The sequence below is a fragment of the Qipengyuania xiapuensis genome (assembly GCF_019711395.1).
GTDB lineage: Bacteria > Pseudomonadota > Alphaproteobacteria > Sphingomonadales > Sphingomonadaceae > Qipengyuania > Qipengyuania xiapuensis.
Map to the genome: position 1 here is coordinate 528,514 of NZ_JAIGNL010000002.1, position 112,698 is coordinate 641,211.

Below are 112,698 nucleotides of genomic sequence, written 5' to 3' on the forward strand. Positions count from 1 at the left end.
GGCGCTGACCGGCCACGAGATGGCCGAGGATATCGAGATCATGCCGGTCATGCCGTTCTACCGGCTCAACTGGCCCGACGGCACGAATTTCGACTATTCGAACGATGAAGAGCAGCTCTTCCGCGAGATCGCCGAGCTGAACCCGGCCGACGTTGCGGGCTACCAGCGTTTCCTCGAATATTCCGAAGGCGTTTACGAAGAAGGCTACGTCAAGCTCGGCCACAAACCGTTCCTCGACTTCAAGTCGATGCTGAAGGCCGCCCCGGCACTGGCCCGGAAGCAGGCCTGGCGCAGCGTCTATTCGATGGTCTCGAGCTATGTCGAAAACGAGAAGCTGCGCGAGGCGCTCTCGTTCCACACGCTGCTCGTCGGCGGCAACCCGATGAAGACCAGCAGCATCTATGCGCTGATCCACAAGCTGGAGAAGGACGGCGGCGTCTGGTGGGCGAAGGGCGGCACCAACCGCCTGATCGCGGCCATGGTCACGCATTTCGAGCGCATCGGCGGCACCGTGCGTCTCCACGATCCGGTCACGCGGGTCCACACGCTGGGCAGCAAGGTCAGCGAGGTAGAGACGCATTCCGGCTTCAAGCAGCGCTTCGACGCGGTCGCCAGCAATGCCGACATCATGCACAGCTACAAGGACCTGCTGGCAGGCACCAAGCGCGGCCAGAGCTACGCCAAGTCATTGAGCCGAAAGACCTTCTCGCCCAGCCTCTTCGTCGTCCATTTCGGCATCGAGGGCACCTGGCCGGGCATCCCGCACCACATGATCCTGTTCGGTCCGCGCTACAAGGGACTGCTCGAGGACATTTACGACCACGGCGTGCTGCCGCAGGATTTCTCGATCTACCTGCACCACCCGAGCGTGACCGATCCGAGCGTGGCGCCGGAAGGCATGAGCACCTTCTACGCCCTCGTGCCCGTCGCCCACATGGGCAAGCTGGCGGTCGACTGGCAGGAAATGGGCCCGATCCTCGAAAAGCGCATCCTCGACGAGCTCGAGCGGCGCCTGATCCCGGGCCTTCACGACCGCATCCGGACCAAGTTCCACTACGCCCCGCGCGACTTCGCGATGGACCTCAACGCCTACAAGGGCAGCGCCTTCAGCCTCGAGCCGGTGCTGACCCAGAGCGCCTGGTTCCGCGGGCACAACCGCGACGATGTGCTTGACAATTTCTACCTCGTGGGTGCTGGGACACACCCTGGCGCCGGCATTCCCGGCGTCGTCGGCAGCGCAAAGGCGACTGCCGGACTGATGGTTGAAGATCTGGTGAGTGAATGAAGCGTCTTGCAGTCTATTGCGGATCGGCATCGCCCGAAGACCCGCGTTATCTCGAACTCGCACGTGACGTCGGCGCAGGGCTGGCGGAGCGCGGCATCGGCGTCGTCTATGGTGGCGGCAGGCTCGGCCTGATGGGCGCGGTCGCATCGGGCGCGCTCGATGCGGGCGGCGAGGTGATCGGCATCATCCCCGAAGCGCTTGCCAGCAGCGAAGTCGCCAACCACGACTGCACCGAACTGCATACGGTTTCGGGCATGCACGAGCGCAAGCAGAAGTTCACCGACCTGTCCGACGGGTTCGTGACCATCCCCGGCGGCGTCGGCACGATGGACGAGCTGTGGGAAGCGGTCAGCTGGGCGCAGCTCGGCTATCACGACAACCCTGTCGGACTGCTCAATGCCTTCGGCTTCTATGACGAACTGATCGCCTTCAATCGCAAGATGGCCGAAGTCGGCTTCGTGCGTCCGGTTCACCAGGGGATCATCATCGCCGAAGAGACGTTAAGTGCGTTGCTGGAGAAAATGGAAAGCTACCAGCCGCATACACCGATCTTCAAGATGAAGGCCTCCGACCTCTGAACAAGCCTCGCCCACTCACCACGCAGAACCTGAGGCCCACCCCGGCGCGTGCGGGTGGCGGGCGCGAGCGTGCGGCGTTGGTCCAGAAGGCTCATGATTCGATCGAGATCGGTTCGCACAGCTTTGCGGCTGCATCGAAGCTGTTCGACCGCACGACGCGCGAGCGCGCATGGCTGCTGTACGCATGGTGTCGCCGCTGCGACGATATTGCCGATAACCAGGAAAAAGGCGGCCCGCTGGGCGACCAGGGCACGCAGAAAGAGGCCGAGGACCGCATCCAGGCGATCCGCGTCCTTACCAAGCGCGCGCTCGACGAACAGCCGACGGCCGATTTCGCTTTCGACGCCTTCGGCCTCGTCGCCGACGAGTGCGGACTGACCTACGACATGGCCAAGGACGTGATCGGCGGTTTCGCGCTCGATGCGACCGGTTTCAGTCCCAAGAACGAGCGCGACATGCTGCGCTATTGCTATCACGTCGCGGGCGCCGTCGGGATCATGATGGCGCATATCATGGGCGTACATCCCGACGACGGCGATACGCTCGACCGGGCAAACGATCTCGGCCTCGCGTTCCAGATCGCCAATATCTCGCGAGATATCGTGGAGGATGCTGCGGCAAACCGCGTCTACCTTCCCGCCGAATGGCTCGCCGAAGTCGGCCTTGCGCCGGGCGAGCACGCCAAGCCCGAACACCGCTTCGTCCTCGCCAGCCTGATGCCGCGCATGATCGCGCTGATGGAGAAGCACGAGGCCGCCGCGCGCCTGGGCGCAAGCCGCCTGCGCTTCCGCCACCGCTGGGCCGTGCTCTCGGCGGCCAACATTTACGGAGCGATCGGTCGCAAGGTGCTCGATCGCGGGCAGCTCGCATGGGACAGTCGCACCCGGGTCAGCGGACCGGAAAAAGCCTGGCACATGACCACCGCATTATTCCAGGCGATCTGGAACCGGCCGGCAGGCCCGGATGAACCGATCATCTGGTCACGCCACGATTTCCGCCCTGTTGCTGGTTGGTAGCTTGAAGCGCGCGCGCCTCTGGCGTAGCGACCCCCAGCATGAGAGGACACATCCTATTGGCCGCGGCGCTGGTTGCCGCCCCCGCCCACGCAAACGACACCAGTGACAGTCTCAGCGACGAACAGCGCGCCGTTACTGCCGGGGTCGATGCCTTTTTCGACGCCTTACGCAGCGACGACAAGACCGCGCTCGCCGGGACGATGCATCCGGACGGGCTGATCTACATCCACAACCGGATGGAAGAGGGCAATTGGCAGGTCCAGCTGCGTACGACAGCCAACCACCTCGAAAACTGGCTCAGCTCGCCCGCAGGCCTTGATGAAACCATGGTCTATGAAAAAGTGCTGGTGGACGGCGACATGGCGCAGGTCTGGGGACCCTACAGCTTTCATGTTGGCGACACGGTCAGCCATTGCGGCATCAATTCGATGAGCATGGTGAAGGACGGGGACGGATCGTGGAAGGTCGGCAACGTCAGTTTTTCGATGGTCCCCCCATCGCAATGCGCCGCAGTTGGCGCGGATTGGGTCGCGAACGATGATAACTAAGCTCCTCATCGCCAATCGCGGCGAAATTGCCTGCCGCATCATCCGCACCGCGCGCGAGATGGGTATCGCCACAGTGGCGGTCTATTCCGATGCCGATGACAAGGCGCTCCATGTCCGCACGGCCGATGAAGCGGTTCATATCGGTCCTTCGCCCGCTGCCGAGAGCTATCTCGTGGGCGAGAAGATCATCGCCGCAGCCAAGCAGACGGGCGCCGAGGCGATCCACCCGGGTTACGGCTTCCTGTCAGAGAACGCGGGTTTTGCGCAGGCCGTGATCGATGCAGGGCTGATCTGGGTCGGCCCCAAGCCGTCGAGCATCGATGCCATGGGCCTCAAGGACGCCGCCAAGAAGCTGATGCGCGATGCCGGCGTGCCCGTCACCCCCGGTTACGAGGGTGAGGACCAGTCGGTCGAGCGCCTCAAGAAGGAAGCCGACGCCATCGGCTACCCCGTGCTGATCAAGGCCGTTGCAGGCGGCGGCGGCAAGGGGATGCGCAAGGTCGACAAGGCCGAAGACTTCGAGGCGAGCCTCGAAAGCTGCCGGCGCGAGGCCAAGGCCAGCTTCTCCAACGACGAAGTGCTCCTCGAAAAATGGATCACCTCTCCGCGCCATATCGAGGTGCAGGTCTTCGGCGACAGCCACGGCAATGTCGTCCACCTGTTCGAACGCGACTGTTCGCTCCAGCGCCGCCACCAGAAGGTGATCGAGGAAGCCCCCGCCCCCGGCATGGACGAAGCGACGCGCGAGGAAATCTGCGCCGCCGCCGTGCGCGCCGCCAAGGCCGTGGATTACGAGGGCGCAGGCACGATCGAGTTCATCGCCGACGCGAGCGAAGGCCTGCGCGCCGACCGCATCTTCTTCATGGAGATGAACACGCGGCTTCAGGTCGAACACCCGGTGACCGAGGAGATTACCGGCGTCGATCTCGTCGAATGGCAGCTGCTCGTGGCGAGTGGTGAACCCATCCCGATGAAGCAGGACGAGCTCTTCATCGACGGTCACTCGATCGAGGCGCGCCTCTATGCCGAAGACCCCACCGGCGGCTTCCTGCCCTCGACGGGACGGCTCGAACATTTCGACCTCGGCGTCGAAGGGCGGATCGAGACCGGCGTCGAGGAAGGCGACATGATCTCGCCCTTCTACGATCCCATGGTCGCCAAGCTCGTCGTCTGGGGCGAGACCCGCGCCGAGGCTATCGACCAGCTCGCCGATATCGCCGAGAGCGTCGAGATCTGGCCGGTGAAGACCAATGCCGCCTTCATCGCCGCTTGCCTGCGCGACGAGGATTTCGAGGACGCCAATCTCGACACGGGCTTCATCGAGGCGAAGCTCGACACGCTCGTCGCTTCGGACGAGGCGGATGACGATATCTGGCAGACCGCTGCCGACTTCATCGCGCTTGCCGAGACCGAAGAGCACGAAGACCTGCCGATCGGCCTGCGCCTCAACGCGCCCGGCAAGCTCAACGCGACGCTCACGCACAAAGGCGAAACGCGCACGGTCAGCGCAGCACGTTCGCATGTCGACAGCCTCGCAACCGGGTTCGTCGATCCCGAGCGCGCAGTGGTCTTCGCCGACGGGCAGAGCTTCGTATTCGAACGCCAGTCGCGCGGCACCGGTGCAGGTGCGGCAGGCGACGGTGCGATCCTCGCCCCGATGCCGGGCAAGGTCATCGCGGTCGATGTGACCGAGGGCGACACGGTCACCGCCGGACAGCGGCTCATGGTGCTCGAGGCGATGAAGATGGAACACGCGCTCACCGCGCCCTTCGACGGGACGGTGACCGAGCTTTCCGCAAGCCAGGGCGCGCAGGTTCAGGTCGAGGCCGTGCTGGCGGTTGTCGAGCCCAAAGAAGAATAGGGCTTCCCTTTCCGCCAGTTGCTTGCAAGCGTGCCTTCCCGAGGAGTGAGGGCACGAATGAGCTGGGAAAACGAACTCGAGGAATTGCGCCGCCGCGAGGCAATGGCCGAACAGATGGGCGGGCCGGAAAAGCTCGCGCGCCAGCACGGACGCGGCAAGATGGATGCCCGCGCGCGTCTTGCCGAACTGGTCGACGACGGCTCGTTCCGCGAGATCGGCAAGATCGCCGGCAAGGGCCAGTATGACGAGGACGGCAATCTCGAAGGCGTCCTTCCCGCTCCCTTCCTCTTCGGCAAGGCACTGATAAACGGTCGCCCCGTGGTGGCCACGGCGGACGATTTCACCATTCGCGGCGGCGCAGCCGATGCGGGGATTTCCCGCAAGATGGTGCAGGCGGAAAAGATGGCGCATGAGCTGAAAATGCCGCTCATCCGCATGATCGACGGCACGGGTGGCGGCGGCAGCGTCAAGACACTCGAACAGATCGGCGCGACATATATTCCCGCAGTTCCCGGATGGTCGGACGTGGTGAAGAACCTCGACACGGTGCCGGTCGTGGCCCTCGCGCTCGGCCCCACCGCCGGGCTTGGCGCGGCGCGGACGGTCGCCAGCCACTATTCGGTCATGGTGAAGGGTCTCAGCCAGATATTTGCGGCCGGTCCTGCCGTGGTCGATGGCCTTGGCGAAAGCTACAAGGGTTCCACCGACCACCAGCAGGCCAAGGAAGACCTCGGCGGCTCGGAGATCCACACGCGCAACGGCGTGGTAGACGACGAGGTCTCGAGCGAGGCCGAGGCCTTTGCCCGTGCTCGCCACTTCCTATCCTTCATGCCCGAGCACGTCGGCCAGCTTGCGCGCCGCTCGCTTTGCACCGATCCGGTCCACCGCCGCGAGGAGGCGCTGCTCGATCTCGTCCCGCGCGAGGAAAAGCAGGTCTATTCGATGCGCCGCTGCATGGAGATGGTGTTCGACCAGGGCACGGTGTTCGAGATCGGCCGCATGTGGGGCCGCGCCTGCATCACCGCCCTCGCCCGTCTCGACGGTTGGCCGGTCATGGTACTCGCCAGCGACCCCTCCTATCTCGGCGGAAGCTGGGAAGCGAAAACGTCCGAAAAGGTCGAACGCTTCGTAAAGCTCGCCGACCAGTTCCGCCTGCCCATCGTCCACCTCGTCGACAACCCCGGCTTCATGATCGGGCGCGAAGCAGAGATGGCCGGCACGATCCGCTACGGCGTGCAGGCGATGAACGCGGTCTACAAGGCCAGCGTCCCGCTCGCCTCGATCGTGCTGCGCCGCGCCTATGGCATTGCCGGCAGCGCAATGAGCAATGCCGAGACCTTCCAGTACCGCTATTGCTGGCCTTCGGGCGACTGGGGCAGCCTGCCCATCGCTGGCGGGCTCGAAGTGGCTTACAAGTCGGAGCTCGAGGCTGCCGAGGACCCGGAAGCCGAACTCGCCGCAATTCGCGAGCGGCTGGACAAGGTCACCTCGCCCTTCCGCAGCGCCGAGCGCTTCAATGTCGAGGACATCATCGACCCGCGCGATACGCGCCCGCTGCTGTGCGAATTCGCGCAGCTCGCGTGGCGCAAGCTCGAAAGCGAGGCCTAGGCCTCGTCGGGCATCTTCTCGCCGAACAGCTCGCCGCGTTCGGAGAACAGCACGAAGGCCAGGCTGATGACGGCCGTCACAAGCAGCGCCGCGGCCAGCGGGCGTGCGGTCCCGTCATAGGCATAGCCGATATAGGCGCCGAGCACCGATCCGGTGGTCATGCGCAGGAAGGTCTGCGCGCTCGAGGCCGCGCCCGCGATGGCCAGGAAGGGCTGCATCGCGATCGAGCCGAAATTCGCACCGACGAAGCCGAGCAGGCTCATGTTGAGCGCCATCAGCGGCACGAATGTCCATAGGCTCTCGTCCGGCTGCGAGGCGAAGTAGAGCTGCGCGGCGGCGACCGCGATAAAGACGAAGAGCGCGGTGTGGCTCACGCGGCGCGCTCCGAAGCGTTCGACGATGCGGCTGTTCGACCAGTTGGCGAGCGCCATCGAGCCCGCACAGAAAGCGAAGATTAGCGGGAACATGTCACCCGCCCCGAATGCTTCGCCGATGAGCTGCTGCGATGAGTTGATGAAGCCGAACAGGCCGCCGAACACCAGCGCGCTGCCGAGCGTGTAGCCGATGGTCTCGCGCAGCGTGACCGCGCTCACCATGTTCCAGAAGATCGTGCGCGGCAGGATCGGCTGGCGCATGTCCTCGTGAAGGCTTTCGGGGAGGCGCGCCCAGATCCACAGCGTCATCACCACGCCGAGTGCGGCCATGGCGACGAAGATCAGGCGCCAGTCGCCGAAGATAAGGATCGCCTGCCCGATGCTCGGCGCAATGGCGGGCACGAGCAGGAAGATCACGAATATGAGGCTCATCAGGCGGGCCATGCGGTCGCCGCCCACGCGGTCGCGGATGATCGCGGGCGGCAGCGCGGCGATGCCCGCAGAACCGAACCCCTGGGCGAAACGCAGGATGAGAAGCGTCTTGTAATCCTCGACCATCGCGCAGGCGAGCGAGAGGCCGATGTAGATCGCAAGGCACACGAACAGGATGGGGCGACGCCCGAAGCGGTCCGCCATTGCTCCGGGCCACAGCGCGCCGACACCGGCCGCGAGCAGGTAGATGCCGATCACGAACTGGCGGTCGTTGCCCGTTGCCCCCAGCGCGCGGCCCATTTCGTCGAGCGCGGGCAGCATGGCGTCGATGCTGAACGCCTGGCACGCCATCAGCAGCGCCATCATCCAGATGAGCTCACGCTCGCCGAGCGCAGCGCTGCCAAAGGGCTTGGTGCGGGTCATGGGCGTTGCGCCTTGCGCGAGGCCGCGGCGCTTGGCCAGCCCTTTTTGTACCTCCGGGTGGTTTCGCGCCGGGCCGCCCTGCCCTATCTCTGGAGGCATGAGCCTTGTGGACGACAGCGATGATGGCGAAGGCGAGGCCGACGGCCTGCGCAAGATCATCCATGTCGACATGGACGCCTTCTTCGCCAGCGTCGAACAGCGCGACAATCCAGAACTGCGCGGAAAGCCGGTCGCCGTCGGCGGATCGAGCGGGCGCGGCGTGGTCGCGGCGGCGAGCTACGAGGCCCGCAAGTTCGGTGTGCGCAGCGCGATGCCGAGCGTCACCGCCAAGCGCAAATGCCCCGACCTCATATTCTGCAAGAGCCGCTTCGACGTCTATCGCGAGGTTAGCCAGCAGATCCGCGCGATCTTCCGCCACCACACCGATCTCGTCGAGCCATTGAGCCTCGACGAGGCCTATCTCGACGTGACCGAGGACAAGCTCGGCATCGGTTCGGCGACGCGTATTGCCGAGCTCATCCGGCAGGAGATCAAGGCCAAGACGAAGCTGACGGCCAGCGCCGGGGTGAGTTACAACAAGTTTCTCGCCAAGCTCGCCAGCGACCAGAACAAGCCGGACGGACTTTGCGTGATCCGGCCCGGCCAGGGAGCGGAATTCGTCCAGTCGCTGCCCGTCAGGCGATTCCACGGCGTCGGTCCCAAGGGCGCGGAGAAGATGGCGAAGCTCGGCATCGAGACGGGCGCGGATCTCGCAGCCAAGGACATCGAGTGGCTGCGCGCGCATTTCGGCAGCTTTGCCGACTACCTCTACCGCGCGGCGCGCGGGATCGACCTGAGGCCAGTGCGCTCGAGCCGCATCCGCAAGTCGGTCGGCGGCGAGCGGACTTTCAGCCGCGACCTGTCCTCGGGCAGTGAGCTACGCGAGACGCTCGAGGACATCATCGACATCGTCTGGGGCTACATCGAGCGCGCCGAGGCGAAGGGGCGCACGGTGACGCTCAAGATGAAATACACAGACTTCCAGATTTTCAGCCGAGCCAAGACCGTCGAGCGCGCGATCGAGGACAAGGACGAGTTCGCGCAGCTGTCGCGCGCCCTGCTGGAAGAGGTGCTGCCTTTGCCCATGCCGATCCGGCTGATGGGCCTGACGCTGTCGAAACTGGAACGCGACGGAGAAGAAGAGCCCAAGCGCCCCGACGCGCAGCTGAGCCTGCTCTAGCTCTTCCGGTCCTGCCACATCTTGAGGCGCAGCCGCGTGCTGTCGGCCAGCGGCTCTGGCAGCGAGTGGGTCGGGAAGAAACGTGCTTCGACGACCTCGCGGCCGTCCGCCTCGGGCATGTCGTGCACCACGCCTTCGAAGAGGTGCCCCTTTGCCGTCGCGCCCGAGAGCGTTTCCTCGACGAGGCCGACCAGTTTGAGACCTTCGATCTCGCAGCCCGTCTCCTCGAACAGCTCGCGCCGCGCCGCATCCTCGGGACTTTCGCCCGAGCGAACACCCCCACCGGGGAAGTACCAGGCCTGCGGTCCGTAGCTGTGCCGGATCACGAGAATCTGGCCGCCCAGATCTTTCGCGATCACGCTCACACCGTCGCGCGTCCTGCCCGTCGTGCGGCGCAGGCGCTGCTGCAATTTATACCCTATTTTCAGGGCGAAACGGTGAAGCGGAGCGGGGATCAGGTGAAGCATGTGACAGGCTGTTTAGCGCCTGCCAGCAGCCGGGCAACCGGCAAATCGTTCTGCCCCGCCAGCGCCTCGTCGAAAACCGTGCGCTTGTCGTGACCGCGGATCACGAAGGCGATCTGGTCACTGTCGAGCAGCGCGGGAATCGTCAGGCTGATCCGGTCGAAAGGCGCCTCGGGCGGCAGCGGATCGGGCGTGAGGCGCAGGATGCTGCGCTCCTCGTCCACCTTGGGATCGGTGTTGGGGAAAAGCGATGCGATATGCCCGTCGGCGCCCATGCCCAGCCAGGCGAGGTGGAAATGCGGGACTTGCTCCATGATCGTGAGCGTGACGACCTCCGCGCCCGCCGGTTCGAACAGGGCGCGCAGCTTGCCGGTGTTCGAGGCCTCGTGGTCTTCGGGCACGATCCGGTCGTCGCCCGGCCAGACCACCAGCCGCGAGAAATCGAGATCGCGGGTCAGCAGTTCCTCGATGATGGGAAAGGGCGTCGAACCGCCCGGTACGGTGATGGTCACCGGACCCTCGGTACTCTCCAGCGCTTCGCCCAGCCGCGCGGCGAGCCATTCGGCGATATCGCCATTGCCCGCATTCTCGATGATCGTTGCTTCTGCCATATCCGCTCCAGTTACACGAAACCCGCCGCGGCTGAAGAGCCCCGGCGGGTCGTGAATTGCTATGCGTGTGCCGCTTGGCTCACTTACTTGCTGGTCTGGTTGAGGAACCAGATGCGCTCTTCGGCCTGATCGATCCAGTCGTCGACGATGCCGCTGGTGGCGTTGTCGCCCACGTTTTCGGCCTCCTCCTTCACCGTCCCCAGACGGTCATGGAGCTTCTTGTTGTCGTCGCGCAGTTCGGCGACCATCGCGTCGGCGGTCAGCGTGACGTCGTCCTGGTCCTTGATCTGCGTTTCCGACTGGATCGTACCGATCGAGGTGAGCGTGTACTCGTCGTTCTTGCGCACGCGCTCGCCGATATCGTCGACCGTCGCGATCAGCTGGGCGGCCTGTTCGTCGAACAGGAGGTGGAGGTCGCGAAAGCGCGGGCCTGCCACGTGCCAGTGGAAGTTCTTGGTCTTGAAATAGAGGGCCATCGTGTCTGCCAGCGCACCGTTCAGTGCAGTGACGAGACCGGATTTTGCGTTGTTGCCGAGTTCGGCCATGACATTTTTCCTTCTTGAATACCTTCACCCAACCAACGGATCGGCCGGGCAAGGGTTTCGCGAAGGGTTTCGAGCGCTGTGATCGCCCTTATCGATTAATTGCGCAGACTTGTTCGTTTATTGCGATCAATTCGCAATAGCGTCATACTGCCCACGGACCGGTGATGGCCACCGTGCGGGTCGGCGCATAGGCATTGACGAAGAACCACTTGCCGTCGGGCGAGAAACAGCCGCCCGCAAGCTCGGTCTGGAGCCGGAGCCTGCCGAAGACATGCGGCTCACCGTTAGCGGTAAGCAGGATCAGCCGGTTGTCGACGACGTCCGTATACTGGTCCTCGCACACGATGAGGTGGCCGTTCGGCCCGACGGTCAGGTTGTCACCGTAGTTGAACTGCTCCTCGCTTTCGCTTTCGAAGAACAGCTCGATCTCGTCCGTGCGCGTTCCGCGGCCCGGAATGAGGCGGAAGATCTGGCCGAGCTTCTTGGCCCCGCCACTGGTCGAACAGATGTATAGTTCGCCATCGCCCATGTGGATGCCTTCGCCGCGTGCGATGATGGCCGCGCCCTGTGCCGCTGCGCGCGTGCGCAGATCGTCTTCGGGAGCCTCGACATTGTCCATCGTGAACCACTCGACGGCCAGGCGCTCGCGCACCGGCATGGAGGGCGCCTCCCAGTTACGCGTATCGGCAAGGCCGGCGATGCGCATGGCCTGCAGCGTGCCGCCCCTCGCAAGCTCGCCCGCGACGTTCGGGATGAAGCGGTAGAGGACCGAATCCGGGCGATCTTCCGTCAGGTAGACGATGCCCGTTTCCGGATCGACGCAAGCAGCTTCGTGGTTGAAGCGGCCCATGGCCTTGAGCGGCGCGGGATTGACGAGCTTTTCGGCATCGGCGGGCACTTCGAACACCCAGCCGTGGGATTCGCCAAGCTTGTCGGGTGCGATCGATTCGGCGCCGGTGACCGCTTCCTCGCAGGTCAGCCAGCTGCCCCAGGGCGTGATACCGCCCGAACAGTTGCGGATCGTGCCGGCAAGCGAGCGGTACTCGCGCTTCTTCTCGAGCGTCGTGGCATCGAGGACCAGCGTGGTCGTGCCGCCGGGAAGCACCTTTTCGCCTGCAATCCGGTCGAAGCCTTCCGCAATGTCGCCGCCCGAGCCGTCGGTCGGGATCAGTTCGTGGTTGCGCACCAGCGCAAGCTCGCCGGTGGGAAGCGGGATGCAGCCCATGCCGTCCGCCTTGTCGGGGACGGTGCCGCCGTCGCTCATTGCATCGCCGAGGCTGGAGAGGAGCCGGTAGGAAAAGCCCTCGGGCAGGTCGAGCAGCCCCTCGGGGTCGGGAACCAGCGGGCCGTAGCCGTCGAAATTCGCAAGCGCCGGGCCTCGTGTCATGCAGCCGCTCAGGGACAGCGCGGCAAAGGCGCTGGCGGTTGCGGACAGGAACTGGCGGCGGTGCATGTCGGCTTTCATCAATCTCTCCATTGGCGACCGTGTGCTGCATGCGATAGCAGTGCGACAGGCAAAAGACAGTGGGAGAGAGTCGAATGCAACTGACCGAGGGTATGGCCGCAGTGGTAACCGGCGGCGCAAGCGGCCTTGGCAAGGCAAGCGCGAAGGCCCTGGCGGACCTTGGCCTCAAGGTGACGATCTTCGACATCGACGAGGAAGGCGGCAAGGCGCACGCAGAAGCGATCGGCGGCATTTTCGCGCGAGTCGACATCACCGACGAGACATCGGTCGTCGAAGGCTTCGACCGCGCACGCGATGCCCACGGGCAGGAGCGCGTGACCGTCCACTGCGCCATGACGAGCCGACGTGGCAAGACGCTGGGCTGGGACAAGGAAAAAGGCGGTTACAAACGCCTTCCGACAGAGGACTATGCCTTCGGCGCTGAAGGTATCCTCGTATCCTCCTATCGCATCGCCAGCCACTCGGCGCTCGGCATGGCCAACAGCGAGCCGCTGAACGAGGATGGCGAGCGTGGCTGCATCACGCTGACTGCCAGCGTCGCGGCGCAGGACGGCCAGATCGGGCAGGTGATCTACGGCAGCTGCAAGGCGGGTGTGAACGGCCTCGTGCTACCGATGGCGCGCGACCTGATGGACCTCGGCATCCGCGTGAACTCGGTGATGCCGGGCATTTTCGCGACGCCGCTCATGCTCGGGATGAAGGATCGCAATCCGCAGATGTGGGACCAGCTCAATGCCAGCGTACCGTTCCCCAAACGCCTCGGCGAGCCGGAAGAATTCGCGTCGCTGATCTGCGAGATTGCCCGCAACAGCTACATCAACGGACACCAGTTCCGCCTCGACGGCGCGATACGCATGCCGCCCAAGTAGGGTTCAATCGAACCCTAGATACACCAGTCGATCTGCTGGCCCTTGGGCGCATTGCCGTCGAAGCGGGTGCGTGCGTGGATCATCCGATCCGCCAGCGAGCGCACCGCCCGGCTGCCGGTGGTCTTGCACCAGAAGGGGAAGATGCCGTGGATGAGGCAAGCGAATCCTGCCGTGATCAGGCTCAACCCGAAACCGCCCGCCGTAGCCATGTGCTCCCAATAGCTCTCACCGACCGAATTCGGGTGGGCGGTAAACAGTTTCATGGACTTGGTACTCCAGGTTTGTTCGTCAGAGCGCCTGCGCTACCAGCAGCGCAAGGCCGAAAGCCGTAAGCGTCGATGCCACGACCGGCAGGAATGCGCGCCAGCCATAGGCGAAAATACCGGAAAGGTCAGCCTTGATCGCGGCCGAAATCACAGCGAGCAACAGGAAGAAGCTCGCCGCCGAAGCACCCCAGTCACCGACCACCTCGGGAAGCGCGACGAAGCTGTTCACTGCGACCACGGCGATGAACCCGGCGATGAACCATGGCACGCCCTGCCTCAGCGAGAAGCGCCTGCCTTCCCCTTCGGCCTTGCTGCCGAGGACGAAGGCGACGATCAGCAGCACCGGTACCAGCAGCGCGACCCGCGACAGCTTGACCACGGTGGCCACCTCGCCCGCGCCTTCGGAAACGGCAAAGCCGCCGCCGATCGCCTGCGCGACATCGTGGATCGACGCACCGACGAGGAAACCCGCCTGCGTATCGGAAAGCCCCATTGCTGCAGCAAGCGCGGGATAGGTCGCGAGTGCCAGCGCGCTTGCCAGCGTCACGCCGAGAACGGTTATGGCGAAGCCTTCCTGCCCCACCCGCTTCGAGCCGATGATGCCCCATAGCGCGAGTGCCGCAGAGATCCCGCAGATCGCGGTCGCGCCGCCCGCCAGCAGGCCCAGATGGATGTCGAGCCGCGCCAGCCGCGCTGCCAGCAATCCCGCTGCGATGACCGCAGCCATGATCGCGATGAGGCCAAGGAAGGGCAGCAGGCCGAGCGCCGTGATTTCCGACAGGGTAACCCGCAGCCCGAGCAGCACGATGCCGACGCGCAGCAGGGTTTGCGAGGCGACATCGAGACCCGGCAGCAGGCGCTCGTCGGCGCTGGCGAAATTCAGGGCGAAACCGAGCAGGAGGCCGAGCAGGATCGGCGGCGCGCCATATTGCTCGCTCAACCAGAGCGCTGCCAGCGCGGCAATGCCCACGAGCACGAGGCCCGGCAGCACCGCAGTCCACGCACGCTTCTCCGCCTGCGGGGCAAGCTGAAGCTCGCCATACAGGTCGGCCATGAAATACTGGTCGGTCTTGCCGCGCATGATCCCCTCTCATCCTCCCGCGCCAAAGAGTGCGGAGCGCAGAGGCGCATGAGGACGTCCTGGAGCGGGTAGCGGGAATCGAACCCGCGCGTCCAGCTTGGGAAGCTGGCAGGCTACCATTACATCATACCCGCAGCCCGGTGCGCCGCGAATTGCCTGTGGCCAGCACCCCGGTCAACATGGTTTTTGCGCGAAAGCGCCGCTAGACCCTCGCGCAAGGGACACAAGTAGACGGGACGCTCACCACATGATCACCGACGATCGCATCATCCTCGGCCTGCTGGCGGCATTGCTGGCCTTCGTTTTCGCCACGCGAGACCGGCCGGGCTGGAAGAAGTTCTACGTCTTCGTGCCGATCATCCTCGTCTGCTATCTCGTCCCCTCGCTCTTCGTGACCACCGGGCTGATCGACACCAGTGAAAGCCAGCTCTGGCCGATCGCCAAGGACTATTTCCTTCCCGCCGCGCTGTTCCTGATGACGCTTTCCATCGACATCAAGGGCATCCTCGGCCTCGGCAACAAGGCGATCATCATGTTCCTGACCGCGACGGTCGGGATCATCCTCGGCGGACCTTTGGCGCTATGGATCGTCGCGCAATTCGACCCCACGGTTATCGGCTCGGGCGACACTGCCGCATGGCGCGGGCTGGCGACGCTGGCGGGCAGCTGGATCGGCGGCGGCGCGAACCAGACGGCCATGCTCGAAGTATACGGCTATCCGCTCGAGGGCTTTGCCGCCCTGCTCGCGGTCGACATCATCGTGGCCGAAATCTGGATGATCTTCCTGCTTTACGGCGCCGGCGCGCATGAGCGGGTCGACAAGTGGCTCGGCGCGGACAGTTCCTCGATCACCAAGCTGCAGGACACGATGCAGGACTATTCGGACAGCATCGAGCGTGTGGCGAAGGCGAACGACTACGTGTTGCTGTTCGGCGTCGCCTTCGCGGTCGTCGGCCTGTCGCATCTGCTCGGCGGATGGCTGGGCAATTTCTTCGCCGAATTGCAGGGCGAGGATGCGACGCTGGCAAGCAGCTTCTTCTGGGTGGTCGTGGTCTCCACCACCGCGGGCCTTCTCGCCAGCTTCACCCGCGCCCGCGAACTGGAAGGCATCGGGGCGAGCAAGTTCGGCGTGCTCTTCATCTTCCTGCTGGTGGCGATCATCGGCACGCGGATGGACGTGACCAAGATCATGGACGCGCCTGCGTTCATGGCGATCGGCGCCATCTGGATGCTGTTCCACATCGTCCTGCTGCTTGTGGTCGCCAAGATCATCAAGGCGCCCTTTTTCTTCGTGGCGGTGGGAAGCAAGGCAAATGTCGGCGGCGCGGCATCCGCTCCGGTCGTGGCGGGCGCATTCCACCCCGCTCTCGCACCGGTCGGCGTGCTGCTCGCAGTGCTCGGCTACGCGCTCGGTACCTATGGCGCGATCCTATGCGCTCAGATGATGGCGGCGGTGGGATAGCCTCGGAAGACGAAGGTTTCATCTGAAACCGGTTGATTTCGGACCTCTCGCTTGCCAAGGCCGTTGGCAAGGAAAGAGAGGATTCTCCCATGCGTCAGGTTGACCATTTCATCGTCGGCGAAAGCCCGGCTCCCACCCGCAAGCACCAGATCTGGAACCCGTCGACCGGCGAGGTCCAGGCCGAAGTGGCACTGGGCGATGCCGCCCTCCTCCAGAAGGCAGTCGACGAGGCGAAGAAGGTCCAGCCTGCCTGGGCGGCGACCAACCCGCAAAAGCGCGCCCGCGTGATGTTCGAATTCAAGCGGCTGGTCGAAGCCAACAAGCAGGAGCTCGCAGAGCTGCTGTCGAGCGAGCACGGCAAGGTCGTCGACGATGCGCATGGTGACGTGCAGCGCGGCCTCGAAGTCATCGAATTCGCCTGCGGCATCCCGCAGGCACTGAAGGGCGAATACACGCAGGGCGCAGGCCCCGGCATCGACGTCTATTCGATGCGCCAGCCGCTCGGCATCGGTGCGGGCATCACCCCGTTCAACTTCCCGGCCATGATCCCGATGTGGATGTTCGGCATGGCGATTGCGGCAGGCAACGCCTTCATCCTGAAGCCGTCCGAGCGCGATCCCTCCGTGCCCGTGCGCCTCGCCGAGCTCTTCGTGGAAGCCGGCGCACCCGAAGGCCTGCTGCAAGTCGTCCACGGCGACAAGGAAATGGTCGATGCCATCCTCGACCACCCCGATATCCCGGCGATCAGCTTCGTCGGCTCCTCCGACATCGCGCAATATATCTACTCGCGCGGCTCTGCGAACGCGAAGCGCGTCCAGGCATTCGGCGGCGCGAAGAACCACGGCATCGTCATGCCCGACGCCGACCTCGACCAGGTGGTCAACGATCTTGCCGGTGCCGCTTTCGGCTCGGCCGGCGAGCGCTGCATGGCGCTGCCTGTCGTCGTCCCTGTGGGCGAGGACACAGCAGACAAGCTGCGCGAAAAGCTGATCCCCGCGATCAACGCGCTGCGCGTCGGCGTCTCGAACGATCCCGATGCGCATTACGGACCCGTCGTCACGCCCGAGCACAAGGCGCGCGTCGAAGGCTGGATCGACACGGCAGAGAATGAAGGCGCCGAAGTCGTCATCGACGGCCGCGGCTTCAGCCTGCAGGGCCACGAAAACGGCTTCTTCGTCGGCCCGACGCTGCTCGACCGCGTCACCACCGACATGGAAAGCTACAAGGAAGAGATCTTCGGCCCCGTTCTCCAGATCGTGCGCGCCAAGGATTTCGAGGACGCTGTCCGCCTGCCGAGCGAACATCAGTACGGCAATGGCGTCGCCATCTTCACCCGCAACGGCCACGCGGCACGCGAATTCGCCAGCCGCGTGAATGTCGGCATGGTCGGCATCAACGTGCCGATCCCCGTGCCCGTAAGCTATCACAGCTTCGGTGGCTGGAAGCGTTCGGGCTTCGGCGACATCGACCAGTACGGCATGGAAGGCCTTAAGTTCTGGACCAAGGCCAAGAAGGTCACCCAGCGCTGGCCCGACGGCGGCGGTGACGGATCGAACGCCTTCGTCATCCCGACCATGGGCTGAACCAGGGGCGGGATAGGAACAGCAGGAGGAGCGTTGGGGTGGGTATGAAACAAATCACCCTCCTGCGCTCCGCCCTTCCCCTCGCCTTGCTCACGCTCGCGGCTTGCGCCGAACCGATCGAGGAGCAGCCCGACACCGAAGAAACCGCCATCCCCGTCGAACCCGACGGTGGCATCGGCGACGGAGCGGAGCCCCTCCCCGAAATCCTAGGCAAGGACATCCCGCGCGGACTCCACGGACGGTGGGGACTGGTCCCTGCCGACTGCACCAGCACTCGCGGGCACGCCAAGGGACTGATCGACATCGATGCCGAGGGCATCAAGTTCTATGAATCGCGCGCGGTCGTGGACGAGGTCGAGGCCAAGGAAGCCACGATGATCAAGGCCAGCTTCGCCTTTTCGGGCGAAGGGCAGGAGTGGACGCGCGACATGGAATGGCGCTTGTCGGATGACGGCATGCAGCTGACCCGCTCGGAATCGGGAGATGAAGCCATTCCCGATCCGCTGACCTATACCAAGTGCGAAGCTGAAGGAGAGGCATCATGAAATCGGCCCTATTGACCTTATTCGCCCTGCCGCTCGCCGCCTGCACCACGGCCTATGCCGGCAGCGAAGCGCCTGCAGCCCCGGCCGCTGGCGGCACCTGCGATGCAGCCCCCGCCCAGTACCATATCGGCCATGACGCAACCGCTGAAATGGGTGCTGCGATCATGAAGGATACGGGCGCACAGACGCTGCGTTGGGGTCCGCCCGACTCGGTCTGGACGATGGACTACCGCGTCGAACGCGTGAACGTGCGCTACGACCGCGAGATGAAAATCACCGAGATCACCTGCGGGTGAGCGAGCGTCGGCGCACCACCAGCGGCTCGCCATTCGAGGAGCAGTTCGGTTTTTGCCGTGCCATTCGCGAAGGCAACCGCATCATCGTAGCAGGCACCGGCCCGATCGAGCCCGACGGATCCTCCACACAGGGCGACGCCGCCGCACAGGCCGCGCGCTGCTGCGAGCTGATAGTCGCGGCGATCAAGGATCTCGGAGGCAGCGCGGAGGATGTCGTGCGCACCCGCATGTTCCTCACTGATTTCGACGACCAGGCAGCCGTGGGCGCAGTCCACGCACGCTTTTTCGGCGCGGCGAAACCGGCCGCGACAATGGTCGGCGCACCATGGCTTTGCCGCAAGGAATGGAAGGTCGAAATCGAAGCCGAAGCGATTGTTCCCGGCTAGCGGTCCGACCGGCCAGCTCTATTTCCGCGTGCTGATCCCGAACGGAAGGTAGGCGGGGCAAACCGATACCATGCTCGTCACGACGAATATCGCCGCAACCACGTAGGCCGCGATGGCGAAGACTCCGCCGATGGTGCCGGTCGCCGCAAGCGCGATCAGAACTACCGCCGCGATAAGGCGAACTGTCTTGTCGAGCGATCCCATATTCTTCGTCATGATCATTCTCCGTCTGCAAGGCGCAGATGCTTCTCCGAGGCGGATTTTCGCTCGGAAGTCACTGCAGCCTCGTGATCCCTAGGCTTTCTGGGTAGAGAGGCATTGATCTGGGTCAATTTCAGCCGACGGCAGGCGAAAATCGGGGCGGTAATATTGCGCGTCCTTGCGGGGCCATTCGGCAAGGAATGGAAAGTCGAAATCGAGGCCGAAGCAATCGTTCAGGCCTAGGCGCTCGCGCCCCTTCACTTGCCCGCCGGAGAGGTCTAGAGCGCTGGCCATGACAGGACAATTCCAGCTTACCGAAGAGCAGCTCGCCATCCAGGAAATGGCGCAGCGTTTCACCGCCGACAACATCACGCCGCACGCAGGCGAATGGGACGAGAAGAGCCACTTCCCGCGCGACGTGATCAAGAGCACCGCCGAACTGGGCTTCGGGGCGATCTACGTCTCCGAAGAAAGCGGCGGTATCGGTCTCGGCCGTTTGGAAGCCGCGCTGATCATGGAAGCCATGGCCTATGGCTGCCCGACCACCAGCGCTTTCATCTCGATCCACAACATGGCCAGCTGGATGATCGACCAGTTCGGCAGCCAAGACGTGAAGGACCGCTACCTTCCCGACCTCGTCTCCATGGAAAAGATCGCCAGCTACTGCCTCACCGAACCGGGCAGCGGCTCGGATGCGGCAGGCCTCAAGACCAACGCGGTGCTCGACGGCGACCACTATGTCCTCAACGGCACCAAGCAGTTCATCTCGGGCGGCGGCGTCAACGATGTCTACGTAACCATGGTCCGCACTTCCGAGCACAAGACCAAGGGCATCACCTGCCTCGTGATCGACAAGGACACGCCAGGCGTTTCCTTCGGCAAGCCGGAAAAGAAGCTCGGCTGGAACGCCTCCCCCACCGCGCAGGTGATCTTCGAGGATGCGCGCGTGCCCGTCGCCAACCGCGTCGGTGACGAAGGCGAAGGCTTCCGTTTTGCGATGATGGGTCTCGACGGCGGCCGTCTCAATATCGGCGCCTGTTCGCTCGGCGGCGCTCAGCGTTGTCTCGACGAAGCGGTGGCCTACACCAAGGACCGCAAGCAGTTCGACACGCCCATCGCCGACTTCCAGAACACGCAGTTCATGCTCGCCGACATGGCGACCGATCTCGAGGCTGCGCGCGCGCTGCTCTACCTCGCAGCGGCCAAGGTGACCGACAATGCGCCCGACAAGTCGCGCTTCTCGGCGATGGCCAAGCGCCTTGCGACCGACAACGGCTCCAAGATCGTCAACGACGCGCTGCAGCTGTTCGGTGGCTATGGCTACCTCAAGGAATATCCGATCGAGCGCTTCTGGCGCGACCTGCGCGTCCACTCGATCCTCGAAGGCACGAACCAGGTCATGCGCATGATCGTGGGCCGCGATTTGCTGCGCCAGTAAGGACCGGCACGATGACCGATGAAGTAAACATCCATACCCATGGCCGCACCGGCCATATCTCGCTCAACCGTCCCAAGGCCCTGCACTCGCTTACGCTCGACATGTGTCACGCGATGAGCAAGGCGCTCTCCGGCTGGGCAGGCGACGATGCGGTCGAGGCAGTGATCCTCGACCATGCGGAGGGCCGCGGCTTCTGCGCGGGCGGCGACATCAACCTGTTGCGCAATTCCGCCCTCAACGACGGCGGAAAGAGCGGACGCGCCTTCTTCCACGACGAGTACCAGCTCAACCACCAGATGATGACCTATGACAAGCCGATCGTGGCTTTCATGGACGGCATCACCATGGGTGGCGGCGTGGGCATTGCCCTGCCCTGCAAGTACCGCGTCGCTACCGAGCACACGCGTTTCGCCATGCCGGAAACGGGCATCGGCCTCTTCCCGGATGTGGGTGGCGGCTGGCACCTGTCGCGCCTTGGTGGCCGCCTCGGCCAGTTCCTCGCGCTGACCGGCGCGCGGCTCGACGGTGCGGAATGCGTCTGGACGGGTATCGCCACGCACTACCTGCCGAGCGAGAAGCTCGCCGAAGCCAAGGCGCGCATCACCGAGCATCCCGACCGTATTTCAGGCATTCTGTCAGAACTCTCGGAAACGCCTCCAGCGGCGCGGATCGAGGGCAATGCCGATCTCATCAAGAAGCACTTCGCCTCCGACCGCTACGAGGACATCCTCGCCAGCCTCGAGGCCGACGACAGCGAGTGGGCAGCCAAGGAACTTGCCACGCTGCGCACCAAGAGCCCGCAGACCTGCAAGGTCGCGCTTCGCCAGCTCAGCGAGAGCGAGAAGCTCGACAGCTTCGCCGACAACATGGTCATGGAATACCGCATCGCATCGCGCGTCCTGACCCGCCCCGACTTTGCCGAGGGCGTGCGCGCAGTGATCGTGGACAAGACGAACGACCCGAAATGGGATCCGGCAACGCCCGAGGGCGTGAGCGAGGAGCTGATCGACAGCATCTTCGCCCCGCTTCCCGCAGACGAGGAATGGAAACCGCTATGAGTTACGAGACCATCACCGTCGAACAGCGTGATGCCGTCACGCTGATCACGCTCAACCGCCCAAAGGCGCTCAATGCTCTCAACAGCAAGGTGCTCGAAGAACTGATCGAGGCTTTCGCGGCATACCAGGCCGACAGCAGTCAGCTGTGCGCGGTCCTGACCGGATCCGGCGACAAGGCCTTTGCCGCCGGCGCCGACATCAAGGAAATGAGCGAGAAGGCGGCGGCAGACTTCTATCTCGACGATTTCTTTGCCCCTTGGACCAGCGAGATCGTCAAGAAGACCCGCAAGCCCTGGATCGCCGCGGTCAACGGCTTCGCGCTCGGCGGCGGATGTGAGCTTGCCATGATGGCCGACTTCATCATCGCATCGGAAAACGCCAAGTTCGGCCAGCCCGAAATCAAGCTGGGCGTTGCGCCCGGCATGGGCGGATCGCAGCGCCTGACCAAGGCGATCGGCAAGTCCAAGGCCATGGAAATGTGCCTGACAGGCCGCATGATGGGCGCCGAGGAAGCCGAACGCAGCAATCTCGTCGCGCGCGTCGTTGCCCATGAGAGCCTGCTCGACGAAGCCCTGAAGACCGCCGCGCAGATCGCCTCGATGCCCCCGATGGCAGCGATCGCGAACAAGGAAATGGTCAACGCCGCCTTCGAAACCAGCCTCGACCAGGGCCTGATCATCGAGCGCCGCATCTTCCAGATCCTCACCGCGAGCGAGGACAAGAAGGAAGGCATGGCCGCCTTCGTCGAGAAGCGTGAGGGCAAGTGGAAGGGACGCTGAGCCTTTCCCTCAAGACCATAAGAATACGCGGAGAGAGAACATGAAAATCGCCTTCATCGGCCTCGGCAACATGGGCGGCGGGATGGCCGCGAACCTCGTGAAGGCGGGGCATGAGGTCAACGCCTTCGACCTATCGGATGAAGCGCTGGCGACGGCCAGGGACAACGGCTGCGCGACCTTTACCGACGCAGCCGAAGCCGTGCAGGGCGTCGATGGCGTTGTGACCATGCTCCCCAATGGCGGGATCGTGAAATCGGTTTACGAGGGCAGCGTAATCGGCAAGGCCCCCGAAGGCGCAGTCCTGCTCGACTGCTCGACCATCGACGTGGCGACCGCGAAGGAGGTGATCGCGAAGGCCGAGGCGGCTGGATACGACATGGTCGACGCACCCGTCTCGGGCGGGATCGCGGCGGCAAACGGCGGCACGCTCACCTTCATGGTCGGCGGCACCGACAAGGCCTTCAAGCGCGCCGAGGAAGTGCTGAACGCCATGGGCAAGGCGGTGATCCACGCCGGTGACGCTGGCGCGGGACAGACCGCCAAGATCTGCAACAACATGCTGCTCGCCATCACCATGATCGGCACGACCGAGGCGATGAAGATGGCCGAAAAACTCGGCCTTGACCCGCAGAAATTCTACGAGATCAGCTCACAGTCATCGGGCTACTGCTGGCCGCTCAATGCCTATACGCCGATGCCCGGCGTGGGCGTCGAAAGCCCGGCGGACAATGACTACAAGGGCGGCTTTGCCACCGCGCTGATGCTCAAGGACCTTCGCTTGGCCATGGAGGCAGCGGGCAGCGTCGACGCCAAGACCGCGCTCGGCAAGCATGCCACCGAAATCTACGAGGCTTTCGCCGAGGAAAACGGCGGCCTCGACTTTTCGGCGGTAATCAAGACGCTCTGAGTTCGCCGAGCACCGCTGCGAGCCAGTCGCGCGGGGCCTTGCGCCGACCAATGTCGGCGACGAATTCCTGTCCGCGTGCGACGCTCCTGAGCCGGCCGCCACGCAGCCAGCGATCCGCGCGGTCGTGGTAGGATAGCCCGCCATTTTTCAACCAATCGGGCCGCTCCCAAAGCGAGGGCGGACCACCCGGAACGGTGAGGCGAAGCGTCTCGCTCGCCCGCCGCGCAGTGCCGCCCGGCCCCACGTAGATGCAGTCGTTGGAGCCGTGCATTTCGAGCGCATGCGGATGGGCGTGAGCCGCCAGATCGGCACGCTCTTCCTCTGCACACTCCGCGAGATGGACCATGCGCTCCACCTCCATCCAGCCGAAAATGCGGTGGTGCGGCTCGCCGCTGTCCTCCTCGCGGAAGAGCCCGAAGAACAGGAACACATCGCCCTCGCGCACGCCTTGGTTGGCGAGATGCGTTTGCGCTGCCCCGACCTGTCCGAACAGGCAGGTGCCGTCCTCGAGAAACATGGGGTCGTGATGGCAGAAGTCGCCCGCACCCAGCCTGCCGCGACTGGAGAGCGATGCATGTTCGCCCAGAGCCAGATCGCCATAGGTCGTCCGCGAGGCCGCGCCCGCCGGGATCGGCAGGCTCAGCGGCCTGCCGCCCACGATCGGCGACGGACCTCCGCCCGCCGCACTGTCGAAGCCCTTGCGGCTGAAGATTATCCTCATGGCCGCGGGCGGGCGGTCAACGTCCGCCCTGCTCGCTCATCGTCGGCTCGCCAGCGGGAGGATTGGGCTCTTCCCAGGCGAGGATCGGCTTGCGCGCGGCCAGCGTCTCGTCGAGACGGCGGCGCGGCGCATAATGCGGCGCGGTCTTGAGCGTCTCGTCGCCGGCCTTGGCGCGCTCGGCCACGCTGCGTAGCGCCATGATGAACTGGTCCAGCGCCGCCTTGCTCTCGGTTTCGGTCGGCTCGACCAGCATCGCGCCATGCACCACCAGCGGGAAGTACATGGTCATCGGGTGATAGCCCTCGTCGATCAGCGCCTTGGCGAGATCGAGCGTCGAGATGTCCTCGGCAAACCCCTTATCGCTGAACAGCGCCTCGTGCATGCAGGGGCCGCTGTGGCCGAAGGGTGCATCGAGCACGTCGTCGAGGCTGCGCAGGACGTAGTTGGCGTTGAGCACAGCGTCCTCGGCGACCTGGCGCAGGCCGTCGGCACCGTGGCTGAGGATGTAGCTCAGCGCGCGGGTGAACATGCCCATCTGCCCGTGGAAGGCGGTCATGCGGCCGAAGCTCTGCATCTTGCCGCCGAAATGCGCCTCGGAGAACGCATCCGCGTCCTCTTCCTCGATCAGGTGGACAACGCCGTCCTTGGTACGCGCGGTGTAGGGCAGCGGACCGAAGGGGCTGAGCGCTTCGGACAGCACCACCGGGCCGGAGCCCGGACCGCCACCGCCGTGCGGGGTGGAGAAGGTCTTGTGCAGGTTGATGTGCATCGCATCGACGCCGAGGTCGCCCGGGCGGACCTTGCCGACGATGGCGTTGAAGTTCGCGCCGTCGCAATAGACGAAACCGCCCGCCTCGTGGACCGCGTCGGAGATTTCCTTGAGGTCGCGCTCGAACAGGCCGAGCGTCGAGGGGTTGGTGATCATCACGCCCGCGACATCGGGGCCGAGGCGGCTCTTGAGCGCATCGAGATCGACGCGCCCGTCCGAATTGGCCGGGATGTCCTCGATCTTGTAGCCCGCGAAGGCTGCCGTGGCGGGGTTGGTGCCGTGGGCGCTTTCCGGAACGAGGATGACCTCGCGCGCATCGCCGCGCGCTTCGAGGGCGGCGCGGATACAGAGGATGCCGCAAAGCTCGCCATGCGCGCCCGCCTTGGGGCTCATCGCGACGCCATGCATGCCGGTGAGATCGATCAGCCAATGCGCCAGCTCGTTCATGACTTCCAGCGCACCGCGCACGGTGTCGACCGGCTGCAGCGGGTGCACGTCGGCGAAGCCGGGCATGCGCGCGACCTTCTCGTTCAGGCGCGGGTTGTGCTTCATCGTGCACGAACCAAGCGGAAAGAGGCCGAGGTCGATCGCGTAGTTCTGGCGGCTGAGACGCGTGTAGTGGCGCACGGTCTCGGGCTCGGAGAGACCCGGAATGCCGATCTTCTCGCTGCGATCGAGCCCGCCGAGACGGTTCGCGCCGCCGGTCGGTTCGGGCAAGTCGACGCCGGTGGTCTCAGTATTGCCGATTTCGAAGATCAGCGGTTCCTCGAGCATCAGCGCGCGGTTTCCGGTGACGGTGTCGGGGCCAGCCATCGCATTGTGATCCTGCACGGGGGTGCCGGGCTTCCAGCCGGATGCGTTGGGCGCGTTCATGACAGCACCTCCTTCAGCGCGGAGACAAGCGTTTCGATGTCCTCCTCGGTGGTGGTCTCGGTCACCGCGACGATCAGTCCGTCGGACAGTTCGTCATGCTGCGGATAGAGCCGTCCGAGCGATACGCCGGCGAGGACGTTCTGCTTTGCCAGCTTGCGCACCACGGCGCGGGCATCGGTGCCCAGGCGGATGGTGAACTCGTTGAAGAAGGCATCGTTGAGCACGCTCACGCCCGGCACTTCGGCGAGCTTGTCGGCGGCGATGCAGGCAAGGCGGTGGTTCTCCATCGCGAGGTTACGCAGGCCCTTTTCGCCGAGCAGAGTCATGTGGACGCTGAAGGCCAGCGCGCAGAGGCCTGAGTTGGTGCAGATGTTCGATGTCGCCTTTTCGCGGCGGATATGCTGCTCGCGCGTGGAGAGCGTCAGCACGTAGCCGCGCTTGCCCTCGGCGTCCTGCGTCTCACCGCAGAGGCGGCCCGGCATCATGCGAACGTGCTTGGGATCGCGCACGGCGAAGAGGCCGAGGTAGGGCCCGCCGAACTGCAAGCCGACGCCGATCGACTGGCCTTCGCCCACGACGATGTCCGCGCCCATTTCGCCGGGCGACTTGATCGCGCCGAGCGCCACCGGCTCGGTGTTGACGACGATCAGCAGCGCGCCCTTCTCATGCGCGGCGTCGGCGACCGGCTGGAGGTCGTTCACGCGGCCGAGGATGTCGGGATATTGCACCACGACGCAGCTCGTGTTGTCGTCGATCCGCGAGATCAGTCCGTCGGTGTCAGGCGAGGCCTGCATGGCGGGCTTGGCGTGCGCGATCTCGTCATCGGTGAACTTCGCCATGGTCTTCACGACCTCGGCGTAATGCGGGTGCAGCGCGCCCGAGAGCACGACCTTGCGCTTCTTGCCGCGAGCAATGCGGCTCGCCATCGCAACTGCTTCCCAGCAGGCGGTCGAGCCGTCGTACATGCTCGCATTGGCCACCGCGCAACCATAGAGATGCGCGACCTGGCTCTGGAACTCGAACAGCATCTGCAGCGTGCCCTGCGCGATTTCCGGCTGGTAGGGCGTGTAGGCGGTCAGGAACTCGCCGCGCTGGATGATGTGGTCGACGCTCGCCGGGACATGATGCTTGTAGGCACCCGCACCGAGGAAGAAGGCCGCGTCGGACGCCGCGAGGTTCTTCTTCGACAGCGTGCGCATATGCTTTTCGACCGCCATTTCGCTGGCGTGCATCGGCAGGCCGTGGATCGGGCCGTCGAGCCGCGCCTCTTCGGGCACATCGACGAACAGCGCATCGACGTTAGGCGCGCCGATCTTTTCAAGCATCGCCGAACGGTCGGCATCGGTAAGCGGCAAGTAACGCATCAAATTCCTCGTCAGTCCTCGAGGGTGTTCAGGTCAAAGCCCGTCGCAGAAGCTCTTGTAGGCCTTGTCGTCCATCAGCCCTTCCATTTCGGACTTGTCGGACACGGTCATCTTGAAGAACCAGCCGTCTTCCTCGGGCGAGGAATTGACCAGCGCGGGGTCGTCTTCGAGGCCATCGTTCACTTCGACCACTTCGCCCGAGAGCGGGGCGTAGACGTCGCTGGCTGCCTTGACGCTTTCGACCACGGCGGCGTCCTTGCCCTTTTCGACCATGGTGCCGATTTCGGGCAGTTCGACGAAGACGATGTCGCCCAACTGGCCTTGTGCGTAATCGGTGATGCCGACCGTGGCGGTGTCGCCTTCAAGGTCGATCCATTCGTGTTCGTCGGTGAAGTAGCGAGCCATTCGATCAATTTCCCCTGTGATAGCGGTGTGGGACGAAGGGCATGCTGGTGACCTTCGCGGGCAGTCTCTTCTTACGAACCTCGACTTCGAGTTCGGTTCCCTCTTCAGCGAGATTGGTGTCGATGTAAGCCATGGCGATCGGGCGCTCGAGCGTGGGCGAGAAGCCCCCGCTGGTCACGCGGCCGACCTGCTTGTCGCCCGAATAGACGAGCGCGCCTTCGCGGGCGGGCATGCGGCCTTCGATGTCGAGACCGATGCGCTTTTGCGCAGGGCCGTCGGCTAGCACCTTTGCGACTGCCTCATGCCCCATCCAGCCGCCTTCCTCGCGGCGCTTCTTGGTCAGCGCGAAGAGCAGGTCGGCGGAGACCGGGTCGGTTTCCTCGGTAATGTCGTGGCCATAGAGCGGCAGGCCCGCTTCGAGGCGTAGGCTGTCGCGCGCGCCGAGGCCGATCGGGCGCACCTCGATTTCGGCGCAGAGCCGGTCGGCGAGGCTGGCGGCGAATTCGGCGGGGATCGAAATCTCGAACCCGTCCTCGCCGGTATAGCCCGAGCGGGTGATGCGCAGCGGCCATTCGCCGAAATCATGCGTGACCGAATCCATGAAAATCATGTCGTCGATCACGTTGCGCATGACGCGGTTCAGCGCGGTCGCGGCGTTGGGACCCTGCAGTGCAAGCAGCGCGTGCTCGTCCATGTGGGTGAGCGTGACATCGTCGTCGAGATGCTCGCGAAGATGGGCGATATCGTCCCACTTCATCGCGCCGTTGACGACGAGGTAATAGGTAGGCTCGCCCCAGTGGCCTTCGGTGCCTGCTTCCTCGTCGGCCTCGATCCAGGGGGTGGCATTGGTGACCATCAAATCGTCGAGAATGCCGCCGTCCTCGGCCATCAGCAGCGAATAGCGCGTGCGACCGGGCTTCAGCGAGGCGATCGCGCCGGGCAGGAGCTTTTCGAGTTCTTCGGCAGCCTTCTCGCCGCTGACCAGCAACTGGCCCATGTGGCTGACGTCGAAGAGGCCTGCCTGTTCGCGAGTCCAGTTGTGTTCGGCGACGATGCCTTCGTACTGGATCGGCATGTGATAGCCGGCGAAGGGCACCATGCGCGCGCCCTTGCGGCGATGCCAGTCGTCGAGCGGCAGCGTGCCGGTCTCTTCGATATGCTCGTCGGTGTCGATTTCTTCGCTCAAGTCCCGTCCTTCAAAAGCATGGGTGCGCCCTCGGCGGGCGCAACAACAACCCATGCCCCCTCTGTCGGGAAACCTGAGAGACTGACGTGCGGATGAGCACGCTTACCCCTTCGGTGGCTGCCGCAAGTGCGGAAGCGCTTTCCAGAGTGTCGATGGCGGCGCACGGTCCATCTGCCTGAGAGTTTCCGGGGCGGTTGCTCCTTCGGCGTCGGGCGGCAGTCACAGCCCGAACTCTCCCGTGCGCGCCCGCCGCAGAATCGCTTCTGCAGCCGACAATTCAGCCCTGCGCGAACATGCGCGCCGGGTCAATCCAGATTGGGCCTGAGCCAACGCTCGGCCGTTGCAATATCCACACCGCGGCGCGCGGCGTAGTCTTCGAGCTGGTCGCGGCCGATCCGCGCCACGCCGAAATACTCCGCTTCCGGGTGTCCGAAATAGAATCCACTGACCGCCGCGGTGGGGTACATGGCGAAGTTCTCGGTCAGGGTGAGGCCGGCATTCGCAGGCGCGTCGAGCAGGTCGAAGAGGATCGGCTTGAGGCTGTGATCGGGGCACGCGGGATAGCCCGGCGCCGGGCGGATACCGCGGTATTCCTCCTTGATCAGCGCCTCGTTGGTGAGCTGCTCCTGCGGCGCATAGCCCCATAGGTCGGTGCGCACATGCTGGTGCAGCCGCTCGGCGAAGGCTTCCGCGAAGCGATCGGCGAGCGCCTTCAGGAGGATGTCGGAGTAATCGTCCTTGTCCTCGAGGAAGCGCTTCGAATGCTCCTCGATCCCATGGATCCCGACGGCAAAGCCGCCGATCCAGTCGCCCGCCGGATCGATGAAGTCGGCAAGGCACATGTTCGCACGGTCGCGGCTCTTCTTCACCTGCTGGCGCAGGAAGGGGAGCACGGTATGCGCCTCGCCGCCATTCCCGTGGATCGTCACATCGTCGCCGTCACGCGCGCAGGGCCAGAAACCGGCGACGCCCTTCGCGGTCAGCCACTTGTTCGCGATGATCCGGTCGAGCATCGCATCGGCATCGGCCTTCAGCTGCTGTGCGGTCTCGCCCACCACCTCGTCATCGAGGATTTTCGGATAGGTGCCGTGCAGCTCCCAGGCGCGGAAGAAGGGCGTCCAGTCGATGTAATCGCGGAGGTCGGCGAGCGACCAGTCGTCGAACACATGAATGCCGGGCTTCAGTGGCGGGGCAGCCTTGTCGGAAAGATAGGCGTCGAAGAAGTTCGCGCGCGCCTCGTCGATGCTGAGGAGCACGCTCTGCGACTTGCCCTCGCGCGCCTCGCGCACCTTCACATATTCGCCCGCCGTGTCGGAGACGAATTCGTCGCGCTGCGTGTCGGACAGCAGGCGACTGGCCACGCCCACCGCTCGGCTTGCGTCGAGGACATGGATGACTGGACCTTCGTACGCCGGGTCGATGCGCAGCGCGGTGTGGACCTTGCTCGTCGTCGCCCCGCCGATGAGGAGCGGCATGGTCATCTTCGCGTTCTGCATCTCCTCGGCCACCGTCACCATCTCGTCGAGCGAGGGAGTGATGAGGCCGGAGAGGCCGATCATGTCGGCATTGTTCTCGTTCGCCGCCTGGAGAATCTGCGACCACGGCACCATGACGCCGAGATCGACCACTTCGTATCCGTTACACTGTAGCACCACGCCGACTATGTTCTTGCCGATGTCGTGCACATCGCCCTTCACCGTCGCCATGATGATCACGCCCTTGGCCTTGGCGCCTTCTTCCTTCTCGGCCTCGATAAAGGGGATCAGGTGGGCGACCGCCTTCTTCATGACGCGCGCCGATTTCACCACCTGCGGCAGGAACATCTTGCCGCTGCCGAAGAGGTCGCCGACGACGTTCATGCCGTCCATCAGTGGGCCTTCGATCACTTCGATCGGGCGGCCACCGGCGGCCGCGACAAGCTCGCGCGCTTCCTCGGTATCGGCGACGACATGCGCATCGATGCCTTTTACGAGCGCGTGTTCGAGCCGCTTCTTCACGTCCCAGCCGCGCCATTCCTCGGCGGCTTTCTCGTCCGCAGCAGACTTGCCCTTGTAGCTTTCTGCGAGGTCGATCAGCCGCTCGGTCGCATCATCGCGGCGCATGAGGATCACGTCCTCGCAAGCCTCGCGCAGCTGCGGGTCGATCTGGTCGTAGACATCGAGCTGACCAGCGTTGACGATCGCCATGTCGAGCCCGGCGGGGATCGCGTGGTAGAGGAAGACCGAGTGCATCGCGCGGCGCACGGTCTCGTTGCCGCGGAAGCTGAAGGAGAGGTTCGACAGGCCTCCGCTCGTCTTGACGAGCGGGCAGCGCTGCTTGATCTCGGCCACCGCCTCAATGAAGTCGAGACCGTAGCGGTCATGCTCCTCGATACCCGTCGCCACGGCGAAGATGTTGGGGTCGAAAATGATATCCTCGGGCGGGAAGCCGATGCCCGTCAGCAGGTCGTATGCGCGGCTGCAGATCTCTACCTTGCGGTCCTTCGTGTCAGCCTGTCCGGTCTCGTCAAAGGCCATGACGACCACGGCAGCGCCGTAATCCATGCACTTGCGCGCCTGTTCGAGAAACTGCTCCTCGCCTTCCTTCATGCTGATCGAATTGACGATCGGCTTACCCGAGACGCACTTGAGGCCCGCCTCGATCACGTCCCATTTCGAGCTGTCGATCATCACCGGAACGCGCGCGATGTCGGGTTCGGCGGCGATCAGCTTGAGAAAGGTGGTCATCGCCTTTTCGGCGTCGAGCAGGCCCTCGTCCATATTGACGTCGATCACCTGCGCGCCGTTTTCCACCTGATCGCGCGCGACCTCCACGGCGGTCTCGTAGTCGTCCGACAGGATCAGCTTCTTGAACCGGGCAGAGCCGGTCACATTGGTGCGTTCGCCGATGTTGACGAAACGGGCGGTAGTGAGGTCACTCATCAGGCAGCAATCGTAAAGGGTTCGAGGCCGGCAAGGCGCATGTCGGGAGCGGTTTCAGGCAGCTTGCGGGGGGCAACGCCCTCGACCGCCCTGGCCATCGCGGCGATGTGGTCGGGGGTCGAGCCGCAGCAGCCGCCAAGCGCATTGATGCGGCCATTGTCGGCCCATACCTTGGTCAGTGCCGCGGTCGTGTCGGGCAGCTCGTCATATTCGCCGAGGTCATTGGGCAGTCCCGCATTGGGATAGGCCATCAGGTAGGTATCGGCGATGTCCGAGAGGATCTGGACATGCGGGCGCAACTGCTCTGCACCGAAGCTGCAATTGAGCCCCATGGTCAGCGGCTTGGCGTGGCGCACCGTGTGCCAGAACGCTTCGACAGTGTGGCCCGACAGGTTGCGCCCCGAGAGGTCGGTCAGTGTCAGCGAGATCATCAGCGGGATGTCGCGATCGAGTTCGCGCTCGAGCTGCTTCACCGCCATGATCGCTGCCTTGCAGTTGAGCGTGTCGAAGACCGTCTCGATCAGGATGAAATCCGCCCCGCCCTCGATCAGTCCGCGCGCCTGCTCGACATAGACCTCGACGATCTCGTCGAAGGTCACTTCGCGAAAGCCCGGGTCCTCGACATCGGGCGAGAGCGAGAGCGTCTTGTTGGTCGGCCCCATCGCGCCGGCCACGAAACGCGGCACTCCGTCCTTCGCGGTGGCCTCGTCGACCGCCTCGCGGATGATCTTCGCGGCCGAAACGTTGATCTCGTGCACGAGATGCTCTGCCGAATAGTCGGCCTGGCTGATGCGGTTGGCGTTGAAGGTGTTGGTCGCAAGGATATGCGCGCCGGCAGCGATATAGCTGTCGCAGATCGCGCGAATGACCTGCGGCTGGGTCAGGTTGACGAGGTCGTTATTGCCCTTCTGGTCGGCCTCGAGACCGGTGTCGCCCGCATAGTCTTCCGGCGCGAGCTTGGCGCGCTGGATCTCGGTGCCATAGGGACCGTCCTTGATCAGGATGCGCTGGGCTGCAGCGGCCTTGAATTCTTCGCGTTTCGACATGGATCAGGCCTTCGGGCGCAGGCCGAGCATGTGGCAAATCGCATAGCTCAGCTCGGCGCGGTTTAGGGTGTAGAAGTGGAACTGGCGCACCCCGCCCGCATAGAGGCGGCGGCACATTTCGGCGGCGATGGTCGCGCTCACCAGCTGGCGCGCCTCGGGGCGTTCGTCGAGCCCTTTGAACAGGCCCTCCATCCAGTCCGGGATTGCCGTGCCGCACAGCCCGCTCATGCGCTGGACTGCGGCAAAGCTCATCACCGGCATGATGCCGGGCACGATCTCGCCTTCGATCCCTGCGGCTACCGCCTTGTCGCGGAAGTCGAAGAAGCACTCGGGCTCGAAGAAGAACTGGGTGATCGCGCGGGTCGCGCCCGCGTCGAACTTGCGCTTGAGATTATCTAGATCGGCCTGCCGGTCGGGCGAATCCGGATGGACTTCCGGGTAGGCGGCAACCGAGATTTCGAAATCGGCGATCTTCTTGAGGCCCGCGATCAGGTCGGCTGCATTCTCGTAGCCACCCGGATGCGGGGTGTAGCTGCCGCTGCCGTCCGGCGCATCTCCGCGCAGGGCGACGATGTGGCGCACGCCCTCTTCCCAGTATTCGCGCGCGACCTGGTCGACTTCTTCGCGCGTCGCCTGGACGCAGGTGAGATGCGCTGCCGCCGGGATACCGGTCTCGCTCACGATCCGGCGAACGGCCTCGTGCGTGCGCTCGCGCGTCGAACCGCCTGCCCCGTAAGTCACCGAAAGGAAGCGCGGGTTGAGCGGCTCGAGCGTCTTCACGCTGTGCCACAGGGTTTCGCCCATCTTCTCCGTCTTCGGGGGGAAGAATTCGAAGCTCACCTCGATATCCCCGGGCAGCCCGGAAAACAGCGGGCCTTCGAGAGCGCGCTGTGCCTCGCGCATCTGGTCGAGCGTGGGGCTCATCCAACGTTCCTTTCAGCCGCACGCCTGCGCTCGGCAATCCAAATCTTCACGACCAGCTCGCCGTCTTCGAGCGAGATGGGATCGGCGGGTGCGAAACCCGCATCTTCGAGCAATTCGCGCATCTGTTCATCGGCAAAGCCGAGGCGCGCATGGGCATGGCGCTCGCGCAATTCCTCGCGCTGGTGTGCGGCGAAGTCGACGATCGCCACGCGGCCGCCGCCACGCGTCACGCGCGCGGCCTCGTAAAGGACGGCGGGCGGGCTGTGCGCAAAATGCAGGACCTGGTGGAACAGGACCGTATCGAAACTCGCCGGCGCAAAGGGCAGCCCGGTGAAATCGCCCTGCACCAGCTCGATGCTTTCGGCAGGCAGGTGTTGCAGCTTGGCGCGGGCGACGCGCAGCATGGCAAGGCTCTTGTCGAGCGCGACGATATGGTCGGCGCGGGCAGCGAAAAGCTCGGCCATGCGGCCTGTGCCCGTGCCGATGTCGAGCAGGCGGCCAAGGCTGCCTTCGCCCAGCGCATCGGCGAGCGCACGCTCGACATTGGCGTCGGAGGAATGGAGGCGGCGCAGCTCGTCCCAGTCATGCGCGTTGCTGGCGAAATATTCCTGCGCCTGCTCCTCGCGCGCCTGGCGGATCTCGGCGAGCTTGAGGCGGTCGGCTTCGCACATCTCGGCAAAGGCGGGGTCCGAACCTTCCGAACGGGTCAGGAGGCGCGCGATATCCGAGCGGATCGGCTGCTCGCCATCGCCATCGGTGCTTGACCTCAGGAAGATCCAGCTGCCCTCGCGGCGGCGCTCTGCAAGGCCCGCATCACACAGGATGCCGATATGGCGCGAAACGCGCGGCTGGCTCTGGCCGAGCACTTGCGCGATCTCGCCCACCGCCAGCTCCATTGAGCCCAGCAGGCGCATGATCCTGAGCCGGGTCGGGTCGGCCAGGGCGCGGAAGAGTGCTTCGGTACGCATCGAGAGACGAACATATAAAGATATTTTTATGTCCGTAAATGTCCTTCTCGAAAGGTTTTCTGAATAGTCAGAAATGCCTCTTTTTTGCCGCGACTTACCGGAATTTTACCATTCCACGTCAGGGTTTGCGCCAACGCGGCCCGATTTCCTCTCTGGTTTCGGGTCCGCGGATGAGCGGTCGGCGGAGCATCGCCGACCGAGACTTGCCATCTGGCGGGAGGAATCGTCGTCGCGCACTGCCATGCCCGGACCGGCAAGCTTTCAGGCGCGCGCGTACGCGCAGCGCGGAGCATGCGCGCGTGAACCGCTTCCAACCAGACCGCGATTGCGAACGGTTCGTCGCCGACATGCTGGCGCATATGACGCTGCTCGAGAAGGCCGGGCAGCTCGCCTTCCGGCGCGCTCCAGACCCCGGCGACCAGCGTGAGGCGGAAGGCTTTGCACGCGCCCTGCGGGCAGGCCGGATCGGCGGCGTACGCGGGATCGTCAGCCGCGAACAGGCCGATGCCCTTCAGCAACTCGCGCAGGAGGAAACACGCCTCGGCATCCCGCTGCTCTTCTCCAGCGATATCCGGACAGGCCACGAGACGGTCTTCCCGACCCCTGCGACCATGTGCGCGAGTTTCGACACCGCCGCGGTAGAGGCAGCCGGTAAGGTCATCGCGCAGGAAGCCGAGTGCCGCGGAATAAACTGGCTGTTCGGCCCGAAGGTCGCGCCGGGCACCGCAGCCCTTGATGACGAGCAGGCGTTCCAGGCGGGACAACTGCATCTCGTCGCCTCCATGGCCGCCGCCCTAGTCAGAGGCGTGCAGGCGGAAGACGAAACCAGTGGCCAGGCAACCTTGGCATGCCTCGACTTCGTGGAAGCGAGCGGGCCTCGCGACGATACCCAGTTCCAGAATGCGCTGGCGATTGCCCGCAACGCCATCGACACAGCAAATGTCGGGGCTCTGGCCTTCCACCACGCCGATGCCGATTTGCGCAGGTCCCTTGAAGAGGCTGCCCACGAGCTTGCCGCACCGGGCCGCTACGACGGAATCGTGCTGGCCGAATGGGACGACCTCGCGAACGAAGCGAATTTCGCCGAGAGCGGCGGGCAGAACGAGGCCATGCCGGTGGATTCGCTCGTCGAGGCCGTCACGACCGGCAGGATCGACGCGAACAGACTGGACGAGGCTGTCGGGAGGGTCCTGCGCGCAAAGTACCGCATCGGCCTGTTCGGCAGGGCACTTTCGGCTTCGGCCTCGGCACACCGCGGGCCGCTTCCCACGCCGGTCCACAACCGCGAAGTCTCGCTGGAGCTGGCGCGGCGATCTGCCGTGTTGCTACGCAACCAGCCTGCCTATCTGCCGCTCGGGATAGATTCGGGCGACATCCTCGTCGTCGGCACCGCAGCGAGCGACCGTCATCTCGCACTTGCCGGCCGCGAAGGCGTGGCGGCAAGCGTGATCGACGGGCTCGAACAACTGGGCGTACCCTACCGCTTCGTGCCGGGTCTCGCGCTGCGCAACAACGGTACGCCGCAAGACCGCATGATCGATGCCGACCGTATGGCGATCGGCATGGCGAGCGAGGCAGCGAAACGCGCCGGTACCATCGTGGTGGTCCTGCCCTGCAACGGCTCGGGCAAGCTCGGCGAAGCGCAGGAGCAGTTGCTCACATCGCTCATGGGCGCCAATCCGCGCGTGGTGCTGGTGACGATCGGCGCGAAAGCGGTCGATCCGGTGCTGCGCGAGAAACGCCTGCCGGTCATCCTCCATGCGGGCGAGCCGGGCAGCATGGGCGGTCATGCCATCGCGGAACTCCTGACCGGCGAGGCGAATCCGAGCGGCAAGCTGCCCTACGATCTCGATGCCGATGGCACCGGAGAAGACATGCGCTTCGGCCATGGCGAGAATTACGCCGACTTCGCGCTGACAGGCGTCACGATCGAGGAAGGCAGCAACTGCATCCATGTCTCGGGCGAATTGCGCAATGTCGGCGAACGCGCGGGTAGCGAGACGATCCAGCTCTATGCCACTCCCCGCACCAAGGATGGCGCAGGTCCGCGCAGGTTGGCGGAGTTCGCGCGTGTCCAGCTGCGACCGGGCGAAAGCAGGGCACTGTTCTTCGAGATTGGGCGCGAGCAGATCGGCACCGCGCTGGCAAACGGCCGGTTCGCGGTCTCGGCAGGCGAATATGAAGTGTTCCTCGGTACGAGTTCGCGCCGCGGCGATGGCGGGGTGATCCACGTGTCCGAAGACCTGGCCCTAGCCATGGCCATAGGACGGGCAAGCGGCGGCGGTCCGCGCGCCTCCTCGGCGGGCTTGCGCAGCGCCTGACCCGCTAGCGGTCGGCCAGCAAGGCGAGGAGAGCGAAGCTGGCGAGCCAGTGTTCGCCCATATAGTCTCCTGCGACATGGCCGAGGGCTGCCTCGAGATGCGCCCGGGCCCTGTCCGAAATCAGCTGCGAAGCCCGATGAGAGCCAAGCAGGCGGTCCACTTCGCGAAGGCACCAGGCGCGGCTCAGATTGAGCCCGTCGAGATGCGCGATCTTGCCGTCGCTCCGGTCGCTGACCGTGACAGGACGGCAGTCCCGCTCCAGCCAGCCATTGGCGAGGACGAGGTCCTCGAACCACGGAACGAACTGGCTGTGCGGCATGACACGGCTCATCAGCAGGCTGACGGTGAGAACGGGGGAAAGGAATTCGTCCCCGCCAGGCTCCCAACCATCGTAGGACCGCTTCTGGCCGAAAGCGGCGAGCGACCATTCGTCGATCGTCGCGAGCAGCTTTGCATCGCGGGTTTCCGCCCACTCGCGCGCAAGGACAAGTGCGAAGCTGGTGTTGAAATGCGTGCCCACGGTGATCGGATAGGTCAGCACGCGCAGGTAGTCGCCGAAACGGTCGGCAAATGCGCTGGCGAGCGGCTCGAGACGCGCTCCCCATTCCCGGTCATCATGCCGCGCGGCTTCGTGATGGAGGTAAAGCAGCCAGCCCCAGCCATAGGGCCGCTCGAAGCCTCGCGATTCAGGTCGGTCGAGATAGGCGAGTTCGACGGCCAGCTTCTCGCGCGTGAAGGTCGCATCGGCCAGCGCCTCGATGTCGCGGGCCTCGGGCATGTCGGGATAGAGCCTGCGCAGCGTGAGGAGCGTCCACCAGCCGTGGACGCAGCTGTGCCAGTCGAAGCTCCCGAAGAAGACCGGGTGGAGCGTTCGCGGAGAAAGGACGTCCGCGTCGCCCGCCATCACGTGATCAAGCTTGTGCGGGTACTCGCGCGCTACATGGCCCAGCGCGATGCGGGCGAAACTGCTGGCGAGTTCCGGTGTCAGTTCCACAGCAGAAATGCTCCCACATAGATGATTGCGACATTGCACAGCCACAGCGGGATCGCGGTCCCGATTTGCTGGCGGATCACCCCGTTCTGGTCCTTCAGTTCGAGCAGCGCGGCGGGCACGATGTTGAAGTTCGCCGCCATGGGGGTCATCAGCGTACCGCAGAAGCCCGCGAGCATCCCGACTGCGCCGATCACCGCCGGATTTCCGTCATAGGTCTCGACCAGTAGCGGGATGCCGATCGCGGCTGCCATCACCGGGAATGCGGCAAAGGCATTGCCCATGATCATCGTGAACAGCGCCATGCCGAGCGCGAAGACCACGACGGTGAGGAATACGCTGCCATCGGGAATAATGTCGCCTGCAACGCCGCCGATGATCTCGCCCACGCCGGCCAGCGCAAAGACCGCGCCTAGCGCAGCGAGCATTTGCGGGAGGATCGCCGCCCAGCCGATGGAATCGAGCAGCCGCCTGCCCTCCTCCGCTGGCGCGAGCGCAGGCGGACGCAGCCAGGCCATCGCCACCACCAGCGCGACGAGCACGCCGACGCCGAAAAGGATCAGCGTCTCGCGCCGTGCCTCGAACAGGCCAGTCTCGCTCAAGGTCGTGTAATTGTAGAACAGCGTGCCCGCGACCGCAGTGATCGGCACGATCAGCGCAGGCACGAAGAGCTTGTTGCCAAGCATCTTGGAATAGTCGCGGCGCTCCTCGATGCTCGTCGTTTCCGGATCGCTGCGCTTCAGCGCGCCCGTGCCTGCAATCGCGACCATCGCGAGGACCAGCACGCCATTGGCGAAATCGGAGAGGTTGCTGCCGAAGAAGAAGCTCGCCGCCAGCAGTCCCCAGAAGGCGGCATTGCCCCAGCGCCTGTCGCGCAGGCTAAGCAGCGCCCAGATCGCGAAGAACACGCCCGCAAGGACGTAGAGCCATTCGTAGGTGATCATTCGCCTGCCTCCGCCGGGACCCGCCCGATATTCCGGTCGAGCGCGCGGATGCGCCAGCCGTGGATGATGAAGGCGCAGATCGCGGTCGGGATCGCCCAGACCGAAAGCTGCAGCGGAGTGAGCGGATAGCCGTAGCTTTCGAACACGCCCTGGATCAGCAGGATAGAGGCGATGGCGAAGAAGATGTCCTCGCCGAAGAACAGCCCGACATTGTCGGTGGCGGCCGACATGGCGAGCACCTTCTGCCGGTCGTCCTCGGCCAGTTTTCCGTGCGATTTCTCCGCTGCGGCCTCGGCCATCGGAGCTACCAGCGGGCGGACCGCCTGCGGGTGGCCGCCAATGTCCTTCATCCCGATGGCCGCCGTGACCTGGCGGAACAGCAGGTAGACCGTCAGCAGCTTGCCCATGGTCGCACCGCGCAGGTTCTCGATCACTGCGCGGGCGCGCTGCTGCAGGCCGTATCGCTCGAGCAGGCCGATCACCGGCAGGATGATCCACGTCACCGAGATATAGCGGTTGTCGTTGAAGGCCTTGCCCAGCGCCTCGACCACGGCGACGAAATCGAGGCCCGCCAGAAGCCCCGTCGCAAGCGCCGCGCCGACCACGACCAGCAGCGGATTGAAGCGCAGCGCGAAGCCGATCACGACCAACGCGATGCCCAGCAAGGGCCAGTAATTCATTGTTTTCCCTCCCCGAAGCCGCCCCCTCCGGGCGTCAGGATCACAAATGTGTCGCCGGGCATCATGTCCTTGTGCCCGGTCGCCCCGAATTCCTCAGACGTGCCGTCGGTCCGCTCGACCCAGTTGCGACCCGGCTGCGCATCTCCGCCGCCGTTGATCCCGCGCGGCGCCACTTTGCGGCGGTTGGCGAGCATGTTGGCGCGCATCTCCTCGAGGAAGGTGACGCGCCGTACGACCCCGTCGCCACCACGATGCGCGCCCGCACCGCCGGAGCCGCGACGGATGGCGAAGCTTTCGAGCCGCACCGGCAAGCGTGTTTCGAGGATTTCGGGATCGGTCAGGCGGCTGTTGGTCATGTGGGTCTGCACCGCGCTGGTCCCGTCATGGTCGGGCCCCGCGCCGGAGCCGCCGCAGATCGTCTCGTAATACTGGTGCGCTTCGTTGCCGAAGGTGAAATTGTTCATCGTCCCCTGGCTCGGGGCGAGCCTGCCGGTGGCGGCGAACAGCGCATCGGTGACGACCTGGCTGGTCTCGACATTGCCCGCGACCACTGCCGCGCCCGGCTTCGGATTGAGCATCGAACCTTCGGGCACGACAAGTTCGACGGGTCGCAGGCACCCGTCGTTCATCGGGATCTGGTCGTCGATCAGCGTGCGCAGGACATATAGCGCTGCGGCGCGGGTGATCGAGCGCGGCGCGTTGAAATTGTCGGGCAGCTGGTCGCTGGTGCCGGTGAAGTCGAAAACGGCGGAGCGGGTCGCGTCGTTTATCCGGATCGCGACTCTCACGACCGCGCCGTTGTCCATCTCGTAGGCGAAGCTGCCGTCCTCGAGCCGGTCGAGAAGCCGGCGCACGCTCTCCTCGGCATTGGCGAGCACGTGGTCCATGTAGGCCGCGACGACCTCCGCCCCCTGGTCGCTGGCCGCGCCCTGCAGGAGTTCCGCGCCACGTGTGCAAGCAGCGAGCTGCGCGCGCAGGTCGGAGAGATTGCGGTCGGGATTACGGGCGGGGAACTTGGCGCTCGCCAGCACCTCTCGCACCGCTGCTTCGCGGAAATGCCCCTCGTCCACCATCAGGAGATTGTCGATCATGACACCCTCCTCCTCGATGGTCGCGCTTTCGGGTGGCATCGAGCCAGGGGCGATCCCGCCGATATCGGCATGGTGCCCGCGCGCGGCGACGAAGGCGTCCGGTTCCCCACCCACCCTGTCGCCGCCCTCTTCGCCATAGAAGACCGGCACGATCACCGTGATGTCGGGCAAATGCGTGCCGCCGCGATAGGGATCGTTGAGGACATAGGCATCGCCGCGCTTGAACCCGCGCCCGTCGCGCCTCGCTCCGCGCTCCTCGATCACCCGCGCGATGCTGTCGCCCATGCTGCCGAGGTGGACGGGGATATGCGGCGCATTGGCGATCAAAGCGCCGGTCCGGTCGAACAGCGCGCAGGAGAAATCGAGCCGTTCCTTGATGTTCACCGAGGTCGCGGTGGACTGGAGCACCACGCCCATCTCCTCGGCAATCGCCATGAAGAGGTTGTTGAATATCTCGAGCCGGACGGGATCGACCTCGGTCCCCACCGCAAGGTCGCGCTGCATCGCTTCGACACGGGTCAGGACCAGCGTCCCTTCATCGGCGAGCTTCGCCTGCCAGCCTTGCTCGACCACCGTCGTCGAACCCGGATCGACGATCAGTGCAGGGCCGGAGACCTTCTCGCCCTCACCCATGTCCGCCCGGGCGAGCGTGCGCCACGAGCCGGATGCCTCGCCCGGGGTCGCGACCGGATCGGCCTGCACCGTGCCGAGGCCGCCAGAAACGCCGCTCGCCTCGACGCTCAGCGCCTCGACGATGATGGGAGCTTCGGCATCCGAATAACCGAAGCGCTGCCGGTGGAGCAGGCGGAAGGCCTCGTCCATGTCCTCCGGGTCGCCGACATCGACGGTGAGCATGGAATCGCTGCCCTTGAAGCGCAGCCTAGCGCGGCTTTCGAGCCGGATCGCCTCGTCGGAAATTCCCTGCCCAGTCAGCGCCACGCGCGTTTCTTCCTCCAGCTCGGCCAGCGGCGCCATGAAGTCATCGACGAGCGGCTTCACAAGGCTCACCTCGCGGATCGCCTTCACCGGTGCGAGGCCGATGCCATAGGCCGAGAGGATGCCCGCGAGCGGGTGCACCAGCACGGTCTCGATCCCGAGATCATCGGCCACCTTGCAGGCGTGCTGCCCTCCCGCCCCGCCGAAGCAGGCGAGCGCATAGGTCGTCACGTCATGGCCGCGCGCCACGCTGATCTTGCGGATGGCATTGGCCATGTTGTCGACCGCAATCGCGAGGAAACCCTCGGCAATGTCCTCGAGCGATTTCGGTTCGGGGAGCGATGCCGCGACCTCCTCCAGGCGCCGCCGCGAGGCTTGCGGGTCAAGCGGCTCATCGCCGTTCGGGCCAAACACGCTCGGGAAGAAGGCCGGATCGATGCGCCCGAGAAACAGGTTGCAATCGGTCACGCTCAGCGGGCCGCCCTTGCGATAGCAAGCAGGTCCCGGATCGGCGCCCGCGCTCTCGGGGCCCACGCGGAAACGCGCACCGTCGAAGCTGCAGATCGAGCCACCACCCGCCGCCACGGTGTGGATCTGCATCATCGGTGCGGCGACGCGGACACCGGCCACCACGCTGTCGCCGGTCAACTCGTACTCGCCCGCATAATGCGCGACGTCGGTGCTCGTACCGCCCATGTCGAAGCCGATGAGCTTGGAGTGCCCCAAAGGCTCGGAAGCGGCGACCATGCCGACCACCCCGCCCGCCGGGCCGGACAGGATCGCGTCCTTCCCGCGGAAAGCGCCGACTTCGGCCAGCCCGCCGTTCGACTGCATGAAGCGTAGGCGGTCCGCATCGGGCAGCGCTGCGCGCAGAGTGTCGGTGTAGCGCCGCAGGACCGGCGAGAGATAGGCATCGACCACGGTCGTGTCGCCGCGCGGGACCAGCTTGATCAACGGGGCTACTTCGTGGCTCACACTGACCTGCGCAAAGCCGATCTCGCGGGCGATTTCGGCCAGTCGCTCCTCGTGGTCGCGATATTTCCAGCCGTGCATCAGCACTATGGCGATGGCATCGAAGCCCTCGCCCCGCAGTGCCTCGAAATCGCGCCGCGCCGCTTCCTCGTCGAGCGGTGTCAGGACCTCGCCGTCGACACCGACACGCTCGGTCACTTCTACCACGCGCGCCGGCAATTGTTCGGGAAGGACGATGTGGCGGGCAAAGATCTCCGGCCGCGCCTGCGTGCCGATCCGCAGCGCATCACCGAAGCCTTGCGTGATCGCGAGCGCCAACCGCTCGCCCTTGCGTTCGAGCAAGGCATTAGTGGCAACAGTGGTGCCGATGCGCAGTTCCGCAATCGGGCCCTCGCCATGCTTGGCCATGAGGCGGCGTACCGCCTCGCTCGCGGCATCACGATAATGTTCGGGGTTTTCGGAGAGCAGCTTGTCGGTCACCAGCCGCCCGTCAGGCGTCGTGGCTACGACATCGGTAAAGGTCCCCCCGCGATCGATCGCGAAGCTCCATGCGGGAGGAGTAGCTGCCATGCCGCGCACACTAGGCACGCGTCATGGCAGCGCAAGTAGGGATCAGACGACGGCGTCGCGCTTGACTGTGATCACCTGCGGATAGGTGAACTCCTTGAGGCCATCGATGCCGTATTCGGCGCCGATGCCCGACTGCTTGTGCCCGCCGAAGGGCGCGAGCGGCGAGATGTGCAGGAATTCGTTGATCCACACGGTGCCGGTTTCAAGCTGTTCGGCGATCTCGACACCCTTGTCGGTGTCCTTCGTCCAGACAGCGCCGGCGAGGCCGTATTCCGAATTGTTCGCGCGCTCGATCGCTTCCTCGACGCTGCCGAACTTCATTAGCGGCATGACCGGACCGAACTGTTCTTCGGCCACGATGCGCGCATCTTCGGGCGGATTGTCGAGAATGGTGATCGGCACGTAATAGCCGGTGCCCGAGGGATCGACGTCGCCGCCGGTCAGGAACTGGTAGCCATTGTCCTTGGCATCCTGGATCAGCTCGCAAACGCGGTCGAACTGCTTCTTGTTCTGGATCGGGCCGACACCCGTGCCCTGCTGCGAACCGTCGCCGACGACCACGGTCTTGGCGTATTCCGCGATGGCCTTCGACAGGTCGTCGTAGATATCCTCGTGGATGTAGATGCGCTTCGCCGCGACGCAGATCTGGCCTGCATTCGAGAAGCTCGACCAGAAGAGCTGCTGAGCAACCGCTTCGACGTCGGCATCGGGCAGCACGATCGAGGCGTCGTTGCCGCCGAGCTCCAGCGTGATGCGCTTGAGGTCGCCCGCAGCGCCTTCCATGATCTTCTTGCCGGTAGCGGTCGAGCCGGTGAAGGTTATCTTGTCGATGTCGGGATGCTCGGTGATCATCGGGCCGAGCTCGTCCGGGCCGGTGATGATGTTGACCGTGCCGGCGGGCACGACATCCTTGATCAGCTCGGCGATCCGCAGCGTGGTAAGCGGCGTGAAAGGCGAGGGCTTCAATACGATGGTGCAGCCCGAGATCAGCGCGGGCACGATCTTCTGGATCGCCATCATGACCGGGAAGTTCCACGGCACGATACCGCCGACCACGCCAACGGGCACGCGACGCGTACGGCTGAGGCGCGTGTCGTCATCCTGGTTGATCACATCGTCGAGCGTCAGCGTCGACTGCGCGGCGGCGAGGCCTGCTGCGCCGTAGATCTCCTGCTGTGCCTGTGCATGCGGCTTGCCCTGCTCGGTGGTGAGCAGGCGGAACAGCTCGTCGGCATTGTCCTTGATGGCGGCCGAAATGCCCATCACGACCTTCTGGCGCTCTTCCGCGCTGGTCTTTTTCCAGGTCTTGAACGCACGGCGGGCAGCGGCGACCGCACGGTCGAGCTCGTCCTTGCCGCAGGAGGGGACGAGGCCCACGACCTCTTCATTGGCCGGATTGACGACTTCGAACGTATTGCTCGTCGTCACCATCTCGCCGTCGATCAGGTTCGCATAAGTGGTGGTCATGGCTCTCTCTCCTCAAAACGCAGAATCGGTTTCGGAGAGAAACTTAGGCGTGCTTTCGGGAATCGCAAACGCGATTCCGCGCAGGGCTGGCCCGATCCATCGCGAGTGCCTCGTCAAACCGGGTGTCGAGAAGCGCCGCGGCGCGATTGCCACACCCACGCTTTCGGGCAAGAAGACTCGCCTTCCCGGACCGGAGTAACGCCTTGCCGCACCGCCTCGCCAATGGAGACTTCGAACTTGCCTTCGACGAGGCGGTCGGCGGATCGCTTGGCGCAGCGACATGGCGCGGGCTCGACATCCTTCATACGAGGCCAGGCAATTCGGTGCTCGATGCCGGCTGCTTCCCGCTCGTGCCTTTTTCCAATCGTATTGCAGGTTCGCGCTTTTCCTTCGGCGGCCGCGATGTGGCCCTCGAACCGAACCACCCCGGTGACCCGGCGAGCCCCGTGATCCACGGCTTCGGCTGGCTGTCCGAGTGGACGGTCGAGCAACTGGCAGAAACGCGGGCGACGCTGGGCTTCCGGTACGAGGGCGGCGCCTGGCCCTGGCCCTTCGAGGCTCGTCAGGACATTGCCGTACACGGGAACGGCTTCGAGCTGGAACTTGCGCTGCGCAACCTTGGCGAAGATCCGATGCCTGCGGGGCTCGGTTTCCATCCCTATTTCCCGCGCAACGATCGGACGCTCTTCAAATCCCTGCACAAGGGCGAATGGGCGACCGATGACGCGATGATTCCGACGCGGGTCGAGGAGCATCTCGCTCCGGTGGACTGGTGGGAGGGCAGGCCGGCGGCGACGCGCAATGTCGACACTGTCTACACCGACCGCGAGGGTCCGCTGCTGGTCGAATGGCCAGATCGCGAGATCGGCGTGAGGATCGAGCCCTCCCCCGACCTCTCCTTCACCACCGTCTATGTGCCCGCTGACGAGGACTATTTCTGCGTCGAGCCGGTCAGCCACATGACCGATGCCTTCAACCGGCATGGCCAAGCCACCGGTGCGCGCGTCCTTGCCGCTGGCGAGGAGTGGAGCGTAGCGATGCGCGTCGAGGTCTACGCGCTCTAGGTCACCCTCAGGAGCCGGTCGCCGAATTGCGCTTCTATAGCCGCGACATGGCCCGGCGAGGTCACCACCACGACCGATCCGCCGAAACTTGCACCTGTCATCCGCGGACCGCCATCCTTGCCGACGATCCCCTGAAGCCTGTCCACCAGCCACCTCCAGCAATTGGCGCTGCCTGCATCACAGGTTCGCCCTCGACCGCGAATGTCGTCGCTCCGCGCAGATCCCCGAGCGACGGCAGGTCACCCGGTTCGACACGTCCACCGAGATGTCGCCAGGCTATGGTCCCGTCTGCCTGCCGTTAGAATATGCAACTCCATTCCTCGCCATGGAGGGCATGGAGATCGGCGGTCTCGCTCACGCGGCAGCGCCTTCCTCGCGGGCCCCGCGGAACAGCTCGAACCCGATCCACTCGACCCGCCGACCGAGCGCGAAGCGATTGAAGGCGAGCGCGGCGGCGACCGAGGTGAACAGCGTCACCACCATGAAGTCGATATAGTGAATGCCAATGGCAGCGGCGAAGCTCTCTTCGAAGGTGAAAAGCGCGTAGAGGCCGATGCCCCAGACCACGCCCGCAATCGCCGAGCGCGCCGCGACACCGCGGAACAACAGCCCGACGATAAAGGCCGAGAGGATCGGCATGGAGGACAGGCCATTCAGCTGCTGGAGCAGGTTGATGATGCTTTCCGCATTCATGAACACCGGCACCATGACAATGGCGAGGACGGTGGCGAAGACGCTCATCGCTGCGCCCAGTTTCCAGTGATTCTTCACCTCGCCGATGAACTGTTCGTGGAAGTCGACCGCGTAGAGCGCAACGGTGGAGTTGAGCACGGCGCTGAAGGTAGTGATCACCGCTGCGGCGACCATCGCGGCGAAGGCGCCCGACAGCCAGGTCGGCAGGACTTCGGCGACTAGCCGGCCGTATGCCGCATCACCGACGTCGCCGAACAGCTTGTAGGCGACCACGCCCGGGATGACTACGATCGGCGGCACCACGAGGATGCGGATCGCGGCTGCGGCGAAAACGCCCTTCTGCGCCTCTTTCACCGTCGGCGCGGCCATCGCCTTCTGGGTGATGTTCTGGTTCGTCGACCAGTAGAAGATCTGGATGAAGGCCATGCCGGTGAACAGCGTGTGGAAGGGGATCGGGCTGTCGGCCGCGCCCACCATACTCAGCCGTTCGGAGGGAACGCCGGTGACGATGTCGAAATCGACCGCGGCGAGCGCGAGGAACACGATCAGCAGGGCGAGCGCGAGGATGCCGATCCCCGAAAAGGTATCCATCACCGCGACGGCGCGAAGGCCGCCGAAGACCGTATAAGCCGCCCCGATCAGTGCGAGGCCGAGCGAGAAGTAGATTAGCGGGATCTGCGCGCCGAACAGCGACTGGAGGAACAGTCCGCCCGAGTAGAGCGCTGCGGGAAGGTAGATCAGCAAATTGCCGGCAATGAAGATCGCCGAGATCAGCGTGCGGATCGAGCGACCGTCATAGCGCCGCTCGAGCAGCTCGGTGACGGTGGTGCAATTGTAGCGATAGTAGAGCGGCACGAAGACGAAGGCGAGCGCCATCAGGCCGACGAATCCTGCGATTTCCCACCATGCGAGCAGCAGCATCTGGTTGCCGTTCATGCCCACCAGCTGGTCGGTGGACAGGTTGGTCAGCGTGATCGCGCCGGCGACGAAAACCCAGCTTAACCCCTTGCCGGCGAGGAAGACATCCTGCTCCGAGCCGTCGTGCTTGGCGCTTCTCACCTTCCACCAGGTGAGCAGGCCGACCAGCGCGGTCAGGCCGACAAACACCGCCAGTTGCGTCGCATTTCCGAATTGCGCCGTGTCGCCAAACACACTCGCTCTCCCTAAATCCCGCTGGCATCCATCGCAGAAACGGGGATAGACGCAAGCGCATGGACCTTGGCGTTTGCTATTATCCCGAACATTGGCCCGAAGAGCGCTGGGCCGTCGACGCGGCACTCATGCGCGAGACCGGCCTCACCCGCGTGCGCATCGGCGAGTTCGCATGGAGCCGGATCGAACCCGAGCCGGGCCGGTTCGACTGGGACTGGCTCGACCGCGCGGTGGAGACGCTGCACGCAGCAGGGCTCGGCATCATCATGGGCACGCCGACCGCCACCCCGCCCAAGTGGCTGGTCGATCGCATGCCCGATATGGTCGCGCTCGACCGCGAAGGGAAACCGCGCGGCTTCGGCTCGCGCAGGCACTACTGCTTCAGTCACGAAGGCTATCGCGAGGAAGCGGCGCGCATTACGCGTGCGGTCGCCGAGCGGTATGGCAATCATCCCGGCGTGGTCAGCTGGCAGACCGACAATGAATATGGATGCCACGACACGGTGCAGAGCTTCTCCCCCGCTGCGCGCGATGCATTCCGCAAGTGGCTTGAGAAACGCTACGGATCGATCGATGCGCTCAACGAGGCATGGGGCAATGTCTTCTGGAGCATGGAATATCGCTCGTTCGACGAGGTCGAGCTTCCCAACCTGACCGTGACCGAGGCCAATCCGGCGCACTGGCTCGCCTTCCGGCGGTTCTCCTCAGACCAAGTCGTCTCGTTCAATCGCGCGCAGGTCGATATCTTGCGAGAATGCTCCCCCGGCCGGGACATCACCCACAATGCGATGGGTTTCTACACCGGCTACGACCACCACGACCTTGCCGCAGATCTCGATGTGCTCGGCTGGGACAGCTACCCGCTCGGCTTCCTCGAGATGTTCCGCTTCACCGAGGAGGAGAAGCGCGACTACGCGCGGCAGGGCCATCCCGACATCGCCGCATTCCACCACGACCTGTATCGAGGCTGCGCGAAGGGAGGACGCTGGTCGGTGCTCGAACAGCAGCCGGGCCCTGTAAACTGGGCGCGCCACAACCCTGCCCCGCTGCCCGGAATGGTCCGGCTATGGACGCTCGAGGCCTTCGCGCATGGAGCGGAACTGGTCAGCTATTTCCGCTGGCGCCAGTTTCCCAAGGCGCAGGAGCAGATGCATGCGGGCCTTTTGAGGACCGATGGCAAACCCGCGCCCGCACTTGTCGAGGCGCGCGAAGCAGCGAGGGATCTCGCGCAAATCGGGAGCGGCGGAGAGGCGCACAAACAGGCTGCGATCATCTTCTCCTACGATGCCGAGTGGATGACGCAGATCCAGCCGCAGGGCGAAGGCCGCTCGGCACTATGGGCTGCTTTTGCAACTTACAGCGCGCTCCGGAGGCTCGGGCTCGACGTGGACATCCTCCCGCCGTCTGCCGATCTGGAGGGATATTCGCTGGTCGTCGTGCCCTGCCTCCCGATCGTCCCCGAGAAGCTGGCGCGCAGCCTAGAGAGCTTCGAGGGCCAGATAGTCATCGGCCCGCGCACCGGGAGCCGCACCGTGGATTTCGCGATCCCCGACAATCTCCCGCCCGGCCCTCTCGAAACGCTCGCAGGCGGCAGGATCACGCTTAGCGAAAGCCTGTCTCCCCGCATCTCGATCGAAGGTGACGATTGGACTGCCGGAGGTTGGCTGGACCACTACGAAGGCTCTGCAACTCCGGAATTCGTCGCCGCGGACGGGACCACTTGCTGCTGGGTGAACGCCAATGTCAGGCTGCTCGCGGTCTGGCCCGAAGGCAGCTTGCTGGACGAGGTCATCCTGCGTGCCGCCCGCGATGCGGGGTTGCCGCACGAGCCGCTCGCAAAGGGCAAGCGCCATCGCAGGCGCGGCCACACACTGTTCGAGTTCGATTATCTGGATGGAACGGTGAACTGGCGCGAAACCGCCAGATAGGACCGGGCCGTCAGACCGGGGGCAAAGTGGCGGAGCAGGAGGGATTCGAACCCTCGATACGGGGTTACCGTATACACACTTTCCAGGCGTGCGCCTTCGACCACTCGGCCACTGCTCCGCATTCCTGTTTGCGCTACCGCTTCGCTGCCTGAGCGCGAAGGGACCTGGATTGACCACCCCGGCCTCAAGTAGCGCTGAGCGCGGTAGGCCAAACAAGAACGCGGGCCTCTAGCGAGGTTCGGATTTGGGCGCAAGCGGTCCAGCGCGCAGGGGTTGCCGTTTAACACCCGCGCTCAAGCAGCCCGACGGGCGGTAGCGCAAATTTAGTGCGTAAGGCGGGTCCGCATGCGGTAGCGGCCGTTCTCGAAATTGCCGAAGTACTGGTGCACGTCGGGATGCGAGACGGGGCCTGCCAGCGAATCGCGGATCAGGTTCTGCTGGCTGACGTAGGCGACGTAATCGCTCTCGTCGCTTTCGGCGAGCAGGTGGTAGAAGGGCTGGTTGCGGTCCGGCCGGATCTCTTCCGGGATCGACTGGTACCATTCGTCGCTGTTCGCGAAGACCGGATCGATGTCGAAGATCACACCGCGAAAATCGAATGCGCGGTGGCGTACGACGTCGCCGATGGCGAAACGGGTGCGGATGCGGCAAGGCGCCTCGATCGTGCGGCCTGCCGTTGCGGAAAAAAACGATGCCCTGTCCATGAGTAGGCAGAATATGGTGCGCTGCGGCAAATAGACAAGGGTGCGGCGGGATCGATCCCCCGATTTCGCGCTCAAAGGGGGTTGGCAAGGCAGCCACGCAAGGCTAATGGGCGCGCTCGCTTCGACCCGGGCCTCGGCCCATTCAAGCGCACCCGACATGCGGAGAGGTGGCAGAGTGGTCGAATGCGCTGCACTCGAAATGCAGTATACGGGCAACCGTATCGAGGGTTCGAATCCCTCCCTCTCCGCCACGGATTCCCTCGCTTCACCGCCTTTTCACGCCGCTTTTGCGCTCCGGTACAATCCGGCGGTGCAGATCGCCCTTTTGCCGGTTGACACAGGCCGAGGCAGTGCCAAGCCTCTCGCCCGGAGATAGGGGCTGCGCATTCTTGGTCTTGCTGACATTCCGGGCCTCGAGAGACTGAGGCGATTGCAGAGACGCCTGGGGGTGGATTCGTACCATCTCGTGCCCGGGCTGCTGGCTGCTCTGTTGGCCGCGATCCTGCACTTCTCCGGCTTCTTCCAATCGACCGATGGCAGCGTCTTCGACAGGCTCTCGGTCCGCGGGACGGCCGAGCCACCTGCGGTCACGCTGATCAGGCTCGAGGAAGGCGAAAGTGCAGGCGCGCTGGTGCAGGCCAGCCTTGCGCTCGGCGCCGAGCGTGTCGTTTTCCTGTCCGATCCGGGTTCCGGTCTCGAGCGCTTGGCGGCTGAAGAACGCGAGCGCACGGTCATCGGCTTTCCGGCACCGCGCCTGTCCGGCAGCCTGCCATCCGAACTGCTTGCGGCGGCACAGCGCCAAGAAGGCGAACTCGTGCGCGCCCCCATCGCCCGACCGGTCGCCGAATACGGGATCCATCGCTCGCAAAATGCCTGGATCGAGAGCGAGGACGGCGCGGTCGCCTTGCTCGAGACGGTGGCCGCAGGCCGTGAGCCGCGAGCGGGCGAATATTACGTGCCCATGCCGCGCTCGCTCTCCTTCGCCCAGCTTTCGTCCGACCAGCTGGTCAGCGCCGAATTCGTCGAAGGCGACCTTGAAGGCATGACGGTTATTGTCGCGCGTCCGGAAGAGCTTTCCGGAAACCTGCTGGCCACGCCCATCAGTCCCAACCTTGCGGCAGTGTCTCGGGCACAGTTTGCCGCCTACGCCGTGCAGGCACTGGCGACCGGCCGCGAGGCGACCAAGTCCGGCAATCTGGCCGCAGTCCTGCTCATACTGTTCGCCGCAATGCTCAGCGCGCTTGCCGCGATCCTGCTGAGGAAACGGCATGTCTCGGCCACGATTGCGCTCTCGCTTTGCGTATTCGCCGGGGTCGCAGGCTGGATCTTGCTCGAGTCGGCAGGTGTCATCCTGCCATTCGCCGGGATCTGGACCGCAGTGGCGCTGGCATGGCTCGGAACGATCATGTTCCTCGAGCGCCGCAAGGACAGCAAGCTGGAAAGCTCCGTGGTTGGCGCGATCGAGCAGACCGTATCCCACACGGCCTTTTCGAACCGGGACAACCTTCCCGCGCTACTCGTCGCAACGGCCGAGATGGTGGGGATCGAACGCATGCTGCTGGTGCGGCCTGCCGATCCCCTCTCGCCCAATCCGCCGGCCACCTTCAACGCCGAAGTCTCCGATTTTGCCGGCGACGTGCAGGGCGAACTCGCGAGGCTCGCCTCGCACCTGGCCGAGGGAAGGTCGCTGCCGGTACGCGGCCTGCTGCCCGGTTGGCCCGGACAGGTCCGGCTGCGAGCGATCGGATACGAGGACAAGCCGCTCTATTGGCTCTACACTTTCGGTGACAGTCCCGATGCCGAGCTCGGCGAATACATCGCCGCAAGCCTCGCCCAGAGCTTCGTGACGATGCAGAAGTCGCACGCGAGCCTGTCGGCCCAGCAACGCGGGCGTCGGGCGGTGGACCCGGTCGACTTCCGCGTCGTCAGCGCGATCGGGCTGATCTCGCGCAACAGCCGCCAGCTACGCAAGGCGATCGACCAGCTCAATTCTTCGGTCATGGCATTCGACGTGGTCGGCTTCCCGCTGCATGCGAGCCCGCAGATGGTCGATTTGCTGGAAGCATCGGGCATCAACCCGCAAACCGCGCTGCTTTCCGAAATCATCGAGAACCTCACCGAACTGACCAAGGGACAGGTCGAGGCGCTGCTGCGCGATATCCTGCGCGAGGGCGGCGAAGCCTCGGCCCCGATGCGGCAGATCGCAGGTGTCAGCGCCACTCTCAGGGTATCGTGCCCCGACCCGGCGCAGGCGACGCACGAAAACATCGTCGTGCTCGAGGCTTTCGACACATCGGACCTCGCACGTCTTTCGGACCTGCGCGGCGCGATCACGGATTTCATCGACGTCCAGATGCGCAACGATCTCGAGACCATCGCGCTTGCCGCGGCGCTGGCGAAGAAAGCCGCGGGCGACAAGAAGCGCGGCGAACGCATGATCGAACGGATCGTGGCGGCATCTCAGGCCGCGACCGACCGGCTCAACACGATGAACGACCTCGCGCGCAACCAGCCCGCAACGCGCGACGACATGCCCCACCCCATCCAGTTGAGGCCGATTGCCGAGAACGTCGGGCAAAGGCTCGCCGAATTCGCCGGCCGCTACGATGTGCAGCTGGATTTCGAATTGCCGGCAGTCTCAGGCTATTCGGTCGGCGATCCGGTGGTCCTCGCTCGCATGTTCGAGGCGCTGCTGAGGCTCGTCATTACCGACAGCCCGCAGCACAGCACGGTGACTTTCTCGCTGGCCGAAGACGAGACACGCTCGGCCATCAAGATCTGCGGCGGCTTCGGCATGGACCGCGCGCGGCTCGGCCAGGCGATCGCGAAACCGCCGCGCCACGACATACCGGAATTCCTGATCGTGAGCGAAAGCGCGCGTGCCCTGTCCAGCTGGGGCGGCGAATTCGCTTACGATAGCGAAACCGGCAAAGGGTATACCTTCCAGCTTAGCTTGAGGCGGATTGCATGACGGCAAAGGCCATCCTGATAGTCGATGACGATGAACTGCGCTGCGAACTGCTGGCGGAACTGCTGCAGGACGAAGGCTACGCCGTTCGCATCGCAAACGACGGTGTCGAAGGACTCGACGCGCTCGAGCGCGAGGCGGCCGATCTTGTGCTGCTCGACATCATCATGCCGCGCATGGACGGCATTCGCTTCCTGCAGGTCCTGCCCCAGCGGATCGAAAGCCCGCCTCCCGTGATAGTGATTTCCGGATCGATGGATTCGGTCGGCGGCAAGACGCTGGAAGAGATGAATGTCGCAGGGACCGTCCGCAAGCCGGTCGATCCGGCAACCTTGATCGAGACCATCGAGACAGCGCTTTCGCAAGGCGCGATGCCGGGCGACTGACCGGACAGGCGCTGGTGCGATGACGATCCCCATATTCCCCGAAGGTGGGCTTGCCAGCTCGGTGATCACCACCGTCTGGGTGGGCGTGTTCGTCGTCTGCTTCTTCAACCTTCGCTTCGGCTGGGTCCTCTCCGGCCTCGTCGTGCCCGGCTATCTCGTGCCGCTCGTGATCCTCAAGCCGCTCGCGGCGGGCGTGATCATTCTCGAGGCCGTGATCACCTATCTGATCGTCTACGCCTTCTCGGAAAAGCTGGGCCGGGGGCGATGGCACAGCGTCTTCGGGCGCGACCGCTTCGTTGCGCTGGTCATCGCGAGTATCGCGGTGCGCCTCACGATGGATGGATGGCTGCTGCCGCTCCTTGCCGACTGGCTCGGCGACCGTGTCGGGCAATTCGACTGGCGCAACAACCTCCAGAGCCTCGGTCTCGTGATCGTCTCGCTGCTGGCGAACCAGTTCTGGAAGCCGGGCCTCGTGCGCGGTCTGTTCGCGGCACTGGTGACCACCGGGATCGCCTATGTCATCGTGCGCTTCGGACTGATGGAGTTCACGAACTTCCGGATCAGCGGGATTTCTTACCTCTACGAAGGGCTTGCCAGCTCGATCCTCGCCAGCCCCAAGGCCTATATCATCCTCACCATTACCGCGATGCTCGCGAGCCGGATGAACCTGAAATACGGGTGGGATTTCTCGGGCGTGCTGATCCCTGCCCTGATCGCACTCCAGTGGTACCAGCCGAGCAAGATCCTCACCTCGTTCATCGAGGCCGGCGTGATCTATGCCGTCGCCAGCCTGGTGCTGCGCACGCCGATCTTTGCCAACACCACGATCGAGGGCGCACGCAAGATCCTGCTCTTCTTCAACATCGCTTTCGTCTACAAGCTGCTGCTCGGCTATGCGGTCGTGGCGTTCTCGATCGACATCAAGATGACCGACCTGTTCGGTTTCGGATACCTGCTGTCCACGCTCATCGCGATCAAGGCGCACGACAAGAACATCTTCCCGCGCCTCCTGCGCTCGACCCTGCAGGTCTCGCTGGTCGGCGCGGCGCTGGGCAATATCGCGGGTTTCGCGCTTTCGGCTGCCGTACCCGGCGTGGCGCGTGGCTTCAGCGAACTGGCGAGCCCGACGGCGGAGAGGCGCGGCCGCTATGCAGCCCTCGCGCTGGCCGCGGCGACGGGTGATGCGCACTTGCGCGATATCCGCGGCACGGGCGCGGAGCTTGCCGCCGGCGATGCTGCCGAGCTCGGCCGGCTGATCGCGCTGGTCGAGGCCAATGCCGGATCCCCGTTCCTGCGCGAAACATACGAAGCCGCCGGCTGGAACATGCGCGCGCTGAGCGATGACCGCCTGCTGATCCAGAGGGCAGACGGTTTCGGGCGCGATGCCCTGGTCTTCTACAGCATGGCCGAGAACGATATTTCGGTGATCGTGCCAGATCCCGCAGCCGCGCCGGGTCTCGCCATGGCAGCGCTCGAACTGCGCGAGCAGCAGGATGCGCGATGGGTCGTGATCGGCTCGCCGCTCGGCCCGACCGGGCGCGCCGAGCGCAGCCTCGTGTCGGCTTTCGCCAATGCCAGCTCGACGAGGCCCGTGGTGCTGATCGCGGGCGAGGATGACGATGGTCCGGGACAGTTGACACTCGCCGGACGCGCCGCCGCCGCGCTCGACCTGATAGCCCTCCGCACGGCCCTGCCCGGTATCGAAGTCGACTTCGGTGCGCCGCCAGCGCGCTACGCGGAACTTGTCGCGAGCGACGCAGTGACGCTGGCCCTGCGCCCCGAGGGCGTGAATGCCCTGCTCGCCTCCGAGCAGCCGCAGATCGGCGCTCCGGCTGCATGTACCGTGGAAACAGTTACGGCTAAGGAGGACATTCTCCTCGTCGAACTCGCATATCTGCGTTTCGAAGTGTTCGAGCCGCTGCTCGCCGCGCTCGACCGGGGAGAGCGCCCAGACCTCGCCATAGCCAATGCCGACCTGCTCGATTTCAAGCTCGAACGCTGCGCGATGGACGACACGCCTGCGTGGAAACTCGCCGCCGCCGACGGGAGCAGCGGGACCTTCTTCATTGCGGAGGATGCAGGAAACGATTTCGTCCTCCAGGCCAATGCAGGCCAGTCGACCACAGTCGCGCTCGGCAGGACGCTGCTGGCAAGGTCCGGCGCGGCAGCACTTCTCGTTGCGCCCGATGTGGGCAGCACGTCGGACAGCCAGCGCAGCAGCTTCGGAGTCGCTACCGAGGCGTTGCTGCGCGCTTCCGATAGCGACACCGGAGCAAGGCTCGCCCAACTGCGCGAGGCACGTGGCAAGGATGCCCTGATGCCGGACGGCGCATCGCTCGTGATCGCGCCGGATGTGTTCTCCGGAGATGGCTCGTCGGCCGAACCCTTCGTGACCCTTGCCCGTGCTGCCGGTCTTACACCTGCCGTTTCGGACCGCTCGCGCCGCCTGTCCGCCTTCGAAGCCGGACGCAATCGCAGCCTTCGCGTGCTCGACCTCGTCGAAGGTGGCCGATACGCCATCTTCTGGACACCGGACCCGTCCGTGGAGGCGGTACGGTGACGTTCAGCCTTACCCAGATCGGGCGGATCGTCATCGCCATCCTGCTGCTCCTTGCAGCAGGTCTCTTCGTTGCATCGAACGATCGATTGAGCGCAGGCGCAGCAAGCCTGCTCGGCGGCGGCGGGGTCAACCGGGTCGACGATGCGCGCCGCACGATGGTCTACCGGCTCGATCCGACACGCGGAACGGTCTTCACATTCACCGGTGAACGCCAGCAGGTGAGGCTCCTCTCCTCGGTCGGGATCGCGGCGGATGCGCCCACCGATACCCAAGGCTGGATCTACGGTTATCGTATCACCTTCCTCTCCGGCACCGGAAACATCCTCGGCGAATACGACATCTATTCGCAGGCAATGCTCCCCGAGATGATGGAGGAAGGTGGCCCGCTTCGTTTCCTGCGCATGTCGGACGAGAGGATCAGCACGCCCGATGAAACCTTCATCGAGGCTCCGGCAGGAACAGCACGGACCTCGATCGTCGCGCTCGATGCGGACGAGGGGGTGACCGGCATCGACGTCCGCGTCTACGAACGCCAGCCGCTCACCGATGCGGGCGCAATGGTCGCCTTCCTGCGGCGCAGTCCGGGAGAGCAGAGGCAGCTCACCAGCGGATCCGCCTTTCCGCCCGACACGCTCGGCGAGAACGAGATGCGGACAGTTGCCCGCAAGAGCTGGCGCCCGATCGGTCCGGGCGGCATTGCGGGAGAAGCCTACGATCTCGTGGTGATCTACGAGGTCGACCCCGAGGATGACGAGCCACAGGAAGAAGTCGAAGCGGAGGCGCCGGTCGCGCCATGACGGTGATAACGCGCCCTCGTGTCCTGCTCGCAAGCATCATGATCATTTCCGCAGCCCTTGCCGCCCTTTATTTCGAGCCACTCTCGCGGGCGATCGGCATCGCCAATCCCGATGCCGTTGCCATGCACGAGGCGCGCATCGAATTCGCCCGCGCGATCGAGGCACCGCGCTCGGAAGACTGGCACGGAGCGCTGCGCAAACAGGGCCTCAGGCCGTCGGTTATCGACGACCCGATCCCCGCCACCCGCATCGAGGAAATCGACGAGGATTGCGTTGGGCGCGGGTCCTACCTGCTCTCGCATAGCGAAGGCGCCCGGCCGATCCTGATGTCCGCCCCGCATCGCGGCTTTGACCGGTACACGGGCACGCTCGCGCTGCAGCTCGTCGGCGAAGGGGGGCTCGCCGCCGGAGCCTGGAATTCGGCACCGCGAAAGGCGCGGAAGGCTTGCCGGAATGCCGCCGATCTCGCGCGCAGCCCGCTCAACCATTTCACTGCCTTTTCTCTCGCCTTTTCGGACGCCTATCCTGCCGGCCGCATCGTCCAGCTCCACGGATTCGACCGTAGCGTGCGCCAATCGCAGGCAGGCGCCGAGGCCGACGTAATCCTGAGCAACGGCACGGAAAATGCCGGCGAGAACCTGTTCGATATCGCCGATTGCATGAGCGCGAGCTTCGCGCGCCGCAACGTGCTCGTCTATCCCAACGACGTACGTGAACTGGGTGCCCTCACCAATGCCCAGGGACAGGCGCTGCGCGAAGACGGTTTCGGCAGCTTCGTCCACGTCGAACTCTCGCTCTCCCTGCGGCGCGAACTCGTCGATGATCCCGAAGCGCGGCGAGCCTTTCTCGGGTGCCTATCGATCGGCATCGCCGGGTGAGAGAGATCGAGCGCCTCTACCGGCAGGGGCTCGTTGCGAGCACCAACCCCATGCGCGCGCGCCTCGATGCGGACCTGATGGAGGCGCTGGAGGCGTACGGAATCCGTCACGGATCGGAAGCCGAGAGCCCGGGTGAACTGATCGCGATCCCGGCAGGCTTCGCCGCCGAACAGCTCGACCGTCTCGCGCAGTTGCAGCAGGCGCGGCAGGCCTTTGCAGTGCGGTACGACAAGGCGCTTGACGATCGCGAGAGAAACGCTGCGATCCTGCAGTTTGCCGAAGTCATGGGAGCCACCGGGTCGCAGGCCCGTTCCGATGCGCGCTATGTCGGCGAGCCCTTCGATATCGATGCGGTCCTCGAGCGTTTCCGCAGGCGGCGCGGCCAGTGCGAACGCGCGCTCAGCTTCGCTGCCGAGAGACTGGCGGCAATGGCCACCAGCGTTCAGTCGCACATGGACATGGCCGACTGGCACGTCGCCCTCTCAACCCACGCTGCGCCGGCGCTAGAGCGGCTGCGCGCCCATGACGGCGATCCGCGCGTGCGCGCTGCCGCCTATCGCTGCCTTGCGCGCCTCGGTCAGGCGGCGGAGCATGCACGCGACAATTTCTGGATCGACGCCTCGCTGCGCGACGTCAGGCGCGCCTCGCTGGACAATTCCGAAGATTGCTGGGTTCAGTGCGAAGCGCTCGAGGCCCTTTTCAGGCTCGATCCCAAGTCGGTCGACGGCATCCTCGAACGACGTCTCGCGGCCCCGAGCACCAACGGGGCCACTCTGGTCGACGACAACCGCATATTCGTCCGCCGCAGGATCGCCTTCCTGTTGGCGACACACCTCGCCGAGAACCGACAGCTGGAAGCGCATCACGCCAATATCTCGAGAGACGAGGATGGCGCGGTCAGGCAGGCCGTCGCCGAGAGCCTTCCGTTCATGCCGCGCGACATTGCGCGCAGCACTGCAAGCCTGCTGGTCAAGGACTTCGACGCGCAGGTCAGGGCAACCTTGCTGGCGCGCGTCGGCTTGCTTGCCCCCACGCTCGGCGGACAGGAAACGCTCGATCTCATCCTCGAACTGCTCGACGACGATGACGACGAATTCGTCACCCGTTGCGCGATCGCGGCGAGCGGCGAGTTCGTCGACTGGGCCATTGCGGGGGACGAGGCCGAGACGCGGAATTGGGCGAAGGCGCTTCGGGGCCAGCTCGGAAATATCCGCCAGTCGGAGGCCAAGCCGCGCGTGCGCCGCTGGGCGGGCGAGGCAAGCGAGAGGATCTGGCTCGCCTGCAGCGAGGAAGGCCGCGAAGTCGCTGCCATCCTGCTCGATGCCGCGCACCGGACAAGCGAGGGCAAGACGAATCGCCTGCCCGAGATCGCACCTTTCCTCGCCAAGGACGAAGCGCTGGTCGGGCGCGTCATGGCAGTGCTCGCACAGCAGGATTTCGGCCTCTCGCTGAGCAAGGGAAAGGTCCCGCGCCTGACCCGCGGCGAGGTGTTCGAGCGGCGCATCTGGCGCACGCTGTACGAGCTGAAACAGGGTGCGACCGACAAGCGGCAGGCGTTCTACCACACCATCGGACGCGTCTTCCGGGGCACGGTCATTGCTCCGTCCGCGCATCTTGCCGAACTCGCGCCGACAGCCGTTCCGGGAGAGCCGCTGCACATCGCGTCGGACGGTGGCTGGCGCAATTACATCCCCCTGCCCGACCTTGCCCTTTCGGTCGTCGACGAGGGCGAAGAGGCGCGCATCTACACCAGCGAGGGCATCACCACGCTGTCTCCGCCCAAGGGACTGAAAGAGCGCTTCAGGATCTGGTGGCAGGTGACGCGTAATTTCGCCGAGTTGGCGGAACTGAGGAACACTGACCCGCGTGCCTATGTCGAACGGCTGACCAAGCTCGGCCTTGCCATCGAGCACGAGCCCTACCCCGAGGAGGAAGCCGACAAGGCCGGAGCGGCGCAGGACCCGGGCGTCACCCGGCTGTTCGATGTCGCAGGGGTGATCATGGTTATCCCGCTCCTGTGGGACGAGGTCGCAGCCTATGTCGCGACGGTCTACGAGAACTCGCTTCTCGAGCTCGCGATCTTCCTGCTTATCCTCGCGCTCTATTTCTTCGGGCGGCACGTCTGGAAGGCATATCGCGTCCGGCAATACCGGCGCAGCATTGCCCTTTCGCTCGGTGGTTGGGGCACGCGCGGCAAGTCGGGCACGGAACGCTTGAAGGCGGCGCTGATGAACTCGCTCGGCGCGCCACTGGTCTCCAAGACAACCGGCTGCGAGGCGATGTTCCTGCTCGGCGAGCCCTATGGCGATCTCACCGAGCTGTTCCTCTTCCGGCCTTATGACAAGGCGACCATCTGGGAGCAGGCCGACCTGCTTGCGATCGCCGAGGGCGTTGGTGCGCGCAGCTTCCTGTGGGAATGCATGGCGCTCAATCCCAGCTTCGTGAAAATCCTCCAGCGCGACTGGATGAAGGACGATATCGCCACCATCACCAATACCTTCCCCGATCACGAGGACGTGCAGGGTCCGGCGGGCCGCAACGTGGCCGAGGTGATGTGCGAATTCGTGCCCGAGAATTCGATCCTCGTGACCTCCGAGGAAGAGATGCTCCCGTTGCTGGAAGCGCGCGCGCAGAGCTTCGGCACGCGGGTCGAAACCGTGGGCTGGCGCGATGCAGGCCTGCTGCACAAGCGCCTGCTCGACCGCTTCCCCTATTCCGAGCACCCCAACAATATCGCGCTGGTCAATTCCATGGGCCGCGAGCTCGGGCTCGACCGGGATTACTGTATCAAGGAAATGGCCGACCGCGTGGTGGCCGACCTCGGCGTGCTCAAGGTCTATCCAAGGGCCGAAGTCGACGGCGCGACGCTGGAATTCGTGATGGGCATGTCCGCGAACGAGCGCTTCGGTGCGATGGGCAACTGGACGCGGATGGGCTTCGCAGATCACGATCTCTCGAGCGATCCGGGCGTGTTCGTGACCACGGTGGTCAACAACCGTGCCGACCGCGTCCCGCGCTCGCGCGTCTTCGCGAGCATGATCGTCAACGACATCAGCGCCGACCGGCACTTCCTCATTGGATCGAACATCGAGGGCCTGCTCGATTTCATCCATCAGGAGTGGGACGATTACGCCGCCGCGATCGACCTCGCCGCTGCCGAGGGAGGGACAGAAGAGGCGTTCGATGCGCTCATGAAGCGACATCGCATCCCGCGTTCGCGCAAGGAGATCGAGTGGCGCCTCACCGCCATGCTCATCGAGCAGGGAGAGCACGATACCGCGTCCCATATCGCCGCATGGAAGAAGGGCGACCTGGACGCTTCGCTCGCGGAAAAGCTCGCCCCCGATATCGCTGCGCGGATGTCCGCACATATCGCATTGCTCGACGAGCGGCTCGAGACCTGCCTGGAACTGCGCGGCATGCTCGACGGGGACCTCGATGCGCTGCACGCGAGGCTTCGCGACGTGCTGCGCGAACGCTTCCTCTCCAGCCTCGTGCCGGTGCGCGATTACTATACCAAGGGCGATACGCTGGTGCGGCAGATCGCGCGCGAGACACCGCCCGGCCTACATAACCGGATCATGGGCCTGCAGAACATCAAGGGCACCGGGCTCGACTTCGTCTACACTTGGCAGGCCTGGGACGCGGTCCATGCGGCCTGCGAGGCTCTGGCGGGAGACGATCCGGAAGGCGTTGAGGCAGGCCTCCAGACGCTTTCCGGCTTTCAGGAGTTCAATGCGCTCGCCGAGGCAAAAGTCCGCACGACCATCGCCGAGGTCGAGGCACGCGGGACCATCACCGATGCCAGCGCCGCACGCTCGCTTGCCGCGATTGTCGAGCGGATGGACGACCAGCTCAGCCGCCGGAAAGCCGATTTCGAGAACCGCTCCGACCAGGACGAAACCAAGAAGGGCGGCTCGATCGCTTCGTGGCTCACCGATTTCAGCGAGGGCTTCCTTGATGCGAGTGACGCAATCCGCAGGCGCAAGGCGGCAGAGCGGGTCTATCGCGCGGTCATGGCAGAGCAGATCAGCTGCGCCCGCGCCGCGCTCGAGCTCAAGCGCCTGACGATAAGGCAGAAAGGTGGCTGGCTGAGCGGTTGGCTGACCGAAACCGGCAATCGCCTGCGCGACCTGCCGGCACGCTTTGCGCGCAAGGGCTAGGCCCCGGCCCTAGAAGCGGTAGCCGACCTCGAGCGAGAGGCGCGGCGTGTTGCCGTCGAAACGCTCGTCATTGCTCTTGCGCATTTCGTATCCGGCACGACCGCGCCCGAAGAGCCCGGTCGCACGGCCGTAATCGACACCGACCTGCGGCGTAATCGCATTGTCCTGCCGCGTCGCGCCCGTCGCGTCGCCGCGAGCAATGCGGCCAGGGAACTTCCAAGTACGGACGTCGACGCTGGCGCGGCCGCGGAACATACGGCTGACGGGATGGCTGTATTCGACCGAACCAGAGATGCGGTTGTAGTCGCGCTCGTCATCGGTGCTGTCGATCGTATCGGCAAAGCCGCCGACACGTACCCAATGATATGAGCCGAGACGGCGGTTGTAATGCCCGCCGAAGCGTGTGCCCGTGCCGTCGGCCGGGATAAGCTGGTCGTATTGCCGCTTGCGATATTCGCCATAGGCCTGGAAGCGGTTGCCGTCGGCTTCCCATTTCACCTGCGCGCGGGCGCGCTGCTGGTCGGCAGACAGGGCTTCGACGAAGACGAGGTTCTGCGAATAGACACCGCGCAGCGAAATCTCGAAATCATCGCCGAAATCGCGCGCGATCCCGATCTCGCCCTGCAGGACCTGGCGGTTCTCGCGCTCCTGGTCGAGATACTGGAAGATGCCGGCAGAACCCTTGGCCCAGAAGCGCAGGATGCTGAAATCCTTCTCGCCGCGCAGCGATACGTCGGCGCCGAAACCGGAGCTGTCGAACTCGTCGTTCTGGAGAATGTCGCGTTTGGCGGCCACGCCGCGCGTCGAGACCGAACCGGTGAATTCGCTGTCGGCAAGGGCGGGCTCGCTGGCGAGCAGGCTCGCTGCGATGACCGGAAGGGCGATGATGCGGACGGCGTTCAAGGTGGGATACTCCGGGATTTCTCGGCGCGGCGCGCCTCAGGCGCTCAGCATCACGCGCAAATTGTCCAATTGTTCGACATCGACGCTTTGGGGCGATGTCCTCAGGCGGTCGTCCAGCTCGCTGCAGCGCGTCCCGAGATCGGCCTCGCCGAAGAAGGAGGCGACACCGGCAATCTGGTGCAGCTGGCGGGCCAGGTCTTCGAGCGAGCAGCCTTCGAGCTCGCCGGAGGCCACGGCCTTGTCGATGGCCATGAGGGCAAGCGCCTTGCGCTCGGCAAAGCGGCGCGAAAGGCCGGCGCTCGGCTGCGCGGCCGGTTTTGCGTTTTCGGCTGCAGGCGATGCCTTGAGCCATGTGTCGAGAGCGGCGGCCAACGCCTGGAGCTCGAGTGGCTTGGCAAGCGAGGCCTGCATTCCGGCATCACGGCTCTCGGCTGCGTAATCGCTTCCGACATCTGCCGAGAGCGCGAGGATCGGCAGCTTATCGGCCCCGATCCCTGCCTCGCGAATGGCTATCGCCGCGGCAAATCCATCGAGAACGGGTAGTCGGCGATCCATCAGGACGAGGTCGAAAGGCTCGCCCGCCTGCTCGGCGCGGCGCACCTGCTCGATCGCCTGCCTGCCGTCCGCGACGATCTCGGCCTGGTAGCCAAGGCGGTGGAGCAGGCCGCGTGTGACCTGCTGGCTCACCGGATCGTCCTCGGCGACGAGAATGCGCGCTGACTGCATCCTGGCGGGTACGAAACCGACCTGCGCGGTTCCCTGCTCCGGGCATTCGGGCGCTTCTGCCGCCGTCAGCGGCAGGGTGATCGTGAAGGTCGAGCCGACGCCCGGCTCGCTCGCGACCGAAATCGTACCGCCGAGCAGTTCGGCAAGCTGGGCGCTGATGGTCAGGCCGAGTCCGCTGCCGCCGTAGTGACGATCGGTGTCATTCTCTGCCTGGGTGAACTTCTCGAAAATGCGATCGAGCTTGTCGGCGGCGATCCCGATGCCGGTGTCGGTGACTGCGATGCACAGGGCCTTGCCGCCGTCCGCCTTGCGCGCGGTGACGTCGATCCTGCCGCTATGCGTGAACTTCACGGCATTGCCGAGGAGGTTGAGAATGATCTGGCGCAGGCGGGTGGGGTCGCTTTCGACCCACTCGGGCACATCGTCCTCGACTGCCAGCTCGAGGGCCACGCCCTTGCGCGCCGCAACCGGCGTCATCATCGTGAGAGCTGCGCCGAGCTTCTGGCGCAGGTCGAAGCTTTCGGACGCCACGTGGACCCGCCCCGCCTCGATCCGTGCATTGTCGATGAGGTCGTTCAGCATCGCGAGCATGGCGCGACCGGAATCGGCCAGCATTTCCAGATTGCAGCGCTTTTCCTCGTCGAGATCGCCTGCAAGCAGCACCTCGGTGAAGCCGATCACCCCGTTCATGGGCGTGCGGATTTCGTGGCTCATGTCGGCAAGGAAGGAGGCTTTCGCCTCGACCGCCGCATCGGCACGCGCGCGTTCCGCGGCAACTTTCTGCGCTGCGCGGCGCGATTGCTCGAACAGCCAGAAGATGAGAGAGCCGACGACTACGGCATTGGCGATCCAGAAGGCTGCCATCCCTTCGCTTCCCTGCAGGAAACGGTATGCTGCGAAGGCCGCAAGCCCGTAAATCGCGCCTGTAAAAACGGCAGCAGCGATGCTTCGGGAAACGGCATGGCCGCCCGGGAAAGGTCGCTGAAGAAGTGCACCCGTCTTCATATCCTTACCCCCATCGCAGTATATGGTTAACATTCTGATAGTGACGGGATCGTCCGGAAACTGCGCCGCCGTGGGTAATCCCGAAGGGCGTTTGCGACGAACCGAGGGAACCGGCTACGTATGGTCGGCGTAATTATGCTAAGCCTGCAGAGGTCGCGGTGCTGCGCGGAATGGCATTCCCTGCGAACACCGCTACAGAACCCCTTCCCGCCCTTAAAAACGCGTGGGAGGGGGTTTTTCTTTGGGCAAAGCGCTGGCAGTGTCCTTGCCCATGACCAAGCACCTGATTTCGCTAGCCGCTGCGCTGGCCCTCGCCGCTCCTCTCGCCGCACAGGATGAGAATTCGCGCTCAAGTAGCGAAGCGGTAGCGCAAACGAATATTCCCGCGCCCAGTCCCAACCAGATCGTCGAACAGGCCGATGCGGAAGAATGGGTGCCCATTGCGCCAGAGGATCTGCTGGTGATGACGCTGGCACCGGACGCCGAGGGCAACGAGCGCAAGGTCGTGATCCAGCTGATGCCCGCGCCGTTCAGCGAGGCCTGGACCGCCAACATCCGCACCTTCGCGCGCAGCGGCTGGTATGACGACATCACCGTCAACCGCGTGCAGGACAATTACGTCGTCCAGTGGGGCGATGCGAATTACGACAATCCGGAATCCGAAGGGGAACCGAAGGAACTTCCAGCCGGTCTCGGAAAGACGGACGAGAACGACTACGCGGTGTCCTTCGAGGACGCGGATCAGCAATTCGTCGGAAGGCGACAATTCCGTATCTTCTGGGAAAATTTTCGTGAGGCGAACGGGCTTTCGGTCAATGACGTCTATCGCTCCTCACATGACGACCGGCAAAAGTTCAGCGACGACGCGTATGCGCGCGCCTGGGCTTTCCATGAAGGCTGGCCCTACGCGACCGACCTCAAGGAGGCCTGGCCGATCCATTGCTACGGCATGGTAGGCGTGGGGCGTAACTATTCCCCCGATGCGGGAACAGGGGCGGAACTGTACACGGTCATCGGCCATGCTCCGCGCCACCTCGATCGCAACATCGCGCTGGTCGGACGGATTGTCGAAGGGATCGAGCACCTTTCGTCCTTGCCGCGCGGCAAAGGTCAGCTCGGGTTCTACGAAGACGAGAGCCGCCGCAAACCGATCCTTACCGTGCGCGTGGCGAGCGACCTGAACGCGGCCGAACAACCGCTGTTCGAGTATCTCGACAGCGGGAGCAAGACTTTCGCTCGGTATGCAGAAGCGCGCGCAAACCGCCGCGATCCGTTCTTCAACGTGCCTGCGGGTGGCGCCGATGTCTGCAACGTGACCGTGCCGATCCGCCGCGTGGCCGAGTGAGCGAGAGCCTTGCCTGCACCCTCCCCCTGCGCCGCTGGCAGGGGGATCGCGGGACCTATCACCTCGTCACGATCACCGGCGAGGCGGCCGAGGCCGTCGCGGCCCATGCGCTGCTGCAACGGCTCGAATTCGGCAAGCAGCGCGGCTTCGGCTCGGTGAAGGTCATGGCCAGCGTCGGTCGGACGATATGGAAGACCTCGGTCTTCCCGCAGCGCGAAAAATCCGGGTGGGTACTGCTGGTCTCGAAGAAAGTGATGCGTGCCGAGGACCTGGCCGAAGGCGATCCTGTCGAGCTGGAGCTTGAGCTGCTGTGAGCGGGGGCCAACATCACCGGCGTCTGGCCTGGATTACGGCTGGCGGCCTGGCACTTGCCTTGGTCTTTGGCATTTCCGGTGTTGCGCTGCCTCCAGGGGAAACCCTCTGGCACCTGATCGCCGCACCCGAGGAAGATGGCGGATGGAAATTCGAGACCATCGACGGCGTAGATGTCCGCAAGGACGGTTATTCGCTCGGTATTCGCTGGGGAAGGATTGTCGGCTTCCATGATGGCTGCAACGGATGCGGCTTCGACGACGAGTTGCCTTCCGGGGCTTCAGATCGAATGCTCGTTTGTACGCTGCAGGCATGCCCGGAGCGGCCCAATGACATATTATTCGGCCGCTTCGCCTATGGTTCGCCCGAGATGGAAGTGAACGGCGAGCGCCTGATACTTACCTTGCCGGGTCACCGCGCGGAACTGGTACGCGCCAGCCGCGACTAGAGCTTTTCCATCAGCTCGATGCGGTTGCCGAAGGGATCCTGGATGTCACCGCGGCGGTAGCCTTCGAGCGGCTTTCCTTCCTTGAATCCGACCCCGCAAGCCTCGAGCTTCGCCACGAGCGCGCCAAGGTTTTCGACCAACAGCGCGGGATGCGCGCGGCGCGCGGGAAGGAAGGCATCCTCCACGCCGCAGTGGATCGTGATCCCCTCGCCTTCGAACCAGCAGCCTCCGTTAAGCGCGAGATGCGCGGGCTTGGCGACTTCCTTGAGCCCCATGACGCCGCCCCAGAAATCGCGCGCATGCGGCTCGCCGCCATGCGGCATGGCGAGCTGGACGTGGTCGATACCGGTGAGAAGGCTCATGCGCGCTCTGCCTGTGCGATGGCATCGCTGGCGCGCAGCGCGCTGAGTATGCGGGTGAGGTGCGCGAGGTCGGCCACTTCGAGGTCGACCTCGTAAGTGGTGAAGGGGTGGTCGAGCTGGGTCTGCTCGAGGCTTTTCACGTTCACCGCGTTCTGCGCGAAGATGCCCGCCATCTCGGCGAGCGTACCCGGCCGGTCGTAAAGCGTCACGCGCAGGCGGCCCACCGCCCCGCGCGAACGGCGACCCCATGAAAGGTCGAGCCAGTCGCTGTCGATGCCCGTTGCGAGCTTGTGGCAATCGATCGCGTGCACCTCGACCGCCTTGTCCTGCTGGCGAAGCCCCACGATGCGGTCGCCCGGCACGGGGTGGCAGCATTCGGCAAGCGTGTAGCCCACACCCGGTGTCAGGCCGCGGATCGACAGGCTCTTGCCGCTGCGCAGCCACTCGTCGTCCTCGTCGGCCATGCCCTCTGTGCAGCCGGGCACCAGCGCTTCCATCACGGCGCGGTCGGTAATATTCGCGGCGCCGATGGCGTAGAACAGGTCTTCCGGCTCCTCCATCTCGAGCCGCTTCAGGGCATCGCGCAGCGCCTTCTTGCCGATCCTGGCAGGGACGCGCGTTACGATCTCGTCATAGAGCTTCTGGCCGAGATCGGCGATCTCGCTGCGCTCCTTCAGACGCACCGCACGGCGGATCGCGGCGCGAGCCTTGCCGGTAACGACGAAACCGAGCCAGCTCATCTGCGGCTCGGCATTCTTGCCCTTGATGATCTCCACCACATCGCCATTGCCGAGCTGTGTGCGCAGCGGCATGTGGCGCCCGTTGATCTTCGCGCCCACGGTCTGCGCGCCGAGATCGGTGTGCACTGCGAAGGCGAAATCCACCGCGGTCGAGCCCTTGGGCAGCTGGTGCAGCGCGCCCTTGGGCGTGAAAGCGAAAATGCGATCCTGGTAGATCGCCATGCGCGTGTGTTCGAGCAGCTCTTCGGGATCGTGGCTGGCATCGACGATTTCGATCAGGTCGCGCAGCCAGCCCACCTGGCCATCGGGCCGCTCGTCCTGCTTGTAGGCCCAGTGCGCCGCCAGCCCGAACTCGTTGGTGCGGTGCATTTCGCGGGTACGGATCTGAACCTCGACGCGCATCGACTTGCCGTAGATCAGCGAGGTGTGAAGGCTGCGGTACCCGTTCGTCTTGGGCGTCGAGATGTAGTCCTTGAACTTGCCCGGAAGGAACTGCCACGTCGTGTGCAGGACACCCAGCGCGCGATAGCAATCGGCGACATCGTCGCAGATCACGCGGAAGGCCATGATGTCGGTCACCTGCTCGAAACTGACGTGGCGTTCGGCCATCTTGCGCCAGATCGAATAGGGGTGCTTTTCGCGGCCCGACACCTCGACGCTGAGACCCGCCTCGGCAAGCGCATGCTTCATGTCGAGCGCGATGGCATCGACCTGCCCGCCGTCCTGGTCGCGGATCTGCTGCAGGCGCTTGGTGATGGTGGCGAAGGCCTCGGGTTCGATATGCTCGAAGGCGAGCAGCTGCATCTCGCGCATGTACTCGTACATGCCGACGCGCTCTGCCAGCGGCGCGTAGATCTCCATCGTCTCGCGCGCGATGCGCTGGCGCTTCTCCGGCTTCTTGATGAAGTGCAGCGTGCGCATGTTGTGCAGCCGGTCACCCAGCTTCACCAGCAGCACGCGGATATCCTCGCTCATAGCGAGCAGGAACTTGCGCAGGTTCTCCGCCGCGCGCTCGTTCTCGGGCATCTGCTCGATCTTCGAGAGCTTGGTGACGCCATCGACCAGCCGCGCGACGTCCTTGCCGAAATTGGCCTCGATATCCTCGATCGTGGCGAGCGTGTCCTCGACCGTATCGTGGAGCAGCGCGGTGGCGATGGTCTCCTGGTCGAGCTTGAGGTCGGTCATCAGGCCGGCGACTTCGACCGGGTGGCTGAAATAGGGGTCGCCGCTGGCGCGGGTCTGCGTGCCGTGCTTCTGCACCGTGTAGACATAGGCACGGTTCAGCATCGCCTCGTCGGCGTCGGGGTCGTATTCGAGGACCCTTTCTACGAGTTCGTACTGGCGCAGCATCTCTCAGCCACGATGTGGCCAAAGCGTGCTGCAATGCAACGCAAAAATCTCAGAATTTCTGTTCGAGGGCCTCGATGAACGGTGCCGGCTGGTCGAGACGGAAGGCAACGCGCTCGATCAGGCGGGTGCGCCCCATGAAGCCGCTGTGCTCGAGCGGGCGCTTGAGCTTCAGGATAATGTTGGGATGCGAAAGGATCGCGGCGTTCAGCACATCGGGCCGTTTCGTCTCGGGATCGCTGATCGAAGGCTCTATGCGCTCGATCGCGTCCAAGGGCACGCGCATGTCGATCAGCCAACCCGAGCGCACCCGCACGTGGCCTGCCTCAAGCAGGATCGGGTAAAGGCGGAAGGCCTTCATCAGCGCGACGATGAACAGAGCGCCCCAGATGCCGAGCGCGAGCAGCACCAGTGCAGCGGTCTCGCTCCAGTGACTGACAAGCAGGTCAACGACGACGATCTCGATCAGCTGGAGCACGAGGAAGGTCGCGATCATCGGATTGATCACGCGGTGGTAGGCAAAACCTTGCGCACCTGGCGGGACATCGGGCGCCTCGCCCCAGCGCAGCAGCGCGAGGCGAAGCATCGCGAGTTCCTTCGCCGCAAACCCAACCAGCTGCGGCGGGAATACCTGTTCCGCGGCAGACGCAAGTGAGCGACCGCGCCTTACATCACGAACGAGCACCGAGACGCTCCAGCCGGCCCAAGCCAGCACCGTCAGCCCCATGGCCATTGCGACGGCCTGCATATCGAACAGCGCCTCGCGAACCGGTGCCGCTGCGCCGATCGTCGCGACGATGCAGCCTGCGGCAAGCGCGCCGAGGAGGGCGCGAATGCCGGGTCGGTTCTTCGGCGCCTTGGCGATCAGGGCGAGCGCGAGCGCGTCCGCGCAGAGCCACAGGAAAAGGAGCGCGGCAGTGCGCGGGTGCTCGGCGGCAAGCGAAGTATGGGTCGCGAACCGTCCCGCAAGGATGGCGAGAAACGGGAGGAAGAAAACCGCGGCCCTGCCGCCAAGTGCCCGAACGGAAAGCGCCACCAGCTATCTCCCTCTTTTGCCAGGAGGGAGATACCGGCCCTGGCGCTTTCCGGCAATCGCAAGCGCTGCACGCTTTCGTGCAGCGCGCGCAATCATTCGCTGGCGAGCACCCTGTCGACGCCCGCGCGCGTCACCGCGTGATAGCTGTCGCGTGTTTTCGCATAGATGCGCGTTGCGATCGGGCGGCCCCACTCGCCTTCGTTCCAAAGCACTGCGAAGAGCGGGCGGACGAACTTGGCGCGGCCGACGCGGGCAAGGAATTCCTCGGCCTGCGGGACAGCGGGTTCGTAACGGTTCTCCAGCGCCATCTCGAGCCACAGGAAGAGGATCTCGTTATTGCCGGTCTGCGACAGCCCCAGCGCCTGATCGAGCGCTGACAGCTGGTCTGTCGAGAGTTCTGCCGGCAGGTTGTCGAGGAAGCGCATCTGTTCGGCGGCTGTCCAGCCGGCATAGGCAGCGGGCATGTGGCCGGATGCCTTGTACTCCGACACGGCCGCATCGACTTCGGCGAAGGCTGCCGGATCGGGCTTGGCGACATTGATCGGGAGGCCCGGCGCGAAGATCCAGTCGCGCAGCATCAGTGCCTCGGCCTCGGCATCGCCGGCCACGAGGTTGGCCATCATGTCCTCATAGAACATCTCGCTCGTCGCGGGCTGGAATGCGTGGTTGTCGAACCACTGGCGCAGCCATGCATCGAACCGCTCCCTGCCGGTGATGCGCTCGACCGTGCGCAGGAAGAATGCGCCCTTGTCGTACGCGATCGCGCTGCCGAGCTGGTACTCGCCATCGGTAGCAAGCGCCGTGCCGGGAGCATCCGCTCCGACCTCGGCCAGTACCTCCTGAATATTGGCGTACATCAGCGCTGCTTCCTGTTCGGCGCGCTTCTTTCCGTAGACCGCCTCGACGATGCGGTTCTCGAAATAGGTGGTGACGCCTTCGTTGAGCCAGCTGTCGCCCCACACCGCATTGGTGACGAGGTTGCCCGACCAGCTGTGCGCCAGCTCGTGCGCGACGAGGCCGTTGTTCGAGCGGTCGCCCGCGATGAAGGTGGGCGTGAGAAAAGTCATCACCGGGTTCTCCATCCCGCCGTAAGGGAAAGCGGGCGGCAGGATGATCATGTCGTAGCGGCCCCAGCGATATTCGCCGTAAAGCGCCTCGGCAGCGACAACCATCTCCTCTGTATCGGCGACTTCGGCATAGGCGCGCGGCAGAACCGAAGGCTCCGCCCAGACGCCGGTACGCGGGCCGATCGCGCGGAAGTCGATGTCGCCGGCGGCGATCGCGATGAGATAGGGCGGGACGGGCTTGTCCATGACGAAGCTAAATGCGCGGCGACCGTCACCGAGGTCCTCGGGTTCGCCCTGCACCACACCGCTCATGACGACATCGAGGGGCTTGGGAGCAGTGATGCGCGCTTCCCAGGTCTGGCGGATGCCGGGGCTGTCCTGCGTCGGGATCCAGGTCCGATTGAGGATCGCCTGTCCCTGGCTGAAGAGGAAGGGATGGACCTTGCCCGCGGTCTGCTCGGGGGTGAGCCACTGCAGCGCTGCCGCATCGGGCGCGGCGGCATAGGTGATCACGATCCGGCGCGGGCTTCCGGCTTCCTTGCCGATGGCGATCGAGACCGGGAGGCCCTTGCCTGTCTCGCCGGTGCCGTCACCCGTGTGGAAGTAGAGCGGCTGTCCTGCCGCATCGGTGACCGCAGTGATCTGCAGCCCGTTGCTGTCGAGCACCAGCTCATCGGCGTCCTCGCCTGCAGCAATGTCGAGGGTCGCAGTGCCGCCGATCGCCTTGGCGTCGAAGTCTAGCTCGAGATCGAGCGCGACGTGTGTGACACGCGCGACCTGCGGTTGCGCATAGGTCAGCGTGTCCAGCGCTTCGGGGCCCGTCAGGATGGGAGAGACCATCGGCTCCGGAATGGCAGTCGAGACGACCGGTTCGCTCGTCGCGCCCGTGCAGGCTGCGGTGGCGAGCAGGAGGGCAAGGCCGGAGGCCACTTTCGAAATGGGGCGACGCATGGTTGTTCTCTTTCCGATTGATGGCTCGCCCCGGACGGGCGATGCGATTTTGACTCGGCGCGCTCTATCGACCATCCCGGCACAGCTTTCTACCCTGCGCATTGAATACCTACCCAAGCACTTTCAAAACGCGCCACTTTGCGTATTGATAACGTTCACAACGACCCGGAGAGGCCCAGATGAACCGTTTTTCGACCCTTGCCCTGACCTGCGCCCTTGCGCTGGGTACTGCTGCCTCGGCGCATGAACACGCTGTCGGCGATGCGCTGGCCGACGCCATGACGCCGGAACGCGAATTGCTCTTTGCCGACGAATTCGATGCAGGCAGCCTCGACCGCGACAAGTGGATCGTCATCGGCACCGATTTCTGGGTCAACAACGAGCAGCAGGCCTATATCGATGATCCCTCCACCATCGCGTTCAGGGACGGCGTCGAGGGAGCAGATGGCGGCGTCTTGGTCCTGAAGCCCGTCTTCCGTCCGGGCTTCGACCCCAAGAAGGATCGCAACGCGCCCTTCGTTTCGGGCCGGATCGAGAGCCAGGGCAAGTTCGACTTCACTCATGGCCGCGCCGAAGCGCGCATCAAGCTCCCTGACAATGTCGGCGTCTGGCCCGCCTTCTGGCTGCTCGGCAACGGCAAGTGGCCCGACACGGGCGAAATCGACATCATGGAATATGTCGGCGAGAAGGACTGGATCGGCGTGGCGCTCCACGGCCCCGGCTATTCGGGCGAAACCCCGATCGTGAACAAGTTCTTCTTCCCCGAAGGCCTCGATGTGACCGACTGGCACACCTATTCGGTCGAGTGGACCGACCAGAAAGTCGACTTCATGGTCGACGGCCATGTGCTTTACCGCGCGACCAAGCCGATGGTCGAAAACTATGGCGACTGGCGCTTCGACAACGACAAGTACCTGATCCTCAACTTCGCCATGGGCGGCGCCTATCCGTTCAAGACGAACGGGATCGAGAAGCCGTACAACGGCATTCCGCAGGAGACCGTCGACGCGGTCAAGCGCGGCGAGGTGGAAATGTTGGTCGACTGGGTCCGGGTCTACGCGCCGGAGTGACATTGCACAGAACGCAACAGGTGGTGATCGCTGGCGATTAGCGTCGGGGCGAAAGTTGCATTAGGAAGTCCTCATGTTCGAGGCTTTCGACGCACTTACGCTCGCTCGCATCCAGTTCGCCTTCACGGTGAGCTTCCACTTCTTCTTCCCGGCCTTTTCGATCGGGCTCGCGAGTTACCTGATGGTGCTCGAGGGGCTGTGGTTGAAGACCGGGAAACAGCTTTACCTCGATCTGTTCAAATACTGGCTGAAGATCTTCGCGATCGCCTTTGCCATGGGCGTCGTCTCTGGGATCGTGATGAGCTACCAGTTCGGCACCAACTGGTCGGTCTTCTCCGACGTGGCGGGGCCAGTGATCGGCCCACTGATGGCCTATGAGGTGCTTACGGCCTTCTTCCTCGAAGCCGGATTCCTCGGTGTGATGCTGTTCGGCATGAACCGCGTGGGCAAGAAGCTGCACTTCGCCGCCACCTGCATGGTCGCGCTGGGCACCTTCGTTTCGGCATTCTGGATCCTGTCGGTGAACAGCTGGATGCAGACGCCGACCGGCTACGAGATCGCGGCAAACGGCCAGTACCTGCCCGGTGAAAGCTGGTGGGACATCGTCTTCAACCCGAGCTTCCCCTACCGCCTCGTCCACACGGTGATGGCGGCATACCTGACCACCGCCTTCGTGGTCGGAGGCGTCGGAGCCTGGCACCTGCTAAAGGACCGCGCGAACCTGCACGCGCGCAAGATGTTCTCGATGGCGATGTGGATGGCAGCAATCGTCACGCCGCTGCAGATTTTCGCGGGCGACCTGCACGGGCTCAACACGCTCGAACACCAGCCGCAAAAGGTCATGGCGATGGAGGGTCACTACGACAGTCATCCCGACGGCGCGCCGCTGATCCTGTTCGGCATTCCCGACAGCGAGGCCAAGACCGTCCGCTACGCGATCGAGATCCCCAAGGCCTCTTCGCTGATCCTGAAGCACGATCCGGACGCGCCTCTCGCAGGGCTCGACACCATTCCCGATGACGAGGAGCCGCCGGTCGGCATAGTCTTCTGGTCCTTCCGCATCATGGTCGGCATCGGTTTCGCCATGCTCGGCGTGGGCCTGTGGAGCCTGTTCGCGCGCTGGCGGGGCAAGCTCTACGAATGGAGCTGGCTGCACCGCGCGGCGCTGGTCATGGCGCCTTCTGGCTTCATCGCGGTGCTGGCCGGGTGGATCACCACCGAGGTCGGCCGCCAGCCCTACGTGATCTACGGCCTGCTGCGGACCGCCGATGCCGCCAGCCCGCTCGACGCGCCGGCAGTCGCCGCATCGCTGCTTGCCTTCATCGTGGTCTATTTCACCGTCTTCGGGATCGGCGTCTGGTACATCCTGCGCCTGATGAGCCACACCCCGCATGCTGGCGAGCTGGGCGTGAAGCGCGGCGATACCGGACCGATCCGCACCGCGGGCATAACCCCGGGCCCGACCCAGAACCCGGGCCACTACGAGCCTCTGCCCGACAGCAAGGAGGACGTGTGATGGACCTCACGACGATCTGGGCCTTCATCATCGCCTTCGCCGTCTTCGCATATGTCGTGATGGACGGCTTCGACCTCGGCATCGGCATCCTCTTCCCGACGTTCGATCCCGGGCGCGAGCGCGACCGCGCGATGAACTCGATCGCGCCGGTCTGGGACGGCAACGAGACCTGGCTGGTGCTGGGCGGTGGTGGATTGTTCGCGGCCTTCCCGCTCGCCTATGCTGTCGTGCTGCCGGCGACCTATCCGCTCATCATTGCCATGCTGCTTGGGCTCGTCTTCCGCGGTGTCGCCTTCGAATACCGCTGGCGCGATCCGAACCATCGCAAGTTCTGGGACTTCGCCTTCACCGGCGGTTCGCTGATGGCGGCCATGGCGCAGGGCATGACGCTGGGCGCATTGCTGCAGGGCGTCGAAGTGGTCGACCGCGCCTATGCGGGTAGCTGGTTCGACTGGCTGACACCCTATACGCTGCTCTGCGGACTGGGGGTGGTCGCCGGATACGCGCTGCTGGGCAGCACGTGGCTGATCTGGAAGCTCGACGGCGAGGGACAGGCACATGCGCGCGGGCTTGCGTTACGCTCGGCGCGCGCGACCGTCGTACTGATGGGCGCGGTGAGCCTCTACAATGTCTTCCTCAATGCCGAGTATGCCGAACGCTGGCTGACGGCGCCGGAAATCTACTTCGCCGCTCCGGTCCCGATCCTCACTTTGCTGATCGCAGTATCGCTGATCCGTGCGATCACCCGCGATCGCAACTCCAAGCCCTTCTGGCTGTCGATCGCGCTGTTCTTCTTCGGCATGGCCGGCCTCGGCGTGACCATGTGGCCCTATGTCGTCCCGCCCGACATGACGATCTGGGACGCCGCCGCGCCCGAGCGCAGCCAGGTCTTCATGCTCATCGGGGTCGCGATCACCATGCCGCTGATCCTCGCCTACACCGCCTGGGCATACTGGGTGTTCCGCGGCAAGGTCGGCGACGAGGGCTATCATTGATGGAAGAGCCTACCGCCCCGCTCTGGAAGAGGCTGGCGTGGATGGCCGGGATCTGGGCTGCCAGCGTAGCCGTGCTCGGCATGGTGGCATGGCTGCTCAGGTTGTGGATCGCCTGACACCACTGATCCGGGCGAAGGCACGTAGCCCCCGTTATCAGGCCGCTACCACCAGCCGTCCGTCCTGCTCTTCGAGCCTCGCAAGCACAGGCAACCTGCCGCACCGCCGCCGCTCTTCCTCGCCGTCGGACAGCGCGAAGCGGTATCCGTGCCAGGGACAAACGACCGCTCCATCCTCGACAGGTGCCTTGTCCAGCGGGCCGAGCATGTGGGGGCAGAGAGCGGAATGGGCGATCCACTCGCCTTCGTGCCAGCGAATGACGAGAGGCGTTCCATCATGGTCGACGCCATTGGGTTGCGCGCGGTCCAGATCGGTGATCTCGGCGAGTACGGTGCCCGCCGACAAGTCGGAGGGAGCGCGACTGCGAAACGCGTCGAGCGCCTCCTGCCTTCCCGTCATCAGCGCCTGATCCTCGTCATAGAGCGTCGCATACTGGTGGGTCAGCGCTGCCAGCAGCATCTGCCCCTGCGCCTCGCTTTCGGGCGGCTGCGGCAGGTAGAAATTGACCGAGACCACGATACCGTCAGGGCCGTTCTCGCTCGCCTGCGTATGGATTTCGACGCCCTGCCCGAACCCCTCGACCACTGTCGTCGCCCAATAGTGGCGCGGCTTGTCGACGAGCAGTTCTACCGCCTGCGTCCCGCCAGCGTTGGGCAGCGCGGTCTTGCAACGCCAGCCCCAGCTGCCCTGTTCGACCAGCTCGATATCCGCGAAGCTCGTGGGATGCACGAAGGGAAGATGCTCCCAGTCGTAGGCATTCTCCATCATGCGGGTGAGACTGTTGGGCAGCTCGCGGCGATACTCGCCGAGGTAATAGAGCTTCTCGCGCCGATCGTAATCGACCTCGCGCGGGCGGCCATCGAAGGCCGCGCGGTCTGCTGCGGTCAGCTCCACGTCGCCTCGGGCGGGAGGCTCATCAGGATGGCATCGATATTGCCGCCGGTCTTCAGGCCGAACAGTGTGCCGCGATCGTAGACGAGGTTGAACTCCGCATAGCGCCCGCGCCATTCGAGCTGCTGCGCCTTGTCTTCCGGCGTGAACTCGCTCTCCATCCGGCGACGGACCAGCTTGGGAAAGATGTCGAGGAAGGCCTCGCCGACGTCTTTCGTGAAGGCGAGATTGCGCTCGAATGCTGCCCCGTTCTCGCATTCGAGGTGATCGTAGAAGATGCCGCCTACGCCGCGGTGCACGCCGCGGTGGGGGATGTAGAAATAGTCGTCCGCCCACTTCTTGAAGCGTTCGTAATAGGTCGGGTTGTGTGCGGCGCAGGCGGCGCGGAAGCGCGCGTGGAAATCCTCGGTGTCCTCTTCGTAGGGTAGCGGCGGGTTGAGATCCGCCCCGCCCCCGAACCATGCGGCCTGCGTGGTAAGGAAGCGCGTGTTCATGTGGACCGCGGGCACGTGCGGGTTCGCCATGTGTGCGACCAGGCTGATGCCGGTCGCGGTGAAGCCCGGGTTGTCCGGAGAAGCGCCGTTGATCGAACCGGCGAACTCGGGCGCGAAATTGCCGCGCACGGTCGAGACGTTGACGCCGACCTTTTCGAACACCTTGCCCTTCATCAACCCGCGCGTACCGCCGCCCGGGTCCTCGTTAGCTTCTTCCTCGCGCTGCCAGCTGTCGTACTGGAACGCGGCATCGCTGCCCGCCTCGCGCTCGATGCTCTCGAACTCGGCGCAGATGCGGTCGCGCAGTGTTTCGAACCAGGTACGGGCAGTATCGGTTTGGCTAGTCCAGTCGGTCATGCATAGGCCCTTGCCATTGCTGCGCGCAGGCGGCAATAGCGGCGCATGGTTCCCCTTTCGTTCGCTGGCGAGGAATGGCTCCTCACCGAAGGCCGTGCGCTTTACTGGCCGCGCGAGCGCGCGTTGCTGGTCGCCGACCTGCATCTTGAAAAGGGTAGTTTTTTCGCCGGCCACGGGCAGATGATCCCGCCCTACGACAGTCGCGAGACGCTGGAGCGAGTGGCGCTGGCCATCCGCGAGACCGGCGCGCGGCGCGTGATCACGCTGGGCGACAATTTCCACGATTCGGAAGGCTCGGCGCGTCTCGAGCCGCACGCATGCGGCATGCTGGAGGCGCTGACCAAGGCAGTCGACTGGGTCTGGATCACCGGCAACCACGATCCCGACATGGAAGCGCGCTGCGGAGGCACGCTTGCCGAAGAGCTCGAGATCGGCGGCACGATCCTGCGCCACCGCGCGAAGAAGGGCGAGACCCGTCCCGAGCTGTCGGGCCACTACCATCCGCGTCTCCAGGTGAAGGTCCGCCAGCGCATGATCCGCCGCCCCTGCGCGGTAGTGAGCGCGAACGAGGGCGCGGACGGAAAGCCTTCGGGCCGCATGATCCTGCCCGCCTTCGGGGCCTACACTGGCGGAATGAACGCCGCCGACCCGGCAATTCTCAAGGCGTTGCAGCCTGCCGACCGTATCGATGCAGTGGTTCCGGCCAAGGGAAAACTCGCCCGCTTCCCGCTTTGGAAGGCTGCCTAGTTTTCGCCACTAGCGATTTGCGGTGTTTCACCCTACATAACCACCAACACAAACGGCAGAATCAGGAGATTGCCCCATAGCCCGTCCCCCCCGGCGCAGCATGCAAATGCCCGTGAAAAGCGGCCCGCGCTACGACAACATGATCAATGTCCCCAAGGTCCGCGTGATCGATCACGAAGGCGAAAACCTGGGGGTGATGTACACCCGCGAAGCGACCGAGCAGGCCAATGAACTGGGCCTCAACCTCGTCGAAGTGAGCCCCAATGCGGACCCGCCGGTGTGCAAGTTCCTCGACGTGGGCAAATATCGCTATGAGGCGCAGAAGAAGGCGAACCTCGCGCGCAAGACGCAGAAGACCCAGGACATCAAAGAGGTCAAGATGCGCCCGAACATCGACACGCACGACTATGACGTGAAGATGCGCAACGTCGTGAAGTTCATCGAGAACGGTGACAAGGTGAAGTGCACGCTGCGCTTCCGCGGCCGCGAAATGGCGCACCAGCAGCTCGGGATGGACCTCCTCAACCGCGTGCGCGACGACGTGGAAGAAATCGCCAAGGTGGAAAGCTTCCCGCGTCTCGAAGGGCGCCAGATGCTGATGGTGCTCGCGCCGAAATAAGCGCGCTGCAAATCTCGAATTCGTAGAAGGGCGGGCCCGTTGGTCCGCCCTTTTCACTTGGGAGCCCGGAAATCCAGGCGGAAACGGCCTCTCCGACGAAAGTCATGAATTCTTGGGCTGCATCGACGAAATGCATCCAGTCATCGGCAGGCCACATTGAGTGCCTATATGGCGCCAAGTATACTTGCCGCGTTATCCAGAAGTATTTGCATCTTCAGCAATCACAGCAATTTACCAGGGACTGCATCATGAAACTCCGTTCGATCGCAACAATGGCAGCGGTTGCCGCACTGGCCAGCGCCGTTCCCGCACAGGCGCAGGTCGAACAGACCGTCTTCGTGTCCGGTACTGCTGCCGATGCGGAGTTCGACCGCTTCACCCCGCGCCCCACCGACGAAACCACCCAGATCGACTACGGCTTCTTCAACGAAGCGCTGGAGTTCATGGTCCTGCGCATGGGCCCCTCAACCCGCCAGGGTGAGCGCCGTCCCGACGCCAATCTCGGCACGCGCCGCGTCTACGGCCACGATTCCCGCGTTCGCCTCGAAGGCAACCGCGTCGTCTTCTCCTTCCTCGACGAGGCAGCAGTCGCTCCTCTGGCTGAATACCGCCGCGACCTCGAGCGTATTGCCAGCGAAACCGATATCACGCGCCTCTCGCGCAACGAGCAGCTCGCCTTCTGGATGAACCTGCACAATGTCGCGGTGATCGAGCAGATCGCGCTCAACTATCCGGCGCCTTCGCCCTCGCGGCTCAAGCTCGGTCCGGACAAGACCCCGCTCGACACGACGCGCTTCATCAATGTCGCCGGAGTCGCGATGAGCCCGCGCGACATCCGCACCAAGATCGTCTTCCCGAACTGGAACAGCCCGGATGTGATCTACGGCTTCTTCCGCGGTGAAGTCGGCGGCCCGTCGATCTGGCGCCGTGCCTACACCGGCCAGAACATCAACGAACTGCTCGACATCTCGGCGAAGGAATTCGTGAACTCGCTGCGCGGCGTCGAAGCCTACGGCAGCAACCTGCTCGTCTCGGCGATCTACGAGGAGGCAGCCCCGTTCTACTTCCCGCAGATGGGCGCAGACCTGAAGGCCCACCTTTCGAGCCATGCGCAGGAAGATGTGCAAGGCCTGATCGCGAGCAAGCCCGGCGTGAAGGTCAACACCTATGTCGACACGGTCGCGGACCTTGCCGGCGGTGAGCGCGAGCCGGTCTACAACACCATCCTGAGCGACGGTAATGCACAAGGTACGCGCATCACACCCTCGATCGCACGCCTCATGATCGAACGCGGCGAGAAGCTCGAGAAGCTGCGCCGCGAAGGCCTGCTGCGCGGCCGTGTCATCGTGCTGCCGCCGACCGGCGCTGAAGAAACGCCGCCGCCTGCTCCCGAAGTCGAGTAATCGAGGCCGAGCCGGAGGCGTCGAAACCGTCTCCGGCACGGTCGACGCCGCTACCGCAGCCATTCTCTACGGACCGAAAAGCGGCGGCTTCCAGAAGGTATCGCCTTGGTAAAACCTGCCCTGTGAAATTGCGCTACGGCATCCGCGTGCTAGTCCTTGTGGAATGACGCCCAAGGGGATCGGTTTCACTCTCGGCACGCTGGCGCTCGTTCTGGCGATTCTCGCGCCCCTGCCCGCAGGGATGAGCCGCGAGGCGATGATCGTGGCCGGGCTCGTCGTGCTGATGGCAGCATGGTGGATGACCGAGGCGCTGCCGCTCACCGCGACCGCGCTGATGCCGTTCCTCGTCCTGCCCTTTGCCGGGGTGATGAATGCGCGCGAGACGGCGAGCGCCTACTATTCGCCGATCCTTTTCCTGCTTCTGGGCGGTGCATTCATCGCGCTCGCCATCGAACGGACAGGGCTGCACAAGAGGCTCGCGCTGGCGATCCTCAACGCATTGCACGGGCGCGGCGGGCAGACCGGATTGCTGCTCGCCTTCATGATCGCGGCAGCCATCCTCTCGATGCTGATCTCGAACACGTCCACCGCGCTCATCATGATGCCGATGGCGATGGCCGTGCTGGCAGGTGCCGGCCTTGCCGCCGACGAGCGCGAGGGTCTTGCGGGCGCGCTGCCGATGGGCATCGCCTTTGCCGCGAGCATCGGCGGCTTGGGCACGCTGGTCGGATCGCCGACCAATGCGATTGCGGTCGGCCTGCTCGACACGATGATCGGCGCGCAGATCAGCTTTGCGCAGTGGACGCTCTACGGCCTTCCGATCGTTCTCCTCGGCGTGCCGCTCGCGGCCTTCCTGATCTCGAAGGTCCAGCACGTGTCGGCCCATCCTTTCGATGTCGAGGCGGCGCGCGCGGCCATCGTCGACGAGACACCTATGGGCACGGCCGAGCGCCGCCTTTTGGTGGTCGTCGCCATCACATTCCTTGCGTGGATGACGCGCCTGCTGGTCGCGCCCTACCTTCCCGAAGGTTCGTGGACCGACGGCACAATCGCCATCATCGCAAGCCTCGCGCTGTTCCTGCTGCCCGACGGCACGGGTCGCCCCCTGCTCCTCTGGAAGGAAGCCGACCGCGCGCCGTGGGGCGTGATCATGATGTTCGGCGGCGGCTTGGCGCTGGCAGCGGGAATGGGCGCGAGCGGGCTTGCCGAATGGCTCGGCAATGCGCTGCTCCCGCTCGAAGCCTGGCCGCTCTTCCTCGTCGCCGTCGCGATTGTCGCCATGGTGGTGCTGATCACCGAGTTCGCGAGCAACGTCGCGACGGCCAGCGCGATCATTCCGGTGGTAGCGGCGCTGGTGGTCGCGCTCGGCGTCGATCCGGTGCTGCTTGCCATGCCCGCCGCGCTTGCCGCGAGCTGGGGCTTCATGCTGCCCGCAGGGACCGGCCCCAACGCCATCGCATGGTCGACCGGACGCATCCGGATCGAGCGCATGGTGAAGGCCGGCATACTGCTCGACCTGGTCGGGATTTTCATGATCGTGGCAGTCGTCTGGGGCATCGCGGCAATCGTCTGACAAGCGGTTTTCGTGCCGGATGGCGAGGCTCTTTAGCGTGCGCGATAAGCTGCCCTGCGCCCTCCGATCCAAGTCTTCCACCCTGCCGGGATCGTCGCAGTTGAAACCAACTCCGCGCGGGCATATGGGAGGGGCGCAATCCCGCCAGTGGAGAGGCGTTCCTGCGGAGGTTAGGAACGGGAGCCACGCGGCGGTTCTACCGGCTCCCGCCTTCCTGGGAGCGTTATGCAGGAAGGATGCTCCGCAAGATGAGCACTAAGGATATCGATCCCACTTCGCCGCGCATGGCTCCCAAGCGCGAAATCCCCAAGATCAAGGGCCGCGAACTCAAGCCCAGCACGCTGATGATGGGTCACGGCTTCGACCCGACCCTTTCGGAAGGCAGCCTCAAGGCTCCGATCTTCCTTACCTCGACCTTCGCCTTTCCCAGCGCTGCCGACGGCAAGCGCCACTTCGAAGGCATCACCGGCAAGCGACCGGGCGGCGCTGACGGCCTCGTCTATTCGCGCTTCAACGCGCCGAACCAGGAGATCCTCGAAGATCGTCTCGCGGTGTGGGACGGCGCGGAAGAAGCCCTGTCGTTTTCCAGCGGCATGACCGCCATCGCCGTGCTGCTGCTGGCGGCCTGCAAGGCGGGCGACGTGATCGTCCACTCGGGCCCGCTCTATGCGGCGTCGGAAGGCTTCATCGCCAAGACCATGGCGAAATACGGCGTCAGCTTCATCGACTTCCCCGCCGGCGCGACGCGCGAACAGCTGGACGAAGTGATGGTCAAGGCCAAGGCGCTCGCCGAGGAGAAGGGCGGCGAAGTGCCGATGATCTACCTCGAAAGCCCGGGCAACCCGACGAATGCGCTGGTCGATATCGAAGCGGTGCGCGACGCACGCGATGCGCACTTCGACCCGGACAAGTGCTCGATCGCGATCGACAACACCTTCCTCGGCCCTCTGTGGCAGCGCCCGCTCGACCATGGCGCGGACCTCGTGGTCTACTCGCTGACCAAGTATGTCGGCGGCCACTCCGACCTCGTCGCAGGCAGCGTTTCGGGCAAGAAGCGCTTCATCGATGCGATCCGCATGCTGCGCAACACCATGGGCGGCATCTGCGATCCCAACACCGCATGGATGCTGTGCCGCAGCCTCGAGACCGTCGAACTGCGCATGCAGCGCGCGGGCGAGAATGCGGAGAAGGTCTGCGAATACCTCGCCAAGCACCCCAAGGTCGAAGGCCTCGGCTATCTCGGCATGATCAAGGACGCACGCCAGCAGGACATCTATGACCGTCACTGCAAGGGCGCAGGCTCGACCTTCTCGCTGCTATTGAAGGGCGGCGAGGCGGAATGCTTCCGCTTCCTCGACGCGCTCAAGATCGCCAAGCTCGCCGTCAGCCTCGGCGGAACCGAAACGCTGGCGAGCCACCCGGCCTCGATGACCCACCTCTCGGTCGCCGAAGGCCGCCGTGCAGAGCTAGGTATCTCGGACAACCTCGTGCGTATCTCGATCGGCATCGAGGACCCGGACGACCTCATCGCCGACTTCGAACAGGCGCTGGAGGCGGTCTGACCCGCATAGGCTTCCTTGCCTGTGCAGACACCCTGCCGGGGGACGGTCCCCGGCGGGGTGATGCTTTCGAGCATGATATCGAGGTGAATGCCCTGCGCCCCGCTTTCGAAGAGGCGGGGCTTGAGCTGGTCGAGATCGACTGGCGCGCGCCGGTCGAGGACTTCGCCGATATCGCGCTCGTCCTGCTCGGGACCGCCTGGGATTACCAGGATCACCCTCGCGAGTTCCTCGCCAAGCTGGATGCGCTGGAAGAGCGCGGCGTCACGGTCTGCAATCCTTCCAAGGTCGTGCGGTGGAACAGCGAGAAGCGCTACTTGCGCGCACTCGAACAGAGCGGAGCGGCCACCGTGCCGACACTCTGGCTCGACGATGCCGGACAGGGCGACATTGTCGCGGCGATGAGCAGGTTCGGTACCGACCGCGTGGTCGTGAAGCGCCAGGTCGGGGCCGGCGGCCTCGGGCAGTTCAGCTTCAGCCGCGATAACCTGCCCGCGCAGGACTGGACGATGGGCCGCCCCTGCATGGTCCAGCCCTTCCTCCCGAGCATCCTCGAGGAAGGTGAATACACTTTCGTCTTCATCGACGGCGAATTCAGCCACGGCGTATCAAAACGAGCAGGCCCCGGCGACTACCGTATCCAGTCGCTCTACGGAGGATACGAGACCGATTTCACCCCGTCGCAAGCCGATCTTGCCGGTGCAGAGGCAATCGTAGCTGCCCTGCCCTTCGACGACCTGCTCTACTGCCGCATCGACATGGCGCGGCTACCTTCGGGCGAACTCGCCGTAATGGAAGCAGAGGCGATCGAGCCCTATCTCTATCCCGAGCAGGGCCCGGGCCTGGGTGCACGGCTGGCAAAGGCTATCCTCGCCCGACTGTGAGGAGACGGAAATGGCGGACAAGGTATTCCTGGTCATCGGCGCGGGGGCCGGTATCGGCGGGCACGCGGCGGCGCGCTTCGCCCAAGGTGGCTACCACGCCGTGCTCGCGAGGAGGTCGGACGAGGAGGGGCTGGCGAAGCTGGTCGCGCAGATCGAGGATGCTGGCGGGAAAGCCTCCGGCACGCTGCTCGATGCGTCGGCGGACGGGACTATCGAGGAACTGGTCGAGCGGACCGAGAGCGAGATCGGCGCTATCGATACCGTGCTCTACAACCTCGGCGCGCAGATCGGAAACCGCACGCTGGATAATACCCCGCATCGCACCTTCGAGCTCGGCTGGCGGCTCGGCTGCTTCGGGCTGTTCCGCCTCGCTCATGCCGTCACGCCCCGCATGGTCGAGCGTGGCAGGGGCAGCATTCTGGTGACCTCGGCAACTGCCGCGGTGCGGGGGAATGCCGGCCAGCACAGCCATGCCGCTGCGATGGGCGGAAGGCGGATGCTGTGCCAGACGCTCAATGCCGAATTCGGACCGCAGGGAGTTCATGTCGCCCATATCGTGGTCGACGGTTCGGTCGATGCGCCCGATACGCTAGGCAAGCTACTGGGTGACCGCTTCGAGGCCTACAAGGCGTCGAAAGGCGAGGACGGCGTCATCGATCCGACTGCCGTTGCCGAGACCTTCTGGCACCTGTCGCAGCAGCCGCGCAATTGCTGGACGCACGAGCTCGACCTGAGGCCATTCAGCGATGTGGCTTGGTGGAACGACAATCCCGATCCGAAGATCGCGACCTGATCGCCTAGGCGAGTTCGAGGACCTGCTGGGCTGCCGGGCTCAGCTTGTGCATGTAGCGAATGCCTGCCTCGTTGCCGCGGACCCAGACGACCTGGCCGGCAAATTCGTTCTTCTCGTCGATCTCGAAAAAGATGGTCGCGCCCTTGTTGACGGCGGAGTCGAACAGCTCGATCCGGCATCCCGTGTGCGAGATGTCGCACAAAAGCGCCTGCGCGCGGCGAACCGGGACGCGGCAATTGAGGACGATGTTGGTCCCCTGTCGATTGTTTGCACGAACCTGCATAAAGCCTCCGAGATGAGGTCGGACATACGCGAGAATTGAAAAAAAGCGGTTAACACCGCCTTGTCGAAAATTTACAATTTTCGAGGTGGGCGATTGTCAGCCCTTCCACTCGCGCCGTTCTTCGGCCGATTTCAGCACCTCGTAGGCCAGCTGGTATTTCTGGAATTGTTCGGCCGCTTCCTCGTCGCCCGGTTTCACATCCGGATGGACGGCCTTGGCCTTGACCCGCCAGGCTTTCTTGATCGCCGCGAAATCGGCGTCCGCTTCCAGTTCGAGGATCTCTAGCGCGCGCATTTCGTCTGCGCTGCGGGATCCGTCTCCCGAACCGCCCCAGCCATAATGCTGCGCCTCGGCATAGCCGGCATTCTCGGCCTTTTCGGACTTGGCACGCGCTTCCTTCTCCGCCTTGTCGAGGCCTTCGAAGTAGTCCCACTTGGAATTGTATTCGGCCGCATGCTTCTGGCAGAAATACCAGCGCTCCGGGCTGTTGGGAGACTTGGGAGCCGGGCAATCGCCTTTCTCCTCGCAGCCGTGCCGGTCGCACAGGCGCACTGTCGCGGCCTCGCGGCCCTCGTCATAGCCACGCCAGCGGGGAAAGCCCCAGTCGTTGGAACGACGGGCCTTAGGCATGTCCTGCGTGTCCAGAAGTCGTTGGTCGAGCCGGCATCGCGGTCAATCTAGGGATGCTGGCGTCTCGTGCAAGCTTGTGGGAACCAGTTTCAAATCGAAATGTTGCATTGCAAACATTGTTTAACGAATAGCGATCTACAGGTCCCGTCATGAGCAAACAGCTTAGTCTTTCCGCGACGCTCGCCGTGCTGAGCATGTCGATCTTCGCGCTTTCGACCAGTTTCGCGGGTATGGGCCACTCCGATGCGGAGCGCAGCGCGCGCGTCAATCACGCCGCCGTCTTCGACATCAGCATCGCCCAGTAAGCGAACCAGAGGGGCGCGGCGCAAGGCCGGCCCCTCCAGCACATCAGATCAGTTGATGGTGATCGTCGCAGCGCGGCGGTTCTGTGCCCACGCGTTCTCGTTCGAACCGAGTGCAACCGGGCGCTCCTTGCCGAAGCTGACGGTACGGATGCGGCTCGACGGGATGCCCAGCGACACGAGATAGTTCTTCGCCGCATTGGCACGACGCTCGCCGAGCGCGAGGTTGTATTCGCGCGTACCACGTTCGTCGGTGTGGCCTTCGATGGTGAAGTTCACCTGCGGGTACTGGCTGAAGTACTGCGCCTGCGTCTGCAGCTTGGCGCTGTCTTCGGCATCGATGTTGTAGCGGTCGGTGTCGAAGTAGACGACCGTATTCGCCTGGCCGACGGCCGCGATGAAGTGCTCCATGCTGCCGACGGCAGGGCCGGTCGGCGTAGAAGCAGGCGCCGGCGTCGCAGTGGCCTGCGGTGCGGGCGGAAGCTCTTCGGGTGCCTTCTTCTGGCAGGCTGCCAGGGCGAGAGCGGAGGTGAGCATTACAGCAGTTGCAACACGGGTATTCATGATGCTGTCCCCTTATAAACAGCGGTGGAAATCGGTTTGCCCCCGATTTTTGGAGCGCGCGCCCGACGGTTCGGGTGCACCCCCTTTTTTCGTCCCCACGAAATCTTGAATGCTTTTACGGCAGGATCGGTCCCCAGGCCGGGTCCGAAGCGTCGACCGGCGTGGGCAGGCGACGCTCGTTATCGCCGGTCAGGTCGACCTGCCAGAGCGAGGTCGCACCGGTATTACGCGCAGTGCGGAAGAACTGGATGATGCGGCCGTTGGGCGCCCAGGTCGGAGCCTCGTCCTGCCAGCCATTGGTCAGCTTGCGGAAACCGCGACCATTGGGGTTCATCACGGCCACGTTGAAGTCGCCGGCAATGTGCGTGAAAGCGATCTGGTCGCCGCGCGGGCTCCATTCGGGCGTCGCCGAACGCCCACCGAAGAACGACAGGCGGCGCTGGTTCGAGCCGTCTGCATCCATGACGTAGATCTGCTGGCTGCCCGAGCGGTCGCTCTCGAACACGATGCGGCTGCCATCGGGCGAATAGGAACCGCCGATGTCGATGCCGGGCGTATCGGTCAGGCGTTCGCTGCGCCCGCCGTTCGCCGAAACGCGGTAGATGTCGGTATTGCCGCCTACAGCCATCGAATAGAGAATCCAGCGGCCATCGGGGCTCCAGCGCGGGGCGAAGGTCGGGTTGTCGCTCTGTGTAACCAGCGTCTGGCGGCCGGTGCCGATGTCGTAGACATAGATGCGCGGGTTGCCGTCGACATAGCTGAGATAGACGAGCTGCTTGTAGTCTGGCGAATAACGCGGCGTGAGCGCGGTCGAGCGGCCCGTGGTGATGAAGCGGTGGTTCGCGCCGTCGCTGTCCATGATGGCGAGACGCTTGGTGCGGTTATCCTTGGGACCGGTCTCGGCGATATATGCGATGCGGCTGTCGAAGAACGGGCTCTCGCCGGTCAGGCGCGCATAGATCAGGTCCGAACACTTGTGCGCCGCGCGGCGCCAGTCGGCGGGCGAGACCACCCAGCCCTCGGCGACGAGCCGCTGCTGCAGCGCCATGTCGTAGAGATAGCAGCCGACCGTGAGCCGGTCGTCGCTGCGCGCGCGGACATAACCGTGCACGAGCATTTCCGCACCGCGCACGCCCCAGGTCGACCAGACCGGATCGGTGATGTTGTCGTAGCTCGGGCGCGGCAGGCTGTCGGGGCCGGTCGGCTTGAAGAGGCCGTTGTTACGCAGGTTCGCCGTGATCACCCGGGCAAGCTCGACGCCGAGCGCCTCGGTACCATTGGCATTGGCGGGAGTGGCCGTATTGCGGTCGGTCGCGAAGGCGGGGATCGCGATACCCAGATCGTCGAGATTGCCCTCGAAGCTGACCGAGCCGGTCAGGCCCTGCTCTTCCTCGATCGTCTCGACATCCTGGCCCTCGGCCATGGGCTCACCCAGGTCCTGGTTCTGGGCGGCAAGCGGCGCCGCCACGAATGCGAGCGTTACGATCAGGGCTTTTTTCATTGTGCTAGTCTCCAGTCGAAGCCGAAGGGTCCTACCACCTTCCAGGCCTCGTAATACTCTTCAGGCAAATCGAATGGGGCAGCCAGTTGCACGGCTCGGATGGCCTGTTCGCCATGGCGACCGGCCTGCGCCCGGTTGGTGTCGTTGATGCCGGTCTGCCTCACGATTGTGGGGCGGCCGGCGAGCGTTCCGTCGGCATTGAGACGGAAGCGGAGGAAAGTGGTGATCTGCTCGACATCGGGGCCTGCAGGAGGCTGCCAGTGCGGCTTGATCTCGCGGGCGATGGCCTGGACGAGCGATGCCTTGGTGCTTGCACCGATCTGAGATGCGGGCGTGCGCGTCTCGTTCGTCGTGGTGCTGCCCCCAGACCCGGCAAGGAAGTTGTCACCGATGAGCGAGCCGCGCGGCTTTTCGGTGGGCTGCGCTTCCGGCTGGCGGCGCGGCGTCTGCGGGCGCGGCGCGGCGTCGCGCGTCGTGGGTCGCTGGACGACAGGCTGGCTGGGCGCTTCGAGCGGCTCCGGGACGGGAGCCGGCGTGTCGGCGAGTTCGGGTGCGATGGCTGCACGGCTTTCCGGCACCGGATCGGGCGCGGTATCTTCAAGCCCGACATCCTCTGCAAGGCTCACCGTCATACGCTCGGTTCGCGGGATGGGAGGCGCGGGAAACAGGGCCTGGATGGTGATGGCAGCCAGCAACAGCAAATGCAGCGCGAGGGCCACGATCAGCCCCGTGCGCTCATCTCCGTGTATGCCAAGCCTCTCCATGGTGACTGGCTATTCCTCGGAAGGTGAACCGGCGTTGACCGATGCACCGGTCCCGCCGCTGTTCGTGACCAGCGAAATGCGATTGAGGCCGGCCCGGTTGAGCTCGCCCATGACCGCCATGACACGGCCATAGTCGAGGCTGCGATCTGCGCGCAGGGTGATGTCGGGACCTTCGCCGACGCGCGGAATCGCCTCGAGTGCCCCCGGCAGGCCGCCGACGGGCACCTGCGCATCGTCGATATAGACATAGCCTTCGCTGTCGATGCTGATCGACACCTGCTGCGCATCCTGCGGCAGCGCATCGGCGCGGCTGTCGGGCAGCTGGATCGGAACGCCCGCAGTCAGCAGCGGCGCGGTGACCATGAAGATGATCAGCAGCACCAGCATCACGTCGACGAAAGGCGTGACGTTGATTTCCGACATGGGTCGCCGACCGCCGCGCCCCCTGCGGCGGCGCGTGCCTTTGCCAGAGCCAAGGGCCATCGCCATGTCAGCGCTGCTCCAGCTGGCGGCTGAAGCTCGCGTTCAGCTTGTCGGAGAAACGCCCGAGCTTGCTCTCGAAACGGTCGACGTCATTGCTGAAGCGGTTGTAGGCGATCACCGCCGGAATGGCTGCGAACAGGCCGATTGCGGTCGCGAAGAGTGCTTCCGAGATACCCGGCGCCACCACCGCCAGCGAGCTCGATTCCTGCGCGCCAATCTGGAAGAAGCTGTTCATGATCCCCCAGACGGTGCCGAACAGGCCCACGAAAGGCGCCACCGAGCCGACCGTCGCGAGGAAATTCAGTCGCTCCGAAATGTCGTCGGCTTCCTGTGCGATCTGGCTTTCCATTGCATTCGCGATCCGTCCGCGCACGCCTTCGCGGTCGCGGATCTCGCCCTTGACCGAACGGCGCCATTCCGAAACGCCCGCCTGAGCCACGCGCGCCGAGGGGATGTCGCGATTGCCGCGCTCCGACATGAAGCGGTCGAAGCTTTCCGCCTGCCAGAACTCGCTTTCATAGTCGCGGGTCGCCGCCCGAAGCTTGCGCATGCGCAGGCTGAAGGAAACGATGATCATCCACACCCAGATGCTTGCGAGGATGAGCCCGAGCATGACCGTCTGGACCACGATATCCGCGTCGAAGAAGAGCTTGAGCGGGTCGAGCCTGGTCGGCGCACTGATTGCGAGAAGGGTCTGTGTAATCATCGATCCTCTGTCGAACTGACGAAGCGCGCGAATGAATCGCGCCATTCTTCGGGCTGGCGGATGGGCCGGCCACTGGGTGAAACGAAACCGACGCGCAGGTGCGCCTCGGCAAGCAGTTCATCGCCCCGGAATGCCTTCTGGTGCATCCGGCACGACGCCGCCTTGAGCTCGGTGCAGCGCGTCTCGATCAATACGTCGTCATCGAGTTTCGCGGGGCGCAAATACTTCAGGTTGATCTCGGAAACGGCATAGGCACCGCCGCCGTCCTCGATCGCGGCGCGCTGGTCGATCTCGAGCCGGCGCAGCAGATCGGAGCGGGCCCGCTCGAACCAGCGCAGGTAGTTCGCGTGATAGGTAATGCCCGAAAGATCGGTGTCTTCGTAATAGACACGCACGGCATAGAGGTGGCGGTCGCCGTCAATGATACCGTCGGGGGGATGGGGCAGTGACATCTGGCGAGGCTCTAGCGCAGCGCGGATTCGCTGCAAAGGCGGCAATCAGCGCAAGGACATGAACGGCGGCGAAACGAGTCTGGCGTGCGACGAAACTATCGCCGCGCGATCATCGGGCCGAGCGGCTGGCCGCCGAAAATGTGCACGTGGAGGTGCGGGACTTCCTGCCCGCCGTGTGCGCCGATATTGGCCATCATCCGGTAACCGGGCTCGACCAGCCCCTTGTCGCGGGCGACCTTGCCAACCGCACGGACGAAACCGGCTATCTCTTCGGGCGGAGCTTTCTCGCTGAAATCGTCCCAGCTGACATAGCGACCCTTGGGGACCACCAGCGTATGCACCTCGGCCTGCGGATTGATGTCCTCGAATGCATAGGCCCACTCGTCCTCGTAAACCTTGGTCGAGGGGATTTCGCCGCGCAGGATCTTGGCGAAAATGTTTTCGTCGTCATAGGGCTGGGTCGGATCGATCGGCATCTACTCGCTCCTGCTCGCTTTTTCTTCCAGGCCCGAAGTGCCCTCACGCCGGTCGAGCTCGGCCATGACATCGGCGAGCGGAATGTCCTTCACCTGCAAGAGCACGAGCAGGTGCATCAGCAGGTCGGCACTCTCGGCAACCAGTTCCTCGCGGTCGTCGCCCATTGCGGCGATGACGGTCTCGACCGCCTCCTCGCCCACTTTCTGCGCGATCTTGGGAAGGCCCTTGGATTTGAGCTTCGCCACGTAGCTCTTGTCGGGCGAAGCGAACATGCGCTGGGCGATCGTCTTTTCGAGGCGTGAAAGCGTATCCATGGGCACCGTCTGAGCGATCAGCCCCGCGCAGGCAAGCCCGCCGCACGCAGCGCTCGGTGCGCTTCGCCGATCGAGTGCTGGCCGAAGTGGAAGATCGAGGCGGCAAGCACGGCGCTCGCGTGCCCCTTGGTGACGCCTTCGACGAGATGTTCGAGCGTGCCCACACCGCCGCTGGCGATGACGGGTACCGAGACGCTGTCGGCGATCGCCCGCGTCAGCTCGAGGTCATAGCCCTGCTTGGTCCCGTCGCCATCCATCGAGGTAACGAGCAGTTCGCCTGCGCCGAATCCGGCCAGTTTCATCGCATGCTCGACCGCGTCGATGCCGGTCGGCTTGCGCCCGCCATGGGTGTAGATTTCCCAGCCGCGAAAGCCCTCGCCCTCGGTCTTGGCGCGCGCATCGACGCTTGCCACGACGCATTGGCTGCCGAACTTGTCGGCGATTTCGCGCACGAGTTCGGGCCGCGCGACGGCTGCGCTGTTCACCGCGACCTTGTCGGCTCCCGCAAGCAACAGCTCGCGTGCATCCTCGACGCTGCGGACACCGCCGCCGACGGTCAGCGGCATGAAACACACCTCGGCCGTGCGCCTGACCATGTCGAGCAGCGTGCCGCGGCCTTCGTGGCTCGCGGAAATGTCGAGGAAGCAGAGTTCGTCCGCACCCGCACGGTCATAGGCCTGCGCCTGTTCGACCGGATCGCCCGCATCCTTGAGGTCGACGAAATTGACGCCCTTCACCACGCGCCCGTCGGCAACGTCGAGACAGGGTATGACGCGGATACGGACGGTCACGCGCTTACCCCTCAAAAGCCCAGTAAACGTAGATCAATATGGCAATCCCAAAAACAACGTTGGCTGACCAAGCCAATAAAAATTTTCTGGGATTGGTCGCCCGATTGATCGCGTGCGCGTAGGTTATTGGAATTATGCCTTTTTTCCAAACACGGAAAAGCCATGCCGTGAAGGTGCTTCCCACAACGACGATACCCAACCATAGCACCACGTTATCCTTCATGCTCGCCCCGCAATTGCCAGCGCCGCTGCGAGATCGAGCCTTCCGTCATAAAGCGCGCGGCCGGTGATGACGCCCTCAATGCCTTCCTTGGCGTGCAGCTTGAGCACGTGGATGTCGTCGATCCCCTTCACGCCGCCGCTGGCGATCACCGGGATATCGACGCGGCGTGCGAGATCGACCGTGGCATCGAGATTGACGCCCTTGAGCAAACCGTCGCGGCCGATATCGGTGAAGAGCAGGCTGGCAACGCCCGCATCCTCGAACCGGCGGGCAAGGTCGATCACCGGCACGTCGGAAACGTCCGCCCAGCCCTCGGTCGCGACCATCCCGTCTTTCGCGTCGACCGCCACGACCACGCCGCCTGCGAAAGCGCGCGCCATGTCCTTGACGAATTCAGGGTCCTTCAGTGCAGCCGAGCCCATGACGACGCGCGAGACGCCGGCGTCGAACCAGCCCTCTACATCCTCGCGCGTGCGGATGCCGCCGCCCAGCTGCACGTGGCCGGGGAAGGCCTCGACGATCTGCTCGACCGCCTCGCGGTTGCGCGCGGCACCGGCGAAGGACCCGTCGAGATCGACCACGTGCAGGTGCCCGGCGCCTGCCTCGGCAAACAGCTTGGCCTGCTCGGCGGGATTGTCGCCATAGACGGTGGCGCGGTCCATATCGCCCTCGGCAAGGCGCACCACCTGGCCGCCCTTGAGGTCGATTGCGGGAAATACGATCACGGTTTCCACTCCAGGAAGCGGGACAAGAGGGTGAGCCCGTAGCTCTGGCTCTTTTCGGGATGGAACTGCACGCCGAGGATATTGTCGCGGCCGACAGCGGCTACGAGCCCGCCGCCATGGTCGGTCATTGCCAGCACGTCCTGCCCGCTCCTTGCGTGGAAATGATAGGAGTGGAGGAAATAGGCCTCGCCCGGCTCGATCACGCGGTGCATCTTGGCGTGCGGCGTCAGCGCCACGTCGTTCCACCCCATATGCGGGACCTTCACGCTGGTGTCGGTAGGCTTGATCAGCCTCACCTCGCCCTCGATCCAGTCGAGACCGGGGGTTTCGCCATGTTCGAGACCGCGGGTCGCGAGCAGTTGCATCCCCACGCAAATGCCCAGGAAAGGCGCGCCGCCGACGAACACGCGTTCGCGCATCGCCTCGATCACGCCCTTTTCGGCGCGCAGTCCCGATGCGCAGGCATTGAAGCTCCCCACGCCGGGCAGCACGATCCGATCTGCCGCACGCAGCACGTCGGGATCGGCGGTCACGGTGACCTTGGCCCCGACCCGCTTGAGCGCGTTTTCTACCGAATGCAGGTTGCCCGCGCCGTAGTCTACGAGCGCGATAACCTCAGCCACCAAGCTGTCCCTTCGTGCTGGGTATCGCGCCACCCTTGCGGGGATCGACTTCGCAGGCGATCCGCATCGCGCGGGCAAAGCCCTTGTAGATCGCTTCGCAGATGTGGTGGTTGTTGGTGCCGTAGAGCAGCTCGACATGCAGCGTCAGGCCGCAGGTCTGCGCGACCGAGTGGAACCAGTGCTCGATCAGCTCGGTGTCCCATTCGCCGAGCTTTTCCTGGCTGAAACCTGCTTTCCACACGAGATAGGGGCGTCCCGAGATATCGAGAGCTACTCGTGCGAGCGTTTCGTCCATCGGCGAATAGGCGCTGCCGTAGCGCGTGATCCCGCCCTTGTCGCCGAGCGCCTGGGCAAGTGCCTGGCCCAGCGCCAGCGCGCTGTCCTCGGTCGTGTGGTGCTGGTCGACATGCAGGTCGCCATCGACCTTCATCGTCACGTCGATCAGCGAATGCTTGGAAAACTGTTCCACCATGTGGTCGAGGAAGCCGATGCCGGTGGCAATGTCATAGCTGCCCGACCCGTCGAGGTTCACCTCGACAAGGATTTTGGTTTCCTCGGTGTTTCGTTCGATACGGCCTGTACGCATGGCGATTGCCTATAGGCGGCTCGCGCCTGCACGCAAGGAATTGCCGCTTTCGTCAGGGTAAAGGCCAGCTTAAACCGCTTGACCCCGGCCCCAAGCAGTTCCACCTATATTGCATGAGCGAAGAAACGCCCGACAGCCTGATCCCATACGACACGATCGTGCAGGAGGCCCTGCGCGCCGTCGTCGGTCGCGTGCTCGGCGAAATCGAACAGAACGGCAGCGAATTGCCGGGTGCCCACCACTTCTACATTACGTTCAAGACCCACGCGCCGGGCGTTTCGATTCCCGCGAACCTGCGCGAACGTTTTCCGGACGAGATGACCATCGTCCTGCAGAACAAGTTCTGGGACCTTAACGTGCGCGAAGACGGCTTCTCCGTCGGTCTCTCGTTCAACCAGATCCCCGCAGAACTCGACATTCCCTACGCCGCGATCACGCAATTCGTCGATCCGGCAGTCGATTTCGGCCTCCAGTTCCAGGCGACCGTGGCCGATATGGCCCCTGCCGAGACCGACGAGGCCGGCAATGACGAGGAACAGGCCGAGCGCACGCCCGTTGAAGGTGCTGAAGACGGCTCGAACGTCGTCACGGTCGATTTCGGCCGCAAGAACTAACCGCGGGGCGGCAGCGCCTCGCTGACCAAGCAGGGGCACACATGGGTCTGGCCAAGGAAGAAGATGCCAATCACCTCACCGACAAGGTGAGCGATGCGATCGCCCGCGTCGAACGCGAAGCGACGAATGAAACAACGGTTCCGGGCCCCAGCCCGAACCCTGCGACCAACCTGCTGATTCACGAGATTGTTCTGCGCAGCGCAGGTCGCCTGACGCGTAACACTCTCGAGAAAGCCCTGCTGGGTCGCAAGTATGGCAGCCAGTTCGCGAAGGATGCGGTCGAGAACCGTTCCATCGTGCACACGCTGGCAGCCTATGGCGTCACCAAATATGCGACGAAATCGGTCCCCGGCGCGCTGATCGTGGGCATGGGCCTGCTCGGCAAGACCCTGTTCGACCGGAGCCAGTCGCGCCGCAAGGCCCGCCGCCAGGGTGAAAAACGCATCCGGGGCCAGGCAGACGGCGACACGCTGGCCTGAGCATTCCGCCACGTTGCACACTTGATCGCTCGCGCACCATGGGCCAACAGCGCGCATGGCCGAATCCGCACAAGACAACGACAAGCTGGCCCGCCGCGGGCTGATGTTCATCCTTTCCTCGCCGAGCGGCGCAGGCAAGACGACGATCAGCCGCATGCTGCTGGCGGCAGACGACGAGATCAAGCTGTCGGTCAGCGTGACCACCCGTCCTCCCCGCCCGGGCGAAGAGGACGGCGTCCATTATTACTTCGTGGACGACGCCGAGTTCGACCGCATGGTCGAGGAGGACGATTTCTACGAGTGGGCACACGTCTTCGGCCATCGATACGGCACGCCCAAGGGCCGCATCCGTGCCGCGCTGAAGGACGGGCAGGATTTCCTCTTCGACATCGACTGGCAGGGCACGCAGCAGCTGTTCCAGAAGGACCAGCAGGACGTCGTCCGCGTCTTCATCCTGCCCCCCAGCATCGCCGAACTCGAACGCCGGTTGCGCAGCCGCGGCACCGATAGCGAGGAAGTTGTGCAGGCCCGCATGGAACGCGCCCGCGCCGAGATCAGCCACTGGGACGCCTATGACTACGTGGTGATCAACGAGGACGTGAATGCGTGCTTCGCCAAGGTGCGAGAAATACTCGATGCCGAACGGATGAAGCGCCAGCGCCAGACGGGCCTGATCCCGTTCGTGCGCGAACTGATGAGCTAGGCCCGGCGCGCCGCGCTCGCTTGCGCGCCAACAGGCGATATGCTTCAATAATCGGCAAAAATCCGGTCGCCATCCGGAGAAAACGAATGGCCGATATCTTCCTGTCCTACTCGTCGAAAGACAAGGCGCGCCTTGCGCCCCTTGTCGACGAATTGCGCGCACGCGACCGCAGCGTGTGGTGGGACCGCGAGCTAGTTGCCGGTCCGGCCTTTGCCGATTGCATCGAAGATGAACTGGGCAAGGCCAAGTGCGTACTTGTCGCCTGGTCCGAAAACTCGATTGCCTCGCACTGGTGCCGCGACGAAGCTGCGGTCGGGCTTGAGCGCAACGTGCTGGTGCCGTTCCGGATCGACGACATCATGCCGCCGCTGGGATTTCGCTCCTCCCATACACCGGACCTTGCAGGCTGGCCCGACCGCGAAGGCGAGCTGAGCCAGCTGCTGGCAGGCGTGGCGGAATGCCTCAAGGTTGCCATTCCTGTCCCCAACCGTAGCGCGCCGACAGCAGCGACCGAAAAGACGCTCCTCATCCTACCCTTCCGGCAAACCGGTGGAGGAGCGGGCGACGACTATTTTGCCGACGGGCTGATCGAGGACGTGACCTCCGAGCTGTCGCATATCCAGCAATTGCAGGTAATCTCTCGCAGCACGGCGTTCGAATTCAAGGAAAGCCCTACCCCGCCGGACGCCATTGGCAGGCGCCTCGGTGCCACGGCAGTGCTGACCGGCAGCATCAGGCGGGCCGGCGATCGCGCGCGAATATCAGCCGCGCTGATCGATACCGAGAGCGGAAAGACCATTTGGTCGGAGACTTTCAACCGAACGCTGGAAGACATCTTCGCCGTGCAGGACGAATTGACGAGCGAGATCGTGACCGCGCTCGACGTCAAGCTGGTGCATGGCGAACAGGCGCGCCTCAATCGCAGCCGTTTCAAGTCGGTCGAGGCAGGACACGTCTTCTATCGCGGGTTGTTCGAATTTCACCGCTTCGAACCCGAAACCATGCTCCACGCCAGGCGCCTGTTCAGCCAATTCGTTGAAATGGAACCGGATTCGGTGCTCGGTTACGCTTGGCTCACAACGACGTGGGCCGCTTCGCTGCTGGTCCAGTGGGAAGCGCCGCAGGACGCGCTACCTGCGATGCAGGAAAATGCAGCGAAGGCACTCGACATCGATCCCGAGAATGCAGCTGCGCTCATCGGCAATGTCTACTTCCATGTGCTGACAGGAAATCTGGATGCCGCACATGACTTCGCGCAACGCGCGGTACGCAGCGCGCCCAGTTCTGACGAGGCGTTATTCGCACGCGGGTGGGTGGAGATGTTCCTCGGCCGGTTCGACCAATCGATCGTGAGCCTCGAGAAGGCTCTGCGTCTCGCGCCAATTCCCAGCGCCGTGAGGCTGGGCGTCGCGGGCACGGCCTATCGCAACGCGCAGCGCTACGACAAATCGATCGAAATCTTCCGCAGGCTTATCGAGCGCGAACCGCAATTCCTGTTCGGCTATTCGGGCCTCGCTTCGGCACTAGCCCTGAGCGGCGACATGGATGGCGCACGCAAGATGGTCGCAGAAGTGCTGCGCATCGAACCGGAGTTCACGGTTGAACGGTTTATCACGCCCGACTTCTACCGCGACCCCGCTGTGATGCAGGCATGCGCCGACGCACTGGCGAAGGCAGGAATGCCTTCCGCCAGCGCGCAGGACGCGTAAGCAAGTGGCCTAGCGACCGCCCGCCGGATCGGCGAAATGCGTCGGCAGGTGCGCGTTCACGATGCCGCCGTCGACCGTCAGCGTTTCGCCGACCGTGTAATCGCCCGCGCGGCTCGCGAGATAGACCGCGCTGCCGCCCATGTCGTACTTGTCGCCTACGCGCTTGTTCGGGATGCCCGCCGCGCTTTCGGCTTCCATGTCGCGCGCGACCTTGTTCATGTTCGAAGGGAAGGCGCCGGGCGCGATGTTCGTCATGTAGATGTGGTCCTTCACCAGCCGGGCAGCCATGCGGCGCGTCAGGTGAATGAGCGCAGCCTTGGACGCCTGGTAGGAATAGGTCTCCCAAGGGTTGATACGCTGCCCGTCGACCGAGGTGATGTTGATCACCTTGCTCGGCTTGTCCTGGCTTGCGTTGGCGGTCAGCAGGCCGTGGAGCTTCTGCGTCAGGAAGAAGGGCGTCTTGACGTTGAGGTCCATCACCTTGTCCCAGCCGGCCTCGGGAAACTCGAGATAGTCCGCGCCCCACGCGGCGCCCGCATTGTTGACGAGGATGTCGAGACGGTCCTCCTTCGACGATATCTCGGCCACCAGCTCGTCGATGCCTTCGAGCGTCGAGATGTCACCCTGGATCGGAACCACACGCTCGCCAAGTTCCTCGGCGGTTTCGTGCAATTCGCCGCCCTTGCGCGCGGTGATGTAGACCCGCTCGCATCCGGCGGCGAGGAAGCCCTCGACGATCATGCGGCCGATGCCGCGGCTGCCGCCGGTCACGAGGGCGATGCGGCCCTTGAGGCTGAACATATCTTCAAGTGTCATTGTCTCTCTCCCGCTCAGTAGCCGCTCATCTCGGCCACCCGGCCTGCGTGGTAATACATGTCGCCGAGGAATTCCTGCAGCGCACGGTCACGCTTCATGTAGAGGCCGATGTCGTATTCGTCGGTCATGCCGATACCGCCGTGCATCTGCACGCCTTCCTTCACTGCAAGACCGGCGGCCTTTGCGACCTTGGCCTTGGCGACGCTGGCCATGAGGTCGGCCTTTTCGCTTCCGCCATCGAGCAGCTGCGCCGCCTTGATGGTGACGGCGCGGGCGATCTCGACTTCCGAATAGAGATGCGCGGCGCGGTGCTGCAGCGCCTGGAATTCACCGATCAGCTTGCCGAACTGCTTGCGCTGCTTGAGGTAGTCGACGGTCATGTCCATCGCGCCGCTCGCAACGCCGCAGCCTTCCGCAGCCGCGCCGACACGGCCGGCCATGAGCATCTTGTTGAGCACTTCGCGGCCACCATCGACCTCGCCGATCACGGCATCGCCGTCGAGCTCGACACCGTCGAAGGTGACGTGGCTAGCCATCGAACTGTCGACGAGGCGCACGCTGTCGTGGCTCATGCCACTGGCGTCCTGCGGGACTGCGAAAAGCGTGATGCCGTCGGCATCGCTGTCACCGCCCGAAGTACGCGCGGCGACGACGATCATCTCGCTCGAAGCGCCATAGACCACGTAGTCTTTCTTGCCCGACAGCTTGAAGCCGTTGCCCGATTTCTCCGCCTTGCAGGCGATGGTCTCGGGGCGGTGCTTGGCGCCTTCGTCGATCGCGACGCTGTAGACCTTCTCGCCTTCGATCAGGCCCGGCAGCCAGCGGCCACGGACATCGTCGCTGCCGTGCTTGAGCGCAGTCGCTGCGAGCACGGAAGAGGACAGGAAGGGCGACGGGGTGAGGTTGCGGCCGATATTCTCGAGCACGATGCCCGCCTCGACATGGCCCATGCCGAGCCCGCCATCGTCTTCGTCCACCAGCATTCCGGTGAAGCCCATTTCGGCAAACTGCTTCCACAAGCCGTGGCCGAAGCCATCCTTGCAATCGCGGTCACGCCAGTGGCGCAGTTGCTTCGCAATCGCGCCTTCCTCGGCCATGAACTGCTGTGCGGTCTCGGCCAGCATCGCCTGGTCGTCGTCGTAATAGAGAGGCATCGATCAGGCTCCCGGAAGATCGAGGATACGTTTCGAGATCACGTTGAGCATCACTTCGCTCGTACCGCCCTCGATCGAATTGGCCTTGGTGCGCAGCCAGTTGCGTGCAGGCTTGCCGCCGCTGGTCTCGTCGCTCTCCCATTCGAGAGCAAGGCTGCCGCCCGCCGCCATCATCAGCTCGTGCCGACGCTTGTTCAGCTCGGTCCCGGCGTATTTCATCATGTTCGGCTGGGCGGGATGCGCCTTGCCGACCTTGAGTTCGTCGAGGAATTTCTCGCCCATTGCGGAGTATGCCAACGCGTCGACGTCGAACATGGCGAGTTCCGCACGCAGCACGGCATCGAGTTCGCCGGCATTACGCTTCAGCGCGGCGCCTATAGCTGCCGTGCGATCTCCGCCGCCTGCGCCCGAGATCATTTCGCGCTCGTGGCCGAGGAGGTATTTCGCAACGTCCCAGCCGCGATTGATTTCGCCCACGTAGCCGGGGATGTCATCGCCATAGCTCTTGGGCACCTTCACATCGTCGAAGAAGGTTTCGCAGAACGGGCTGTTGCCGCTGATCAGCTTGATCGGCTTGGTCGAGACGCCTTCGCCCGCCATGTCGAACAGCATGAAGGTGATGCCCTGGTACTTGTTCTGCTTGTCGGTGCGGACGAGACAGAAGATCCAGTCTGCTTCATCGGCATAGGAGGTCCAGATCTTCTGGCCGTTGACCACCCAGTGGTCGCCCTTGTCCTCGCCGAAGGTCTGCATCGACACGAGGTCGGAGCCGCTACCCGGTTCGGAATAGCCCTGGCACCAGCGGATTTCACCGCGGGCGATCTCGTTGAGGAAGCGCTGCTTCTGGCCTTCGGTGCCGAAGTGCAGCAGCGCCGGGCCGAGCATCCAGATGCCGAAGCTGGAGAGCGGCGGGCGCGCACCCATGCGCGACATTTCCTGGCGCAGGATCTTGCCTTCAGCCGGGCTGAGACCGGCGCCGCCATATTCGGTCGGCCACTCGGGAACGGTGTAGCCCTTGTCGCGGCAGACCTCGAACCACGCTTTCTGCGCATCGTTCTTGAAGGTCGCGTTGCGGCCGCCCCAGTAGACGTCTGCTTCGTCGCGGACGGGCTTGCGCATTTCGGGTGGGCAGTTGGCTTCGAGCCACTCGCGCGTCTCGGCGCGGAAGGCTTCCAGATCGGACATGACCGACTCCTCTCAAGTCTCCTCAGTTGACGTTTACGTTAGGGTGATTCGGGCAGGTCTCGCAAGGGCGATCATGGCGAGGCGCAATGCCGTAGCGTCAGCCGGTTTGCGTTGACGTAAGGGGCAGCGCGCCTAAGCTTGCAGCCGAGGAATTCCGGGAGAGAGACATGCGATTCAGTGGCAAGACCGTCGTCATTACCGGTGCGGCATCGGGGATCGGCGCGGAGACCACACGCCTTTTCGCGAGCGAGGGAGCGACCGTCTTCGCTTCCGACATCGACGATGCCGGCGGCAAGGCATTGGAAAGCGAGACAGAAGGCGATGTCCGCTATCGCCATTGTGACGTCTGCTCGCCCGAGGACATCCGCAAGCTGATGGATGGCGCGGCGGAAGAGACCGGCGGGATCGACGTCGTTTTCAACAATGCCGGGGCCGGAGGGGCGCGTCCGGATATCTCCGAAATCGAGCCCGACGAGTGGGACCGCACGATGGACCTGCTGCTGCGATCGGTGGCGATGGGTATCCGCTATGCCGTGCCGCACATGAAGGGCCGCAAGGGCGCGAGCATCGTCAATGTCTCCAGCGTCGCAGCGGTCGGACCGGGCTATTCGCCGACCGCCTATGCCGTCGCCAAGGCGGGCGTGCTCCACCTCACCAAATGCGCGGCCACCGATCTCGCGCAGCACGGCATCCGCGTGAACGCGATCCAGCCGGGCTTCATCAACACCAACATCTTCACCTCTTCGCTGGAAGTACCCGAGGAGATGGTGAGCATGGCCAAGGCGGCCATCGCGCAGATGTCGTCCAATGCGCAGCCTGTCATGCGCGGCGGCCAGCCTCGCGACATTGCCGAGGCGGTGGCATTTCTCGCCAGCGACGCAGCAGGCTTCATGACCGGCGCATCCATGCTGGTCGATGGCGGCATCACGCTCGGCCCGCGGCACAGCTGGGACCCTGAAACGCCGGGCATGTTCGAAGCGCTCGAGGCGATGGAGAAACAGGCCCAGGGCCAGGCCTGATGGCATTCGTATCGGGCCCCATCCCCCAGCGGCTCAAGATCATACATGGCTTCGGCGCAGTCGCGTTCGGAGTAAAAGACAGCGGCTTTTCCTTCTTCCTGCTGCTCTATTACAGCCAGGTCCTCGGAATGGACGCGGGCACTGTCAGCCTCGCGCTTCTGCTCGCCCTCCTCTTCGATGCGGTGATCGACCCGATCCTCGGCAATCTGTCCGACCGCACCTATTCGCGCTGGGGACGGCGCCTGCCGTGGCTCTATGCCGCACCCATTCCGCTCGCGATCGCCTGGGTCTTGCTCTGGTCCCCGCCGACCAGCAGCACACCGACCTTCGGCGAACTCTTGACGATCGCGATCGTCGTCAGGGTCCTGCTCTCGGCATGCGAAGTTCCCTCCGTCAGCCTCGTGCCCGAGGTCACAAGCGACTATGACGAGCGCACCACGCTGTTCCGATACCGCTTCCTGTCGGGCTGGCTCGGCGGACTGCTGATGATGGTGCTGGCATATCTGGTGTTCATGCCGGGCCCGGACGGCCTGCTGCAGCCAGAGGGCTATGTCCCCTTCGGCATCTTCGGCGCTTTCCTGATGGTCCTGTCGGTCATCGGATCGGCAGCCGGACAGCATCGGATCGTCGCGCATCTTCCCGAGCACAAGCCGCCGCCCTTCTCGCTTCGTGTCGCCTTCCACGAAATCTTCCAGGCCTTCTCGGAGAAGTCCTTCCTGATCTTCGCGGCTGGCGGCCTCGCCGCCTACGTCAGCCAGGGCATGACCTTCTCGATATCCAACTATCTCAACCTGTTCGTCTGGCAGCTCGATCGGACCGAACTGGTATTCTATCCGGTCACGCTCTTCCTGTCGGTGATCGTCATGTTTCTCTTGGTCGGCCCGATGCACCGCCGTTACGGGAAGCCGAAGAGCGCAGTCATCGGCGCTATCGCCAGCGTTTCGCTGATGAGCGTACCCTACGTACTCCTCCTGCTCGGCGCCTGGCCCGAGCCGGGCACCCTGCCCTCCACTCTTGCTTTCTTCGCCTTCCTGCTGGTTTCAAATACGCTCGGCGTGGTCATGATGATCTCCGCTACGAGCATGATCGCGGAAATCGTCGAGGCCTTCGAGGAACGCACGCACCGCCGCGCGGAGGGCGCATTCTATTCGGGCAACTGGCTCGTCCAGAAATGCGCAACCGGCTTCGGCATTTTCCTGACCGGACAGATCATATCGTGGTCGCAGCTTGCGCCGGGGATCGAGCCCGGCGCGGTCGAGCCGGAAGTCGTTCGCGACATGGTCATGTATTATATCGCTTTCAGCGTCGTGCTTGCGGGCATCGCAGCCTACTGGCTCGGAAATTTTCCGATCAGCCGCGAGGAGCACGAGGCACGGGTCGATACCCTTGAGAAACGCCGCAAGAAGGCGCTCGACGCCGCTGCACGCGGTGACATAGATGCCGGAACGATCGTTCCGTGACACGGATAGCAACCTAATCCCTTGGCTTGGAACGCGCGCTCTGCCAGTTTCACGCCGCAACTGAATTGAGAGAGGAATATCGAGATGGATTTCGAACCCACTGAAAGGCAAGTCTACTGGCGCGACCGGGTAAAGAACTTCATCGAGGATCATATCCGTCCCGCCGTCCCGACCTACAAGGCGCAGGACGCCGAAGGTGACCGCTGGAAAGTCATCCAGGTCGTCGAAGACCTGAAGGCCAAGGCCAAGGCGGAAGGCATCTGGAACCTCTTCATGCCGCCGCGCAACGACGGCCACCACCATGTCGACGAGACCTATGATTTCGAAGGCCCGGGCCTGACAAACCTCGAATACGCGCTCTGCGCCGAGGAAATGGGCCGCATCGGTTTCGCATCGGAAGTCTTCAACTGCTCCGCGCCCGACACAGGCAACATGGAGGTCTTCCACCGCTACGGCACGCGTGAACAGAAGGAAGAGTGGCTCACCCCGCTGATGAACGGCGAAATCCGTTCCGCCTTCCTGATGACCGAGCCCTTCACCGCGTCCTCTGATGCCACCAACATCGAGACCCGCATCGAGCGCGACGGTGACGAATATGTCATCAACGGCCGCAAGTGGTGGAGCTCGGGCCTCGGCGATCCGCGCTGCAAGGTCGCCATCGTGATGGGCAAGACCGACTTCTCCGCCGGCCGCCATGCCCAGCAGTCGATGGTGCTCATGCCGATCGACGCTCCTGGCGTGAACGTGCTGCGCCACCTGCCAGTCTTCGGATATGACGATGCGCCGCACGGCCACATGGAAGTCGAACTGAAGGACGTGCGCGTTCCAGTCACCAACATGCTGCTCGGCGAAGGCCGCGGCTTCGAGATCGCGCAGGGCCGCCTCGGCCCGGGCCGTATCCACCACTGCATGCGCACCATCGGCGTTGCCGAAGAAGCGCTGCACAAGATGTGCAAGCGCCTCCAGGAGCGCGAGGCTTTCGGCAAGCCGATCTACAAGCACTCGGTCTGGGAAGAGCGTGTTGCGCGTGCCCGTATCGACATTGACATGACCCGCCTGCTCTGCCTCAAGGCCGCCGACATGATGGACAAGGTCGGCAACAAGGCCGCCAAGCAGGAAATCGCCATGATCAAGGTTCAGGCGCCGAACATGGCCCTCAAGATCATCGACGATGCCATCCAGGCGCATGGCGGCGGCGGTGTGTCCGACGACTACGGTCTCGCCAATGCCTATGCGCATCAGCGCACGCTGCGCCTTGCCGACGGTCCGGACGAGGTCCACGCCCGTTCGATCGCCCGCATGGAATTCGCCAAGCACATACCCGAGGAAGGCCCGACTGCCAACGCGCTGCGTGAGGGCAAGGCACCGACCGACGGCAATTCGAACCTCAGCTCGGGCGACATGGGAGCGACGCGCTGATGGCGAAGGCTGCAATTCTTGAGCAGGTCGGCGGCCTGACGATCGGCGAGGTAGAACTCGCCGATCCGGCTCCGCACGAGGTCCTGATCGACACCAAGGCCTGCGGCCTGTGCCATTCGGACTTGCACTTCATCGAAGGCACCTATCCGCATCCCCTGCCCGCCATTCCGGGCCATGAGGCTGCGGGCGTCGTGCGTGCTGTCGGCAGCGAAGTGAAGACGGTGAAGCCGGGTGACCATGTCGTTTCCTGCCTTTCCGCCTTCTGCGGCCACTGCGAATTCTGCGTCACCGGCCGGATGGCCCTCTGCATGGGTGCGGACACACGCCGCGGCCAGACCGCGGCGCCGCGCATCACGCGCAACGGCGGCGAGACGGTTGCCCAGATGCTCAACCTGTCGGCCTTCTGCGAGCAAATGCTGATTCACGAGCACGCCTGCGTCGCAATCGACAAGGACATGCCGCTCGACCGTGCTGCGGTCATCGGCTGCGCCGTTACGACCGGTGCGGGCGCAATCTTCAACGCTTGCTCCGTCGTTCCGGGCGAGACTGTCGCCGTTGTCGGTTGTGGCGGCGTGGGTCTTGCCACCATCAACGCTGCCAAGATTGCCGGGGCCGGCAAGGTCATCGCCATCGACCCGCTGCCCGAGAAGCGCGAACTCGCGCAGGTTCTCGGCGCGACGCACACGGTCGATGCCATGGCCGACGATGCCGTCGATCAGGTGATGAAGATTTCGGGCGGCGGCGTGCATCACGCGATCGAAGCCGTGGGCCGTCAGGCCTCGGCGGATCTCGCGGTCAAGGTCCTGCGCCGCGGAGGCACGGCCACGATCCTCGGCATGATGCCGCTGGACTGCAAGGTCGGCCTCGGCGCCATGGACCTGCTCTCTGGCAAGAAGCTGCAGGGCGCGATCATGGGGATGAACCATTTCCCGGTAGACCTGCCGCGCCTCGTAGATTTCTACATGCGCGGCCTGCTCGATCTCGACACGATCATCGCCGAGCGTATCCCGCTCGAGAAGATCAACGAAGGCTTTGAAAAGATGAAGGGCGGCCATTCCGCCCGCAGCGTGGTGGTGTTCGACTGATGAGCGAAACAGGCATGCCCGAAATCGACTTCGACAAGGAAATGGTCGGCACGATCGACGTGCCCGAGCGCGACCAGCTCGATCTCGACGCGCTGACCACGTGGTTCGAGGAGAATGTCGAGGGCTTCGAAGGCCCGATCTCCTATTCGAAGTTCAAGGGCGGCCAGTCGAACCCGACCTATCGTATCGACACGCCCGGCCGGTCCTACGTGCTGCGCCGCCAGCCCTTCGGCAAGCTGCTGCCCAGCGCGCATGCGGTGGACCGCGAGTACAAGGCCATGCACGCGCTGGGGCCGACGGGCTTCCCCGTGCCCAAGACCTACGGCCTTTGCGAGGATCCCGAGGTCATCGGCTCGAAGTTCTTCGTCATGGGCCTCGCCGACGGCCGCTCGCTGTGGAACGGTTCGCTGCCGAACAACACTCCGCAAGAGCGCCGCGAAATCTACAATGCCATGATCGACACCATGGCCGAGCTCCACCTGCGCAAGCCGGACGAGATCGGCCTAGGCGACTACGGCAAGCCGACCGACTATTGCGCGCGCCAGATCGCGCGCTGGTCGAAGCAGTACAAGCTTTCCGAAACCGAGCACATGCCCAAGATGGAGCGGCTGATCGAATGGCTGCCGCAGACCATCCCGCCGCAGCATGAAAGCAGCGTGGTCCACGGCGACTACCGCCTCGACAACATGATTTTCGAGAAGGACGAGAACAAGGTTCTCGCGGTTCTCGACTGGGAGCTGTCGACGCTGGGCGATCCGATCGCCGATTTCAGCTACCTCATGCTCAACTGGCACAATCCGCATGACGGGCGTGCCGGCCTGCTGGGCCTCGACCTCGAAGAACTCGGCATCCCGTCGCAGGACGAGGCCGTGGAACGCTATGTCGCGAAGACCGGCTATCCGGTCCCGCCGATGGACTGGTATTTCGCCTACAACCTCTTCCGGCTTGCAGGGATCATGCAGGGCATCAAGAAGCGGGTGATAGACGGCACGGCTTCATCCGCGCACGCCAAGTCGATGAGCGAGCGTGTCGGCCCCCTGGTGGACCGCGCCTACGAATTCGCGCAGGCAGCAGGGATGGACTAGCGCGCCCACGCTGCTAACGACCTCTCCGAAAGTTCAAACGGAGACCAGCATGAGCGCCGACCTCGAAAACCGCATCGAAGCCGCGTGGGAAGACCGCGCCAACGTAACGCCGCAATCGAGCGACGTACGCGAAGCGGTCAATGCTGCGCTCAAGATGCTCGACAGCGGCGAAGGCCGCGTGGCCGAGCCCGATGGCAAGGGCGGCTGGACCGTCAACCAGTGGCTCAAGAAGGCCGTCCTCCTCTCCTTCCGCCTCAACGACAATCGCGTGATGGACGGTGGCAGCGCGGGCCATCCGGCCTTCGACAAGGTCCCGAGCAAGTTCGCCGGCTGGGACGATGCCCGTTTCCGTGAGGCGGGTTTCCGTGTCGTGCCCGGCGCAATCGCGCGCGAGGGTGCCTACATCGCGCCCGGCTGCGTGCTGATGCCCAGCTTCGTCAATATCGGCGCCTATGTCGGCAAGGGCACGATGGTCGACACCTGGGCCAGCATCGGCTCCTGCGCGCAGATCGGCGAGAACTGCCATATCTCGGCCGGCGCCGGCATCGGCGGCGTGCTCGAGCCGATGCAGGCCAACCCGACCATCATCGGCGACAACTGCTTTATCGGCGCTCGCTCCGAGATCGTCGAGGGCGTGATCGTGGGCGAAGGCTGCGTCGTTTCGATGGGCGTCTTCATCACCCAGTCGACCAAGATCGTCTATCGCGACACCGGCGAGGTGATCCGCGGCCACCTCCCGCCCTATTCGGTGGTGGTGCCCGGTACGCTGCCCGGCAAGGACGGCGGCCCCGGCCTCGCCTGCGCAGTGATCGTCAAGACGGTCGATGCCCAGACACGTGAAAAAACCGGGATCAACGACCTCCTGCGCGACTGATCGAACCCCCGCTCGAGGGGGAACATTCGCCACTCCCGACCGTAGAACTGCCTGAAACCTGCGGGATCGCGCAATTCCAGGGAGTTTGGTGAATGTATAAAGAGGGCGATGAAGTCCACGTAGACGAAGTCGAAGCAAGCGGTGGCTCGAAAGAGGGCGTCGTTCGCTGGGTGCTGGCTGGCGGACTGATTCTCGCCATCCTGCTCATGTCGATCGTCTGGATCATTCCTGCATTGTCTGAGGGCGATGTGGAGGAAGAGGCCACGGTGAGCGGCGAACTGCAGTCGATGGAAGAGGAAGGCGACGGCACCGACAGCATCGTCGGCGTTCCCAGCGAGACCGACCTCGGCAATGACGAGGACGCGGTTGCACCATTCGACGACCAGACGACCACCGAGGACGGGATCGAAGTAATCGAGAACTGACCGTTACCAGGAGCGAGGTCGCATGAGCAATTCGAACAGTTTCCAGACCGACCAGTACGTCAAGTGGAACTGGGGCAATGGAGAAGGCAAGGGCCAGATCAAGGAGCGTTTCGAACGCGAGGTCACCCGCACTCTCCAGGGCACCGAAGTCACCAAGGATGGTGACGGGGACAATCCCGCCTACCTGATCAAGCAGGAAGACGGCGACGAAGTGCTCAAGCGCGGCAGCGAACTCGAAGCACAGGACTGACGGACATGCCCGAAGCCAGGAGCAAGGCGCAGCAGCAGGCCGCCGGCGCGGCCCTGTCGGCCAAGCGCGGCGAAACGGATGTCGGCGACCTGCAGGGCGCATCGAAGCAGATGTACCAGTCGATGAGCGAGGACGAACTGGAGGAAATGGCCTCTACGGACCGTTCCGACCTCCCGGAGAGCGCTGCGGATTGAGAGGTAGCTGTCCGGCATGACCGAAGGCCTGCCTGACGATACCCAGGTGATAGAGGCAACCTTCAACGAGCAATTGCTCGTCGGGGTCGCCATGATCGCCCTATGCGTGCTGATCCACGGGATCGGCCTCTTCACGATCCAGAGGATCCTGACAGGCGAAACCATGCGGGAACGCGTGAGCAGCCTGCGCCCCCTGTCGTTCACCGGATCGGCCTTCACCGTACTCGCAGTCTTCGCGATCATCGCGATCCATTTCGTCGAGATCTGGCTCTTCGCCTTTCTCTACGACTATCTCGGCGCGCTCCCCGATTTCCGCGAGGCGCTGTATTTCTCGACCATCAGCTACGCGACCATCGGATATTCCGATGCGTCGATCGCCGAACAATGGCGCATGGTTGCAGCGCTGCAGGGCGTGCTCGGCATCATCCTGCTGGGGTGGTCGACCGCGTTCTTCGTGCGTGTGCTGGGTCGGCTCGAAGGGGACGATGCCGAGCCGCGATAAGTGGTTTCAGCCCTCCCCGTCGCGGTCGCCACCAGCAGGATATTCGAAGGGCACTGCGCCTTCCTGGCTCGCTGCATAAGCCTCGGCCTCGCGCATGACGCGCATCATGTTGCGCATCGAGATCTTTTCGAGATCGGCCTGCGAATAGCCGCGTCGTGCCAGTTCGGCGAATAGCAGCGGATATCCGGAGGTGTCCTCCATCCCTGCGGGACCATAGGGCATCCCGTCGTAGTCCCCGCCGATCCCGATGGCATCGATCCCGGCAATGCCGCGTATGTGATCGATGTGATCGGCCATATCGCCAATGGTCGAGACAGGCTGGCGGTTCTCCGCGTCCCATTTCGCCAGGCGAGCCTCGACTTCGTCGGGCAGGCCGGAGAAGAGCGCTTCGAGGCGTGCTTGCTCCGCCGCACGGTTAGCCGCGTGATTGCGCAGGTCCTCGTTGATGAACCAGGGAAGCGCCACGACCATCACGATTCCGCCATTGGCCGGCAGCCGTTCGAGCACGCTGTCGGGTACATTGCGCAGATGGCCGGTGACGGCGCGCGCACCCGAATGGCTGAAGATCACCGGAGCGCGGGCGACATCGAGTGCGTCATGCATCGCTTCCTCGCTCACGTGGCTGAGATCGACGAGCATGCCGATCCGGTTCATTTCGCGCACCACGTCCATGCCGAAGGCGTTGAGGCCGCCATGGCGTGGCTTGTCGGTCGCGCTGTCGGCCCAGTCGAGCGTGCGTCCGTGGGTCAGTGTCATGTAGCGCGCGCCCAGATCGTACATCTGGCGCAGGACCGCGAGGCTGTTGCCGATCGAATGGCCCCCTTCCATGCCCATGAGCGAGGCGATCCGGCCATCGGCCACCGCCGCCTCGACATCATCGGCACTGAGCGCGAGCTGCAGCGCATCGGGGTTCTGCGCGATCAGGCGCTTGGTCACGTCGATCTGTTCCATCGTCGCCTGCACGGCCTCGGGCTCCTCGAGCGAAGCACTGACGTAGACCGACCACCACTGCGCGCCGACCTTGCCCTTGCGCAGGCGGATGATGTCGCTGTGCATGGCAGCGCGGGTCTCAGTCGCGGTGTCGAGCGTGTCGACGAAGTCGAAATCGCCGATCACGTTGCCGAAACGCCCGCGCAGCTGGATCGGAACGTCGTTATGCCCGTCGAAGACGGGTGCCGCGTCGAGCGCGGCCGCCGCAACCTCTTCGGGCGTCTCCTGCGCGGAGAGCGGCGCTGCCATCAATGCCAGAAATGCCAGGACGGTGCTCGTGCGAAATGCGTTCACTTGTCTCTCCTCGTCGGAACCCTATGACGTGTCGATGGCTCTTCTAGCGAAACCAACGCCATTGAAAAGGGACTGCCCATGACTGTCGTCGCACGCTGGAACGGAGAGGAAATCGCGCGCAGCGACGATACCGTCGTTGTCGAGGGCAACCACTATTTCCCGCCGTCCGATGTCGCTCGCAGCGCGCTCGTGCCGAGCGAGAAAACGAGCGTCTGCCCGTGGAAGGGCACCGCCCAATACCATTCGATCAACGCAGGCGGCGCGATCAATAACGATGCCGCTTGGTACTATCCCGAACCCAAGGATGCGGCCTCCGAGATCAAGGACCGGATCGCCTTCTGGAACGGTGTCGAGGTGACCGAAGAGTGAGCGAGGCGCGTGCGCTTATCGAGAGGCTCGGCCTCGCCCCGCATCCGGAAGGCGGGTGGTACCGTGAGACCTGGCGCGCGCCTGCCGAAGACGGCGCGAGGGCCAGCGCGACGGCAATCCACTTCCTGCTCGAGGCGGGCCAGTCGTCGCACTGGCACAAGGTCGATGCTGCCGAAATCTGGCTCTGGCATGCAGGCGACCCGCTGACGCTTTCGCTCGCCGAGAGCGACGACGCGCCTGTGACGACGGTCACACTCGGGCCCGACGTTGCTGGCGGGATGGCGGTCCAGCATGTCATCGAGCCGCATCACTGGCAGGCGGCGCGCCCTGCCGGTGACGAGCACGGATACGTCCTCGTCTCCTGCATCGTTTCGCCCGGTTTCGAATTTCCCGGCTTCGTGCTCGCCGAGGAAGGTTGGTCGCCGGGATGATCCGCACAGGCCTGCGCTGGCTTCTTTCGGCGTTCTACGCCTTCGCGGGATATGCACACATCGTGCGACCCGAAGGTTTCCTCGCAATCATGCCCTCTTGGGTGCCGGAGCCCGAAGCAGTCGTCTTCTGGACCGGCATAGCCGAACTGCTGGGCGCAGCGACGCTGCTCCAGCCGTGGCATCGCGAATTGAGGAAGGCGGGCGCAATCGGCCTCGCGCTATACGCAGTCTGCGTCTTCCCCGCCAATATCAATCACTTCGCGCTCGACATGGCGCGCGAGGACGGGGGAATGGGGCTCGCCTATCACGTACCGCGCATGATCGCGCAGCCCGTACTCGTCTGGCTTGCCCTGTGGGTTGGCGGCGTCACGGACTGGCCGTGGCGCCGCCGCACCGCATGATCAGGACATGTGCTTCGAAACAGCACCGGTCATCTTGAACATGGAGATCTGATCGTTGCCGATCACCGCGCCGAGCTTGGCGTCGGGATTGATCATCCGCTTGTCCTTGCTGTCCTGCAGGTTGTTCGCCTTGATGTGGTCCCACACCTTCGAGGTGACCTGGGCACGAGTCATCGGGCCCTTCCCGACCACGTTCTCGAGCTCCGGAGTGAGATTCACCGGCTTTTGGAGTGCGTTGTTCTTGCCAGCCATTTCAGTATCCTTTCACTTGGCTATGCTTCAATCTTCGATGTCGAAGTCTTCCGCGTCCAGCTCCTCGATCTCGTGCCCTTCAAAGCGGGCAGCGAGAACCGCAGCAGCCATGACGTGTCCCTTTATGTTCTTGACCAGCTCTTCGTGCGAAGCGCCCGGCATGAGCGTCATCGGTAGATCGAGAGCGAAAAGCTGGAATACGTAAGTGTGCTCGACGCCCAGCGGCGGGTCGGGCAGCAGCCATTCGGAATTGCCCTGTCCGTTCTTGCCAGTGCGCGGCGGGGCCTCGCCTTCAAACAGTGCGCCCTTCTGGCCTTTCAGCCCCCAGACGAGCCAGTGAACCTTGCCGTCGGTCGCATCTTCCACGACCAGCGCGAGTTCCTGGGTGCCGGGAGGCGGAGCAGTCCACTCTAGCGGAGGCGCGACGGAATCGTCCTCGATCGCGGTAAAGCTGGGATCGAGTTCGCCGCCGTGGCGGAATGCATCGCTGGAGAGCGAGAAGCCGGAGCGACCGAGTACTTTCTCATCGGCGACTTCGCCAATGGTCAGCGATGCCGAAACC

At 64.3% G+C, this 112,698-nt stretch carries 113 protein-coding genes, 3 tRNA genes and 2 riboswitches (2 of these 118 cut by a window edge); of the genes, 60 read left to right on the forward strand and 56 right to left on the reverse strand.

Annotation, left to right across the window (positions count from 1 at the left end; all coding sequences use genetic code 11):
- The 6 genes from K3163_RS11770 to K3163_RS11795 form a co-directional block, all read left to right on the forward strand.
- Positions 1–1,285 carry the 3' portion of a phytoene desaturase gene (locus K3163_RS11770; RefSeq protein WP_247712666.1) on the forward strand. It extends 272 nt beyond the left edge of the window, so the window shows 1,285 of its 1,557 coding nt (coding positions 273–1,557); its start codon lies off the left edge, out of view; it ends in the stop codon at positions 1,283–1,285.
- On the forward strand, positions 1,282–1,863 hold the full coding sequence (locus K3163_RS11775; protein WP_221427724.1) for an LOG family protein: 582 nt from the start codon (positions 1,282–1,284) through the stop codon (positions 1,861–1,863). The genes K3163_RS11770 and K3163_RS11775 overlap by 4 nt, the downstream gene beginning before the upstream one ends.
- 77 nt (positions 1,864–1,940) lie before the next feature.
- Positions 1,941–2,879 (forward strand): phytoene/squalene synthase family protein, encoded by a 939-nt coding sequence (locus K3163_RS11780; RefSeq protein ID WP_247712667.1) that lies wholly within the window; start codon positions 1,941–1,943, stop codon positions 2,877–2,879.
- A 38-nt stretch (positions 2,880–2,917) separates the two neighbouring features.
- Positions 2,918–3,427, forward strand: a complete 510-nt coding sequence (locus K3163_RS11785; RefSeq protein WP_221554338.1) for a YybH family protein — start codon at positions 2,918–2,920, stop codon at positions 3,425–3,427.
- Complete coding sequence (locus K3163_RS11790) at positions 3,417–5,288, forward strand: acetyl/propionyl/methylcrotonyl-CoA carboxylase subunit alpha (RefSeq protein ID WP_221554339.1); 1,872 nt, start codon at positions 3,417–3,419, stop codon at positions 5,286–5,288. The genes K3163_RS11785 and K3163_RS11790 overlap by 11 nt, the downstream gene beginning before the upstream one ends.
- Before the next feature lie 57 nt (positions 5,289–5,345).
- The gene (locus K3163_RS11795) at positions 5,346–6,896 is read left to right on the forward strand and encodes an acyl-CoA carboxylase subunit beta (protein WP_221554340.1); all 1,551 of its coding nucleotides are present in this window, start codon (positions 5,346–5,348) and stop codon (positions 6,894–6,896) included.
- On the opposite strand, the gene K3163_RS11800 is transcribed toward K3163_RS11795, so the two are convergent.
- Positions 6,893–8,125, reverse strand: a complete 1,233-nt coding sequence (locus K3163_RS11800) for a multidrug effflux MFS transporter (RefSeq protein ID WP_221554341.1) — start codon at positions 8,123–8,125, stop codon at positions 6,893–6,895. The two genes, K3163_RS11795 and K3163_RS11800, sit on opposite strands and share 4 nt — an antisense overlap.
- A 97-nt stretch (positions 8,126–8,222) precedes the next feature.
- On the opposite strand from K3163_RS11800, the gene dinB reads away from it, so the two are divergent.
- Complete coding sequence (gene dinB, locus K3163_RS11805; protein WP_221554342.1) at positions 8,223–9,344, forward strand: DNA polymerase IV; 1,122 nt, start codon at positions 8,223–8,225, stop codon at positions 9,342–9,344.
- On the opposite strand, the gene K3163_RS11810 is transcribed toward dinB, so the two are convergent.
- The 4 genes from K3163_RS11810 to K3163_RS11825 form a co-directional block, all read right to left on the reverse strand.
- Positions 9,341–9,811, reverse strand: a complete 471-nt coding sequence (locus tag K3163_RS11810) for an NUDIX domain-containing protein (RefSeq protein ID WP_221554343.1) — start codon at positions 9,809–9,811, stop codon at positions 9,341–9,343. The two genes, dinB and K3163_RS11810, sit on opposite strands and share 4 nt — an antisense overlap.
- Positions 9,799–10,419 carry a 6-phosphogluconolactonase gene (locus tag K3163_RS11815; RefSeq protein ID WP_221427717.1) on the reverse strand — a complete coding sequence of 207 codons (621 nt, stop codon included), beginning with the start codon at positions 10,417–10,419 and terminating at the stop codon, positions 9,799–9,801. The genes K3163_RS11810 and K3163_RS11815 overlap by 13 nt, the downstream gene beginning before the upstream one ends.
- An 83-nt stretch (positions 10,420–10,502) precedes the next feature.
- Positions 10,503–10,964, reverse strand: a complete 462-nt coding sequence (locus K3163_RS11820) for a Dps family protein (RefSeq protein ID WP_221427716.1) — start codon at positions 10,962–10,964, stop codon at positions 10,503–10,505.
- 142 nt (positions 10,965–11,106) lie between these two features.
- A complete protein-coding gene (locus tag K3163_RS11825; RefSeq protein WP_247712668.1) occupies positions 11,107–12,429 on the reverse strand; it encodes an alkaline phosphatase PhoX in 1,323 nt (440 codons plus the stop codon).
- Between the two features lie 74 nt (positions 12,430–12,503).
- On the opposite strand from K3163_RS11825, the gene K3163_RS11830 reads away from it, so the two are divergent.
- Positions 12,504–13,298, forward strand: coding sequence for an SDR family oxidoreductase (locus K3163_RS11830; protein WP_221427714.1), 795 nt, complete (start codon positions 12,504–12,506; stop codon positions 13,296–13,298).
- A 14-nt stretch (positions 13,299–13,312) separates the two neighbouring features.
- On the opposite strand, the gene K3163_RS11835 is transcribed toward K3163_RS11830, so the two are convergent.
- From K3163_RS11835 to K3163_RS11845, 3 genes are all read right to left on the reverse strand, one after another.
- Entirely contained in the window at positions 13,313–13,561 is a 249-nt protein-coding gene (locus K3163_RS11835) for a DUF6356 family protein (RefSeq protein WP_221554345.1), read from the reverse strand.
- 25 nt (positions 13,562–13,586) lie between these two features.
- Complete coding sequence (locus K3163_RS11840; protein WP_221427712.1) at positions 13,587–14,645, reverse strand: YeiH family protein; 1,059 nt, start codon at positions 14,643–14,645, stop codon at positions 13,587–13,589.
- Positions 14,646–14,705: 60 nt separating this feature from the next.
- Positions 14,706–14,779, reverse strand: a tRNA-Gly gene (locus K3163_RS11845).
- A gap of 113 nt (positions 14,780–14,892) precedes the next feature.
- Between K3163_RS11845 and K3163_RS11850 the strand changes: the two genes are divergently transcribed.
- The 5 genes from K3163_RS11850 to K3163_RS11870 all read left to right on the forward strand — a co-directional run bounded on the left by K3163_RS11850 (position 14,893) and on the right by K3163_RS11870 (position 18,917).
- Positions 14,893–16,107: a DUF819 family protein gene (locus K3163_RS11850; RefSeq protein WP_221554346.1), complete on the forward strand. Its 1,215-nt coding sequence runs from the start codon at positions 14,893–14,895 to the stop codon at positions 16,105–16,107.
- A gap of 89 nt (positions 16,108–16,196) precedes the next feature.
- Complete coding sequence (locus K3163_RS11855) at positions 16,197–17,690, forward strand: CoA-acylating methylmalonate-semialdehyde dehydrogenase (RefSeq protein WP_221554347.1); 1,494 nt, start codon at positions 16,197–16,199, stop codon at positions 17,688–17,690.
- Positions 17,691–17,734: 44 nt separating this feature from the next.
- Positions 17,735–18,235, forward strand: a complete 501-nt coding sequence (locus K3163_RS11860; protein ID WP_221554348.1) for a hypothetical protein — start codon at positions 17,735–17,737, stop codon at positions 18,233–18,235.
- Complete coding sequence (locus K3163_RS11865; protein WP_221554349.1) at positions 18,232–18,531, forward strand: I78 family peptidase inhibitor; 300 nt, start codon at positions 18,232–18,234, stop codon at positions 18,529–18,531. Before K3163_RS11860 ends, K3163_RS11865 begins: the two co-directional genes overlap by 4 nt.
- Positions 18,528–18,917, forward strand: coding sequence for a RidA family protein (locus K3163_RS11870; RefSeq protein WP_221554350.1), 390 nt, complete (start codon positions 18,528–18,530; stop codon positions 18,915–18,917). Before K3163_RS11865 ends, K3163_RS11870 begins: the two co-directional genes overlap by 4 nt.
- A gap of 18 nt (positions 18,918–18,935) precedes the next feature.
- On the opposite strand, the gene K3163_RS11875 is transcribed toward K3163_RS11870, so the two are convergent.
- Positions 18,936–19,133 carry a YgaP family membrane protein gene (locus tag K3163_RS11875; protein ID WP_221554351.1) on the reverse strand — a complete coding sequence of 66 codons (198 nt, stop codon included), beginning with the start codon at positions 19,131–19,133 and terminating at the stop codon, positions 18,936–18,938.
- Between the two features lie 78 nt (positions 19,134–19,211).
- Positions 19,212–19,412 carry a hypothetical protein gene (locus K3163_RS11880; protein ID WP_221554352.1) on the reverse strand — a complete coding sequence of 67 codons (201 nt, stop codon included), beginning with the start codon at positions 19,410–19,412 and terminating at the stop codon, positions 19,212–19,214.
- Between K3163_RS11880 and K3163_RS11885 the strand changes: the two genes are divergently transcribed.
- Genes K3163_RS11885 through mmsB form a run of 4 tightly spaced genes read left to right on the forward strand, consistent with a single transcriptional unit; the run spans position 19,411 to position 23,300 of the window.
- Entirely contained in the window at positions 19,411–20,556 is a 1,146-nt protein-coding gene (locus K3163_RS11885) for an acyl-CoA dehydrogenase family protein (RefSeq protein ID WP_221427705.1), read from the forward strand. The genes K3163_RS11880 and K3163_RS11885 overlap by 2 nt on opposite strands.
- An 11-nt stretch (positions 20,557–20,567) precedes the next feature.
- Positions 20,568–21,614 (forward strand): enoyl-CoA hydratase/isomerase family protein, encoded by a 1,047-nt coding sequence (locus tag K3163_RS11890; protein ID WP_221554353.1) that lies wholly within the window; start codon positions 20,568–20,570, stop codon positions 21,612–21,614.
- Positions 21,611–22,393 carry an enoyl-CoA hydratase-related protein gene (locus K3163_RS11895; RefSeq protein ID WP_221554354.1) on the forward strand — a complete coding sequence of 261 codons (783 nt, stop codon included), beginning with the start codon at positions 21,611–21,613 and terminating at the stop codon, positions 22,391–22,393. Before K3163_RS11890 ends, K3163_RS11895 begins: the two co-directional genes overlap by 4 nt.
- Positions 22,394–22,433: 40 nt before the next feature.
- The gene (gene mmsB / locus K3163_RS11900; protein WP_221554355.1) at positions 22,434–23,300 is read left to right on the forward strand and encodes a 3-hydroxyisobutyrate dehydrogenase; all 867 of its coding nucleotides are present in this window, start codon (positions 22,434–22,436) and stop codon (positions 23,298–23,300) included.
- Here the strand turns inward: mmsB and K3163_RS11905 are convergent.
- From K3163_RS11905 to K3163_RS11945, 9 genes are all read right to left on the reverse strand, one after another.
- Complete coding sequence (locus K3163_RS11905; protein ID WP_221554356.1) at positions 23,287–24,021, reverse strand: Nmad3 family putative nucleotide modification protein; 735 nt, start codon at positions 24,019–24,021, stop codon at positions 23,287–23,289. The genes mmsB and K3163_RS11905 overlap by 14 nt on opposite strands.
- A 16-nt stretch (positions 24,022–24,037) precedes the next feature.
- Positions 24,038–25,663, reverse strand: a complete 1,626-nt coding sequence (gcvPB, locus tag K3163_RS11910) for an aminomethyl-transferring glycine dehydrogenase subunit GcvPB (protein ID WP_221554357.1) — start codon at positions 25,661–25,663, stop codon at positions 24,038–24,040.
- Entirely contained in the window at positions 25,660–27,027 is a 1,368-nt protein-coding gene (gene gcvPA / locus K3163_RS11915; RefSeq protein ID WP_221554358.1) for an aminomethyl-transferring glycine dehydrogenase subunit GcvPA, read from the reverse strand. The genes gcvPB and gcvPA overlap by 4 nt, the downstream gene beginning before the upstream one ends.
- 33 nt (positions 27,028–27,060) lie before the next feature.
- Positions 27,061–27,432, reverse strand: a complete 372-nt coding sequence (gene gcvH / locus K3163_RS11920; RefSeq protein ID WP_221554359.1) for a glycine cleavage system protein GcvH — start codon at positions 27,430–27,432, stop codon at positions 27,061–27,063.
- A gap of 4 nt (positions 27,433–27,436) precedes the next feature.
- Positions 27,437–28,618 (reverse strand): glycine cleavage system aminomethyltransferase GcvT, encoded by a 1,182-nt coding sequence (gcvT, locus tag K3163_RS11925; protein WP_247712669.1) that lies wholly within the window; start codon positions 28,616–28,618, stop codon positions 27,437–27,439.
- Positions 28,619–28,669: 51 nt separating this feature from the next.
- Positions 28,670–28,771: riboswitch (glycine riboswitch) on the reverse strand.
- Positions 28,772–28,867, reverse strand: a riboswitch (glycine riboswitch).
- Between the two features lie 56 nt (positions 28,868–28,923).
- On the reverse strand, positions 28,924–31,539 hold the full coding sequence (gene metH / locus K3163_RS11930) for a methionine synthase (protein WP_221554361.1): 2,616 nt from the start codon (positions 31,537–31,539) through the stop codon (positions 28,924–28,926).
- Complete coding sequence (locus K3163_RS11935; protein ID WP_221427694.1) at positions 31,539–32,585, reverse strand: homocysteine S-methyltransferase family protein; 1,047 nt, start codon at positions 32,583–32,585, stop codon at positions 31,539–31,541. Before K3163_RS11935 ends, metH begins: the two co-directional genes overlap by 1 nt.
- A 3-nt stretch (positions 32,586–32,588) precedes the next feature.
- Entirely contained in the window at positions 32,589–33,509 is a 921-nt protein-coding gene (metF, locus tag K3163_RS11940; protein WP_221554362.1) for a methylenetetrahydrofolate reductase, read from the reverse strand.
- Positions 33,506–34,477, reverse strand: a complete 972-nt coding sequence (locus K3163_RS11945; RefSeq protein WP_221554363.1) for an ArsR/SmtB family transcription factor — start codon at positions 34,475–34,477, stop codon at positions 33,506–33,508. The genes metF and K3163_RS11945 overlap by 4 nt, the downstream gene beginning before the upstream one ends.
- 299 nt (positions 34,478–34,776) lie before the next feature.
- Between K3163_RS11945 and K3163_RS11950 the strand changes: the two genes are divergently transcribed.
- The gene (locus tag K3163_RS11950) at positions 34,777–36,798 is read left to right on the forward strand and encodes a glycoside hydrolase family 3 C-terminal domain-containing protein (RefSeq protein WP_221554364.1); all 2,022 of its coding nucleotides are present in this window, start codon (positions 34,777–34,779) and stop codon (positions 36,796–36,798) included.
- A 4-nt stretch (positions 36,799–36,802) separates the two neighbouring features.
- Here K3163_RS11950 and K3163_RS11955 read toward each other — a convergent pair whose 3' ends face one another.
- Genes K3163_RS11955 through K3163_RS11975 form a run of 5 tightly spaced genes read right to left on the reverse strand, consistent with a single transcriptional unit; the run spans position 36,803 to position 44,449 of the window.
- Positions 36,803–37,792 carry a DUF2891 domain-containing protein gene (locus tag K3163_RS11955; protein ID WP_221554365.1) on the reverse strand — a complete coding sequence of 330 codons (990 nt, stop codon included), beginning with the start codon at positions 37,790–37,792 and terminating at the stop codon, positions 36,803–36,805.
- On the reverse strand, positions 37,783–38,733 hold the full coding sequence (locus K3163_RS11960) for a DUF979 domain-containing protein (RefSeq protein WP_221554366.1): 951 nt from the start codon (positions 38,731–38,733) through the stop codon (positions 37,783–37,785). Before K3163_RS11960 ends, K3163_RS11955 begins: the two co-directional genes overlap by 10 nt.
- A complete protein-coding gene (locus tag K3163_RS11965; protein WP_221554367.1) occupies positions 38,730–39,413 on the reverse strand; it encodes a DUF969 domain-containing protein in 684 nt (227 codons plus the stop codon). The genes K3163_RS11960 and K3163_RS11965 overlap by 4 nt, the downstream gene beginning before the upstream one ends.
- Positions 39,410–42,982 (reverse strand): hydantoinase B/oxoprolinase family protein, encoded by a 3,573-nt coding sequence (locus tag K3163_RS11970; protein ID WP_221554368.1) that lies wholly within the window; start codon positions 42,980–42,982, stop codon positions 39,410–39,412. Before K3163_RS11970 ends, K3163_RS11965 begins: the two co-directional genes overlap by 4 nt.
- Before the next feature lie 42 nt (positions 42,983–43,024).
- Complete coding sequence (locus K3163_RS11975; protein ID WP_221427686.1) at positions 43,025–44,449, reverse strand: aldehyde dehydrogenase family protein; 1,425 nt, start codon at positions 44,447–44,449, stop codon at positions 43,025–43,027.
- A gap of 49 nt (positions 44,450–44,498) precedes the next feature.
- On the opposite strand from K3163_RS11975, the gene K3163_RS11980 reads away from it, so the two are divergent.
- Together K3163_RS11980 and K3163_RS11985 are read left to right on the forward strand one after the other, a co-directional pair.
- Entirely contained in the window at positions 44,499–44,648 is a 150-nt protein-coding gene (locus K3163_RS11980; protein ID WP_221554369.1) for a hypothetical protein, read from the forward strand.
- A 4-nt stretch (positions 44,649–44,652) separates the two neighbouring features.
- The gene (locus K3163_RS11985; protein WP_221554370.1) at positions 44,653–45,513 is read left to right on the forward strand and encodes an aldose 1-epimerase; all 861 of its coding nucleotides are present in this window, start codon (positions 44,653–44,655) and stop codon (positions 45,511–45,513) included.
- On the opposite strand, the gene K3163_RS11990 is transcribed toward K3163_RS11985, so the two are convergent.
- Positions 45,510–45,659, reverse strand: a complete 150-nt coding sequence (locus K3163_RS11990; RefSeq protein ID WP_221554371.1) for a hypothetical protein — start codon at positions 45,657–45,659, stop codon at positions 45,510–45,512. The two genes, K3163_RS11985 and K3163_RS11990, sit on opposite strands and share 4 nt — an antisense overlap.
- A gap of 208 nt (positions 45,660–45,867) precedes the next feature.
- Positions 45,868–47,358, reverse strand: coding sequence for a sodium:solute symporter family transporter (locus K3163_RS11995; protein WP_345719732.1), 1,491 nt, complete (start codon positions 47,356–47,358; stop codon positions 45,868–45,870).
- 59 nt (positions 47,359–47,417) lie between these two features.
- Between K3163_RS11995 and K3163_RS12000 the strand changes: the two genes are divergently transcribed.
- Positions 47,418–49,286 carry a beta-galactosidase gene (locus tag K3163_RS12000; protein WP_221554372.1) on the forward strand — a complete coding sequence of 623 codons (1,869 nt, stop codon included), beginning with the start codon at positions 47,418–47,420 and terminating at the stop codon, positions 49,284–49,286.
- A gap of 27 nt (positions 49,287–49,313) precedes the next feature.
- Here the strand turns inward: K3163_RS12000 and K3163_RS12005 are convergent.
- Both K3163_RS12005 and hspQ read right to left on the reverse strand, forming a co-directional pair.
- Positions 49,314–49,404 (reverse strand) — tRNA-Ser (locus tag K3163_RS12005).
- A 205-nt stretch (positions 49,405–49,609) separates the two neighbouring features.
- The gene (gene hspQ / locus K3163_RS12010; RefSeq protein ID WP_221554373.1) at positions 49,610–49,990 is read right to left on the reverse strand and encodes a heat shock protein HspQ; all 381 of its coding nucleotides are present in this window, start codon (positions 49,988–49,990) and stop codon (positions 49,610–49,612) included.
- A gap of 161 nt (positions 49,991–50,151) precedes the next feature.
- On the opposite strand from hspQ, the gene K3163_RS12015 reads away from it, so the two are divergent.
- The 7 genes from K3163_RS12015 to K3163_RS12045 all read left to right on the forward strand — a co-directional run bounded on the left by K3163_RS12015 (position 50,152) and on the right by K3163_RS12045 (position 61,742).
- Positions 50,152–50,241 (forward strand) — tRNA-Ser (locus K3163_RS12015).
- 197 nt (positions 50,242–50,438) lie between these two features.
- Entirely contained in the window at positions 50,439–52,961 is a 2,523-nt protein-coding gene (locus K3163_RS12020; RefSeq protein ID WP_221554374.1) for a histidine kinase, read from the forward strand.
- Positions 52,958–53,344, forward strand: a complete 387-nt coding sequence (locus K3163_RS12025) for a response regulator (protein ID WP_221554375.1) — start codon at positions 52,958–52,960, stop codon at positions 53,342–53,344. Before K3163_RS12020 ends, K3163_RS12025 begins: the two co-directional genes overlap by 4 nt.
- Positions 53,345–53,363: 19 nt before the next feature.
- On the forward strand, positions 53,364–55,904 hold the full coding sequence (locus K3163_RS12030) for a poly-gamma-glutamate biosynthesis protein PgsC/CapC (protein WP_221554376.1): 2,541 nt from the start codon (positions 53,364–53,366) through the stop codon (positions 55,902–55,904).
- Positions 55,901–56,701: a hypothetical protein gene (locus K3163_RS12035; RefSeq protein WP_221554377.1), complete on the forward strand. Its 801-nt coding sequence runs from the start codon at positions 55,901–55,903 to the stop codon at positions 56,699–56,701. The genes K3163_RS12030 and K3163_RS12035 overlap by 4 nt, the downstream gene beginning before the upstream one ends.
- Positions 56,698–57,579, forward strand: a complete 882-nt coding sequence (locus K3163_RS12040) for a hypothetical protein (protein WP_221554378.1) — start codon at positions 56,698–56,700, stop codon at positions 57,577–57,579. Before K3163_RS12035 ends, K3163_RS12040 begins: the two co-directional genes overlap by 4 nt.
- Complete coding sequence (locus K3163_RS12045; protein WP_221554379.1) at positions 57,576–61,742, forward strand: hypothetical protein; 4,167 nt, start codon at positions 57,576–57,578, stop codon at positions 61,740–61,742. The genes K3163_RS12040 and K3163_RS12045 overlap by 4 nt, the downstream gene beginning before the upstream one ends.
- Positions 61,743–61,751: 9 nt before the next feature.
- On the opposite strand, the gene K3163_RS12050 is transcribed toward K3163_RS12045, so the two are convergent.
- Together K3163_RS12050 and K3163_RS12055 are read right to left on the reverse strand one after the other, a co-directional pair.
- Positions 61,752–62,645: a hypothetical protein gene (locus tag K3163_RS12050; protein WP_221554380.1), complete on the reverse strand. Its 894-nt coding sequence runs from the start codon at positions 62,643–62,645 to the stop codon at positions 61,752–61,754.
- Positions 62,646–62,681: 36 nt separating this feature from the next.
- Positions 62,682–64,235, reverse strand: a complete 1,554-nt coding sequence (locus K3163_RS12055; protein ID WP_221554381.1) for a sensor histidine kinase — start codon at positions 64,233–64,235, stop codon at positions 62,682–62,684.
- A 412-nt stretch (positions 64,236–64,647) separates the two neighbouring features.
- Here K3163_RS12055 and K3163_RS12060 point away from each other — a divergent pair, with 412 nt between their 5' ends.
- From K3163_RS12060 to K3163_RS12070, 3 genes are read left to right on the forward strand one after another with little or no spacing between them, the layout of a single operon-like run.
- Positions 64,648–65,721, forward strand: coding sequence for a peptidylprolyl isomerase (locus tag K3163_RS12060; RefSeq protein WP_221554382.1), 1,074 nt, complete (start codon positions 64,648–64,650; stop codon positions 65,719–65,721).
- A complete protein-coding gene (locus K3163_RS12065; protein ID WP_221554383.1) occupies positions 65,718–66,035 on the forward strand; it encodes a DUF1905 domain-containing protein in 318 nt (105 codons plus the stop codon). The genes K3163_RS12060 and K3163_RS12065 overlap by 4 nt, the downstream gene beginning before the upstream one ends.
- Positions 66,032–66,481: a hypothetical protein gene (locus K3163_RS12070; protein WP_221554384.1), complete on the forward strand. Its 450-nt coding sequence runs from the start codon at positions 66,032–66,034 to the stop codon at positions 66,479–66,481. The genes K3163_RS12065 and K3163_RS12070 overlap by 4 nt, the downstream gene beginning before the upstream one ends.
- Here K3163_RS12070 and K3163_RS12075 read toward each other — a convergent pair.
- From K3163_RS12075 to K3163_RS12090, 4 genes are all read right to left on the reverse strand, one after another.
- Positions 66,478–66,843 carry a VOC family protein gene (locus tag K3163_RS12075; RefSeq protein WP_221427670.1) on the reverse strand — a complete coding sequence of 122 codons (366 nt, stop codon included), beginning with the start codon at positions 66,841–66,843 and terminating at the stop codon, positions 66,478–66,480. The genes K3163_RS12070 and K3163_RS12075 overlap by 4 nt on opposite strands.
- A complete protein-coding gene (locus tag K3163_RS12080) occupies positions 66,840–68,933 on the reverse strand; it encodes a RelA/SpoT family protein (protein ID WP_221554385.1) in 2,094 nt (697 codons plus the stop codon). The genes K3163_RS12075 and K3163_RS12080 overlap by 4 nt, the downstream gene beginning before the upstream one ends.
- A 49-nt stretch (positions 68,934–68,982) precedes the next feature.
- Positions 68,983–69,966 (reverse strand): hypothetical protein, encoded by a 984-nt coding sequence (locus K3163_RS12085; RefSeq protein WP_221554386.1) that lies wholly within the window; start codon positions 69,964–69,966, stop codon positions 68,983–68,985.
- Positions 69,967–70,058: 92 nt separating this feature from the next.
- Entirely contained in the window at positions 70,059–71,984 is a 1,926-nt protein-coding gene (locus K3163_RS12090; protein WP_221554387.1) for a M1 family metallopeptidase, read from the reverse strand.
- 179 nt (positions 71,985–72,163) lie between these two features.
- On the opposite strand from K3163_RS12090, the gene K3163_RS12095 reads away from it, so the two are divergent.
- From K3163_RS12095 to K3163_RS12110, 4 genes are all read left to right on the forward strand, one after another.
- A complete protein-coding gene (locus tag K3163_RS12095; protein ID WP_221554388.1) occupies positions 72,164–73,054 on the forward strand; it encodes a glycoside hydrolase family 16 protein in 891 nt (296 codons plus the stop codon).
- A gap of 73 nt (positions 73,055–73,127) precedes the next feature.
- The gene (locus K3163_RS12100; RefSeq protein WP_221554389.1) at positions 73,128–74,570 is read left to right on the forward strand and encodes a cytochrome ubiquinol oxidase subunit I; all 1,443 of its coding nucleotides are present in this window, start codon (positions 73,128–73,130) and stop codon (positions 74,568–74,570) included.
- A complete protein-coding gene (gene cydB, locus K3163_RS12105; RefSeq protein WP_221427664.1) occupies positions 74,570–75,565 on the forward strand; it encodes a cytochrome d ubiquinol oxidase subunit II in 996 nt (331 codons plus the stop codon). Before K3163_RS12100 ends, cydB begins: the two co-directional genes overlap by 1 nt.
- Positions 75,565–75,681 carry a DUF2474 domain-containing protein gene (locus K3163_RS12110; protein WP_221554390.1) on the forward strand — a complete coding sequence of 39 codons (117 nt, stop codon included), beginning with the start codon at positions 75,565–75,567 and terminating at the stop codon, positions 75,679–75,681. Before cydB ends, K3163_RS12110 begins: the two co-directional genes overlap by 1 nt.
- Before the next feature lie 37 nt (positions 75,682–75,718).
- Here the strand turns inward: K3163_RS12110 and K3163_RS12115 are convergent, their stop codons facing one another.
- Positions 75,719–76,576 (reverse strand): Rieske (2Fe-2S) protein, encoded by an 858-nt coding sequence (locus K3163_RS12115; protein ID WP_221554391.1) that lies wholly within the window; start codon positions 76,574–76,576, stop codon positions 75,719–75,721.
- Complete coding sequence (gene hemF, locus K3163_RS12120; protein ID WP_221554392.1) at positions 76,567–77,424, reverse strand: oxygen-dependent coproporphyrinogen oxidase; 858 nt, start codon at positions 77,422–77,424, stop codon at positions 76,567–76,569. Before hemF ends, K3163_RS12115 begins: the two co-directional genes overlap by 10 nt.
- A gap of 45 nt (positions 77,425–77,469) precedes the next feature.
- Between hemF and pdeM the strand changes: the two genes are divergently transcribed.
- The 7 genes from pdeM (at position 77,470) to K3163_RS12155 (ending at position 85,002) form a co-directional block, all read left to right on the forward strand.
- Complete coding sequence (gene pdeM / locus K3163_RS12125) at positions 77,470–78,171, forward strand: ligase-associated DNA damage response endonuclease PdeM (protein ID WP_221427660.1); 702 nt, start codon at positions 77,470–77,472, stop codon at positions 78,169–78,171.
- Between the two features lie 100 nt (positions 78,172–78,271).
- The gene (gene infC / locus K3163_RS12130; protein WP_090477735.1) at positions 78,272–78,790 is read left to right on the forward strand and encodes a translation initiation factor IF-3; all 519 of its coding nucleotides are present in this window, start codon (positions 78,272–78,274) and stop codon (positions 78,788–78,790) included.
- 248 nt (positions 78,791–79,038) lie between these two features.
- Positions 79,039–80,193, forward strand: a complete 1,155-nt coding sequence (locus K3163_RS12135; protein ID WP_221554393.1) for a DUF547 domain-containing protein — start codon at positions 79,039–79,041, stop codon at positions 80,191–80,193.
- A gap of 163 nt (positions 80,194–80,356) precedes the next feature.
- Positions 80,357–81,766: an SLC13 family permease gene (locus tag K3163_RS12140; protein ID WP_221554394.1), complete on the forward strand. Its 1,410-nt coding sequence runs from the start codon at positions 80,357–80,359 to the stop codon at positions 81,764–81,766.
- Positions 81,767–82,014: 248 nt separating this feature from the next.
- Positions 82,015–83,328, forward strand: coding sequence for a cystathionine gamma-synthase family protein (locus K3163_RS12145; RefSeq protein WP_221554395.1), 1,314 nt, complete (start codon positions 82,015–82,017; stop codon positions 83,326–83,328).
- 83 nt (positions 83,329–83,411) lie between these two features.
- Positions 83,412–84,209 (forward strand): ATP-grasp domain-containing protein, encoded by a 798-nt coding sequence (locus tag K3163_RS12150; protein ID WP_345719733.1) that lies wholly within the window; start codon positions 83,412–83,414, stop codon positions 84,207–84,209.
- A 10-nt stretch (positions 84,210–84,219) separates the two neighbouring features.
- Positions 84,220–85,002 carry an SDR family NAD(P)-dependent oxidoreductase gene (locus K3163_RS12155; protein WP_221427656.1) on the forward strand — a complete coding sequence of 261 codons (783 nt, stop codon included), beginning with the start codon at positions 84,220–84,222 and terminating at the stop codon, positions 85,000–85,002.
- Positions 85,003–85,006: 4 nt separating this feature from the next.
- Here K3163_RS12155 and K3163_RS12160 read toward each other — a convergent pair whose 3' ends face one another.
- Together K3163_RS12160 and K3163_RS12165 are read right to left on the reverse strand one after the other, a co-directional pair.
- Positions 85,007–85,285, reverse strand: coding sequence for a PilZ domain-containing protein (locus tag K3163_RS12160; RefSeq protein WP_221427655.1), 279 nt, complete (start codon positions 85,283–85,285; stop codon positions 85,007–85,009).
- Between the two features lie 96 nt (positions 85,286–85,381).
- Positions 85,382–85,915: a J domain-containing protein gene (locus K3163_RS12165; protein ID WP_221427654.1), complete on the reverse strand. Its 534-nt coding sequence runs from the start codon at positions 85,913–85,915 to the stop codon at positions 85,382–85,384.
- Positions 85,916–86,064: 149 nt separating this feature from the next.
- Between K3163_RS12165 and K3163_RS12170 the strand changes: the two genes are divergently transcribed.
- On the forward strand, positions 86,065–86,220 hold the full coding sequence (locus K3163_RS12170; protein WP_221554396.1) for a hypothetical protein: 156 nt from the start codon (positions 86,065–86,067) through the stop codon (positions 86,218–86,220).
- A gap of 48 nt (positions 86,221–86,268) precedes the next feature.
- Here the strand turns inward: K3163_RS12170 and pal are convergent, their stop codons facing one another.
- From pal to hisB, 12 genes are all read right to left on the reverse strand, one after another.
- A complete protein-coding gene (pal, locus tag K3163_RS12175; RefSeq protein ID WP_221427652.1) occupies positions 86,269–86,781 on the reverse strand; it encodes a peptidoglycan-associated lipoprotein Pal in 513 nt (170 codons plus the stop codon).
- Positions 86,782–86,896: 115 nt separating this feature from the next.
- Positions 86,897–88,282, reverse strand: a complete 1,386-nt coding sequence (gene tolB / locus K3163_RS12180) for a Tol-Pal system beta propeller repeat protein TolB (RefSeq protein WP_221427651.1) — start codon at positions 88,280–88,282, stop codon at positions 86,897–86,899.
- Entirely contained in the window at positions 88,279–89,046 is a 768-nt protein-coding gene (locus K3163_RS12185) for a DEAD/DEAH box helicase family protein (protein ID WP_221427650.1), read from the reverse strand. The genes tolB and K3163_RS12185 overlap by 4 nt, the downstream gene beginning before the upstream one ends.
- 9 nt (positions 89,047–89,055) lie before the next feature.
- Positions 89,056–89,535: an ExbD/TolR family protein gene (locus K3163_RS12190; protein ID WP_221427649.1), complete on the reverse strand. Its 480-nt coding sequence runs from the start codon at positions 89,533–89,535 to the stop codon at positions 89,056–89,058.
- Between the two features lies 1 nt (position 89,536).
- Positions 89,537–90,235, reverse strand: coding sequence for a protein TolQ (gene tolQ, locus K3163_RS12195; RefSeq protein WP_221427648.1), 699 nt, complete (start codon positions 90,233–90,235; stop codon positions 89,537–89,539).
- Positions 90,232–90,687 carry a YbgC/FadM family acyl-CoA thioesterase gene (locus tag K3163_RS12200; protein WP_221554397.1) on the reverse strand — a complete coding sequence of 152 codons (456 nt, stop codon included), beginning with the start codon at positions 90,685–90,687 and terminating at the stop codon, positions 90,232–90,234. The genes tolQ and K3163_RS12200 overlap by 4 nt, the downstream gene beginning before the upstream one ends.
- Before the next feature lie 95 nt (positions 90,688–90,782).
- The gene (locus tag K3163_RS12205; protein WP_221427646.1) at positions 90,783–91,163 is read right to left on the reverse strand and encodes a histidine triad nucleotide-binding protein; all 381 of its coding nucleotides are present in this window, start codon (positions 91,161–91,163) and stop codon (positions 90,783–90,785) included.
- The gene (locus tag K3163_RS12210) at positions 91,164–91,478 is read right to left on the reverse strand and encodes a phosphoribosyl-ATP diphosphatase (RefSeq protein WP_221554398.1); all 315 of its coding nucleotides are present in this window, start codon (positions 91,476–91,478) and stop codon (positions 91,164–91,166) included.
- Positions 91,479–91,495: 17 nt separating this feature from the next.
- A complete protein-coding gene (gene hisF / locus K3163_RS12215; protein WP_221554399.1) occupies positions 91,496–92,269 on the reverse strand; it encodes an imidazole glycerol phosphate synthase subunit HisF in 774 nt (257 codons plus the stop codon).
- 219 nt (positions 92,270–92,488) lie between these two features.
- The gene (gene hisA / locus K3163_RS12220; protein WP_221554400.1) at positions 92,489–93,217 is read right to left on the reverse strand and encodes a 1-(5-phosphoribosyl)-5-[(5-phosphoribosylamino)methylideneamino]imidazole-4-carboxamide isomerase; all 729 of its coding nucleotides are present in this window, start codon (positions 93,215–93,217) and stop codon (positions 92,489–92,491) included.
- The gene (gene hisH / locus K3163_RS12225; RefSeq protein ID WP_221554401.1) at positions 93,214–93,840 is read right to left on the reverse strand and encodes an imidazole glycerol phosphate synthase subunit HisH; all 627 of its coding nucleotides are present in this window, start codon (positions 93,838–93,840) and stop codon (positions 93,214–93,216) included. The genes hisA and hisH overlap by 4 nt, the downstream gene beginning before the upstream one ends.
- Positions 93,833–94,426 carry an imidazoleglycerol-phosphate dehydratase HisB gene (hisB, locus tag K3163_RS12230; protein ID WP_221427641.1) on the reverse strand — a complete coding sequence of 198 codons (594 nt, stop codon included), beginning with the start codon at positions 94,424–94,426 and terminating at the stop codon, positions 93,833–93,835. The genes hisH and hisB overlap by 8 nt, the downstream gene beginning before the upstream one ends.
- Before the next feature lie 113 nt (positions 94,427–94,539).
- On the opposite strand from hisB, the gene K3163_RS12235 reads away from it, so the two are divergent.
- From K3163_RS12235 to K3163_RS12250, 4 genes are all read left to right on the forward strand, one after another.
- Entirely contained in the window at positions 94,540–95,040 is a 501-nt protein-coding gene (locus tag K3163_RS12235) for an SspB family protein (protein WP_221427640.1), read from the forward strand.
- 41 nt (positions 95,041–95,081) lie between these two features.
- The gene (locus K3163_RS12240) at positions 95,082–95,519 is read left to right on the forward strand and encodes a hypothetical protein (protein ID WP_221554402.1); all 438 of its coding nucleotides are present in this window, start codon (positions 95,082–95,084) and stop codon (positions 95,517–95,519) included.
- A 55-nt stretch (positions 95,520–95,574) separates the two neighbouring features.
- On the forward strand, positions 95,575–96,222 hold the full coding sequence (gmk, locus tag K3163_RS12245) for a guanylate kinase (protein ID WP_221427638.1): 648 nt from the start codon (positions 95,575–95,577) through the stop codon (positions 96,220–96,222).
- Positions 96,223–96,308: 86 nt separating this feature from the next.
- The gene (locus tag K3163_RS12250) at positions 96,309–97,931 is read left to right on the forward strand and encodes a TIR domain-containing protein (protein ID WP_221427637.1); all 1,623 of its coding nucleotides are present in this window, start codon (positions 96,309–96,311) and stop codon (positions 97,929–97,931) included.
- Positions 97,932–97,940: 9 nt separating this feature from the next.
- Here K3163_RS12250 and K3163_RS12255 read toward each other — a convergent pair whose 3' ends face one another.
- From K3163_RS12255 to K3163_RS12265, 3 genes are read right to left on the reverse strand one after another with little or no spacing between them, the layout of a single operon-like run.
- Positions 97,941–98,747: an SDR family oxidoreductase gene (locus K3163_RS12255; RefSeq protein ID WP_221427636.1), complete on the reverse strand. Its 807-nt coding sequence runs from the start codon at positions 98,745–98,747 to the stop codon at positions 97,941–97,943.
- 14 nt (positions 98,748–98,761) lie between these two features.
- Positions 98,762–99,901, reverse strand: coding sequence for an acyl-CoA dehydrogenase family protein (locus K3163_RS12260; RefSeq protein ID WP_221427635.1), 1,140 nt, complete (start codon positions 99,899–99,901; stop codon positions 98,762–98,764).
- Between the two features lie 3 nt (positions 99,902–99,904).
- A complete protein-coding gene (locus tag K3163_RS12265) occupies positions 99,905–101,086 on the reverse strand; it encodes an acyl-CoA dehydrogenase family protein (RefSeq protein WP_221554403.1) in 1,182 nt (393 codons plus the stop codon).
- Positions 101,087–101,253: 167 nt separating this feature from the next.
- On the opposite strand from K3163_RS12265, the gene K3163_RS12270 reads away from it, so the two are divergent.
- The 10 genes from K3163_RS12270 (at position 101,254) to K3163_RS12315 (ending at position 109,399) form a co-directional block, all read left to right on the forward strand.
- Complete coding sequence (locus tag K3163_RS12270) at positions 101,254–102,105, forward strand: SDR family NAD(P)-dependent oxidoreductase (RefSeq protein ID WP_221427633.1); 852 nt, start codon at positions 101,254–101,256, stop codon at positions 102,103–102,105.
- Positions 102,105–103,565 carry an MFS transporter gene (locus K3163_RS12275; RefSeq protein WP_221427632.1) on the forward strand — a complete coding sequence of 487 codons (1,461 nt, stop codon included), beginning with the start codon at positions 102,105–102,107 and terminating at the stop codon, positions 103,563–103,565. Before K3163_RS12270 ends, K3163_RS12275 begins: the two co-directional genes overlap by 1 nt.
- An 84-nt stretch (positions 103,566–103,649) precedes the next feature.
- A complete protein-coding gene (locus tag K3163_RS12280; protein WP_221554404.1) occupies positions 103,650–104,984 on the forward strand; it encodes an acyl-CoA dehydrogenase family protein in 1,335 nt (444 codons plus the stop codon).
- Entirely contained in the window at positions 104,984–106,069 is a 1,086-nt protein-coding gene (locus K3163_RS12285; RefSeq protein WP_221554405.1) for a Zn-dependent alcohol dehydrogenase, read from the forward strand. The genes K3163_RS12280 and K3163_RS12285 overlap by 1 nt, the downstream gene beginning before the upstream one ends.
- A complete protein-coding gene (locus tag K3163_RS12290; protein WP_247712671.1) occupies positions 106,069–107,154 on the forward strand; it encodes a phosphotransferase family protein in 1,086 nt (361 codons plus the stop codon). Before K3163_RS12285 ends, K3163_RS12290 begins: the two co-directional genes overlap by 1 nt.
- Positions 107,155–107,203: 49 nt before the next feature.
- Positions 107,204–108,028 carry a 2,3,4,5-tetrahydropyridine-2,6-dicarboxylate N-succinyltransferase gene (dapD, locus tag K3163_RS12295; RefSeq protein WP_221554406.1) on the forward strand — a complete coding sequence of 275 codons (825 nt, stop codon included), beginning with the start codon at positions 107,204–107,206 and terminating at the stop codon, positions 108,026–108,028.
- 92 nt (positions 108,029–108,120) lie between these two features.
- Positions 108,121–108,453 carry a hypothetical protein gene (locus K3163_RS12300; protein ID WP_221554407.1) on the forward strand — a complete coding sequence of 111 codons (333 nt, stop codon included), beginning with the start codon at positions 108,121–108,123 and terminating at the stop codon, positions 108,451–108,453.
- A gap of 22 nt (positions 108,454–108,475) precedes the next feature.
- A complete protein-coding gene (locus tag K3163_RS12305) occupies positions 108,476–108,703 on the forward strand; it encodes a hypervirulence associated TUDOR domain-containing protein (RefSeq protein WP_221427627.1) in 228 nt (75 codons plus the stop codon).
- Positions 108,704–108,708: 5 nt separating this feature from the next.
- A complete protein-coding gene (locus K3163_RS12310; protein WP_221427626.1) occupies positions 108,709–108,897 on the forward strand; it encodes a DUF3008 family protein in 189 nt (62 codons plus the stop codon).
- A 16-nt stretch (positions 108,898–108,913) separates the two neighbouring features.
- Entirely contained in the window at positions 108,914–109,399 is a 486-nt protein-coding gene (locus tag K3163_RS12315; protein WP_221554408.1) for a potassium channel family protein, read from the forward strand.
- A 6-nt stretch (positions 109,400–109,405) separates the two neighbouring features.
- On the opposite strand, the gene K3163_RS12320 is transcribed toward K3163_RS12315, so the two are convergent.
- Positions 109,406–110,638, reverse strand: a complete 1,233-nt coding sequence (locus tag K3163_RS12320; RefSeq protein ID WP_221554598.1) for a dipeptidase — start codon at positions 110,636–110,638, stop codon at positions 109,406–109,408.
- Positions 110,639–110,761: 123 nt separating this feature from the next.
- Between K3163_RS12320 and K3163_RS12325 the strand changes: the two genes are divergently transcribed.
- From K3163_RS12325 to K3163_RS12335, 3 genes are read left to right on the forward strand one after another with little or no spacing between them, the layout of a single operon-like run.
- A complete protein-coding gene (locus K3163_RS12325) occupies positions 110,762–111,052 on the forward strand; it encodes a DUF427 domain-containing protein (protein ID WP_221427624.1) in 291 nt (96 codons plus the stop codon).
- The gene (locus K3163_RS12330; protein ID WP_221427623.1) at positions 111,049–111,483 is read left to right on the forward strand and encodes a cupin domain-containing protein; all 435 of its coding nucleotides are present in this window, start codon (positions 111,049–111,051) and stop codon (positions 111,481–111,483) included. Before K3163_RS12325 ends, K3163_RS12330 begins: the two co-directional genes overlap by 4 nt.
- Entirely contained in the window at positions 111,480–111,884 is a 405-nt protein-coding gene (locus K3163_RS12335) for a DoxX family protein (RefSeq protein WP_221554409.1), read from the forward strand. Before K3163_RS12330 ends, K3163_RS12335 begins: the two co-directional genes overlap by 4 nt.
- On the opposite strand, the gene K3163_RS12340 is transcribed toward K3163_RS12335, so the two are convergent.
- Positions 111,885–112,136 (reverse strand): SWIB/MDM2 domain-containing protein, encoded by a 252-nt coding sequence (locus K3163_RS12340; protein ID WP_221427621.1) that lies wholly within the window; start codon positions 112,134–112,136, stop codon positions 111,885–111,887.
- A gap of 27 nt (positions 112,137–112,163) precedes the next feature.
- Positions 112,164–112,698: the 3' portion of a YbhB/YbcL family Raf kinase inhibitor-like protein gene (locus tag K3163_RS12345; protein WP_221427620.1), read on the reverse strand. 47 nt of this gene lie beyond the right edge of the window; only the last 535 of its 582 coding nucleotides appear in the window; its start codon lies beyond the right edge, outside the window; its stop codon occupies positions 112,164–112,166.

Coding starts and splice junctions, on each gene's coding strand:
- K3163_RS11775 (WP_221427724.1), top strand. CDS start 1,282: ATGAAGCGTCTTGCAGTCTATTGCGGATCGGCATCGCCCGAAGACCCG.
- K3163_RS11785 (WP_221554338.1), top strand. CDS start 2,918: ATGAGAGGACACATCCTATTGGCCGCGGCGCTGGTTGCCGCCCCCGCC.
- K3163_RS11790 (WP_221554339.1), top strand. CDS start 3,417: ATGATAACTAAGCTCCTCATCGCCAATCGCGGCGAAATTGCCTGCCGC.
- K3163_RS11795 (WP_221554340.1), top strand. CDS start 5,346: ATGAGCTGGGAAAACGAACTCGAGGAATTGCGCCGCCGCGAGGCAATG.
- K3163_RS11800 (WP_221554341.1), bottom strand. CDS start 8,125: ATGACCCGCACCAAGCCCTTTGGCAGCGCTGCGCTCGGCGAGCGTGAG.
- dinB (WP_221554342.1), top strand. CDS start 8,223: ATGAGCCTTGTGGACGACAGCGATGATGGCGAAGGCGAGGCCGACGGC.
- K3163_RS11810 (WP_221554343.1), bottom strand. CDS start 9,811: ATGCTTCACCTGATCCCCGCTCCGCTTCACCGTTTCGCCCTGAAAATA.
- K3163_RS11815 (WP_221427717.1), bottom strand. CDS start 10,419: ATGGCAGAAGCAACGATCATCGAGAATGCGGGCAATGGCGATATCGCC.
- K3163_RS11820 (WP_221427716.1), bottom strand. CDS start 10,964: ATGGCCGAACTCGGCAACAACGCAAAATCCGGTCTCGTCACTGCACTG.
- K3163_RS11825 (WP_247712668.1), bottom strand. CDS start 12,429: ATGAAAGCCGACATGCACCGCCGCCAGTTCCTGTCCGCAACCGCCAGC.
- K3163_RS11830 (WP_221427714.1), top strand. CDS start 12,504: ATGCAACTGACCGAGGGTATGGCCGCAGTGGTAACCGGCGGCGCAAGC.
- K3163_RS11835 (WP_221554345.1), bottom strand. CDS start 13,561: ATGAAACTGTTTACCGCCCACCCGAATTCGGTCGGTGAGAGCTATTGG.
- K3163_RS11840 (WP_221427712.1), bottom strand. CDS start 14,645: ATGCGCGGCAAGACCGACCAGTATTTCATGGCCGACCTGTATGGCGAG.
- K3163_RS11850 (WP_221554346.1), top strand. CDS start 14,893: ATGATCACCGACGATCGCATCATCCTCGGCCTGCTGGCGGCATTGCTG.
- K3163_RS11855 (WP_221554347.1), top strand. CDS start 16,197: ATGCGTCAGGTTGACCATTTCATCGTCGGCGAAAGCCCGGCTCCCACC.
- K3163_RS11860 (WP_221554348.1), top strand. CDS start 17,735: ATGAAACAAATCACCCTCCTGCGCTCCGCCCTTCCCCTCGCCTTGCTC.
- K3163_RS11865 (WP_221554349.1), top strand. CDS start 18,232: ATGAAATCGGCCCTATTGACCTTATTCGCCCTGCCGCTCGCCGCCTGC.
- K3163_RS11875 (WP_221554351.1), bottom strand. CDS start 19,133: ATGACGAAGAATATGGGATCGCTCGACAAGACAGTTCGCCTTATCGCG.
- K3163_RS11885 (WP_221427705.1), top strand. CDS start 19,411: ATGACAGGACAATTCCAGCTTACCGAAGAGCAGCTCGCCATCCAGGAA.
- K3163_RS11880 (WP_221554352.1), bottom strand. CDS start 19,412: ATGGCCAGCGCTCTAGACCTCTCCGGCGGGCAAGTGAAGGGGCGCGAG.
- K3163_RS11890 (WP_221554353.1), top strand. CDS start 20,568: ATGACCGATGAAGTAAACATCCATACCCATGGCCGCACCGGCCATATC.
- K3163_RS11895 (WP_221554354.1), top strand. CDS start 21,611: ATGAGTTACGAGACCATCACCGTCGAACAGCGTGATGCCGTCACGCTG.
- mmsB (WP_221554355.1), top strand. CDS start 22,434: ATGAAAATCGCCTTCATCGGCCTCGGCAACATGGGCGGCGGGATGGCC.
- K3163_RS11905 (WP_221554356.1), bottom strand. CDS start 24,021: ATGAGGATAATCTTCAGCCGCAAGGGCTTCGACAGTGCGGCGGGCGGA.
- gcvPB (WP_221554357.1), bottom strand. CDS start 25,663: ATGAACGCGCCCAACGCATCCGGCTGGAAGCCCGGCACCCCCGTGCAG.
- gcvPA (WP_221554358.1), bottom strand. CDS start 27,027: ATGCGTTACTTGCCGCTTACCGATGCCGACCGTTCGGCGATGCTTGAA.
- gcvH (WP_221554359.1), bottom strand. CDS start 27,432: ATGGCTCGCTACTTCACCGACGAACACGAATGGATCGACCTTGAAGGC.
- metH (WP_221554361.1), bottom strand. CDS start 31,539: ATGAGTGACCTCACTACCGCCCGTTTCGTCAACATCGGCGAACGCACC.
- K3163_RS11935 (WP_221427694.1), bottom strand. CDS start 32,585: ATGTCGAAACGCGAAGAATTCAAGGCCGCTGCAGCCCAGCGCATCCTG.
- metF (WP_221554362.1), bottom strand. CDS start 33,509: ATGAGCCCCACGCTCGACCAGATGCGCGAGGCACAGCGCGCTCTCGAA.
- K3163_RS11945 (WP_221554363.1), bottom strand. CDS start 34,477: ATGCGTACCGAAGCACTCTTCCGCGCCCTGGCCGACCCGACCCGGCTC.
- K3163_RS11960 (WP_221554366.1), bottom strand. CDS start 38,733: ATGATCACCTACGAATGGCTCTACGTCCTTGCGGGCGTGTTCTTCGCG.
- K3163_RS11965 (WP_221554367.1), bottom strand. CDS start 39,413: ATGAATTACTGGCCCTTGCTGGGCATCGCGTTGGTCGTGATCGGCTTC.
- K3163_RS11970 (WP_221554368.1), bottom strand. CDS start 42,982: ATGGCAGCTACTCCTCCCGCATGGAGCTTCGCGATCGATCGCGGGGGG.
- K3163_RS11975 (WP_221427686.1), bottom strand. CDS start 44,449: ATGACCACCACTTATGCGAACCTGATCGACGGCGAGATGGTGACGACG.
- K3163_RS12000 (WP_221554372.1), top strand. CDS start 47,418: ATGGACCTTGGCGTTTGCTATTATCCCGAACATTGGCCCGAAGAGCGC.
- hspQ (WP_221554373.1), bottom strand. CDS start 49,990: ATGGACAGGGCATCGTTTTTTTCCGCAACGGCAGGCCGCACGATCGAG.
- K3163_RS12025 (WP_221554375.1), top strand. CDS start 52,958: ATGACGGCAAAGGCCATCCTGATAGTCGATGACGATGAACTGCGCTGC.
- K3163_RS12030 (WP_221554376.1), top strand. CDS start 53,364: ATGACGATCCCCATATTCCCCGAAGGTGGGCTTGCCAGCTCGGTGATC.
- K3163_RS12040 (WP_221554378.1), top strand. CDS start 56,698: ATGACGGTGATAACGCGCCCTCGTGTCCTGCTCGCAAGCATCATGATC.
- K3163_RS12055 (WP_221554381.1), bottom strand. CDS start 64,235: ATGGCAGCCTTCTGGATCGCCAATGCCGTAGTCGTCGGCTCTCTCATC.
- K3163_RS12060 (WP_221554382.1), top strand. CDS start 64,648: ATGACCAAGCACCTGATTTCGCTAGCCGCTGCGCTGGCCCTCGCCGCT.
- K3163_RS12075 (WP_221427670.1), bottom strand. CDS start 66,843: ATGAGCCTTCTCACCGGTATCGACCACGTCCAGCTCGCCATGCCGCAT.
- K3163_RS12080 (WP_221554385.1), bottom strand. CDS start 68,933: ATGCTGCGCCAGTACGAACTCGTAGAAAGGGTCCTCGAATACGACCCC.
- K3163_RS12090 (WP_221554387.1), bottom strand. CDS start 71,984: ATGCGTCGCCCCATTTCGAAAGTGGCCTCCGGCCTTGCCCTCCTGCTC.
- K3163_RS12095 (WP_221554388.1), top strand. CDS start 72,164: ATGAACCGTTTTTCGACCCTTGCCCTGACCTGCGCCCTTGCGCTGGGT.
- K3163_RS12100 (WP_221554389.1), top strand. CDS start 73,128: ATGTTCGAGGCTTTCGACGCACTTACGCTCGCTCGCATCCAGTTCGCC.
- cydB (WP_221427664.1), top strand. CDS start 74,570: ATGGACCTCACGACGATCTGGGCCTTCATCATCGCCTTCGCCGTCTTC.
- K3163_RS12110 (WP_221554390.1), top strand. CDS start 75,565: ATGGAAGAGCCTACCGCCCCGCTCTGGAAGAGGCTGGCGTGGATGGCC.
- hemF (WP_221554392.1), bottom strand. CDS start 77,424: ATGACCGACTGGACTAGCCAAACCGATACTGCCCGTACCTGGTTCGAA.
- pdeM (WP_221427660.1), top strand. CDS start 77,470: ATGGTTCCCCTTTCGTTCGCTGGCGAGGAATGGCTCCTCACCGAAGGC.
- infC (WP_090477735.1), top strand. CDS start 78,272: ATGCAAATGCCCGTGAAAAGCGGCCCGCGCTACGACAACATGATCAAT.
- K3163_RS12135 (WP_221554393.1), top strand. CDS start 79,039: ATGAAACTCCGTTCGATCGCAACAATGGCAGCGGTTGCCGCACTGGCC.
- K3163_RS12140 (WP_221554394.1), top strand. CDS start 80,357: ATGACGCCCAAGGGGATCGGTTTCACTCTCGGCACGCTGGCGCTCGTT.
- K3163_RS12145 (WP_221554395.1), top strand. CDS start 82,015: ATGAGCACTAAGGATATCGATCCCACTTCGCCGCGCATGGCTCCCAAG.
- K3163_RS12155 (WP_221427656.1), top strand. CDS start 84,220: ATGGCGGACAAGGTATTCCTGGTCATCGGCGCGGGGGCCGGTATCGGC.
- K3163_RS12160 (WP_221427655.1), bottom strand. CDS start 85,285: ATGCAGGTTCGTGCAAACAATCGACAGGGGACCAACATCGTCCTCAAT.
- K3163_RS12165 (WP_221427654.1), bottom strand. CDS start 85,915: ATGCCTAAGGCCCGTCGTTCCAACGACTGGGGCTTTCCCCGCTGGCGT.
- K3163_RS12170 (WP_221554396.1), top strand. CDS start 86,065: ATGAGCAAACAGCTTAGTCTTTCCGCGACGCTCGCCGTGCTGAGCATG.
- pal (WP_221427652.1), bottom strand. CDS start 86,781: ATGAATACCCGTGTTGCAACTGCTGTAATGCTCACCTCCGCTCTCGCC.
- tolB (WP_221427651.1), bottom strand. CDS start 88,282: ATGAAAAAAGCCCTGATCGTAACGCTCGCATTCGTGGCGGCGCCGCTT.
- K3163_RS12185 (WP_221427650.1), bottom strand. CDS start 89,046: ATGGAGAGGCTTGGCATACACGGAGATGAGCGCACGGGGCTGATCGTG.
- K3163_RS12190 (WP_221427649.1), bottom strand. CDS start 89,535: ATGGCGATGGCCCTTGGCTCTGGCAAAGGCACGCGCCGCCGCAGGGGG.
- tolQ (WP_221427648.1), bottom strand. CDS start 90,235: ATGATTACACAGACCCTTCTCGCAATCAGTGCGCCGACCAGGCTCGAC.
- K3163_RS12200 (WP_221554397.1), bottom strand. CDS start 90,687: ATGTCACTGCCCCATCCCCCCGACGGTATCATTGACGGCGACCGCCAC.
- K3163_RS12205 (WP_221427646.1), bottom strand. CDS start 91,163: ATGCCGATCGATCCGACCCAGCCCTATGACGACGAAAACATTTTCGCC.
- K3163_RS12210 (WP_221554398.1), bottom strand. CDS start 91,478: ATGGATACGCTTTCACGCCTCGAAAAGACGATCGCCCAGCGCATGTTC.
- hisB (WP_221427641.1), bottom strand. CDS start 94,426: ATGCGTACAGGCCGTATCGAACGAAACACCGAGGAAACCAAAATCCTT.
- K3163_RS12235 (WP_221427640.1), top strand. CDS start 94,540: ATGAGCGAAGAAACGCCCGACAGCCTGATCCCATACGACACGATCGTG.
- K3163_RS12240 (WP_221554402.1), top strand. CDS start 95,082: ATGGGTCTGGCCAAGGAAGAAGATGCCAATCACCTCACCGACAAGGTG.
- gmk (WP_221427638.1), top strand. CDS start 95,575: ATGGCCGAATCCGCACAAGACAACGACAAGCTGGCCCGCCGCGGGCTG.
- K3163_RS12250 (WP_221427637.1), top strand. CDS start 96,309: ATGGCCGATATCTTCCTGTCCTACTCGTCGAAAGACAAGGCGCGCCTT.
- K3163_RS12255 (WP_221427636.1), bottom strand. CDS start 98,747: ATGACACTTGAAGATATGTTCAGCCTCAAGGGCCGCATCGCCCTCGTG.
- K3163_RS12260 (WP_221427635.1), bottom strand. CDS start 99,901: ATGCCTCTCTATTACGACGACGACCAGGCGATGCTGGCCGAGACCGCA.
- K3163_RS12265 (WP_221554403.1), bottom strand. CDS start 101,086: ATGTCCGATCTGGAAGCCTTCCGCGCCGAGACGCGCGAGTGGCTCGAA.
- K3163_RS12270 (WP_221427633.1), top strand. CDS start 101,254: ATGCGATTCAGTGGCAAGACCGTCGTCATTACCGGTGCGGCATCGGGG.
- K3163_RS12275 (WP_221427632.1), top strand. CDS start 102,105: ATGGCATTCGTATCGGGCCCCATCCCCCAGCGGCTCAAGATCATACAT.
- K3163_RS12280 (WP_221554404.1), top strand. CDS start 103,650: ATGGATTTCGAACCCACTGAAAGGCAAGTCTACTGGCGCGACCGGGTA.
- K3163_RS12285 (WP_221554405.1), top strand. CDS start 104,984: ATGGCGAAGGCTGCAATTCTTGAGCAGGTCGGCGGCCTGACGATCGGC.
- K3163_RS12290 (WP_247712671.1), top strand. CDS start 106,069: ATGAGCGAAACAGGCATGCCCGAAATCGACTTCGACAAGGAAATGGTC.
- dapD (WP_221554406.1), top strand. CDS start 107,204: ATGAGCGCCGACCTCGAAAACCGCATCGAAGCCGCGTGGGAAGACCGC.
- K3163_RS12300 (WP_221554407.1), top strand. CDS start 108,121: ATGTATAAAGAGGGCGATGAAGTCCACGTAGACGAAGTCGAAGCAAGC.
- K3163_RS12305 (WP_221427627.1), top strand. CDS start 108,476: ATGAGCAATTCGAACAGTTTCCAGACCGACCAGTACGTCAAGTGGAAC.
- K3163_RS12310 (WP_221427626.1), top strand. CDS start 108,709: ATGCCCGAAGCCAGGAGCAAGGCGCAGCAGCAGGCCGCCGGCGCGGCC.
- K3163_RS12315 (WP_221554408.1), top strand. CDS start 108,914: ATGACCGAAGGCCTGCCTGACGATACCCAGGTGATAGAGGCAACCTTC.
- K3163_RS12320 (WP_221554598.1), bottom strand. CDS start 110,638: ATGGCAGCGCCGCTCTCCGCGCAGGAGACGCCCGAAGAGGTTGCGGCG.
- K3163_RS12325 (WP_221427624.1), top strand. CDS start 110,762: ATGACTGTCGTCGCACGCTGGAACGGAGAGGAAATCGCGCGCAGCGAC.
- K3163_RS12335 (WP_221554409.1), top strand. CDS start 111,480: ATGATCCGCACAGGCCTGCGCTGGCTTCTTTCGGCGTTCTACGCCTTC.
- K3163_RS12340 (WP_221427621.1), bottom strand. CDS start 112,136: ATGGCTGGCAAGAACAACGCACTCCAAAAGCCGGTGAATCTCACTCCG.